Source organism: Leptospira congkakensis (assembly GCF_004770265.1).
Classification (GTDB): domain Bacteria; phylum Spirochaetota; class Leptospiria; order Leptospirales; family Leptospiraceae; genus Leptospira_A; species Leptospira_A congkakensis.
The window spans coordinates 1-115343 of sequence record NZ_RQGQ01000011.1; the positions used below are offsets into that span (position 1 = coordinate 1).

Consider the following 115343-nt stretch of genomic DNA (forward strand, 5'->3'; position numbering starts at 1 on the left):
TACAGACTAATCACCCAGGAGTATTCTCGTGGAAAATTAAAATGTCGGTTATTCGTTTTGCTTTCGCAAAGGAAGATCTTCCTCCCCCTCCGCCCACAGTCGCCTGCAAGCTACCGGTTTCATGAATCGCTAAAGAATCACGCGGTAAAAACCAAAGTAATTTCAAAACCCAAGCGGTCAACACAGTTTTATAAAAAAGTTCGTGGTTCATGAAGATTATTTTTATGAATTGGTGGGTGTAGGTGTGGTGTAATGAGACATAATATAGGTGGAGGGCACAAAGAGGGATAAAGCAGCTAATTCCTGTTTGGCGTGATGTTGACAATAAATTCCCAATAAATGCTTGGTCGTTTGCGAATGTTTGGTGGTGACAGAAAAACAATTGTTTGTTAGATGGTGTGATAAAAGCGTCTGCAGGTGAAGTTTTGCATATGAAACCAAAGCGGCAAGTCTGTTTGCGTTTTTTTGGCAATCAAGTATAGAATGAGGTTAGTCTTTGCGGGGATCTATTGTAACAAAGGATGGTTTCTTTTGATGGTTGGGGTGAAGAATTCAGTAGTCCGTTACTTCGTATTACGGAAGAAAGGTGAACTTTATCTGAGAATTTTTCTGGGAAGTCAAATGTTGCTTGGAAGTTATGGATGGGTGTGATAGAAGGAAGTCATTGGGTGGCGGGTCTAGTTCCCCTCCCTAATCAGGGCGGGGTGACTATATTCTCAATAACGCAGGTTAAATTGCATGTAACCATAACCTTCACGGGATGTCTGGCCATATAAAAACCAATCAACACTCGGAATTTGTCAGATGGTTTTAAATTAATTCATTATCCAACTGGCTCCGCCAAGTGTACAATCGCTCCCCACCTAACGCAAAACGGAGTCCATCCAAATCCAATAACGAGGAGTGGCCATTACCAAATATAAAGAGATGGTTTTCCGGCGTTTTCATAATTTTGCGTGGCCACCAGCATTTTTCCATTAATGTAGTCGATGGCCACAAAAGGTAGAAAACCAGAATTAACCCCTTGTCCTGCAGAAATATCTCTGTAGACTATACTAGTTCCATCAAGATTACACCTGAATAGGCCGATCTTGATGTCATTAGATCCATAAGTTGCAACAACAAGCAACTTTCGATTGACCTCGTCGATGACTACACTCGGATGACTTCCCGTTTCAGCACCTTGTCCTACAGAAATATCCGTATGAGTACAACTAGTACCATCAAGATTGCATCTGAATAAACTAGGTCTATGGTTATTGGTTACATTTTGAGTTACAACCAACAACTTACCATTGAACTGGTCGATGACTGCAACGGGGTAAAAACCCACGCCATCACCTTGTCCTGCAGAAATATCGGTATGGGTACATGTAGTTCCATCAAGATTACACCTTATTAGACTGGGTCTAGCTTGATCACCACTTACCATTACAACCAAAATCTTTCGATTGACCTGATCGATGACTGCGCTGGGAATAACACCATATAGATTCCCTAGTCCTGAAGTAAGATCGGTATGGGTACAAGCAGTTCCATCAAGATTGCACCTGAATAGACTAGGCTTAGAACCTGTAAAACCGATTCTACGAGAAGTGAAAGCCAACAACTTTCCATTGACCTGGTCGATGACCGCACTAGGGAAAAGTCCCGAGTCAATCCCTTGTCCAGCTGAAATATCTGTATGGGTACAACTAGTTCCATCAAGATTGCACCTGTATAGACTGAGCTTTCTGTCATTTGCGCCATTGGGAGCGACAACCAGCAACTTTCCATTGAAGTGATCGATAACTGCGCTAGCGGAAACATCTGCTGCGTCGCCTCCCTGTCCGGAAGAAATATCCGTATGAACACAACTAGTTCCATCAAGATTACACCTGAATAGACTAGGTTTACTGTTATTTGCTTTATTAATCGTTACAACCAATAACTTTCGATTGACTTGATCGATGAGGAGTATGGGTTTAACACCAGATTCAGTTCCCTGGCCTGCAGAGATATCGACATATGTCCCCGTTGCATTTGTCCCAGGCGGTGTTACTGTAGTCAACGCCACCGATTCCAATAAGGAAATATTACTACTCCCCAACGAATTACTTGCCACCACTCTAAAGTAATACAATGTTCCACTGATTAATCCCGTAATGGTCGCATACGAATCGTTCACTGGTCCAAAACTTGTCGATGCTGTTGTGACACCTGGACTTGTGCCATAGTACACAGTGTACGAAGTGGCACCAGAGACAGACCACCATTTTACAACGGCAGTTGTCCCCCCAGCTTGTGCTTCCACAAAAGCAGGAGCATTCGGCGGACCTACTTGGAGACTTTGGTTCCCGGCAGTACTTAGGTTTCCCGCCAAATCACGAGCCAAATATTTGATTTGGTTACTCCCATTTGGAAGTGCCACCGGTGAAGAATATACTATTCCATTGGTCACAGAACCACTCCCATCAAACGTTGGTTCTGTGCCATTCAAAGTATAAATGATTTTATCACATCCGCTTCCACCAGTGTCAGAACAACTGAGTTGGAGTTGAGTTCCTGAAGCATAAGGACCCGATCCGGTTGGCGAGGCCATTGTGAGGATTGGAGCGGTAGTGTCCTTCATTGTCATCCGAGTTGTGGATCCAAAATTAACAATTAAATTTGCGACACAAATGCGAATGGTAGTTTCACCTTCGGCAAAATGAGAATTTGCGATGGTAGAAGTGATGTCTGTAGCTGCAGAAGCATTTCCCGTTACATTGGCATTACTTCCTGTATTGGTGAGTGCCGTACCAGTAGTACAACTATTACCACCCAATCGAATTTGATAGGAACCTGCCTTAGAACTTTGCCAACTTAACGATACATTCGCAGATCCATTGATTGCGGCCGTATGCGAATTCACAGTGATGGTGGCCACTTGTGTGTCTACAGTATAGTTTTGAGAACTCACACTGGAAACATTTCCCGCTTTGTCACGAGCCACAAACTTAGTATAGGTGACTGACGCATCGGTCATCGCAATGGGCGAAGTATACAAAGTCCCGCTACTAATGGTTCCTGTCGTTCCTTGGATGGCAGGATTTGTCGGAGCTGATCCAGTTTGGACAGCATAGGCAATTTGTTCACATCCAGACCCACCTGTATCTGCACAGGAAAGAGAAACGGATGTAGCTACTCCATAATTTCCCGCACCAGGCTCAGCAGTCACAACAGGCGCCGTATCATCTCTTTGCAAACTAAGGGATACAAATCCTGTCAGTCCATTGGAAGCTGTGACACAAATGCGATAGGTCTTTGTGCCTTCAGTTGTAAAATGAGTTTGAGAACGAACAAATGATTGGTCAACATTTGCGGAAGCAGATCCTGTAGAAACGATGGTTCCTGAATCACAAGAACTTCCTTCACGAACAGTAAAAGACCCGGAGCGATCGGATCTCCAAATGACGGTAGAACTACCGATTGCATTTGCACTTGCACTGATGGCAGTAGAAGATTGGCTTACAATCGTAAGGGCTGGGATTTTGGTATCGATCGTATAAACGATGCTAATTGGTGTAGAAACATTCCCAGCCAAGTCACGACAGATTACTTGGAGCGTATGGCTTCCTTCTGTAGATAAAGAAACTACTTTGGAAGGTTTTGCAATGACGGTTCCATTTTTTGGTGCAAACTTCGGAGCGGAAGCATCCAAAGTATAAACGATAGACCCTGGTGCTTTGTTATCGGAACAAGTGAGAGTCGTTGTTTGCGAAGTGGAATATAATCCGGTTAACAAAGAACTGGTGATGGTTGGAGGAGTGGTATCACTTAAAATAGTAACGATAGCTGTGTCGTTGGGCGTCCCGTCTCCATCGGTATCAAACCCAAGAGGATTTCCATTTGCATCCACAATGATGACGACTGGATTTCCTGTTCCACCTGGTCCTGTTGTGAGAAACCCAGGAGGTTTCGGGCTTATAAAATATTCAGGGATTCCATCCCCGTTGGAATCGACTGCATCGGGAATTCCATCGCCATTGGTATCAAAAAGGATGAGGTTTGGAGTGGTTCCACCAGTGAGATTGATCCCATCAGAAACACCATCGCCATCTGCATCGACTAACGTCCCATCCAGTTTTCCATCACCTGACAGATCAACGACGGTTCCTGGAGTTAGGTTTTGGGAAGACGTAGACGATCCACCTACAAGGCCAAGCAGAAATACTAATGGATTAAATCCTGTTTGCGTGTTTCCATTTGGTAAAAAAAAGACACAATTGTTTGTGAAAAGAACCAAGAATGACAAGAGATAGGTTTGTTTTTGGATTCGCATTTTTACTTTCTACCTAAAAATTCGCAGCAACATTCAAAAATATTAATATAGTTCCATGTCGAGTTATCGGACAACTAATTTTCATTAGTTTGTCTAAAAAGTAAACTCTTACAGCTAAAAATTTACTAAAAAGGGGGTTTAGAGTTTTTAAAGGTTTGCCAAAAGATAACAGCTGTGACAGGAACGAGTTCTTGTGGATATACAAGAATGCGTTTTTCGGGCGGAATTTTTAGGTATGATTCAAAATCTCAATTCTGGATGAGCCCACAGGGTGAAAAGCAAAGAGAAATTGTCCTCTACACAAATGCAATAGCGAAAACTTTTCTAAACACCTACCGTGCCACTTAGCGGAGGTAGAATTTAAAATCTAACAACAAATAGGTGTAACGGCCAGAATCAGAGAACGCTCTGAACATAATTACTTCGCGGAGAAAGAAATAAAAAAATCTGATCCGAGACGGAAGAAATAGCGGTTTTACTCAGAGGATTCTCGTTATTTCATACCATCATCCACCTACTTATCCTCCTAAAATTCTCTTGCAATTTCTTGATTAACTGCGAATTTTTACGGATCAGGAATGGATTCCTAGCCATGAAAAAAACACTCTTTTTGTCTCTCCTCATTCTACTTTCTTTCCCACTCCTCGCAGTCAATACCGTCATTCTAAAAAATGGGAAGACTCTAAAAGGAAAGGTAACCGACCAAAATGAACGAGGACTCACAGTTCAAACTCCAGAAGGGCCACAAACCATTTCGAAATCTCAAATTTTGAAAGTTGTCTATAAAGATGTGAGCGAACAAGAAGCCGAAAAAATTCGAATTGCCGAAGAAAAAAAATTAAAAGCAAAAGAAGAGAAGGAAAAAGCAAAACTCGAAAAAGAACGTTTGCTTGCCGAAGCCAAAGAACAAAAACGATTAGAAGAAGAAGCCAAACTTGCAGAACAAACAAGACTCTTGGAAGAAAAAACCAAAGAAACCGAGGCGGAAAAAGAAGCTAGGGCCGAGGCAGAATGGCTCGCCACAAGAAAACTTGGCCCTTCCCCCGCTGTGTCCCAATGTGGTGGTCGACTAGCAATTCTTTGGCGGTCTGCCATTTTACCAGGATGGGGACAATTATGTGGAGGGTATTATGTATCTGCAGGAACATTTAGTACTTTGTTTTTAGGAACCCTTCTCTATTCCCTTGGCCCCCTTCGCACTGAAGAAAAAAACGCACAATCACATTACGACAAAATGGTATTACTCAACCAAATCGGCGGACCTGGAACAAGGTTTAATGCACAAAACATTAGTTTGCCTTCTGAATTTATTGGAGGATATCTTGAAACTTCCATTACAGAGGATCTAATTGCCAAAAGCAAAAACAATGCCAAAGAAGCAAATACCAAACACTTAGCTGGGCTTGGAACAGCAGGTATCATTTACATTACTAATTTAGTGCATGCTTATATGATCGGACGCGACCGTTATCCTGACCGCCCCAGTGTCACAACAGGGGGAAAACAAATCCGCGAAGGTTTAGACTGGGATACTAGTTGGGACAGACCTTATTCTGTGACTGGCATTCGACCACAAACCAATTCAGTTTATGCCGAAGTTCGGTATTCCATTCTATTCTAAGGAGTCAGTCATGAAAAAGATATTCATAACCATTTTAATTCTTTTATTTTCTTTTCAGTGTAAGATTTTCAAACCATCCAACCTTGATCCCTCTGAAGATTTAGGAAGTTTGCAATCATTACTTCGATTGCTAAGTTTGGCCGATGCTTTTAATACCTATAGCCAAACTGTCGTTTTTATGAAGTTTACCGATGCCAATGGAACACCATATAGTACAGGCACTGTCGAGTATTCTGTTTTCAATGAGGCAGATGAGAATGGGGTTCCTGTTTCTTTATTTGGAGGAAATATTCAACCATTGACAGCAACATTAGATGCAAATGGCAGAGGTTTTTTATTTTTTAGTGAAAGAGGAATTGCGAATCTCACAGTTAAAAATTCGGGGAATACTTTTGTTGGAGCAGCTACTTTCCGGATTTATAATGGAATCACCAAACAAACTTTTTCTATTCTAAGCCAAACAGGGGCAACCCAATTCATTCTTGAAGACCTAGCAAACTATCGGAACGGGATGGCAGCAAGCCAAGTGTTCACTCCCCTTGGTTCAGTAAATGGAAGACAGTTTATTTATCTACAAATACAAACATCTTTTATATCATTCACAGACAACGACTATAAAGGTTATATTATCTCCAGCGCTGATGGCGAAACTTATGATCAAGTGATTGCAATTGATGGTGTTTCTATCAGCACAAAAGGGGCTACCCAAAAACGGCTAAAAATATCGCTACCATCATTTGATGGAAATCAGTATGTTTTCTTCCTCTCAGAACAGACAGATTTATCTGGTATTTACCAGTCCAATAAAGATTTAGTTCTCCGAGTTCCTGCTTTTTTCACGCCATCTTCGGTTGCTGTTGAGGCCTTAGGTCTCCCAACAAACTATCATTTGTTTACACAAGATGATCGTAATTGGCTGTACCCTGCCCTTTACGCTGGCAGCGGAAGATTTCTGGCAACTCCCTATTTTTCATCTCAGTATCGTCCCACTCTTATCAGTTTTAATTCTGCTACAACAAGCGATTTAAACCTCGGATTTAATTGCTCGGTTAGCAATCCAGAACTTCACATGCTGGGCTATCAAGTATTTAATGCCAATGGAGTTTCTTACTTACAATGCCCTAATTCAATAAGCTATGGTTCCGCCACTTTACCTTTCAGAACTATACGTATATCTGATTTGGCACTAAACACAATCACCTTTGATGCCGGAGTATCTCAAATAGAATCAAACATTTTTTCATACAAAGGCCAGTTGATTGCATTGGCCGGAGGTGGACCCTATAATGGATATACTTTCCCCACAGGTTCATATACCTCTACCAATCCAACTATTGCGGTAAATTCTACTACAATCGCTGGTTTATCTTTTTCCCTTACTCTCACCGACACTTCATCAAGACTAAAAAGCATCAAAGGGTCCCTAAACACTGATTATATGATACTCGCAAGTAATGGATCCTTTTCGGCACCAACCGTGATAATTTACAAGTCTACTGATTCTTTCGCGAGTGCGACTACAATTGGAGCTTTACCAATGACTTACTTTGCCGGAGGTATCACCAATCCTGAACAATTACAATCGGCTAATGGAAAATTAAACTATAGCGGGACAATCTCCGCAGGAACGGGTATTGATTCAAGACCAGTCTACCTTACGTATTTCACAAATGACGATGGAACCTGGGAAGGCCTGCCTAGATTGATCAAAATCCGTTAAAATATAGCACCTATCCACCGATAGGTGCTCTGATCCCAAAATAAATCACGTCCTTTACCTTCAAGATATCATTTAGGAAAGGATGTATTTTCTTTTAGGAAAGTATTTACTACTGCTTCGTATTCGTTATACCTTGTATCGATCGACTTACAGTGTTTAGCACCCCAATCAGTAATCAAAAGTTGTTTGCGGTTTGATTTTAGATTTTGAAAAATTTCTTCCGAATGGGAAACCGGTGTGAACTCATCTGTTTTAGAATGAATGAGTAAAACTGGTAAAGTTATGGATTTGGCTGCCTTCTTAGGGGATACTTCATCGACAAGAAAATCCGCACGGACTTCAGCAATGGATAGAGCAATGGGAGAAAGAAACAAAACCAAAGGAGAATATAAATCCACAGCCCTTTTTTCCACAATCGAACGCATATCCATAAACGGCGAATCTGCGATGACAAAGGCGAAGTCACTCCGTCCTTCTGCATATTGTAAGGCAGTGGCAGCTCCAAAGGAAGCACCGAAGATTCCAATTTCTTCCTCTGGAACAGTACTGATTTCTGAAAAAAACTCAATGGCTCGTTCTAAATCTTGTTTTTCATAAAATCCGTACGTTCCGTATTCTCCAGCACTTTCCCCATGGCGTCTTGCATCATAAGTAAACAAACTGCAACCACGTTTCCAAAACAGTGGGGCATATTTCAGAACTCCGTAACGAGTTCTTGTATGACCATGGAGCAAAACAACTCCGCATTTTTTCTTTTTTGGATTTTTGAAGTACCAACCGCGAAGTCGCAAACTTCCATTTTGGAATCGAATGGATTCCGGTTCAGGAAGTCCGAAATCACCGAAAGAAAGGATTTTTAACCTTTCTTTGTCTTCTTCTAAACTCGTGATTGGGAAGGATACAATGGAAGATGAAAAATAATAACCTGCACCTAGCAAAAAAAAGGTGAGAAAAATAATAAATGTACTGAGAATCTTTTTCATTAAAGGAGCCTAGTTGGAAAAATCTAGGAGAGACCACAATCGGAAAAGCGAATTTTCCAAAATGTCCAGTTTTGATGCGAAAAAGAATTGCCTACTTGCAATCCTTCCACCATTTCTAAAGGAAATCTATGAAATCGTATTTAGCGTGTCTATCCCTCCTCCTAAGTTTTTCCTTCGCAAATTGTCGTACGATGGATGCTGCCGTCCAATATCCTGATTCCACCAAAGCAGATCTGGGCATCTCGAAAGTAGCAGTTTTGCTTTTCGACATTGAAGAGGCAAAATGGGGAGACGAATTTACAGACGCTGTTTCTTTACAAATTGCAAAACTCCTCCCCATGAGAGTCATCGAAAGGGAACAACTTTCTAAAGTTGTGAACGAACAAAGTTTTTCTAAAACAGGAATCATTGATACACAAACCGCTGTTCGTCTAGGAAAAGTTCTAGGTGTAGATGCCCTCATATTTGGCAGAGGTTCTGCTCTCAAAAAATATGATGAAAAGGGAAAACTCATCCCCAATTTAATCGATACAATTTCTTTGAAAATTGTTCATATCGAATCAGGACATGTCATTGTCAATGCTCGTAAAAAACCAGGAACCGATTGGACTCTTGGCCGACTGCTCCAATATACTTTAGGTTTAGGACTAATTTGGAGCCGTGATGATATTCTTATCGCCACCAGCCAATATGATTTTGTAGCCGAAAGTCTGGTGGAACATATCGTTTCCGAACTTAAGAAATAATATATCTAAAATAAAAAAGGACAAATAATGAAAATTAACATTGGAATCCCTGAAGAAGAACGAAGTGCCATTTCTGAGTCTTTAAAAAAACTCTTAGCCGATACATACACTCTGTATCAAAAAACACATAGTTACCATTGGAACGTCACAGGCCCCATGTTCCAAACGTTGCATATTTTGTTTATGACTCAATATACAGAACTTTGGAATGCCATCGACCCCATTGCAGAAAGAATCAGATCTCTCGGATATTATGCACCTATGGGTGGTTGGGAATTTGCAAAATATTCTAGTATTTCAGAAGACAAAGAAGTACCAAAAGCAACTGATATGATTAAAAGATTGGTTGAAGGCAATGAAGCAGTCATTCGTACAGCTCGTGCGGCTTACGAACCTGCAGAAAAAGGAAACGACCAAGCCACATTAGATTTACTCACACAAAGACTGGACATTCATGAAAAAACCGCTTGGATGTTACGTTCATTACTGGAAGACTAAAAATCAGAAACAGTAGTCAACAAAGGGCTACTGTTTGTTATATGGACAGAAATTTCAAAGGATTGACAAAAACTCTTCACTCAATATTTTCAAATAATCCTTTTGGTGTGTAAAATGGATATAATGGCCACCCTCCGGAATGATTTTGATCACCAGACTGGAAAACACCTTCCCAATTAAAACCAGATCATCCTTAGTGATGTATTCTGATATACCACCAATCAAAAAAAGAGTTTTGGTATTTGAGGTTTGGTTTTCCGAAAATGTTTCTTCAAAGACTCGTCTCGCTTGATTCAGACCGCCAACATTCAATTTCCAACGATATTCACCAGAATCCAATCGTTCCAAACTCATCTGTAAAAATTGACGAATAAAAGTATCAGGTAAATACTTTGCCATCTCTGTATCAATGTCGGTCCTAGAACTAAATCCATCCAAAGGGAAAGACATCGATTTGATTTCCTTTTCATAAGCAAAAGGATAAGACCTAGGTGCAATGTCTTGGACGATCAATTCTTTTAATACACCAGGGTGCGTAAAATCAAAATACATTGCCACAAGTCCACCCATAGAATGTCCGAGTAGAATAGGCGACTCTAACTTATGATCCAAAATAAATTCTTCTAAATCACCAGCCATTAGTGGAATTGAATGTTCCTTTGTGTGCGGAGAGTCTCCATGATTTCTTTGGTCGACAGTATATACAGACCCATACCCAGAGAGAGCCTTCGCCACCGTAACCCAATTCTTTGAAGAGCCAAATAACCCATGTAAGATGATGATATCACCAACAGATTTTTTTGTTTCCATTGTCGGCTGAAAAGGATAAAGTTTATAAGCTAATTTCACAAAAACCTCTCCTAAATCTCAGAATATAACTAACGAAAACATTCTTTCTTTAGAATTTGTAAGTGCGGAAGAATTTGTTTTTTTTCTCTAGGGCCAATCTCAGATGTATACCGAATCATTTGATTGATCTCAGATTTTATCCCCTCTCCCACTGGAGCAAAACAAGGAATGGAATCGGGATCTTTTGTCATGGATTGTAAATTAGATACTAAATCTTTGGTGTATAAATTAATATAATTGCCAGTAGGAAAAAGATAGATATAACGAAGTTTTCCCTTTCTCATCTCTTCCAACCGACACTTTAAATCAGTTCCACAATCCGCACTGGGATTACTTTCTGTGGCCAAATAACCCGCGTAATCCGAATGTTTTGTTTTTGGGTAAGACTCCAAAAGTTTCCAGAAATAGTTTGAATCTACATAGTATTTTCTGGAATTATAATCATACAATAACTTGGTTTGATGCCGTTTCAGAAATTCCAAAGTAGCAGGATCATTATCAGGTTTGATCCCCTTTTCATTCATGACATCCACAGTTTTCTTTAAAAAATATCCAGCTTTCGCCCGAATGAAGATAAAATCGTCACCGGTAAATTTGCCTGTTGAAGAAATTTGAAAAATTGTATCCGTGATTTCTTGTTTTGCTCCAAAATCAATATTTTTGGAAAGCACCATACGTTCTGCTTCAAATAACAAAGTAGACAAATACTGTTTTGGCAAAACAGAGCGAACCACTGAACGTTTGATAAAACCGGAAAGTCCATCTTCCAATTTCACAGGAATCCAATCTTCCTTGGGACTTTCAAGGGAATCCTTATCAAAAGATACAGGTTCACCAAATTTGAGTTTTCGAAGAACATCACTTTTTTGGTCTGCAAACAAATGTAAGTTTAAACCAATCACAGGAATTACAATTTCAGAATACAAATCACGTTTTAAAAGTTCAGAAGGTTTTGTTTGTTTGGATTTTTCTTTTAATTTGGGTTCTGCAAGAAGTGAAGTAAAACTCATTACAAAAAACAAAACAAGAAATAGATAAGATATATTGAACAGTCGAATACAAAAAACAAACATTGGTCGCAAACTCATCAATGTAGGCGAAAAGACCATCCCTCTACGAAAAAATTTCAGTAAAGGGACAGGTTTCATTTTATTTTTGTAAGTCCTCAACCATTTGTTTGATGCGAGCGACACCTTTTTCAATGTCTTTATCACCTAACGCATAAGACAATCGAATGGCTTTATCATCCCCGAAAGCAATTCCAGGAACCGCCGCTACATTGTATTTATCAAGTAGGACATCACAAAAGAGTTTGGAGTAAGAACTTTCTTTTTTTTCTGCGAGCAGTCGCTTAAACCCAGGAGTTTCATACACACCTGTGATATATGGGAAAGCGTAAAAAGCACCTTCTGGCATTCGGCATTCCACACCTGGAATCTCACGTAAAAGTCCCACGATCAGTTTACGGCGTTTGTCAAAAGCTTTGAGCATATCCGCTACTGGAGTTTGGTCTCCCGTAAGGGCCGCTTCTGCTGCTGCTTGCGAAATGGACGAAGCATTGCTTGTGGATTGGCCTTGCATGGTATCCATGTTTTTGACTATCTCCGCATTCCCTGCTCCGTATCCAATCCTCCATCCTGTCATCGAGTATGCTTTGGACACTCCATTGATCACAAAGGTTTTTTCCTTCATCTTCTGTGAGATCATGGCAGGATTTACAAATTCCAATCCATCATAAATGATTTTTTCATAAATATCATCTGAAACTGTAATGATATCTTTTGGTTCCAAAACCTTAACAAGAGCTTCTACATCCGCGCGTGTATAAGCAGCACCTGTTGGGTTGGATGGGGAATTAAAAATAAAAACTTTAGTTTTGGGAGTGATTGCCTTTTCTAATTGTTCCGCAGTGATTTTAAATCCACTAGAAATATCAGTAGCCACAATCACCGGAGTTCCTTCCGCCAAACGAACGATGTCCGCATAACTTACCCAATACGGTGCCGGAATGATTACCTCATCACCAGGATTGATCGTTGCCATAAAAAAATTGTAGAGAACCTGTTTCCCACCTGTTCCAACGATGATTTGGTTCTTTTCGTATTTGAGACCGTTTTCGGTTTCCAATTTACGAATGATTGCCTCTTTCAAAGAAACAGTTCCACTCACAGGAGTGTATTTGGTTTTCCCTTGGTCCATTGCTTTTTTAGCAGCTTCTTTGATATGTGTAGGTGTATCAAAGTCAGGTTCCCCTGCGCCAAATCCAACAACATCTAATCCACTCGCTTTCAGCTGGTTTGCTTTTGCTGTGATTGCGAGTGTGGGGGAAGGTTCTACGACATCCAGTCGTCTTGCTACAAGTTTCATTCTATCCTCTATTTAGTGAGTAATTCTTCCGGTACAGTTTCTTTAAACTGATCCAAAGTATAAATTTCGTATTCATACCCTTGTTCGGTGAGGAAGAGTTGTCGGTTTTGTCCGAATCTCTCTTCATTCGTATCACGCGAAATCAGTGAGTAAAAAATTGCCGTATTGTCTTGGGATTTCGGACGAAGGATCCTTCCAAGGCGCTGTGCTTCCTCTTGTCTCGAACCAAAAGTTCCCGATACCTGAATTGCAATGTTAGCATCTGGTAAATCGATAGAGAAGTTCGCCACTTTCGAAACCACAAGTTGTTTGATTTGTCCCGTACGGAAAGCTTGGTACAGTTCTTGTCTCTCAGGTAATGGAGTTTTTCCAGTAATCAAAGGGATTTTGAAAGTATTGGAAATCTCTTCTAACTGATTGATATACTGTCCAATCACCAAAATGTTATTAGTGGAATGTTTTTTTAAGATATAACTAATCGCACGAAGTTTCTCTGGATTTTCTGATGCCAAACGGAACTTTTCACGGTCGTCAGCCACAGAATACTTCATACGAAGATCATCTTCCATGGGAACACGAATCTCCACACAATTGGCTTCTGCAATCCAAGACTTTGCTTCAAGCTCCTTCCATGGTACATCATATTTTTTAGGACCAATAAGTGAGAATACATCTTCTTCGAGTCCATCTTCACGCACAAGAGTTGCCGTAAGACCTAATCTACGTTTCGCTTGGAGTTCCGATGTCATACGGAAAACAGGTGCTGGTAATAAGTGAACCTCATCATAAACAATCAGTCCCCAGTTGTTTGCACTGAAGATATGAAAGTGTGTGAAGTCCCCACCTTTTTTCTTTCTATGAGTTAAGATGTTATATGTCGCAATCGTGATGGGTTTGATTTCTTTCATCTCTCCCGAATACTCACCAATGTCCGACTCTGGGATGTCAGTTTTGTCTAAAATTTCATTTCTCCACTGACGAATGGACAAAGTGTTCGTTACAAGAATCAGAGTTTCTGCTCCGACAATTTGCATGACCCCCATACCCACGATGGTTTTCCCCGCACCGCAAGGAAGAACTACAACACCAGATCCCCCTTCGTTACGTCCACCGGCATGAAAGGCTTCGACCGATGCTCTTTGGTAGTCACGCATTCCGAATTTGATACCACTGATGGTAACAGGGCGTAGGTTAAATGGATATTTATTTCCTTCATCATAACCCGCAAGGTCTTCGACAGGGAAACCAATTTTGATTAACGCTTGTTTGATGTGACCACGATATTCTTTTTTAATACGAATTTTATCACCTTCCATTCCATCCACAAAGGGTTGAACGGCGCGGTTGTTTGCAATTTCTGTGATGAATCCTTTTTCGTTGGAAATGATATACAATTCCCCAGATTCTTCTTTTACCAGTTTTACTTTTCCGTAACGAGAGATTTGTTCTCTCACTTCATTCATTACGTTTTTAGGAACTGAATAACGCGCAAACTTAGTTAAACCTTCGATGATCTCATCTGCAGTCATTTTGATGGATGCGGCATTCCACAAAGACAGTGGTGAGATGCGGTAAGTATGCATATATTCAGGGCTTTTTTCAAGCTCAGCGAATTTTGCAATGAGGTCCCGACAGGCTTCAAATTCTGGGTTATCCACCTCAAGAAGCATTGTTTTATCACTTTGTACGGTGAGTGGCTTGGTCATGGTATTCCCTCTTAATTTAACCAGGCTGAGAAGAGAAAGCGCCCTGTCAACCCATTTGATTTTAATAGATTTTCGATGTCTTTTTGTTGCCTTTTTCAGGCAAATCCAGAATTTTTTGAACGAATTGGCGATGACGACCGTCTAATGTTGGTTACTCTATACCTTTTGTTTTAAAATATTTAGATTGACTTTTCTTAAGTTTTCTTTGGGCGTTCCCAAATCATTGATGTTTCGAATCCCTTTGCAAAAGGGTCAGGCTCCTTCGGGGTGCGCTTACGCTCCCGCCAGCTTGTCGTCGTTAGACGATAATCTGGCCTTACGCCCTACGGATCCTTAACGCTTTAAAAAATCCTCCAAAATGGATTCATTCGCAAGGTCCAGATGCATTCGATCAGTTAAAAATTTCCGATACTCGCGAGCTCCTCTTTCTCCAAAATAAAGACCCAAAACATGACGTAAAATATGATGCACTTTTCCTTCTTTTTTAAGAACAGAACGTACGTATGGGATAAGTTCCTCAATTACCTCTTCTCTCGATGGAGGTTTCTCTTTAGAATCGAAATACAATCCGTCCACATCCTGAAATAAAAACGGATTGTCGTAAGCAGCCCGCCCAATCATCACACCATCTACTTTCATTAGATGGTCCGAAATTTCTGAATGTGTTTTGATTCCCCCGTTGATAGTCATTGGTAATCCAGGAAAATCATTTTTTAATTTATATACGTCTGCATATCGAAGTGGAGGAATCGTTCGATTTTCTTTCGGAGAAAGCCCCTCCAAAATAGCAATCCTTGCATGGACGATGATATGATCCACACCTGCTGCATTGATTGTAGAAACAAAATGATGTAAGTCTTCGTAACTCTCTTTTCCATTCACACCAATTCGATGTTTTACGGTAACAGGAATTTTAACCTTTGCCTTACAAGCAGATACCATCTCTGCCACAAGTTCTGGTTCCTTCATGAGACAAGCACCAAAACTTCCACTTTGGACTCGGTCCGAAGGACAACCGACATTCAAATTGATTTCATTATATCCGTAGTTTTCACCAATTTTGGCACATTCTGCCAGAGCTTCTGGTGAATCTCCACCTAACTGGAGAGCGATGGGATGTTCTTCTTTTGAAAAGTCTAAGTATCTGTGATTGTCTTTTCCACGGAGGATGGCACCCGTAGTTACCATCTCCGTATAAAGTAAGGTTTGTTTGGAGACTAACCGCATAAAAAAGCGGAAATGTCTGTCGGTCCAGTCCATCATCGGAGCAACAGAAATGCGGTACGATGGAACAGAACTTGGCAAAGATTTTCTCCTATGCTTCTTGTGGGTGTTCCTCTCTGGATGGAAGGCTGAGAACCGAAGCGATTTCTGTAGGAACCCCTCTATGGATCTCTTCTGAAGCAATTACTGCAAAGTTCCTGGGGGGTAGTTCCTTTGTCAAAAAGAATGCAAAGGCTTGTCTTAAGTATCTAGAAACCACAAAAATGAGGAATCTATTTTCATCCAAAGCCTTTTGGAGTTCATTATAAACTGATTCCAAAATTCTCACACGAACATCATGAGGAAGGATGATGAGTTTACTTCCATCTGTTTCATCCAGAGTGATACTTTTGTTCATACGATCAATGATCCTTGGATCAATGGTAACAACATGTAACTTTCCATCGGGAGAAAGGAAATCGTTGATGATTTGTCTAGAGAGAGCTTGTCTCACGTGTTCTGCTAAATCAAATGGATTGTTTGTCCTTGGTAGATGGTTGGCAATCGCATCCATAATTTTGGGAAGGTTTTTGATGGATAAACCTTCTGCCAAAAGATTTTGTAAAGTTTGTTGGATGATACCAAGCCTTCCTTGTTTGTCGTAATCCAATTCTCCCACAAGAGTTGGATGGGTTTGTCGTAGATGTTCGAGGAGCGCTTTCACTTCTTCTCTTCCCAAAAGTTGTGATGCATAATTCGAAATTAACTCTTTTAGATGGGTGATGATCACAGTGGATGGATCCACAACAGAATATCCTTTGTTCTCCACTTCAATTTTATCATTAGGATCAATCCATGTTGCTTTTAATCCAAAGGCAGGTTCTGTAAAAGGTTCTCCAATGATTGCTTCTAAATTCCGTGATGTATTATTCATCGCCATCAAACGGTCAGCCTTCACAGCTGATTGACCAACCACAACACCATTAATGCGAATGCTATAATTATCATGAGGGATTTCTAAATTGTCGATGATCCGAATGGCCGGAATCACAAGGCCAAAATCAATCGCAAATTTTTTGCGTGTGTTGGCAATTTGTTCCAACAAATGCCCACCAGAAGAAGAATCGACTAACGGGAGCAAGTCTCTTCCAAGTTCCACTTGAATGGCTTCCACAGAAATTTCTTTGATATAGTTTTCGGGTTTTTTCTCTTGGACTTTTTCCTGAGCAACATTTTCGATTTTTTTGATTTCTTCTTTTGCTACTTTTTCAATCGAATATCCCAAATATCCAATGGCTCCTGCTAAAAACAAAAGAGAGAAAAACGGAAGACCTGGAATCAAACTAGCAACACCAAGAGCACCTGCGACAACATACAATGTTTTCGCATTTCCAAATAATTGGTCTTTGATCTCAACGGTTAGTTTTTTTTCGGAACTAGAACGAGTGACAATGATACCGGTTGCGGTTGTGGAAAGTAGTCCAGGAATTTGTGAAACCAGTCCATCCCCAATCGTAAACTTTCCATAAGTTTCAATTGATGCTAAAAATGATTCTCCACGAATTGTGGATCCGATTAAAATCCCACCGAGTAAGTTGATCGCAGTAATGATAAGGCCGGCTCTTACATCTCCTTGTACGAATTTTGAAGCTCCATCCATAGCCCCATAAAAATCTACTTCTCGTTGGACTTTTTTTCGTTTTACCTTTGCTTCGGCTTCCGTAATCGCACCACTGTTTAGTTCCATATCAATGGACATTTGTTTTTGTGGTAATCCGTCCAAAGTAAACCTTGCTGCAACTTCCGAGATACGAGTCGCACCTTTGGTAATAACAAGAACCTGAACGATTGTTAAAATAATAAAGATAATAAGACCTACAACATACTTTCCAAGACCAGATTCCCCACCCACAACAAAGGTTCCAAATGCTTCGATCACGCTCGAATTCATGGCAGGACCTTTAGACAAAATCTGTCTTGTTGTGGATACGTTTAACGCTAATCGAAATAAGGTGGTGATTAGTAACAAACTTGGAAAGATAGAAAATTCACTTGGTTCCGTGACCGACAATGCTGTCATGAGAATGAGGAGTCCAAGTCCTATACTCACAACGATGAGAATGTCTAAAAGAAATCCCGGCAATGGGACAATCAACATTCCCAAAATCAGGAGGGTTCCCACTCCTAAAACCACATCGGATTGTTTGAGTATGTCTCTAAAATTCATTCGCTTATCCCATTCCTACTTTTTTTCTAAACTTCTCAAGAGTGATAAGGATTTGAACCACCGCGTTGAAGAACTCTTGCGGAATTTCCTGACCCACTTCGACTTGTGCGTATAAAAGACGTGCTTGTTTTGGACTTTCTACGATTGGAACATCGTTTTCACGAGCGATCCTTCGTATTTCTAGTGCTAGGCGGTTTTCACCCTTAGCAATGACTCTTGGGGCAGAATCCCTTCCCATTTCATAAGATAAAGCTACAGAATAATGAGTGGGATTTGTAATGACAACATCAGCTTTCGGAACCTCACGAAGCATATTTCCTTGCATCATGTCGCGTGCCAATTGCATCCTACGATTTTTCATCACAGGATCTCCCGAATCTTCTTTCATCTCTCGTTTGGCTTCTGAAGGAGTTTGTTTCAAAGATTCTTCAAATTCTGATTTTTGAAAATAAAAATCGGCAACGGCAATTCCAAGTAACAAAAGACCAGCAGCCATCATGATTTTGAATCCAGAATAAGTGATGAGTTTGATGGCCTGCATCATTCCCATATTCCCAGTAAGTAAAACTTTAAGAAAATCACCAGATATTAATACATAACTAATGATTCCAATCATAATGACTTTTGCCAAAGACTTCAGTAAATTAAACAATGTTTGGCGGTTAGGAAGGACTCTTTTGAAGTTGGGTGCTATTCGATCAAATCTGAACGACAATGCTCTTGGTGAAAACATAAACCCCACTTGCACCACATTTCCAACAATAGCAAAAACTAATGTAATCGCAAGGACTGGCCAAAGTAAATTGAAAAAATCACGAGAAACCCCCGTTAAAATGACTCGAAACTCTTCCGCTCCGAACCGGTCCAGTTTCATTCCCATGGGTAAATATTTTTTAATAAAAATAGCCGTATTTCGGATAAATGTATCACCCAAAATAAACAAAACTCCAGTTCCACCTAACAAAACTAGAGTGGAAGCAACTTCATTAGATTTAGGTACGTTCCCTTTTTCTTTCTCTTCACGCCTACGACGTTCACTCGGCGGTTCCGTTCTCCCTTCATCGGCCGCAGCAAATAGTTGGAGTTGGATTTCATAATATCCAGAGGAAAAACCAGAAGGGACACCCGCAATGTCCTGCTGTACCTTGTAAGGAAAGTCAAAAAACGATAAAACGATTGAACCAAAAGAATCAAGACCGCCAAACACTGACTTGATCCAATTTAGAGTATTTTCACCTATCAATCTTAATCTTTTGAATTGATATCCTTTCATAGACTTGGCCACTCCCGAATGAGTAAACTTGCCTTGTCCATAGAGATCTGAATTCCTTGCACCATTTGTGTGGCGATAAAGGTAAGTGTTGCAATCAGTGTAAGTGTTCCTATAAATACTTTGAGTGGGAAAGACATGGACATCACATTCATTTGTTGTGCAGCCTTTCCCATAAGGCCCTCTGCCAAAGAGACCAAAAACAAAATCCCCATCACGGGAAGAGCAATCTTAAACGAAACCACAAACATGGCACCAATTGCATCTTCCATTAGTTTGTACAAACCAGCATTTACCTTACCCGTAAACGAGATGATTCTAATTTTTTCAAACGAATATGCCAAAGTTTCTATCAGAAACCGATGTGCCCCAATCACAAGGAAAAGTGCCGTTGCCATTAGGTTTTTCATAGTTCCAATGGCAGGAAGTGAGTTCTGCGTGACAGGATCTAAAATTTCCGTATAACCAAAACCAATTTGGTTATTAAAAAATTCACCTGCCATTTGGAAGGCAGCAAACACAAGTGATACGAGAAATCCAATAAAGATACCAATTAACATTTCAGAAACGATCAAAATTCCGAAGTTAATCATATGACCAGGGACTGGTGGCATATAAGTTGCCACAACCGGGTAAACAATAAGAGAAACCATAAAGGAAAAGATCATTCTTAATGAAAAATTAATAGATTCAGATGAAAAAAATGGCGCGACAAGAAAGAGTCCGAGAAGTCGAACTAAAACAAAAAGAAACGATTGAAAGTGTAAAACAAATGGTTCCATATCATATCTTTTCTATCATAAAAAAAATTTCTCGTGTATAGTCTGTCATCACTCGAACCATCCATGCTGAGAAAAAAACGATCACAGCAAAAATCGATACAAGTTTTGGAACAAAAGCTATCGTTGGTTCTTGGATGGAAGTTGTTGTTTGCAAAATACCAACAATTAATCCCACAACAAGTGCAGTAATCAAAATTGGGCTAGAAATTTTTAAAGTAACAATGAATGCTTCCCGCATCAAGTTGACTACGTCGACTTCTGTCATTTATAACTCCTTACGAGCTCTAAAACGAGTAAGTTCCAACCATCAATCAGGATGAAAAGAATGAGTTTCAAAGGAAGAGAAATCATCACCGGAGGCAACATCATAAAACCCATAGCAAGCAGGGCTGAAGCTACAATCAAATCGATGACAATAAAAGGAATGAAGATATAAATTCCGATGATAAATGCTTTTTTGATTTCGCTAAGCATAAAAGCCGGAACCAAAACATAAGAAGGAACATCCTCAAAGGATTTTACATTTTCCACTTTTCCGATTTTTAAAAACAAGGCCACATCTTTGGTTCCATCTCGACCGAGTTGTCGGATCATAAACTGACGTAGATGTTTCATGGATCCTTCCATCATCGCCGATTGGTCAATTTTTCCATTGAGGTAAGGTTGGAGTGCTTCATCATTCACCTTACCAATGGTCGGAGCCATAATAAAAAAAGTAACAAAAAGGGCAAGGCCCATCATCACCTGGTTAGGTGGCAGGTTTTGAAGAGACAATGCCCTTCTCACAAAATCAAAAACAATGACTACCTTAGTAAACGAAGTCACACTCATGACAATTGCCGGTGCCAAAGAAAGGATGGTCACAAGAAAAAGAATCATAAGAGATAAACTTGTTTCTTTGGGTCCTTTCGCCTCATTTACGTTAAATGATAAATTTGGGATAGGGATTCTCGATCCTTTGTCTTGCGCCATAAGTCCCGTAAATCCACCGGCGGTAACAAGAAAGAGAATAGTAATGAGAAAAATAATAGATTTATGTCTCTTAAGGAAGGAAAAAAAACGAGATCTCATGACTCTCCTCCCTCCAACAATTCCCGGTGTTTACGCAATCGCTCCAATCCTTCTTTTGCCTTTCTTTGGATCTCAGCGGCTCCATCAAATTCTAAACCTTCCATTTTAGATGGGTTGATTCGAATTTTTCTTTGTGCCTTAGATTGTAAACTTTCAAGAACCGTTTCTAGAAAATTCGGAACATAAGGATCGGCTTCCTCTTTCATCTTTTGGATTTGCGATTTTTCCTCTGGGGCAGTGACTTCTGTAAGTAAACTCACGGAACCATCAGCGACACCTAACACAAGTGTACGGCCACCCACCTCTACGATTTGAACTGATTGGGTTGCAGACAATGACAAACTAGACAAAACCTTCATAAATCCTTTTACAGGATATTTTGCAGATTTTGATTTTTGCATTTGTAAAATTAGATAATAACCTGCACCCACAAGGATCGCGAGTACAAACAAAATTTTTAGTAAAATCCATGTTGCAGATGGAGAATCATCTGCGTTTTCTGCGTATCTTTCTTGGATTAGGTTGGTTTCTTCAGATACCTTGGGAGTTTCGTTATTTGTCGCCTTATCAGTATTAGAAGATCCATTTGTAGCAGGAGCAGATCCCGAATTTGGTTTGGATTTGGAGTCACCGAGTTCCTGGCGTAAGATTGAATCCAATTCCTTCGTATCAGCATTCTGCGAAAACAAAGGAGTCACTACAAAAAAAAGCGCCAGGCAAAAGTACATAACTTGCCCCTTTTGATTTAGCTTTTTCTTTATGGAATTGATCATTTCTCGCCTTTGAGTCGATCGGTAGGGCTAACGATATCAGTCACACGAACCCCGAAATTTTCGTCGATGACCACAACCTCACCTTTAGCGATGAGTTTACCGTTCACAAGTAAATCTACTGGCTCACCAGCTAACTTGTCTAGTTCGATGATGGATCCTTCACCGAGTCCCAAAATGTCTTTGATGTACATTTTGGTTCTTCCAAGCTCCACCGTCAGTGCCATCTGCACATCCATAAGAAGATTGAGATTGGTTTGTCCAGGACCACCACCAGCGGTTGCAAGGGATGGAAAATTAACACCTTTGATTCCAACAGATCCTTGTCCACCACCCATACCCATATTGGGCTGCATGTTGACATTCATTCCGCCGGACTGTTGTTGTTGTTTTTGGCCGCCACCTTTTTGGATGTCCAAAATGGAATTTGCCATAGACAATGCGATTACATAATATACTTTAAAGGAACCAACTCCGTCAATATTCAAACTGAGAGACGTTTTCACCAAACTACTGTCATCTGGAAGTTGTAAATCACGACCAGAGTTAACTAAGGCAATTTCAGGTGGACTTCCTGACATAGTGCCATTCAGTTTCATTCCTATTTGTGCAGTTACAGTGCCTAAAATAGGAGCGAGTGAATCTTTTAAGGTTTGGAGTTGTGCGTTATCCAATTGGCCGGGAGGGGTCATTCCACCCATCATCACACCTGCAATTTTTGCAGCGTTTTCTTGGGCCATAATGAGACAAACTCGTCCCGCCAAACTTCCGCTAATTGTTGAAAACAAACTAACCGATTTGGTGCCGAGTTCTTTTTGGATATCAGCAGAGGAGCTCGATTCGGTGGCAGGGTTCATAAAACGAGTGTTTTTTGCCAAGATCGTGCCAAGAGTGTTCCCCGCCACCTGAAATGCAGAGCCGATCACATCAGAAATAATGTCGCGGTCAATAGGAGATAGGTTGTCCGATGACGAACTTGAGGCGCCACTTAAGGAAGAAAGGTCGAATGTATCATCCGCACCTTGTAGTAATGCGTCTATCTCGTCTTGTGAGAGTGAACCTTCACCCATACCCTTTTATCTCCGGAAAAACTTAGGATAATGAGACATAATATGAATCTTTTTGTCACTCAGTTTTTTTCCGAATTGACAAAAAGTAAGCTAAAATCAGTCAAAAGCGCTCTCGAATCCATCGGAGTAAGCCCGAAGGTTGTCATAGGAATAAATTCCTGTGTTATGGTAGTCGCTCCAAACGATAGAAATCGCATAACGGCCCACTTTTGTCCAAGATAGGAGTTTGATGGACTGAATATGACCCGTCGCATCCCCTACTTTCCCACCATGCCCACCCCGACAAGTGGCACAGGGACATTTTTTACGAAGGTCGAGGAGGGAATACTTCGACCCGTGGCCATCCTTCCATTCGATATAGAGCGCATCATCATCGAAAGAAATTTCTTTAGGGAAGGTGGCGAGTTGTGAGTTTGGCATGTCTATGCTTTTACCGGTAGTTTCGTTGTTTTAGAACGAAAGTTTCCAACAGTAGTTCCGTATTGGATTTTGTCACCAAGAGCAATGTTTGTCAAGTCGATGGTATCATTTTCAAACACGAGAATGACCGTAGAACCCATCTCGAAGCGACCCAACTCAGATCCTTTATCGATCATGATGGAAACATCTTTGTAGTGATGTTCTTTCGCAAAACGAATCCAATTGTTTGTCACAATTTTATTATCGTAAGTCACTCGAATTTTTCCTACGTTTGACGCCCCTACTTTGATTACGGCAACTTTACCGTATTCTGTCTGTAAGAAGGTAATGAGTCTTTCGTTTTTCGGGAAAAGCCCTCGGATATTCAGAACGGCCAAATCATTTACCGGAAAAAGTTTTCCTGGTTCATAATAATAACCTAAAATTTGGCCAGCAAAAGGACTGTGGATACGATGATAATCCTGTGGTGACAAATAAAAGGTAATGTATTTTCCATTCGTAAAGTAAGGATAGTATTTCTCGGAACCTAACAATTCTTTTACGGAATAATCAATCCCTTTCGCCTGAATGATTGTTGATTGGTTGATGTTACCAAAACTTGTGATTTTCGAATCGGTTGGAGAAACTACAGCGTTGGCAGCCGAATCGATGATCCTTGCTTCGGCACGAAGGGCACGAGTAAAGAACTGATTTAAGGATGCGTATTCTTTAATTTCAAGTTCCGCTTCGCTTAAATTAATTTTATAAGCCTTTGCGAAAGCCTTTAAAATAGGGATCATCATAAACCTTGGCATTTTAAACATGGAGAAGTAACCAAACAGTTTAGAGATCAGGTTTTTAGGAAGTAAGGTTAAAAATAAAAGATAGATATCCTTGAAGATCTCATATCTTGCGCCAGATTCAGAAAGGTATTTTTTGAGTTCAAAATTTGCAGATTTTCCAAGTAACATTAGAGAAACCAACAAAGGAACGCTTGTGATCACTGCGGCAATATAACCCCAATGCATCACAAAACTAAGAACATCAATTCCATATTTTACATATAAATAAGCAAAACCAAGGGTGGATCCAATAAATAACATTCTAAAAAAATTGGAAAACTTTTCACCAAACACATAAAATGCATTTTGTTCTCCACTATAAAACCAACCCGCCAAACTCAAAATCCCAAAACATAAAAAGGAAATGAAAAACAAAATTGCAGGTAAGGATTCTCTTTGTTCCAAAATTCTATCAGGAAAAGAAAGAATGGTTTCTAAATTGACTGCACCATAGGAATACAAAACAAATCCAACGAGAGTGGCCATGATAAATCCTTCAAAAAAGGAGGCCAACATACTCACTAATCCTTGTTTTGCGGCGTAATCGGTTCTTACAACACCAGCAATTCCTGATGATTTTCCAACCGCCGTTTCTGTGGATAAAAAGAAAGTTCCTAAAGAAACAGAAAGAGCACGTAAAATCCCAAAGGCACCGCCACCTTGCAGTGCTTTAATCGAAAAGGCTTCTTTTGTTACATCAGATAAAAATCCAAAAAAGGAAATCATCCCATTTGAAAACAAAGACACATATCCAAAAATAAAAAGAATGATACCAATAGGAGCAAGGATAGAAGCAGCACGGCCCACTCGCCTAACACCACCAATCACAATAAAAAGCAAAATGACGGAAATAGAAATCGGACCAGAAAGCCCCGAAAGATTTAATCCTTCTTTGGTAATGTAAGTAAGGCCCACAAAAGGAAAAATCCCACCAAACAAAAGAACGGTGACTAAACTTGCCAAAGAAAAAGCCACTGCTAGCCACTTAGCCCGTAATGCTTTTTCGATAAAATACATGGGTCCAGAAAGATATCGTCCACTAGGAAGTTGGTTTCTAAACTTTACCGCCAGAGTAGAGGAAACAAAACGAATGGGCATCACAAACAAACTCATCACCCAGATCCAAAAGAGAACGCCAATTCCCCCATAAGCGATGGCAAGAGCCGTTCCAATGATGGAACCAACAAGGAGTGAAGATCCAATCCCAGCAAAGAAAGCTTGGGAATGCACCAGTTGGCCTTTGGAACCTTTAAAGTCCATGTTGCCTGTGAGGATTTTAAGTGCGAGAAAGAGAAAACGAATTTGCGGAAATCCCAACCGAAAGCTCAAATAAACTGAGGCAATCAGAATGAGATAGAAATAAGGGCTGAGAATGTCTGATCCTAAAATCAGATTAAACTTAGATCCGTTTTGAAAGAGTGTTTCCATATTGGTTCTTCCTCACGAAATTGGATGAAATTGTTATGTCAAGATGTATTGTGATCCTCCCGTTTCTGGTTTTTATGATTTCTCCCTTAGCCTTTGACCACTTAAGCGCCGAACCCTCTGGGATCGAGGTGGGAATGCGGTATGGAGCCGGAGAAAGAGTTCCAGGCCGATTTGATGGCGACCTCAAACAGTTCTCGTCTACTTTTAATCCTCTCGTTTTTTCCAGTGTGAGTCTGAATGGAGGTAAAACATCCAACTTATACGAAGGTTTTGTTCGTTTCCTTTTAGATTCAAGATCAAGAGTTGGATTCGTAGTGGGGAGGAATGACTGGAGTATGCTTCGTTTAACGGAAGTTACGAGCGACTTGTATTATACTAAACTTACTTCCGAAATATATTCCTATCATGTACTCGGGATGTATTATTTCACTATGCCTATTTACAGAAACTGGGAATGGGAAAATGGACTTGGAGTTGGTTTTACTTCCGCGGATTGGAACATTAGGGGGTATTCTGTTGGTGAACTTGCTCCCGACACACAATTCTTCAACCAAAGAGGAAGGCTTCGAGGTAGCGGACTTGCCTACCGAGCAGAAACCGCCATCAATCGTCGGTTATACGAAGATACCTTTCTTCAAATTGGTCTTGGATACCACCATGTCGCTATTGATAAGTTTTACGGGAACTATAACGGCGAAATGTCGAGTTTTTATATCCGAGCTGATGGGAAAGTAGGTGTGATTGATGATACACGAATTCTTGATGCGACTGTGAGCACTGCACAAACTTTTAGAAGGTTGGATTTAAATTCTGGATCATGGGTTCTTTATTTTTCAGTCTTCCAGAGGTTTTTAGATTGACGATCCCTTCGGCTGAGTATCATGCTTGAAGAAAATTACATGAAATCCTCTAAAATCATTACCATTGGTATTAAAGAATTGGCTCACCAAAAAGTCATCCTTGCCGCTTGGTATAACTTTCTAAAAGAAAACTTCGATGCAAAAAAAGTTTCTGCGGAAGAATTCACCCAGTATCTACAAGCACATGTGATGTATGATTTGGATAAAGACCAAATCGAATTGATGTTGTCTGGAACAGAACCTCTTTTAGAAGATTTCAAAAAGTCTATTTTTGGATGAATCTCCAAATCTTCGGAACCAAAAAATGCAAAGAGTCTAAGAAGGCTCAGTTGTTCTTCCAGGAACGACGTGTGAATTTTCAATTCATCAACCTCCAAGAAAAAGAAATGAGCAAAGGAGAACTCAGATCCATCTTAGGAAGTGTAAAATTGGATGATTTGATTGATACGGAATCTAAGGTTTACGAAGACAAAAATCTAAAATACATGTTATACGATAAGGAAGAGGCTCTTCTCACAAACCCCCTTTTATTCAAAACACCAATAGTAAGAGATGGCAAACGTGCCACCATTGGATTTGTTCCAGAAATCTGGAAACAATGGATTCTAGAATCTAAAAAGTAAGCGACCTAAACCTACTTTCTAAAACAATCCTAGAATCGTTAACCCTAACTACCCTTCTTCTTTTTTCCGTTTCGAAAAGTCTTTCACCACTTCTGGTAACATAGGAAGAGAACTATGAATCCTATGCATCTCCAATGCCGGTCTCGCAGGAATTCCAAAATAAACTGTTTTTTCTTTGGAATCTTCTGTGAGTCCAGATAGTCCTAATAAGATAGACCCTTTTTTCATTGTTAGGTGTTCTGCTACAGCAGATTGACCAGCCAAAAAACATCCATCTTCAATTGTAACGGAACCAGCAAGAACCGTGGCTCCCGCAATGAATACATAATTACCAACACGACAATTGTGACCAACATGTACATGGTCATCAAATTTTGTAAAACTTCCAATGGTTGTGGATTCAAGAGCCGCACGATCAACCGTACAATGAGCTCCCATCTCTACCTCATCTCCAATAATTACATTTCCAATTTGAGGAACTTTATAACGAACCCCAGCATAGTCAAAAAAACCAAACCCGTCGGCTCCAATGACAGTATTAGAATGGATCAAATTTCTTTTTCCCAACTTACAGTTGTAATAGATAATGACTCCTGATTTCAAAACTGTATCTTCCCCAATCTCTACACCTGGTTCCAAAACTACATTGGGATAAATCACGGCTCGATCTCCAATGATTACGTTTTCTTGGATGACAGCAAAATCCATAATGGTTACATCTTTTCCTAGTTTGGCGGTGGGATGAATGCTGGCTTTTGCAGAGATAGAAGCAGTATGTTTTGGTTTTTTTTCAAACAAAGATACGACTTGAATGAATTTTACTTTGGATCCCTCTTCGGGAATGATGATGGCATTGGGGAATAATGAAGCTAAAGATTCTATGGTAAGCGCAATTTTTACTTCAGAAGCTTTTTTGTGTTTGGCTAAATATTTTTTAGAGGCCACATAATAAATGCTACTTGGATCTACGGGAGTATGGTGTTCTAAATCTTTAATTCCATTGATCTCTAGTTCACCGGAGCCGGTGAAACTTGCACCTAATTGTTCAGCCAAATCTTTTAGTTTCATTTGCACACCTTAGACTTGAAAAATAATTTGAAGGGACATATTTCAATCATAATTTTAAAATCTATCGTATTGAAAAAATTCTAAACACCCGATGATTATCATATGCAGAGCCCAATTCCAGGCAAAAACCTTCGTTTACTTTTGTTAACTTACACCGTTCAATATTGTTTACTCGCAGGTGGATTGTTAGCGCAAGAAGGTGTGGTATTCGATAATCCATATAAAAAAACAGAGAATCCATCGGAACCTAAAACATTTACCATTTATTTCGCAAAAAATTCTTCGAAGATTTCTAAATCAGACTTAGTTCGTTTACAAACAACTGCAGATTTTCTAAACCAAAACAGAAATTATGAAATTTCCATACAAGCGCATGCCAACGAAGGAATCAATGCAGCTTCTGATGTTATTGTTAGCGAAAAAAGATCTTTGGAAGTAGAACGTTTTCTATTAATTCACTTTGTAGAACCAAACCAAATCAGAAGGCTTTTTTTTGGAAATTCTAAATCACCAAATAAAACCAAAGAACACCAAACACTAAATCGACGAGTGGAAATCAAAGTCCAACCGATTTAATAGTCAGACCCTTTCCAAAATTTTAAGTCTTCAATATCATCTATATCGCATAACTCTTCTATCAGAGAATATGTTTTTTTATTTTTTTGAATGGACTGAATGGTTAAAGATAATACATCCTTGGTGCTCCAAGGAATAGACTGAAAGATAAACGGCGAATCTTCTTTCATCCCGAGCAAATAATAACCGCCATCACGAGCAGGTCCTATCACAAAATCAGATGCATCTAACTTCCGATAAGCATCGAGCAAAATTTCTTCAGTTAAAAATGGACAATCGGTTCCAATAATAATAATCTTTTTGGCTTTAGATTGAAATTCTTTCTGAAAAGCTACTTCCATTTTCCGACCAAGATCACCGATTTCCTGGATTTGTTTTTTGAATGTATTTCCAAATTCGTAACTTGGCTTTTCGATTAAGTGATCCCAATAAACAATCTTTTCAACATTTAGATTGGAAGTGACTGCATTTGTAATTCTAAGCAATTCAAAGTATATCTTTAAAGTTTTTTCATCTCCGATGCTAACAGAAAGACGAGTTTTGACTTTCCCTAACTCAGGTTGTTTTGCGAAGATAATTAATTTGTTTGTATCCATAAAAACCTAAAACCAAAATAGAAACCAACCAATGGATGTATACAAAGTCACTATCAACATACAGTCCATAAGATAAAAAAGCTAAAAAGGAAACTGCCGCCACAGCACTTTCCACTTTTCCGATCTCCATAACAAATAAAACCCAAAGAATCCAATACCAAGGATGTATGACAGGAGAAAACAGAAGAAATAAAGAATATATAATTAGAAACCGGATAGGTAGACTGAGTTCTTCCGATATCTTTTTTCGAAAATAAAAAACATAAAGGAAACTAACGGCGACAAACGAAAGGATTCCAGAAAGGTATTCCCCATGAAATGGATTCAAAACAAAATAAAAAATAGGTTCTAAAATACCTGCAAATCGGAAAGAATGAAAGAACAATCCTAAACCTGCGCTCCCTTGTAAAACCAAATCAGAAAACACAGTAACCTTCCACACAAACAAAGAAAGAATTGTAATGGATAAAACTTTAATCCAAGTTCTACGACTCCAACCAATCCCTAAAACAAAAAGAAAGGTATTAAATTTTAGCTGGGTCAAAAGAAAAAAAGAACCCATTTTTAAAAAATGGGAACGGGATAAAAACAAAAAGAGAGAACCTGTTACCAAAAGTATTTCTGGATGCATTTGAGAAATCCCTTCGAGGATGACGATTGGATTTCCAAAATACAACCAATAGGATTTATTCGAAAGGCTAGGATACAATTTTCGGATTAATAATAAATTCAAAATATCAAACAGAACGATTAAAATCTGAACTCCGACAAAACTATTTTGAAAAACAGATCCAATGATAATTCCCAAAGAAAAAAAACACTGCAATAATAACGGATAAACGGAATAATAACCCGGACTATTCATATTAGTTAATAGAAAACCCAATCCAAGCGGAGTTGTTTGTACAAATTCTGTCAATTGTTCTGGAGTATAATGATAAGGAGAAATTCCTTCTAAAAATAATTTAGCATCAAAAAGATAACGGTAAACATCATCACTCCAAACTGGTGAAGATCCTATCATAATCAGACGCAAAATAATTGTGTAGACAAAGAAAAAATAAAATCCATTCCCAAAGATCGAAACGATATCTGCCAAAAAATAGAAATACATTGGCAACAAAATTGAGATCACTAAAACAATACTAAGATCGTTTCGATTTCCAAAATGAGCAGAACTAAAAAGTAAAGCAGGATAAAGAATCGATAGTAAAATCTTTGTTAGATTATTTTTTATATACACGGAAAAGTAACAACCGGAAAAAAGTGTATAAAATTTTGATCCCAACACGTATCGACATAGAAATGGTACCAGATATTTTAGAAACACCCGCAAATCGTTTTCTATAGTTTACTGGGATCTCCCTTATATCCATTTTTTGTTGTAATGCTTTCACATGCATTTCAATATTCCACCCCCAAGTTGGATCTTCCATCTCCAACCGAACAAGTGAGGAATATTTTAAAATTCGGAGTGGACCCATATCTGTAAACTTACGCCAGAAAAAAATAAGAATCAAGAAACAAGTCAGTGCATTTCCAAATATTTGTATCGGAGATAAAGAACCTTTTTCTACAATCCCTATGGTTCTTGAACCAATCACTAAATCGGCTTGGGTTTCTTTTATTACTTGGATAATTTTTTGGATGTCCATAGGATCATCAGAACCATCCGCATCACAGAAAAGAATATAATCCGGCTCTAACTTTGTATTTTTGATCCAATTGAGCGCAACAAGACAGGCATTCCCATAACCTATCTCGGGACAATCTAAAGTGAGAAGCCCCATCTTTCTAACGATAGTCGGTGTTTGATCCCTAGATGCATTATTCACTACAATAAAACTAGATTTAGGCAATCCAGAATTCGTAATTAGTCCAGTTAATGCACGTTCAATGCCCTCTTCTTCATCCCGAGCAGGAATGATACAAAGGATATTACTCACCTTTTCTTTCTGCATTCCTTTTGAATAATTCTTCTAGTGAAGTGTCTTTTCTAGATTTTGTTTTTATTTGGTATAGGGACTCAATGACGAGGGAACTATGAGGGTATAATTCTTTTATCTTTTCTACTTTTTCTTTATATGGAGAAGTAAGATAACCCGAGGACTGACTCATATAATCCGAAGTATTATTCTTCAAACGAACATGAGTTGCTTGGAAACGATAGGAAACCACTGGAAGTTCAGTTTGTTTCAATGCCCAAACATAGACCTTCCCCGATGGAATTCGTGTATCATTTACTTTTTTTGCTTGAGGTGACCAAGACCATTCCTGGCCAATAGTTGTTTCCGATTGAAAAATCGAATTTCCATTCTGATCCAAGCCGACAAGTGATAAGCGGTAAAATCGTTCTGGGTCACCCGTTGTCACATGGTGGTCAGCGTTAGTATTTTTAATATGTACTTCGATTGTATTTTTTTCTACTTTCCAATTGGAGAGAACAATCCCTGGTTTGTAACCCAATCGAATTTGATCAGGATACAAATCGAATCTTTTCGGAACACCACCACCAATAAACCCATGTTTGTGAGAAGTTCGAATCGGTTTGTTTAGCGAAGCTTTGACAAAAGAACGACGAACTTCCGGTTGGTGGCAAGAAGAACAAGTTTGATTGGAATGAGTAGCTTGTAACTCTGATCCGGTTTGGAAAGAACAAACGAGTGATTCATTTAAAGTATAAGTTTCATTATGACAATCATAACAACGGTTTAATAATTGTTTGCGATCAATTTTAATGGGATGAGGAGGAGAAGTCCCACCGGTTCCACCTATCACATAACTTTCATTTGTCTGCGAATCCAATCTGACATGGCAAGTAGCGCAGGTAACCCCTTCCTCCTTCATATCAGGATTAAAATTAGGGTTTGGAATTTCAACAGGCCGAAAATAATCCCCATTACGCAAACCAGTGATGATGGTTTCTCTTTGATTTTGTACTGGGATATGACAGTTCAAACAAATCCATTTAGGAGAACTTGGCTTTGCAAGTTCTGATTGGAATTGGATATCTGTAAGGGCATTGGCATGGGTAGAACGTTGCCATTCCTCATAAATTTCCGTATGGCAGTTCCCACAATTTTTGGCAGTGGGAGCCCCTACTCCTTTTAAATCAGGAAGATTTTCAATTGGTTTGGCCCAAATTTTGCCAGGGAACACTTGTTCGATGGGAACCTCTCTTTGGTTCAGATAAAGAAATCCTCCAATACTGAATACGATTAACACCAAAAGGAGGATGAGTAAATTTCGTTTCAATTTTTAATTTCCAGTTTCCAACGGAAGTTTTGGATCATTTGACCATTCCCACATTGAGCCCGCATAGTTGTATGCATTATATCCATAAGTGCGAAGGATTCCAACCACAAAAGCGGAACGAACCCCACCTGTACAATAAGCTACAATGGGTTTTTCTTTTTGAATGCCTAACTGTTTTAAATAAACGTCAACCTCTGATTTTGATTTAACATTCCCTTTGGCATCGAACAACTCTTGGTAAAAAAAAGATTTAGCACCTGGAATGTGCCCTCCTCTAGATTCCCCGTATGGTGTTGCTCCTGTAAACTCTCTCGGTTCTCTTGTATCTAAAATTTGGTGTTGTTTCGATGGTAATCCCTTTAATATTTCATCTTTAAAGATAGCAGCAGAAACATGAGTTTTATTTTTTGCTAATTGCGAGTTGATTGCCAAAGTCTCTGGTTTAGGATTTGTTTTTTTCTGGATTTGTTTTTCATAAGAGGAATATCCCCCATCAATCCAATAGGATTGTTTGAATCCGGCTTCTCGAAGACTCCAGACAATTCGCCCTTCTTCTCCCCAACCAGAATTTCCATCACCTAACACAAGAACATTATCATCTTGTTTGAGGCCTAAATCGTTTAGTTTTTTACGAACTAATTTTAGTTCTAATAAATCTCCCTTATTGGGGGTCTCGGTGCGAGACAAGTCTTCCCAAGACAAAACAACTGCTCCAGAAACTTTGTTTTTCAAACGAGGAACAGCAGAACGAGTGTCTAGAATTTTATATTTCGGAAGGGAGAGGGCCGATTCAGCTGAGAGAAACCAAGGGGAGTCCGCTAGTTTTGTAGCAGGGACAGAGGGCCCAGCGCTTGGTTCTCCAAAGAACGCCCAAAGAAGAGAGAAAAAAAATAGATAGATTCCGTAACCACGTAGTACTTTCACGAAGATATCCCCTGAATTTATACTGTCTTTCTCTTTTAAGACGAAATATCGTCAATAAAATAAATATTTCATCCAATAAAGCGAATTTTTCTTGATAGAAGCAACCCCCCTCGTACTTTGGAAAGGAATGGAGGGCAATATGAAAATTGGTTATTATCCGGACGTGGTCAATGAAAATGTCACAAGGATTGTCGCCTCGACTGTCGTATTCCTTGGTGTTTTTGCGATTCTATTTCCGAACCCTTATGTGCTCGCACTCTTACTTGCCGGGTTTACTTTGCGTTTGAGTTACGGGCCAAAGTTTGAACCGTTTGCTTTTTTTACTTCTAGATACTTAGTCCCGTGGCTCGGAATTTCTTTTGTAGCCACAGCAGGACCACCCAAACGATTTGCACAACTTATCGGATTTTTATTTAGCGTTGGTGCGATTGTGTTTTTTGTTTTAGATCTAAGATTGGCTTACCAAATCGCTTTAGCAACTCTCGTTTTTTTTGCATCACTCGAATCTTTTTTAGGATGGTGTGCTGGTTGTTTTGCATTTGGTCTACTTATGAAACTAGGAGTGATTCCGAAAGAAATTTGTGAAAGATGTAACAATCTAAATTTCAATAAATAGTTTTCGCTAATACATTGTTACAATGGATTTTATTCATAAGTATTTCTTTGGTTACCATTCTCTTTTTTTGGATGGTAACCCTTCCTAAATCTTTTTTTAAAAAATACAAAACGGAAATTTTTCTCCTTGGGCTTAGCCTTCGTGTAATATTTATTTTTCTTCCTCCCGTTTGGGAAGACGATTGGGCCAGATATTTATGGGAAGGAAATTTTATTCGAGCTGGAGAATCTCCGTATGAAATAGCTCCAGAAAATTCATTTCAAAAATCTAACTTAAGTGAAATAGAAACAGAGATTTTATCGCAAATCAATCATCCTGATTGGACAACAATTTACACACCTTTCGTTTTACTCTATTTTGCCTTATTTTCTCCAGGTTTTTCAGGAGTTTTTTTAAAACTTAGTTATCTCATTTTCGAAACATTCAGTTTTTTATTATATTCGAAAGGTAAACCCTTCAAGTTTCCACTCCTGTATTGGATTTTTCCAATTTTAATCAAAGAAGTATATTTAAACTATCATTTTGAAATATTGATTCTTTCTCTTTTTTGGATTTTTTTAAATACTCTCAAAAATAAAAGATATTCCCTTTCGAGTTTTATCTTTGGTCTCGCTGTTCATATTAAATTCTTTTCTCTATGCTATTTTATGTATCTGATCCAAAATATACCATTCAAAACTTGGAAAAAGGATTGGAAAGAATGGCTAATGGTTGGTTTGTCTTTTGTTTTTGGATTTTTTATTTTTTATTTCATCTATTACTTAATTTTTCCAAACTCAAACGACTTTGGATTTACCAACTTACTAAGATTTGGTGGAAGTTTCAAATTCAATCAGTTTTATGAACCATTCTGGAAAATATTTGGGGTCATGGATCTAAGAACATTTCCACTTATGTTTTTATTGTCTAGTATGTTGATTTTTTTATTCATCAACCTCGAGAAAAAAAATCAATTTCGCAAACTCCAATCCACCTCTAGGAAATTAGATTTATATTTTTTGTTTGGATATCTTTCTCTTTGTTTACTCCCAGTATACAACCCTTGGTATTTTTTAATCCTCCTTCCTATCCTAGTCACTTCAAAATCAGAAAGAATTTTTCCTTGGATTTTGGTATCTATCCCTCAACTCTCCTACCTCACCTCTGCCCGTTTGGGACTGGAATTTAGCTATTTCTATGAAATCCCAAACTCCATCCTCTTGTCTGAAGCCCTAATTTCCCTAATCTGTCTCACCTGGCATTTTAGACAAATATTCATTTTACTTTACAAAATATCCAATATATCAAACATAGCCCCTAAGGGAAGTATTGGGTATGGAAACAGAAATTGAAAGTTTTTCTGCCACAACAGAAAACGAAAGAAATGTCGATGAAGTGCTAACGGTTGTCCTTGGGGAGACCTTAAAACGCAGAAGGTTAGAACTTGGTTTATCCATGGAAAAACTTTCACAACTATCAACTGTTAGTCGAGGAATGTTAGGACTTATCGAGTCAGGAAAAACCACACCCAGTATTGGGATCTTGTGGAAATTGTCTAAATCGTTAAGGATTCCTATTGGAGAAATGATCCCTGATCTTTTTGCCCAGTCCCCTCGTTTTATTGGATCCAACGAAGGCAAACGTTGGATATCGCCTAAAAATACAGCAGAATCAAGGGTTTTTTACCAAGAAGAAAGAGATCGTTTGAGTCTTGTCGAATGGAAACTGACACAAGGAAAGGTCTCCCAGTTCGGCCACTTACCAACTGCTTTTGATATCAAAATCTATCAAGTCTCCGGAAAAACCAAAATCAAATTAAAAACCAAAGAGATCGTTTTGGAACCAGCAGACAGTGCCTTTTTTCCCATTGCGGAATTAGAATTCATAGAAAATGAATTCGGAGAAGAATCCAAATTCCTTTGGATCGCTTCCAAAAAAGCGCGTTAGAAATGCTTCGAATCAAAAAAGAAATCTCCATTCAGGAAAACGGGGACGACCAAAAGAATGCACATCACGGTAATATATTGGGCGTTATATAGGAATTATCGTTCAATATATAAGATAAAGTATTCTCCCATTCCCCCGGCTTTTAAAAACTGACCTTACCATGTTTCCTAACTCTGGTGCAACCCCTACAGGGGGGAAACGGGAATAAAATCTAAGGATTAACAAATGAAAACCAATCTACTATACAAGTCGATTGCTCTTATTACCGCGGGGTTCATCGGAGCCTGCGGTGGAGCAAAAAACAATGACACACAGAACTTGCTACTGGCAGCTCTTGCCCTTTCCTCAGGGATTAAGGTGAATAGTGCAGCCGAGTTAGCAAAAGCATCTAACGACGATTATAATCTAAATGAATATGGTCTTATCACTCCATCTACCTTAGGTAAGTGGGTCAACAATTGGTCTGGGACTAAACCTGCTGGTATCAATGGTAAATTAGTCATCTTACAAAACGGTGCCAGCGCTACTGCTGGAAAAGAATACATTGCTGGGAACGGAAATGACGTTGTTGTGTATTCCTTTACTTTCGCTGATGGAGCCAGTGCTTTGGATGGTGGAGATGGATTCAGTCAAAAACGAAGCAGCGGACTCAGTGATACAGTTTCTATCATCGCGAATGGAGCCAAAGTGGATACCATTCTCAATCGTTATGGAATTGATCCAAACAATGACCTAGTTGTCTTTGTTTCTTCTGCCAATGCCAACAGTCACGTCCAAGGAACACTCCGTGGATTTTATACTTTCCGTTATTGGGGATTTGATCATAAAAATCTGGCCTTCCTAAATGGAACACTACCTAGACTGGCTGTAACAGATGGAAACTTTGTTCCTTTCAGTTCTACAACAAACACTCCTCCAAGTTACAGCAATCGTTATTCGGTGAAATCTCTCCGAGTTGATAACACTATTCTTATGTTACCAGTAGAAGATGTCATCACTGCTGTGAAAAATCCTAATAATGTAACCATTGCTGGGCTTACTTCGAGTGTATTTATCTCCGATGCAAGATCTTCTTCTGGAAGCAGCAACGAGTACAATGGTGTGATCCGAAGTACCGCTTCTGAAGTGGCAGGAAAATATGTTGGTTTTGAAGGCCGTATCAAAGGTGCTAAAGAACTTAGATGGACTGACTTATTAGATACAGAATTTAGATTCAAATCTAAAGCAGACCTAATAGCATATTATGATGGAAAAGGTTACCAAGTTGGCCAAACAGCAATTCAACTTTGCCGAACAAACAATCGATCACAAGTAACAGGATTCTCTTACATTGCAATCCTCGGATATCCATCTACTTATTATGATGGAAGTTGGATTGAATGGGGTAGTTTAACAGGTGGTGGGCCAGCTCCAAAACTACCATCTGACTCTCCATACCGTACAGATCTTCCTGAGTTATCTGAAGTAATTACTTACAATGTGGCTGGTGACGTGGATCCAAATCTTCCAACAAACTTAAACACATTCGCTACTACTTCTAGAAAAATTATCGAAGAAGATAAAGCTTACAAACGCTAAAAGAAAATTTAAAACAGAGAGGGATGATCCAACATCCCTCTTTTAAAAATATAAAAATCGATTCGCAGGGAAAGTTATATGAAGAACTTAATAACATTTTTATTTTTTAATCTACTTTTGATCTCATCCTCCTTCGCCTCTGGAGGGATTGGTGGTGGTGGTATCGCAAACATTCCACAAGGACAAGATAGAGAAAAATACCATTTAGGAAAAGCAGTCTACAATCAAGATCTGACTTTAGAAAAACAACCGAATGTAAAATTGATCGAACAAGAAGAACGATTGGAATACTTACAAGGTAGTTTGCCAAATACAGAAAAAAGAAGAGTAAATCTTCCTGATTTTGCGGGAAAATTGACAGAAGAACAAATCACAGCACTTGAATACTTTGTTCAAGTTAGATTTAATGTGAAACTTCCAGAGAAGAAGAAGGAATAAACAATGAAATCTTTCTTTAACTTTTTAAAATACATATCATTTTTATCCGTTTTTGTTACACCCAGTATTTACGCACAACAAGCTTGGGCACCATACGAAAGACAACTTTGGGTACGGCCTGTTTTCATTCACTCTGAATACGACAGTGCATTCCTAGCCGGACAAAAAGCAAAATACGATGATAACGTTCGTTTGTCGGTTGCTAACTTAGCCCTAGAATACGGAATCACAGATCGCCTAACCGCAGATTTTACATTTGGGTTTGGAAAATTAGGTCGACATCGAGTTTTTAATCGGTATTTGGGTTTACAACAAACTCCCGATGTTCCCGATAAATATGGATTTATGGACACAAGATTTGGAATCCGTTACAAAATTTTGGACGAATTCGATTCTAAATACCGTTGGATGCCAACCATCTCACTTCGTATCGGAGGGATCAAACGAGGAGATTACGATAGAAACCCTCAGTCCCTGGGTGACGGTGCCAGTGGTGGAGAGGTGAATCTTTATTTAGCTAAAGATTTTGGAGTCTGGGGATTAGGAGGACTTGGTGAATTTTCCTACCGAAAAAGAGAAAACCCAGTTCCTGATGATATCTTGTATTACTCAGCCTTTTACAAACGTTTTTTTGAATCTGTGTTTCTGACAGTTGGTCTCCGTGGACAAGTAGGGCAAGGTGGTTATGCTTATGCCGATCCAAGGCAACAACCACCATGGAACATGACTCGTTTCCCGCAGCCATCAGTTTACGGAGTGAATCCTTATGATGTTTACGTACAAAATGAACGTCCAGCTTGGGGAAGAAAAGAGGATTTTCATAACGCGGAAGTCGGCTTAAGTTACCAAGATAGTTTTGGGAACTTCTACACTCTATTCTATTCAGAAACAATCGCAGGTTATAACACTGCTAGATTAAAAACTGTGGGATTTGCAGCAACACTTCCATACAATCTTTGAGGGTAATCCAATGAAATTTAAATATTTAACATTAATTAGTCTAATTTTCATTCAAATGTTTGGTTGTAAAGGTCTACCGGAATATTTATTCCTACCACAGAGTATGAAATTGGATCTTACTCCATTTTTATTCCGTGTTTATTCTCCAGCAGAACTGGCAACCCTTTCCAACTCGGATTTTAATTTGAACGATAGTGGGCTTATCACATCGACAAAGTTTTCACGTTTTTTGTCTAATTGGACAAATAACCATCCAGCAGAGGTTTCTGGAAATTTAGTAATTTTCCAAATTCAAACTTCTGGATCTGCTAGCGGACGTTACGTGTTCTTTGATGGGAAAAAGACCTTTTCTTATCCTATCGCCAATCTTCCGGATCTCTTAACAGAAACTAGAGATGATGGTGTTTTGGCAGTGGATGGGATTGTTCCAAAAGGAAAAAAGATTACTGACTTTTTGGCGATTTATGGAGTCGATCCGACAATTGATTATGTTGTGTTTGCCCAAGATACGTCTTCTCTTGCCAATCTTTCTTCTGCAACTTTTGCTTATTACTCTCTTCTTTATTGGGGATTTCCAAAGGAAAGACTAGCAATTCTGAACGGTTCTATTGCTGATTTAACTGCGGCCAATCTTTTGTTTACAACTCCCTCTTATACTTATGTAAATAGCAATCGATCAGGGAATATTAAAACCTTGTATCGGGATCATACTGTTTTACAACTAACGATTGGAGATGTCATACATTCTATTAAAAATGGGAACACTAATTTCGAAGAAGTAGATCCGGTTCCTTCTGAAGGCTTTTATATAATCGATGGAAGACCAAATGCATCTTATACGGGAACAGCCAACTCAACAGCAGCCGGTTCCAAGTATGCAAACTGCACAACAAAAACAAATTCAACATTTGTGAGTAATACTTGTGTGACTACTTTTGAAGGAAGGATCAAATCTGCATCCAATTTGATACCAACAGATTTGTATGATGGAACAACCTTCCAATTCAAATCTTTCAGCCAACTCCAAACCTATCTGAATAATACGGGATACCAATCCGGAAAACAGATTTATGTATATGGAGAAGATGCAACCAAAGGATCTTTAGTATGGTTTATTTTACACCAAGTTCTTGGGAAACCAACTAGACTATACGAAGGTGGTTGGAAACAATATGGTGCCCTTGGATTAAAAACTCCTTCCTCTGGATCAAGTCCAAGTGCCATCAGCCAACCTGCTTCCTATTGGAGAACAGATATTGCAACTCTTTCTGAAAATAATACTTCAAACGCAGATGCCAATATTCCTAACTACCAACTCGATGTTGCCAGACAGTATGTCAAAAGTTCAAATAAACTTCGAACGGAAGACAAAGCATTTTTAAGAGGATCTTCTTCTGCAGCAGCCTCTGGTGGCGGTGGCGGCGCACCTACTGGCGGCGGAGGAAATGCTTGCGGAGGTTAGTCAATTAAATAGAATCTACTTACTGTGAGATTCCAAACATTTCAACTTACGAACATTCTTTTTCTTTTTTTCATGTTCGTAAGTTGTTCTGATTCTAATTTTTTACAATCACATTGGAATCATCCAATACCAGAACAAGGAGTTCCCCCTTCCCATTTTTCCTCCCTAGAAAAAAACTTGGACCCATCATCTTGTGCCACTTGTCATAAAGTTCAGTTTCAGAATTGGGAAAAAAGTTTCCATGCAGGTTCGATCAGTAGTGGTTTTTTATGGCAGAAGGAAATCTTAACCAAAGAAGAATTCAGGTCTTGTTTCAATTGCCACTCTCCCTTAGCTGAAACTAAATCCGAACTTGATTCGGAATATCAAACGAGTGGAATTCTCAATTCAAAATCTCATAATTTTCCAGAAGGGATAGAAAATCCATCCATACTATGTGCCTCTTGCCATATCCGAAATCAAATCCGATTTGGCCCTCCTCCCAGAAAAAATCCAAACAAAGAAATCACCACTGGACAACTTCCACATAACGGTTATGTTGCGAAGATGGAATTTGAAACTTCAGAGTTTTGTAAGTCTTGTCATGAAAGCAAAGAAGAAGGGATTCAACTGAATGGAAAACGAATGATGGAAGTTTACAGTGAATGGAAAATGAGTCCTTTTGCCAAAGAAGGAATCCAATGCCAAAACTGTCATATGCCAGATAGAGAACATTCCTGGAAGGGGATCCATGATAAAACTTTTGTACAAAATGCATTGTTACCAAGTTGGGAAATTAAAGAAAAAAATGGCGAATACCAAATACGAGCGGAACTGAAGAGTATTGGTGTCGGTCATGAATTTCCTACATATATCGTTCCTAAAGTTTACTTACGTTTTTATGCTATTTTCAAAAATAATAAAACCCCAATCCTTTTAGAAGAATCGACAGTCGGAAGAGTTGTGAATACAAGTCTCACCGAAGAATATTTAGATACTAGGATCAAACCGAAAAATTCACATTTTGTTTGGTTTAACTACAAACCAAACAAAGAATTGATTCAGGAATTTTTGTGGGAAATAGAAGTGGATCCGGACGAACAATATGTTCGCACATTCGAAGAACAGTTAACGACCAAAGGCCCGATACTTTCTGTGCATGCTAAAAAGTTATTACAAGAGTCCTTATATGAAAAAAAGAACTCTCGTTATATACTTTTTACTTTGAATTGGAAAGTGCCTGTTTCACTTCCAAAATAATATCATCAATATGTTCTAAACCGACGGAAACACGGATCAGACCAGGCAAAATACCAACAGCAGCTCTTTCTTCTTCTGTTAATTTAGAATGAGTAGTGGAAGTTGGATGAGTCACGGTGGTTCTAGTATCACCTAAGTTAGCAGTTAGAGAAAACCATTGTAAAGCATCTAAAAACTTTCTTGCTCTTTCTACTCCACCTTTAATGACAAAAGATACAATTCCCCCGCCAGATTTCATTTGTTTTTTTGCAATCGCATAACCAGGGTCATTTGGCAGAAATGGATATCGAACAAGTTCCACATCGGTAGACTCAGCCAAAAATTCAGCTAACTTGATTGCATTTTCAGAATGTCTGTCCATTCTCACCGCTAGTGTCTCCAAACTTTTGGAAATAATCCAAGCATTCATGGGAGATAATGATGGTCCTGTGTTACGAGCCATGTAACGAATGGGTTGGATGAATTCTTTTTTTCCTAAAATAATACCAGCAATCACCCGACCTTGACCATCTAAGTATTTCGTTGCGGAATGAATGACTATGTCAGCACCAAAATCAGCAGGCCTTTGGATATACGGAGAGCAAAAACAATTATCAACAATCAAAATGGCTTTTTTCTTTTTACAAAGCGAAGCTACCCAAGCCAAATCAACAATATCAAGTCCTGGATTAGAAGGTGTTTCAATATACACGATTTTTGTATTTTCCTGAAAAGCCGCTTCCCATAACTCAGGTTTGTTGATATCTACATAGGTCGTTGTCACACCAAACCTTGGTAAAATATTTGCAAATATTTGATGAGTTGATCCAAAAATAGCACGAGCCGATACGATATGATCACCAGATTTGATAAGTCCAAACACAGAAGTAAACACAGCAGACATTCCAGAGGCAGTGGCGATTCCATCCTCAGTGTGCTCGAGAGAACACATTTTTTCGATTAGCTCAGTAGTATTCGGATTGGAAAATCTAGTGTATTGGTTCCCAGTAACCTCTTCTGCAAAGAGGGCTCTCGCATGTTCCGCATCATCAAAAACAAAACTAGATGTTAAAAAGAGCGGGGTGGAATGTTCTTTTTCCCCGGTTCGTTTGGTTTGGATGCGAATGGCGTCAGTTTCAAAGTGTTCAAACATATCTTCTACCAAGGTCGGTAATGAACCTCCGAATTCATCATTTTTTTTGGAAAATATCTGCTATAGAATCGGAATTAAACCAATATAACAGATATTTCAGGAAATTTCTGCAATTTTCCCGTCCACCATATGGACACGACGGCTAGCTAGTCCCGCATAATCAGGGTCATGTGTTACAAACAAAATTGTGGTTCCATCCTCCTTATTGATACGTTTAAAAATATCCATCACCTTATCTCCGTTATTCGTATCAAGATTCCCCGTTGGTTCATCAGCAAAAAGGAATTTGGGTTTCTGAATCAGAGCCCTTGCTATCGCAACCCTTTGCCCTTCACCACCAGACATCTGACTTGGGAATTTATCCTTACAGTGCAAAACAGAAAAACTTTCCATCAAGTGAAGAGCATACTCTTCCATCATTTTATGGGTTCCGGTTTTTCTTGCTGGCATGGTGATATTTTCGAGCCCAGTAAGTTCAGGGAGTAAATAATGAAATTGAAAGACGAATCCAATAGATAAATTTCTTAAACTATGGATCTCTTTACTTCCCATTCCCAAAAGAGAACTTCCCCCTAATTTCACTTCGCCACTTGTTGGATTGTCAAGGCCACTGACGATATAAAGGAGTGTTGATTTTCCTGATCCAGACTTTCCAGTCAGCGCAACAAAATCACCCATTTGAATTTCTAAGGAAACATCCTTAAGTATATCTTGCGGTGGAACTCCAAAGGATTTACAAATATGTTTGGCTTCGATTCCTAACATTATGTTGCTCCTCGAATGATATCAACAGGCGAAAGATGACTGGCCATCCGAGCAGGAATGTAACTCGCAATTGATGCACTAAGAACTGCGATAAAAAATCCTTTTACATAAATCATCCAGTCCCAGGATATCATCATGGTTTTCATAAGGGCTTTCGAATTTTGTTTCGGATCTCCAATGGGTATTCCATCAATATAATAACATCCGAGAATTCCAACAAATATACCAATAATAGCGCCAAGGGTTCCTAAAAACAAACCTTGAAAAATAAAAAGTTGAATTGTATCCTTTTCATCAAAACCAATAGAACGAAGAATTGCCACTTCCTTTTTCTTCTGGTTTACCACCATATTCAAAATATTATAAATTCCGAAAGCAACAACGAGGATGATGGTAAAGGTTGTTGAATTTCGAACAATGTCTTGCGTTTTAAAAACTTGTAAAATACTCGCATTCACTTCATCCCAACTTTCCACCTTGTCTTTGCTAAAGTATCGTAAATCTTCGGCAATTTCAGCAGCAACTCGGATGTCTTTAATTTTAACAATGATTTGCGAAATTTCACCACTTGATTTTGTAATACTTTGGACGGAAGATAAAGAGGAGTATACAGTCACTTCATCGATGAGCCGATTTCCTGTGCTCAAAATTCCAACAACTTTTACAGGGATCAAGTCAGTACCAGGAATGTACACAGAGATTGTATCTCCCATTTTGGCACCAAGTTTATTTAAGACTCCTTCCCCCATGATCACAAGGGATGTTCCACGAGATAAATCAGACAAACTCCCTTCGACAATATAATCACTTAGGTTTGTTACTTTAGGTTGGATATTGGGATCAACACCGACAAATCTTGCTGGTGCAGCAGTTTTTCCATTCACAAAAATAACTTCTTTCGATAGTTGAGGTGCAAAAGATAAAATTCTATGATCATTAGAAAGTTTATCCATCCAACCAATCACATTCGTTAATCTAGAATTATCGGTTCGGCCCGAAGGAGGAGACAACCATCTCACTATCTTACCTTGAAAAAAAACATCTTCAAAAGTTCGTTCGGTAACAAGTTCGTCCTTAGGAGAAATTTTAATTTGTCCATCGGAATTCACCAATTGATCCGTGATTACTGCTTGGAATCCTAACATAATTCCCGAAAAAACAATATAACCAGCCGTTCCTAGAACTATCCCAATCAATGTTAGAATCGATTGTTGTGGTCTCGATAAAATTTGTCTAAACGCAAGGAATAACATTTTAGTTTTTAACCAATACTTCGTCGCCTTCTTTCAAATCTCCTTGTATAAGTTCACCAAACTCTGAATTAATGGCTCCTATCCGAATTTCAATTTTATCTTTGTTTCCATCGCGAAACCTTGTAATTTTCCCTCTATCAACGGAAACTAGTGGAACGAGTACAACATTTTCTTTAGAAGAAACTTCGATAGCAACATCCGTTGTCATATCAGGTAAAATACCTTCTGGTAGTTCATCTGCTTCGATTCGGACTAAAAATTGTCCATTGGAAGGATAAATCCTTTCGACTTTTCCTTTATACACATTTCCCCTGATCGATTCAAAACTCAGTTGAACTTGCATTCCAGGTTTCACTCTTAATGCCGATTCTTGATCCAGAGATACGGAAATATAAACAGACTTTAAATTTTGAATTTCTAATAAAGGAAGACCTGGCATAGCCGTTTCATTTTTTGCCACATTCAGTTTGGTTAAGGTTCCATCTAACGGAGAACGAAAAGTAATCCCTGAATCGTTAGTCAGAAGGGCTTGGCCTTTTTTTACCGTTTGCCCCTCCTCTACAAAAATCTCTCGGACAGAGGCGGCGATTCCAAATTTTAGAATGAAATTATCGACTGGTTTTACCGTACCCAAAGCGTAGACAGCTTCCACAAGGGATCCTCTTTCGACTAACACTCGACTCGTCCTTGAAGTTCGAGATAGAAAGAAAAAAACCGATATTAGAATGATTACAATGACAGAGCCAAAAAGATATAGTTTCTTACGATCCATGATGACCTATTAGCCAGTGATCGAAAAGTTTTGAAAATTCTTTTTCTACAGATTTTTTTCTGAAAAAAAGGATTTCGTTAAATAAAATATCTTTTAAATGATTTTTTAGAACTAACTAAAGAGAAAGTCCGAATACAAACTCACCTTCTCTATCTTTGGCGGGTTTATATTCCAAACACCTAACATCTACAAATTGGCCTTTTTGAAGAGTATCAAAAGAAAAAGAATCAGCCAGTCTACCTTTGAGATAATTATCAGTCACAAACCTTCCATCACTTTCGAGGATGGCTTCGTATGTTTTCCCAATGACAGTTTCTGCATATTTGGTATGAAGTTCCGAACTGAGTGACATCAAATCTAAAACGCGACGTTTTTTCTCATCTCCTGGGATGGGATCTCCAAAAGATTCGGCACTGGTGCCTTTTCTAACTGAATAGGGAAATACATGGAGTTTTGCAAATCCAAGCTCTACTAACAATTGTTTTGTTTCCTGGAACTCAACTTCTGATTCGGAAGGAAAACCAACAATCACATCAGTTCCGAGGAATAAATTCGGAAGTTTTTCTTTGGCTAGTTCGATTCTTGTGCGAAAAGCATCGGGATGATAGGTTCTTTTCATATCTTTTAAAATTTTACGACTTCCACTTTGAATCGGAATGTGTAAAAATTTACAGAACCTAGGATGTTTCATTAAATCTAGTAATCCAGATCCTACGTCAGGTGGTTCAATGGAAGATAAACGAATTCTAGAATATTCTAAGATTTTTAGAATATCTTCTAGAAGATTTAAAAAACCTTTTTCCCCATTTTCTAACCGGTACCATCCCAGATTTACACCTGTTAGCTGGATTTCACCAACCCCATTGTCTTGGAGATATCTAACTTGGTCTAAAACATCGTTATAATTTCTGCTAACCCCAAGGCCTCTTGCGGCAGGAATTTTGCAATAAGAACATTTTCTGTTACATCCGTCTTGGATTTTTAAATAGGCACGGGTGTGACCTTCTGGTAATACATCGGAATAAGAAAAACGATCGAAGGAAAGGTTGTTTGTTTCAATTTTTTTACCTTCCCAATCTTCTAGGATTTTATACGGGAGAGAACTTTTTTCTGTATTTCCAAATACTCCAAACACACCAGGAATATTTTGTAAAATTTCCTTATCCGTTTCCGCATAACATCCAGTCACATACACTTTGGCACCTGGATTTGTACGAATAGCATTCCGAATAATATTTCTATTTTTTACATCCGCTTTGTTCGTGACCGTACATGTATTCACGACAATGTATTCAGCCTTTTCCTCCGCTTCTGCCAAGGAAAAACCTTTGTCTTTCAGAACAGAATACATACCGTCGGTTTCAAAAAAATTCAACCGACAACCAAGTGTATGAAACTTAATTTTCACAAGTCGCTGAGTGCTACGATCCGTTTAGAATTTTCTTTGATTGTATTACTTTCCCCATTTAAGTTGGATGCTTTTTGAATGCATTCTTTAGCTTCCGCCAAATAGGTGTTTGCTTGAGACTTCTTACCCAATTTTTTATTTGTTTTGTAAAGGGATTCTTGAACGAGAGCTAAGTTGTTCCAAATTTCAGGTGAGTTTTGATTTAAAGAAGAAGCCCAACGCAAACTCACATCAGCTTTGTCATAATTTTTTAGGTTATAATAAATTTTCCCTTCTAACTCTAACATACGAAAGTCACTAGGACTTCCTGCTTTTGCTTTTTCAATTTGAGAAAGTGCAGTTTTAGAAGCACCTTTTTCAGAAAGTGCTAGTGCGTAAAAATATCTGACTTCTGGATTTTGTGGGAACAACGGAATTGTTTTTTCAGCAAGCTCAATGGCCGGTTTCCATTTTTTATGACGAGTCAAAATCGCAAGACTACCTTGTAAGAGGTCTTCGTCGTCGGGTTTACGTTTTCTTGCTTCTAGAATATTTTTATAAGAATTTTCGAAATCATTCAACTTGTCATAGTTAAATGCCAAAAGTGCATAAAATTCGTAAGACGACTTTCCATCGGTCAAAAGACTTTTGACAAGTTCAATGGATTTGTTATAATTTTTTACTTTATATTCATCGACAGCCTGAAAGTAAGCAGAACCAACCTGTTCTTTTTCTTGAGAGTAAAGGGATGTTACGAAAAGACAAGTAATAGCGAAAGCGTAAATCAAATGTTTCATAAAAGATCCGAAGGGACTGTAATGGAGTTCAAATTAACCGAATCTATCCTGGAATGATAGGGTTCGATGGGGTCCAGGTATAGAAAAACGCTTCCCCCTTTAGAAAGCAAGTAATGTTCGATATGTTCTTCGGTGATGATTTCCGAGTCCGCTGTATACAAAATCGGGTTATCTTCCGGCCCTAAATGGACATGGAATTCTTGGTTTGTGAGAAAATCGGATATGTTGAGGTAACCCGACCCGAAATAAAGCCCGGATTGGAAGTAGTATTTATAGTAAACTTTGACTTCAGGGAGGATGAGATTGGGGCGAATGTATCCAAGTTCGATCCGCTCAATGGTTCCAACAGTTCGAATTTTCCGAAGTTGGAACCAGATTTTGCGGATGAAAAAATAAGAAAATAGAAAGACGAGAGGAATGAGGATAGCCATTTCCGATCGCCTTTCCGAAAGGCTCTCTAAACGAGAGCCAAATCTTTTTCCTCAGTGCTAGGGGAAGAACCGTCGTCATTTTTAGGAGGTTCTTTGTATTCAGTCCAAGGAGTTTCTGAATACACAAGTTTTCCTTCCGCAAAATCAACGTCGATCTTTGTAGGGTTATCATAAACACCTTTCAAAGACTGCACCGCCATATAGTCTTCCAATTCTCTTTGGAATACACGTCTGAGAGGACGAGCTCCGTAGTTTTGGTCGTATCCAATGGTTGCAAAATGTTCCTTTGCTGCAAGAGAAAGATCCACCAGCACTTTTTTCTCAGTCAAACGTTTGTTAAAGTCTTTTAACATAATATCCACAATGTTTACGATCTCTTCTTTTTTGAGAGGAGCAAAGTAAACTACCTCATCCACGCGGTTGAGGAATTCTGGGTTAAAATGTTTTTTCAACTGTTCACGAGCTTGTTCTGCTTTATAAGATTCTCTTTCTTCTGCGAAATCTTCAAAACCCAATCGTCCACCTTTCGAAATTTCTTTCGCAGCAATGTTCGATGTCATGATGATGATGGTATCGCGGAAGTTTACCTTACGACCTTTCGTATCAGTTAAGTTCCCTTCTTCCATAATTTGAAGTAGGATATTAAAAAGATCATGGTGAGCCTTTTCGATTTCGTCGAGTAAAACCAAACTATAAGGTTTTCTTCTGACAAACTCAGTGAGTTGACCACCATCATCATATCCTACGTAACCTGGAGGAGCTCCAATGAGTCGTGAAACTGCATGTGGTTCCATGTATTCCGACATATCAATACGGAGCATATTGTCTTCTGACCCAAATAGTTGTTCCGCGAGTGCTTTTGCAAGTTCTGTTTTTCCCACACCCGTTGGCCCAAGGAATATAAACGATCCTGTAGGACGTTTTTCGCTCTTGAGACCAGTGCGAGATCTTCTCACAGCTCGTGCTACTTTTTCGATGGCTTCTGTTTGACCAACAATTCTGGTTTTAATGTCACCTTCCAAATTGAGAAGTTTCGCGTTTTCCGTTTGTTCCATTTTTTTCAATGGAATTCCAGTCCAGAGACTTACGACGGAAAGGATATCTTCTTCTTCAATGGAAACTGCATAACCTTCCATACGTTCTTGCCATTGTTTGGTTTTCTCTTCCAATTGGCCTTTTTTACGATTCACTTCATCACGAACCGCAGCTGCCTTTTCATACTCTTGGCTACGAACTAAATCTTCTTTTTTAACAGAAAGACCTTTGATTTCTTCTTCAATTTCTTTGATTTCGTTAGGACGTTGGCAATTAGCAAGACGAGCCTTTGCACCCGCTTCATCAATGATATCAATGGCTTTGTCTGGTAAAAAACGATCATTGATATAACGGTGAGATAACTTAACCGCTTGTTCGATCGCTTTTTCCGAATAACGAACCTTATGGTGTGCTTCGTATGCTTTTTTCAAACCATCTAGAATGAGAACTGCATCATCTACAGAAGGTTCAAGAACCTTCACCATTTGGAATCGTCTTTCCAAAGCAGAATCTTTTTCGATGTACTTACGGTATTCGTTATTGGTTGTGGCACCAATACATTGCAGTTCCCCGCGAGCAAGAGCTGGTTTTAAGATGTTTGCTGCATCCACTGCCCCTTCTGCCGCACCGGCTCCAATCAGAGTGTGTAACTCATCAATAAAGATAATGATGTTTTGAGAAGTAACGATTTCTTTCATGATTTTTTTCAATCGTTCTTCAAACTCACCACGGTATTTAGTTCCGGCAATGAGACTTGCCAAATCAAGAGATAACACTCGTTTATCGAAAAGTAGATCTGGAACCAATTTTTCAATCACAGCTTGTGCAAGACCTTCAACAATCGCTGTTTTACCAACACCTGATTCTCCCACGAGAACAGGGTTGTTTTTGGTTTTACGAGAAAGGATTTGGATGACCCTTTCAATTTCTTTGGAACGACCAATGACAGGATCCAATTTTTTCTCGCGAGCGAGTTGGGTTAGATCCCTTGCAAACTCATCCAAAATTGGAGTTTTACTCTTTTCTTGCCTTGGAGCCGCTTGTTGTTGTGTTTGGCCTTGAGTTGCACCTTGTGTACCCGTAGTTCCACCCACAGCACCAGAAGGTGGTGCCCCAAGAAGACGTAAAATCTCAGATTTAATGACGTTATAATTTACACTGAAAGAGGATAAAGATCCGCCTGCGATATTATTGTTATCGCGAAGTAGCGCCAAAAGAATGTGTTCTGTTCCCACATAGTTATGTTTGAGGCGTTTTGCTTCCTCTTTAGAAACTTCGATCATTTTTTGGTATTTGTCTTGTCCTTGGCTTACATCCAAAAGCAAGGCACCGGAACCCTCACGAGTTCTTTTTTCGACTTCTTTACGAAGTTCGTTCAAATTGATATTTAGATTCGTAAGAATCTTAATCGCGACAGAGTCCTCCTCCCGGAGAAGCCCAAGTAGAATATGCTCAGGACCGATAAAATCGGAACCCAAACGTTTTGCCTCATCTTGGGCGATTTCGTTGATGACTCTTTTTGCTCTTTTTGTGAATTCCAACATGCCGCACCCTGCCTTTATTAATTAGACGAACGTTCTTTGTTCCCATCATGACCGTACCGGTTTAATAGGAGCCTAGTAAACCAAGAATTTTGTAAAACTTACGTTTTTGAACCACTCTAGCGTTCTTCCACGAAATTTTTACGACTAGGACTCGGTCTTTTCCGATGTTCCTAAATCTATGATCGGAGGAAGGAGCAAATTCTATACCAAATTCAGACAATGTTTGTAAATTTGAAAAAAACTCATAAACGGCTTCTGGCGCCACTGCAACAAGAAGGGAATCCCTCCTCCCCGCTCCCAAATTGGTCGGACAGGAAGAAATAAACCCGAGCTCAGGGAGGTTTGCCCAAATCTCCTTCTGCAACAAAAACCGAAAAAGGCGAGTTTTGCTCTCAAAATAACTTGGAAAATTTCCACTCTTCCAGTCTTTACCAGAGAGGATTTTTTCAAAACGAAGATGGTCCTCTGATCCCAAATAAAAACCCATCATAGATTCCGGATTTTCATTTCGTGTTTCTATAGACAGAGACCCGTTTGGATAAAGAAAAGACTCCATTTTATTTTCAACTAACAGTTGTTTTGATTTCAATTCAGAAGGTTCGTAAAAAGGAAAAAGATTCGATTTTAGATTTCTTGTGATTCTTGTTCGTAAAGACAAAAGAGTTAAGGACTTCGTATTTTCTTTTACAAAGTTTTCTAAGGTTTGGATTTGTTTTTCTGGAATTATTTTTGTGAAATTTGGTTTGGGATATTCAAAAACAGAAACACAGTGGACACAACCAAACTTACCGCTTTTACGAAACTGAGATTCTTTGGTTCCGCAAAAACGGCAAAAGCGCATTTTATGTAACGGGAGTTAGTTTTCCAGATACAATTCTGTTTCTTTTGTGAGCCATGGAAGCAAGTTCCAAGTCATGAGTCACAAGGATGAGAGAAAACTTAAATTCGTTTTGGAGTTCTTTGATAAGATCCATTAGGTGGCGCGAGTTATCACGATCCAAATTTCCAGTAGGTTCATCGGCCAAAATCAGCTGCCTTCTTCCGACGAGCGCGCGTGCCACACCGACTCTCGCACTTTCTCCACCAGAAAGTTGAGAAGGAAAACTTTCCGTTCTCTCTCCCAGTCCCACTTTTTGTAAAATTTCAGTAGCTCGTTGTTTTGCCAAACTAGGATTCATCCTTGCAATCAGAAGTGGCATCATTACGTTTTCTAAAGCAGTGAAGTCAGGTAACAAAAGGTGTTGTTGAAAAATAAAAGAAATTTTTTCGGCACGAAAACTTTCTCTTTGTTTTTCGTTTAGATTTTTAAGGCTCACACCACAAACATCCACCTCACCGTCGTCAAACGAATCCATAGCACCCAGGATATTGAGAAGTGTGGACTTCCCCACTCCCGAAGCTCCTTCCACAGATACGATCTCACCAGGTAAAACTTCAAAATCAAGGCCGGAAATGATATGGTATCTGTTATCCACAACCTGGTAGTATTTTTCTAATTTGCGAACAGAAACAGTTGGTTGTACATTCATATTAGTCATTTCGTATTGTATCCACAGGGTTTAAATTGGCTGCCATTCGTGCTGGAAAATATCCTGCAAGCCCAGAAAGGATGGTCGCTGCCGTTGTAACCATAAATATAAAGGATATATCAATATCCACAGGGATATGGTCGAAGTAATAAATGTCTTTGGGAACAAGTTCCACAGGATCCCAATCACCTGGGTTGAGTAAACCTCCCACACCATTGATGATCTCAGAGATTGCATTGATGATGACTTCAAGTTGAGTCGCAATAAAAATTCCCGTCATCCCACCAACGAGCGAAGACAGAATTCCTACGATCATTGCATTCAATGTAAAAATTAATAAAATATCATTGGAAGCAAGACCAAGTGCTTTCAGAGTTCCAATGGATCTACGTTTTGCACGAATGAGAGAGTGAACCGTTGCCACCATTCCAAGAGCCGCAAGAACGATAAAAAGAAAAACAATGATGGAGATAATTGTTTTTTCGAGTCTTAACGCTGCTAAAAAGTTTTCTTGTTCTTCGGCAATGGTTCTTACTGACCAAGAAGTATCATCTTGGATTTTCTGATTCCAATTGTCTTCGTTTAACCGAGATAAGATTCTATGTTTGGTCAATTTCAAATCGTCAAGGGAACGAACCTTGATAGCAACTTGGTTGACTGCCCCTTCCATTTTAAAAAACTCTTGAGCTTGTGGTAGAGACAAAAACACAAACTTAGAATCATAATTATAATAACCTGTTTTGAAAAGGCCGACCAAACGAAAGGTTTGTACATTCACTTGAACCCCACGTTCTACGGTAAACCTTCCACCAGGAACGGCCATAGTGATTTCTCGACCAAGACCATAACCGTAAATGGCACTCATTTCTTTTCCTACCACTACCAGTTTCTCGGTATTGATGGCTTGGATTTTATCACGATCGTATTGTAAAATCCTAGGAAAGTTGGGTAATCCATTTTCTACCAATTTTTCTACCGAATCCACCGGAACGGCACGAATCATAATTGGATTAAAATTATTATTACTTTGAATGAGTCCATGACTCGTTATGTTTCCTTCCACAGAAACAAAAGACTCCGCAAGTTTTGGATCTGACATGAGGTGTTGGATCACCTTTTCATAATCGTAGATCGCTCCAGAACCATAAGAGTTCTCAATGGTGATATGAGGCCCCCCTTGCCAAAGAGATTCTTTTACTTGTTTTTGGAATCCGTTGAAAATGGAAAGGACTACTACTAGGAGTCCTACTCCCACCGCCATAACAATGAACGACAGTCTGGATTTGATGGAGAGGAAACCCAGCACTCTGGACCCTCGGATGTAACGGATTGTGATTAAAGAGACGATTCCCATGATGACCTAATCTTTTTGACAGCTTTCTTCTAAAGATGGATACTGTCAAAAAAGAACCTTATGCCTGAGACACCAAACTATTATTCTGTTAAAGTAAACCTTCGAGACGAAGCTAATATGGTTTACACCATGATTACTGCTGTCATAGACCCGGTGGAGACAAAATCGGTGAAGTTTGAGGGAGTTTCATGCACAAGCCCACTGTCCCTTTTGCCTGTTCGCTCCACTTTTCAGGATTTTTACAACCGGATGCAGAGGGTTATCTACAAAGGCGAACAACAAAAAAACATAACCAAATCCCTACAAGAGCTGATCAAAACCAAATTTGGGTCAGAAAGTTTTTTAGAAGAGATCCTCCACTATATGGATCACAACCTAACAGATCGTTTGGACTTTGTTTTTAGCGAAATTCATAAAAGAACTTCAGGAAACTCTGAACCTAAAGTAGAAATCCATTTTGAACTCATTAATCCAAATGATATGTCAAAAACCACTGTCGATGAGGAAGAAATTGCAAAAAAAGAAGCACCTCCTCCCACACCAGTTCCGCAAGCATCCGGATTTTTGGTTCCAGCTGACAAACAAATTGTTCAATTCAAATTCCAACTTTCTCCGGTTAATGGAGTGCCTCTCGTCGAACTTAAAGCAGGTGATAATGTTTACATTCGTTTGGTTCCGGGAGACGCAATCACCGATTCGATTATTAACAATTTAGAACTTAAAGAAGAATCGGGTGCCATCAAACAAATTCCTGCAAAAATCGTAAACATCTCAAATAACAAAAATTTTTCGGAAGTTGTCATTAAAATCAATGAACAGGTTTACGGAAAAATCATTGAGGAAGAAAACTCTGTAAAAATCAAAACCACCGATGCTCAACATGGAGCAGCAAATATCATTGGTTCGGTTGCCTCCCCAGCGGCTGCAGCCTCAAAAACCAAACAAAACCCACAACTTTCTGCCGATGAAAGTTTTCATTTGATGCCTTACATCATTATGTTAGTAGTCCTTGCCATTGGTATGATGACTATTTTTGTGATTTTATAATCTTTATGGAAAAAATTAAAAAACTACTTCCGATCATTACTCCCATATTCATTGCACTGATCATCATTCATTCTTTGTTTGTTGATTATTCGGTACAATTTCCAGAATCCATTATTTCAGAAAACTCTGAGTCTTCCATGGAATCCATCAAACCAAAGGTCATATCCGAAAACGGAGTTTTAAATCGAATTTCTTATTTAGAATCTTTTCTGGTCGAATTGGAATCGATAGAACTCCCCATTGATACAGAACAAGAAGAAACTAAAGACAATATTCGCCGTGTTTTAGTAGGACAAAAACTTTTACTTGGATTATCTTTGTTCTATCTATTGTTAACCTTTTCTACTGCGGTTTCTTATGTTTTCCGAGTTTGGTTTCACAAGGCTTTGGCAAATGTATTTTATCCTCTATCTATCTTCATTCTGATTCCAAAGATTTTTTTCCAAGTCAACCTAGCGACTCAAAATGAAATTTTAGCTTATTTCTATTTGGTAGTTTTAGTTTTTACTTTCCTAGCAAGTATTTTGTCCTACAGGTGGATTCTAAAAAACAAAGAATTGGCAGAGGGTTTCCAAGCCCTACAGTTTTCTTCCTCACTTGAAGAAGAAGGCAGATCTCCCAGTAATACAAAAACAGGCTCTATTTTTTCACCTGTCTTTCATGTGGCCATCATCATCTTAATTGGTATTCTAATTGGGAATTTAATCTATATCCCACTATTCCTCTTACAAAAACACTATGTAAGCGAATTTAGTTATTTTATCTTCTTTTTGATTGGGCTACTGTCTTTGTTTTATATATTCAACTACAAAAAAGTGGGTGGGGAACCTAACAGCAGCAATTGGAAGAATCTTGCAGTTAGTTTTGCTTATTTACAGTTTCGATTTTTAAGGAATAGTTTTTGGGCAGCATTTAGCACCATTGTGATTGTTCTTTTCGTAACGTTCCTATTCAGTTTATTATTATTTAATATTGATTTAATCCAAAACAATTTAGGATTATTCGGCAAAGCTACCGAATTCTAAACTGTCTTCTAGGTTTTACTTCTAAGACTCACAAAGAGTGCCTAGTGGCACTCTGGATCTTTTCCTTTCTGCACAAAACACCACAATTCACCATTAGGATAATAAGTAGTACGTTTGATCAATTCTCCTTCGGAAGAATATACTTCTGATGCTTCCTTCACCCCAGTCGGGTAATAATAGAACCATTCTCCGATTTTTTTATCGTTCTCATAACTTCCTTTTTCTTCCACCTTAGTGTCTGGGTAATAACGAACCCAATCACCTGTGCGAAAGCCACCATCGTAGAATCCTTTTTCATTCAAACGACCATTACGAAAATACCGATGATAGGATCCTGTTTCATTTCCTAGTTCAGCAGTCTGAATCCATAATTGTTTTTTTCGATTTCCTGATTTATAATTTTGTTCGATATATGGTTTTCCATCGGAAAAATAAAACTTCCAAAGACCATCTCGATCTCCATTGATGAAATTACCTTCCATAATCGTGGTTCCAGTAATATAGTTTAGTTTTCTTCCATAACCATTAGGTTGTTCGAGTGAGTTTACAGTAACTTCAGCAACCAAGTTTCCATTTTCATACCATTCCCGATAAAAACCATCGCCTGTCCTTTGGTAATGATTGGTTTTCTTTTCGAAAACTGCTTCTTTAGGAACAGAACTTGGTCTAGCAACAGTACCCTTACAAGGGCCGAAGACTATACCAGCTAACAATACGAAAACCAATAAGGATACAAAGATCCAAATCGAACTGTCTTTAATGTGTGTAGATGTGGATGTCATTTTCATTTTTAAATTTGGTTAGAATTTCTTTGGAAATAAGGATTCGATTCAATCGTTTTGACCTAATAGGCGTTAAATACCTTAAACACATCAGGATGGTTCCTTCTGGTTCTAAGGAAGTATACACAATGGGAGTGGTTTTGCCAAGTCGCACGAGATAGTTTTTTGACATTTCGCGAATTTTTGATTCTACAAGTTCAGGAGCGAGGACAAGTTCTTCATGTAGGATTTGCGAACAAATTTTTTCTGCTTTTTCCCAATTGGAACTTATATCTAAATACACTTTAAACTCATCCCAAACAAAATCCATAGTTTCCGAAACAATAAAGAAACGATGTAAAACAATATTATAATTGGGAAAATGAATGAGCCTGTTTGTAGATTGTTCAAATCTTGGATCCGATGCAATTTCAAGTAAGGTAAACTTAAAAAATCCGATGTTCACAACATCACCTTTGATGTTATCGAGTTCGATCCGATCCCCTACCTTAAATCCATTGCCTCCCATGATCATAAACCACCCAACCATGTTTAACCAAACTTCTTTGAGCGAGATCACAATCCCCGCACCAGCAAGACCTAGGACAGTGGGTAATAATGATAAACTAGAAAAAACAATAGGAAGGTATGCAATTCCGAAAATCAAAAGGAAACCCATTCGGGCTACCTTTCTACGGTTGTATTCATGAACGGCATCAGGAGCTGGTTTGATTCTTTCAACAAGAATCATTGTGATTTTATAAGAGAAAACAGCAAACACAACCATGTAACCGAACAGGATCATGGTTTCAGCAAAATCACGATTCGACCGTACGAGTAAGGTGAGTGGATTCAAATCCCAATAGAATTCTCTTAGGCTACTTCCACCCATTCTAGAATTTCCCTTTTTGACGTTTTAGAATTTCGAGAATCATTTTACGTTCTACGGAAACACCAAACTTTGGTTTCCCAAAATCTTCGAGTAACACAAACTTCAAAGAACTTCCTTCCTTCTTTTTATCATGTTCCATATGTTTGAGGACTAATTCAGGTTTTTCTTCTAATAAAGTGGGTAGTTCCAATTGATTCATTAGAGTGATTGCTTTTTTGAAATTAGATTCGGAAAATCCAGCTAACTCGCGAGATAATAATAAAGCTGTGACAAGGCCAATGGACACGGCCTCTCCATGAGAATATTTTTTATATTGAGTTAATGATTCGATCGCATGGCCTGTTGTATGACCTAAATTCAAAACGGCGCGTAATCCCGATTCTTTTTCATCTTGTGCTACAATTCCTGATTTGACCCGAACAGATTCTTCAATCGCATAACGAAGGATTGCCGACTTTTCAGAATATTCGGAACGTTTTGAATTTGTTATTTTTTCCAAAAAACTTCCACCATCAAGGAATGCGTGTTTTGCGATCTCAGCAAGACCACAACTCCATTCTTTTTCCGGTAAAGTGGAAAGTGTAAAGAGTGGAGCAAAAACAAATTCCGGTTGGTAAAAAGCTCCTACCATGTTTTTGCCAGAATCCACATTCACAGCGACCTTACCCCCTACCGAGGAATCCACACAAGCAAGGACTGTTGTAGGCACTTGAACAAACCGCACTCCTCTTTGGTAAGTAGCGGCAATGAATCCTGCGAAGTCTCCCACTACCCCTCCACCAAAAGCAATGATCACGGCCTTACGATCAGCATCAGTTTCAATGAGTTGGTTATAAACCTTCTTCACTCGATCAATGTGTTTATTTTTTTCACCTGGCTTTAAATAGATAAAGGAAAACGGAACTTTTAGGGTTTTTAGTTCTTTAGAAATATATTTTTCATAGATCCCTGCAATTTCGCGGCTGGTGAGGACATATACTTTGGATACCTTGGGAAGTGAATTTATTTTTTCACCTAGGCCTTGGAAGTCTTCGTGTAATTCTATCGGGTATCGAAAACCCTCGCCGATAATTTCACGCTCTGACAACTTCATGGTTCATTCACCCATGGGCTTGAAATATATCTAGGTTTATTTGTGCTTTTGGCTCGAAAGTAATGTTTTATGTCCGGCCTGATGTCCATTGACAAAATTTCTTTTGTAGTAAAATAACCAAATCCTGAGATTGCTTTTTCTTTTGGATTGAGAACCGGTAATAAATCTTTTACCTTTGTCAAAAAAACAAGTTGGATGAGGTGGCGTTTTTTATTTGGATCAATAGATTCATTCAAAAATAAAAAATCGATTTTACTCACTTCCAGAGACAATTCTTCATTTAGTTCTCGTTTGAGTGCTTCCTCTCCCGACTCACCAAATTCAATTCCACCACCGGGAAGTAACCAATACCCCGATTGTTTTTTCTGCTGTTGTACAAGTAGAATTTTTCCCTTAGGATCTTGGATGAGGGCTGCCACACGAACCCGCATCGATTTGGATTTTAATAAAAAATCGATCATAGTATTTTTAAAAAACGTAAGGCTGCTTTTGCTGCCATCTGTTCTGCCCGACGTTTGTTCTTTCCTTCCCCGTTGGATTGGAAGTGGTTTTCGCAAACCACGGAAACCTGGAACTCTTTGTCGTGGTCCGGGCCCTCTTCTTTCATAACGGAATATTCAGGTAATTTTTTCCATTTCTTTTGGCAAAATTCCTGCAAAATGGTTTTATAATCTTTTGTTTCTTCGGCATCATCCACCACCTTTTCCATGGTTTGGAAATGAGGAGTGAGAAAACTTCGGCAACTTTCCAGACCTTGGTCCAAGTACAAAGCTCCTAGAAAGGCCTCAAAACAATCTGCCTGAAGATTGAGGTTGGCTTCTCCCTTTTCTCTTTCCCCTCTACCGAGTAATAAAAATTCAGGGAACCGGTAGATACGCGCTAGTTTCGCGATAGCCGGTGCGGAAACCATTTTACTTTTTAATTTAGCAAGTTTCCCTTCTTTTCCTTTCGGTAAGGATCTATATAAAAATTCGGCGGCCAAAATTCCAAGAACAGAGTCTCCCAAAAATTCCAAACGTTCATTATCCGAAAGATAACGATCGGAGTCTTCGTTCGCAAAGGACCTATGAACAAATGCTAGGTGGAGAAGTGAAATATCTTTAAATTGAGTTTTTGTAAGAGATTGAAGTTCTTTGAGAGAGGAAATTCTTTCGGGAGGGAGTTTGATACGAATCGAGTCGGACAAGGTACAAAGATCCGGGTTCCTCTATGAAAGGAACCCGGTTTTTGGATTGGGAATTACCCCTTAAGTTTATCGATGAATTTAATTACATCGCCTACGGTTTGGATTTTTTCTGCGTCTTCATCAGAAATTTCCACACCAAACTCTTCTTCAAGAGCCATAACTAACTCAACTGTATCAAGAGAGTCAGCACCAAGATCATTGATGAAGTGAGCCTCAGGTGTTACTTCTGACTCATCAACGCCAAGTTGTTCTACGATGATTGACTTAATTTTATCGAAATCTGCCATTTTATATCCTCCAGGCCACTGTAAACAGTGGGGCAAGTGTTAAATCGTTTTCCGCCAGGTATATATGTACGCCTAGCGTTTTTTTAAAATGAAATTGTCGGAATTTTTGGCAAGTCTAAATAGATTATTTTCCTCTTGAAACCTTTGACATCGTTCTAACATCACCTAACCAAAATTAACCTGATCATACAAGCGACTATTTGCTAAAAAAGGACGCGAAGCAGCACAACACTTCTGAATTTCCAAAATCCTAGTCCGATTTCCAATGCTTTGCTCCATTTTAGCAGATTTAACTTCTGCTATAGCGGAAACAGCTTCCCCTATTCGTTCGGGATTACGAAATCATCCTTACGAATAAAAATAAGGAGAATTCCATGATTCAAAAATGGACCCGATCATTCACAACCTTCCTCCTACTTTCCTTTGCGGTATCTTGTACAGAAAAGAAAGAAGACAACAATACATTACTTGCAGGTTTATTGCTATTTGCGGCAAACCAAGTTAAGGTTAATACGGCTACCGATTTGGTAAACGAATCAGCAGATGATTACAACCAAAACAATTGGGGACTCATCACTGGTTCTACCTTGAACCGATTTGTATCCGATTGGACGGCAAACAAACCGAGCCATATCACAGGAAACCTAATCATCTTACAAACGGATGTGGCAAATAGAGCAACTGGTGATGGCACAGGCTGGAGCCCTTATGTAAAATCAGATGCCTCAAAGGGTGTCTATGTATACGAATTAAACGATTACAGAACCGGCTTTCGATTCAACCAAACCAGAGATTCTGGTCTTTTTTCCAATTCAGTTGCTTACCAAGCAAATGGTGAATTTATAGATGATTGGCTGAATACCTTTGGCATCAATCCAACTAAAGACTTAATTGTTTTTGCTGTAGGTACTGGAAATGGAACCACAGTTGCCGCTGCACCGGCACCAGCTACTGCTGCAGGTGGAGTTCAAGATATTACCCGCGGAGTGTATTGGTTAAGATATTGGGGTGTTGATATCAAACACCTTGCAATTTTGAATGGTAATTTGCGAAGTAACTTTTCCCAAACTTATACAGCCCAAACCAGTGGATCAAAAAGTACCCTTCCTGGAAAAGGAAATTTCAGTGTCAAAAGTATTCGAGTGGATAATACCATCATCACTTCTGGACTGGAAGACATTTACGAAATTGCGAAAAACAATCTAGAGGCACAAATCCCAGGACTCACCACAAAACAGTTCTTAATTGATGCAAGACCAACTCCGCAATTTGCAAGAACAGCATCCGGTGCAACAGGTGCGGCAACCACTTTCTACATCACATCGGCATACAATTCAGCTGGTGCCCCAGTGCAATGGGGACAAACGGGCGATGCAAATACTGCAAATAATGGCGGGAAGGCCTATGTACCTTTTGAAGGTTCTATCAAAGGTGCAGTTTCCTTTCCGTGGCTTGCTTTATTCGAGGGATTCACTGATGCAGGAACTGTTTCCACAAGTGATGCAGATGCTTTTGCCATTGGATATCGATACAAATCCAAAGCAGCTTTGAAGGCCATTTTCACTAACAAAGGTTACACTTCGGGTGCAACAGTGGTCAGCCAATGCCGAACCAATTTTGAAGCACAAGTGAATGGATTTGCCGCTTTGAATATCCTAGGGTATCCATCCACATACTATGACGGATCTCTCGTAGAATGGACGGCACTAACTGCTGGGCATGCAAGTTCCGCATTAAATAAAGTGCCAGCTGATTTCAAGTGGAGAACAGATTTAACCTCTGTGAGCTCCAATATTGGCTACAATACACAAACAACGGAGAACTCTGCAACAACGACCAATCCTGCAAGTACACCTACTATTCGAGTCGTTTCACCGCCAGTTGATCTCTTAGCAACCACCACAAAAAAATTCATCCAAGAAGATAAGGCGTATAAGTACTAATCTCTTTCCCAGTTTGCACACTTCGTCTCCTGGCATCTGCCGGGAGACATTCTTTTGTTATTTAAAATCCCTTTGCAAAAATGTTTTTGTCTGACAGTTTGTCATAATGGCAAGGAACGAAAAAGAAGAATCCATTCATATAGGATTTAAAGAAACATTAGCACTCATACTCCCATACTTTCGTAAAAAAATTTGGGAACAAACAAAGTCAGTCGTTTGGGTTGTATCCTATTTAATATTATTCCAACTCATTGTACTCAGAATCCCTATTAAAGAAGCAGGAGTGATTTCTTTAGGAATTTTTGCTGTTATCCTTGGATTAACCTTTTTTATGGAAGGTTTGTATTTAGGCATCATGCCACTTGGTGAAACAATTGGATTAAGACTTCCGCAAAAAGCAAACTTGTTAACAATCATGGTTTTTTGTTTGTTTGTGGGAATCGTTGCCACACTCGCAGAACCTGCTATCTCCGTATTAAAACAAAGCGGATCGGCTGTGAATCCTTGGGATGCCCCATTGTTGTTTCATCTACTCAACGAAGGTGCCGATGTGCTTTTTCTTAGCATCGCGATTGGTGTTGGTTTTTCTATCGTATTTGGGATCATTCGTATTATTTATGGAATTTCTTTATCTAAGTTTTTAGTACCAAGTTTGATCATTCTCATTTTGATCACGATATATTCCTTTAACAACGACAACTTAAGATTAATTTCAGGACTTGCTTGGGATTCCGGTGTGGTAGCCACTGGTTCTCTCACAGTTCCACTGATTGTGGCATTGGGTCTTGGTGTATCCAAAGCATCACGCACAAGCGATACAACCACAGGTTTTGGTGTAGTGACACTAGCTTCGCTCTTTCCCATCTTAAGTGTATTTGTTGTTGGTCTTTACTTTGCGCCAAAGTTACCCCAACCAATGTCTAAAGAAAAATTTTTTGGAAATGGAATCACCGTAGAACAATCCAAACTGATGTTTGGAGAAAAAAATCCAGAAACTCTTTTTGGAGCACATGAGAAAGAACAAAATACCCAGTTATCAATCCATAACAAATTAGTAAAAATCATCGAAGGAATTTTGGAAAGTTTTTCCGGTTCTCTCCAAGCCATCATTCCTTTAGCCGGATGTTTGATTCTCTTTTTATACATTATCTTAAGGGAAAGTTTACCTTTTACAGATGAATTGTATTTAGGAATTTTATTTGTCTTTTTAGGACTCGCTATTTTTAATTTTGGCATCTTTTTTGGACTCAGTAAACTCGGGAGTCAGGTAGGGAACAAACTTCCCTCTTCTTTTCGTTCCATTGAACTTACAGATTCCACACGAGAAATTAGAAACTTTAATCCAAAAATTGTTTTCACTGCCACCGACGAGCAGGGAAAAACAGAAGATTTCTTTTATTTAAAAGATAAAAAGTCTTTTTCTCAAATTCCTTTCCGCGATAAAAACTACGATTCCCAATCAGAGATCTACAGTTATGTGCCAATCCATGGACCGCTTTTTGGCAAAGAAGATAATCTTTTGGGATATTTTGTCGCACTTCTGTTTGCTTTTTTATTGGGCTATAGCGCCACACTCGCAGAACCAGCGCTAAGTGCCCTAGCGACAAGTGTCGAAGAAGTAACAGTAGGAACTGTAAAAAAAGCAGTTCTCATCCAAGCGGTAGGGATTGGGGTTGGACTCGGCACTTTACTTGGAATCTTAAAAATCTTTGTAGGGATTCCTCTTTTGTATATCCTTCTACCTTCTTATATCTTTCTCGTTTTTTTAACCTTACTCAGTAAGCCTGAGTTCATTGATATTGCATGGGATAGTGCCGGGGTAACAACAGGACCCATTACCGTTCCCCTAATCATTGTTCTGGGACTCGGAATCGGGAATCAGTTGAACATTGTGGATGGATTTGGAATTTTATCCTCCGCCGCAATCTTTCCGGTACTTACGGTGCTCATTATGGGATTGTGGATGGAAAGATCCCGAAGACAATCACTATCAAATATTGAGGCAGAAGAAAAATGAATCATTGCCAAGCCATTCGACTTACCGTTGTTGTTCACAAAGACATTGCAGAAGACGTTCAAAAAGTTTTTACCGATTTAGGTGTACCCTACTTCTCTCACGAACTCGGAAGGTATCCTATCCTCAAAAGAAATCATATTTTTCTTTTGAACCTATATTCCAGTGCTCAGTTGTATAATTTACCTGTTGTTATTTTTCAAGTGCTTACAGATAAAAAAACAGAAGATTTTTTATTCAACAAAATCATTGAATCGGCAGACCTTAGCATTCCTGGCCATGGATCCATATATACTGAAGAAATTTCCGTATTTAGTCCGATGGCAGAAAATCTAGTCTACCGAAATCCCATCAAAACAAAACCGATGGGATTTACTGGGCTCACCGGTATCTTTTGTATCATCCAAAGAGGGGCCGCAGACACCATGTCGCATTACATCCTAGAAAATGGTGTGGCAGTTCCAACCATTACTTATGGTGTGGGTCGGGGCTTACGAGACCGACTTGGGTTACTCAGAATCACAATCCCAAAGGAAAAGGAAATTGTTAAGTTAATTGTCCACTCTTCTGACGCAGAACACGCGTTAGACTTTATCATTGAAGCAGGGAAACTGGATTTACCTGGGAAAGGATTTATCTTTGAATATCCAATCAAACGAGGACTCATCAATACCAAGATCAGTTTGGATGGACCTAAACAAGCCGCAAGCATGGAACAAGTGATATCAGCTTTAGATCATTTGTATGGAAATATTGATTGGAGAAGGCAGTTTACGAACTTCCGGAAGGGTGCACGAAAAAGAAATTATTTCGAAGGTGTAAACATCCATCTCAATGCAAAAGAAGGCTCGGTTGAAAAAATACTGATGAAACTTTCTAAGTTAGGAATTTCAGGTGCGACCATTTCCCAGGACCGCTTAATCAAATTTGATGAAGAAAATAGTCTCTTTAACCCAGCACGTGATTCGGCAAATTTGCTCATCCCTAAAAAAATGTTAAACGAAGTGATTTCTGAACTAGAAGCTTTAAGATTTTTTGCAGAAGAAACAGAGGGGATTGCATACACAATGGAGATTCCAAGAGCTTTCTCTTATCAGTCGAAAGGGAATCAGAAAACATAAAAAATCCCCTCTAAACCCGAAAACATCCGGAATGAGGGGATCCAATGTAACGAATCGAAATCTATCGTTACCACTACAGTAACCATCACGAAAATTTAAGTGATGGTTACTAAAGTATCTAAATCTTAGTGACCGCCACCTGGTAAAAATCCTCCACCATTGATATCAAGGATATGTCCTGTGATAAAAGAAGAGGCATCAGATGCTAGGAATGCGATTCCGTTAGCGATGTCTTCTGGAAGACCAGCACGTTTGAGTGGAATTGCTTGCACCATTCCGTGTCTGATGTTTTCAGGGATTGCTTCAGTCATTTCAGTTGCGATAAAACCTGGAGCGATTGCGTTACAACGAACTTTTCTAGAAGCCATTTCAAGAGCCACAGCTTTCGTAAAACCAATCACACCTGCTTTAGAAGCAGAGTAGTTTGTTTGTCCAATGTTTCCGTTTTCACCAGAGATAGAAGAAAGGTTGATGATCGATCCACCATTTTCTTGTTTCATCATGACTTTGATGGCAGCTTGTGTACAAAGATAAGTTCCAGTAAGGTTTACTGCAATAACAGAGTCCCACTGCTCTTTTTTCATTCTCATAAGGAGAGTGTCACGAGTAATCCCTGCGTTATTCACTAGGATGTCTACAGTTCCAAATTCTTTTTTTGCTGAATCAATTAGTTTTTGAGCATCTTCTTCCACAGAAACGTTTGCTACTACTGCGATTGCTTTGTAACCTTTGGATTTTAATTCTTCAGCTGTTGCATTCGTTGCTTCTGGATTCATATCCGCTACAACGATGTTAGCTCCAAGAGAAGCTAGTTTCAAACAAGTTGCTTTTCCAATTCCTCTTGCTCCACCTGTTACGATGGCTGTTTTTCCTGATAAACTAATCATTTGGTTTTTTCCTCTTTTTTTCTAATTCCTAAAAACATTTTCTAAACTAAATCAATTAAAATGAATCCTACTGGTTTCTAAGCCGAATCGCCGAGTATTGTTTTGTATTCACCGAGTCTTGTGCGAATCCTCTCGTTGATTCCATGTTTGGCGCACTCAGCAATGACACGTACAGCATTTTTTACTGCCAATGCATTGGACGAGCCATGACCAATCATACAAATCCCTTCCACTCCTAGTAGAAGTGCACCGCCATATTCCGCATAGTCTAAACGTTTTTTCACAGCGTTAAATGTTGATTTTAAAAGTAAGGCACCTGTTTGTGCAAGGCTCGATTGTCTGATAGAATTTCTTAAAACATTAAAGATAGATTTTGCAAGGCCTTCTGTTGCTTTGAGAACAATGTTCCCAATAAAACCATCACAAACAACAACGTCTACTTCACGACCACCACCATAAAGATCGCGGCCTTCTACGTTTCCTACAAAGTTAAATGGGATTTTTTTTAAGAGATCAAAGGTTTTGACGGAGACAGTATTTCCTTTTTTGTCTTCTTCCCCATTGGAAAGGATTCCAACTTTGGGATTTTGAATTCCAAAAAGTTCTCGTGAATAAATTTCACCCATCACTGCAAACTGTGCTAAATACTCTGGTTTGCAATCCACATTGGCACCAGCATCTAATAAGAGTACAGGTGGTCCTTCTTCTCTTGGAATATGTGCGGCAATAGGTGGCCGCAAAACGCCAGGTAGGCGACCTAGATGTAACAATGCAGCGGCCATAGTTGCACCAGTGTTTCCCGGAGAAAACACACCGATACATTCTTTATCTGCTACTAAACGAACTGCTTTGACTACGGAAGAATCCTCCATAGCGCGGACTGCTATCGAAGGAGAATCATTCATACCGATGATTTCAGTAGAATGAATGACACGGACTTTCTCTGTGTCATAATCAAATTTTAACAAGATATCAAGTAACTCTTGTTCGTCGCCGACGAGATACACAGACAGTCCGAATTCTCGAACTGCCAGTACCGCGCCCTCGACGATACCTTCAGGGCCGTAATCTCCGCTCATCGCGTCCACGGCGACCCACATAATGGTTAGTTATCTTCGGTCGTTTTTTTAACTTTTTGAGCGACTACGAGTTTTCCCTTATAAAAACCGCAATAAGGGCAAACACGGTGGGACAGAACAAATGATCCACAATTGGAACACGGGTTTAAGTTAGGTTTGCCTATCGCGTGATGGGCTCTTTTTGTTCTAACTTTCGATTTTGATTTACGTCTCTTTGGGACTGCCATGGCTATCCTCTATGGAATTATAACTGGTTTTTACTATGTTTTGGAAAACGAATGTGAAAACAATATTTTAATTTTCTAGGCTCTCGATAAGAGACCGTAATTCGGTGTGTTTGTGATAAAAAGAGGAGCGATTGCAGACGAAACGGGCTGTACTGTATAAAATAGACTCAAATTCCTTCAAACCATTGGCTTTTAGGGTTCCACCAGTGGAAACTAAGTCCACAATACAGTCCGAAAGACCCACAATGGGAGCAAGTTCAATCGAACCATAGAGTTTGATGATTTCACAAGAGATCCCTTTGGAAAAAAAATACTCTCGGGTAAGGTTTGGGTATTTGGTCGCCACTCGCACTTTGGAACGTTTGGCAAATAGATCGAAGTCGGGGAATGAGGCAAGAGAGAGCCTACAAGCTCCTAGTTTCAAATCTACGGGGGCAATGAGGTCAAATCCACCTTCTCTTAGAATGTCCCAACCCACAATGCCGGCATCAGCAGCAGCTTCTTCCACATAAGTGCAAACATCTTGGGATCTGACAAATAAAAGGCGGAGTCGTTTGTCTTCCGAGACAAAGGTGAGTTCTTTCGAACCCTCGGATGGCAAAGATTTTAGCCATCCTTTGGATAACAAAAGAACCGCAGTTTCTTCGGCAAGCCTACCTTTCGGAAGAGCCAAAGTTAACATAGGTTAGTTTTTACCGAGTTTGAGGAGTAAATAACTAGAAAGGAGTTTCACATCTTCTTGTGATTCCGCCCCGTCTAGTTTGACTGCTTTTTCAAGATACTGTTTAGCGCCCGCCTTGTCTCCGTTAAGGTAAGACAATCGGCCTGCTTGGTAATAAGACCAAGCCTTAAAACCATTTAGTTCTCTTGCTGGTTCGATGACCGCAGCAGCAATTTTATAATTTTCTAAAGACTTCGTGTTGTTTTTTTCGCGTTCACGGTAATTACCCGCAACGTAAAAATAAAGAGCTTTGATTTCTTTAGGAGTATCAATTTTTTTAGCAGCATCTTCGAGATATCCGGCAGCTTTCCCGAACTCTCCTTTTTCTGCGTAAAGTTTAGAAAGATCCTTCCAAACCCTAAGTTCCATTTTACCGGTGCTTTGGTTTTGTAAAAAGGTTTCTAAACTTTGGATTTGAACATCAAGACCAGCTTTCGATTTCTGTTGAGTGAGTTTCAAATCTTCTAGTGTGACTGTTTCTTTTTCAAACAAATACGCTCGGTATTCGAAGAATCCGATAATCACAGCTAACACAACAATGGCGGAAGCAAGACCGATAAAAACGGACTTACGATTACGCGCCAAAAAATGCGTGAACTTTAAGAATACTAATTCTGCTTTGGAACCTTCAAAATCAGCGAACTCATCCTTTTGGATGAGTTCTGCTTGTTTCTTTTGTTCGATTTGGTTTTTTTTATGAAACTTATCCATGGACCTATCGGTTTTGGTTTAAATTCATAAAAGAACCGATGGATTCACGTGAAGGTTGATTGTCTTCCTTCATGTATTTCGCCATCTCTTCACGTTCTACTGCTTTATCAAAGTCTTTGATAGAGAGAGAAATTTTCTTATTGTTTGGTTCAATTTTGACAACTACGGTGCGAACAGAATCGCCCACTTTGTAAAGATCTTCTAACTTAATGTTACGACCATCTGGAATTTCAGAGATATGAACAAGACCTTCGTAACCTGGTTCTACTTCTACGAAAACACCAAAACTAACAATCGATTTCACACGACCTTCCACAAGGGTACCCGGTGGGTATTTTTTGCGAAGAGCTTCGTATGGATGTTCAGAAAGTTGTTTCAATCCACAGCTGATTCGTTGTGCATCTAAGTTCACATCAAGGATTTTGTATTGAACCGCTTGGCCTTTTTTGAGGAGGTTTAGAGGGTTCTTTTCTTTTTCATCCCAAGTGATGTCAGAGATATGAATGAGTCCTTCGATTCCACTTTCTACTTCAACGAAAGCACCGTATTTGGTGATTCCAGTGATTTTACCTTCGAGCACGTTTCCGGCACGAACGTTAGCAGAAAGAGCTTCCCAAGGGTTAGGAAGTAATTGTTTGAGTCCGAGGGACAAACGTCTTGCTTCGAAATCAATATCCAAAATTTCGGAATCTACTTCTTGGCCTTTTTTCAAAACATCTTTTGGATGTGGTGGTTTTTTTGCCCAAGAAAGTTCTGTAGTGTGGATGAGTCCTTCGAGTCCTTCTTTGAGTTCTACGAAAGAACCAAAATTAGTAAGAGAGGTCACGATTCCGCGAACCACCATTCCTTTTTCGAGTTCTTTTTTCGCCCAAATCCATGGATCTTCATAAAGTTGTTTGATTCCAAGAGAAAGTTTGTTGTTCTCTTTATCAACTTCCAAAACAACCACTTCGACTTCGGCACCGATGTTGAAGTATTGTTTGAAAGGAGCAAATTTTTTGTAAGAAATATCGTTTTGGCGAAGAAGTCCCACTACCTCGTAAACAGAAAGGAAAACACCAAAGTTTGCGATTTTTACAACTTTACCGTTTACTTTGTCCCCAACTTTTACTTTGCCAAGGAGTTCTTCCCACTTCTCGCCGTTGATTTCGTCGAGGAGGGTTTTGCGAGAGACCACACCGGTTCTCGTTTTTTCGTTAAGTTCAATGATTTTGAATGAAAACTCTTTTCCACCTTCAGTGGATTCTTTGAAACGAACGCCTACATGAGATGCAGGTAGGAATAATTGAATTCCTTCGCTTTCTACTAAGTATCCTTTGTTTTTAACTTCTCCGACAATTTTACCAGAGAGTGGATATCCGTTTTGGCTTGCGTCTTTGATGGTTTCCCAACCAACTCTTTGGTCCGCTTCTTTTTTGGAGAGGACACAATATCCGTCGACCCGCTTCTTAATGATCGCACTGACTTTTTCACCGCGTTTTGGCGTTTCAGAAAAGTCTTCACGTGAGACACGAGCTTCCAATTTTTCTCCAATATCAAGGAAAACAGTGTCACCAATGACATCGACTACAGTCCCTTCAATGAGGGTACCTTTTCCTGCGGAGTTTTCTTGTTCTTGTGCTTGTGACTGCGATTCCCACTTCTCTAATAGTTCACCGAAGGAAGTGGTCTCATTTTTGGGGGAGGATGGGTTGGTTGAATTCAATGGTTACCGGGATACAAAACCTAGATTTGCCCAGAGGATGAAACCTTGGACAGGATAGTATTTAGGACAGTTTCCGTGTCGAGGGTGCTCGTGTCAATCAGGATTGCGTCGGAAGCTTGTTTCAGAGGAGCCACCGTACGGGTAGTATCACTTTCGTCCCTAGCCTCAATCTCGTCCTTAATGTGGTTTAGGTCGGCTTTGAAGCCTTTTGATACTAATTCATCGTATCGGCGTTTGGCCCTCACTTCCACAGAGGCGGTCAGAAAAAATTTAAATTTGGATTTAGGAAAAACCTCTGTCCCAATGTCTCGGCCATCCATCACCAATTTATGAGTTTTGGCAAATTCACGGATGTGGTGGTTCAGGATTTCACGGAAGGCACGTCTCGGAGCAATGTAACGGATTTTTTTTGTGATTTCAGGATCTCGGATTTCTAAACTTATGTCTCTTTCTCCAAGGAACATCAAATTTTCTCCGGTGGAAGAAAGTTCACAGTGTACGGGAATTTTTGCGACCGAAAATCCGAACTGCGCTTCGTCTTTTTCCAAAAGAGTGGCGTCCGCTAATTTTTCAGTGAAGAAAGGAAATCTAGACTCATCTTCCTTAGTTTCTAAAAACTTTTCCCATATAGCAAGAGTTAATCCTCGATAAAAGGCTCCTGAATCCAGGTAAAGATATCCGATTTTATGGGCAATCATACGTGCGAGTGTACTTTTTCCGGAGCCCGCAGGCCCATCAATGGCAATGACGTTTTCTATATTTAAAAGACTCATGGTTTTATATTCTAAAACTAGAACGGGAATTGATTTCGTCCAGAGGAATTCTTAAGGCAAACTAAGACTAACCGGCGGTAAACGATTTTACCTTGACATCAGAATTTTCACGCATACTGTCAACGACACCCAAGGCGGGGTGCTAGTGAAACTTAGAAATCGCAATCTAGATCCAGAACGCATTGCTGACTTCGAATGTTTCCGAAGTGGGATCCTAGAACTCATCGTAAACAATACAACCCTTCCTGAAATCTTAAACGAAATTGTCCAAGGGATTGAAACTTTAAATCCCACAATGATCTGCTCTGTTGTTCTCATCGAAAATTCTAAAATCAAAATGGGAGCTGCCCCTTCTCTTCCCAAAGTTTATAACGATGCCATCGAAGGAGTCAGAATTGGACCAGAAGTTGGCTCTTGTGGTACTGCCGCGTACACTGGTAAACGTGTCATTGTGGAAGATATCGGAACTAGTCCTTTATGGAAAAATTACAAAGACATAGCTCTCAGTGTGGGTCTCTATTCTTGTTGGTCGGAACCCATCCGAACTCATTCAAACGAGGTCATTGGAACCTTTGCCATTTATCATAAAGAAATTTCCAGTCCTAATGAATTTGATATCTTTATCATTACGGAAACGGCTGATCTTGCCAGCATTGCCATAGAAAAATCAATTGTTTCAGAAAGATTAACCGAAAGCGAAAAAAGGTTTCGTAATTTTTTTGAAAAGAACTCTTCTGTTATGCTTATCATCGAACCAAATTCTGGTGATATCATCAGTGCCAACCAAGCTGCAGTTCAATACTATGGTTACCCACATGAAGTTTTAACCAAGATGAAAATTGATGAGATCAATACCTTACCTCCCGAAGAAGTGAAAGCGGAGAGAATGCGGGCCCTCGCAGAAGAAAGAAGTTATTTTTCTTTTCCACACAAACTAGCAAATGGTGTCACCAAACAAGTAGAAGTTTATTCCACACCGATTGAAACAAATAACCGTCGTTTGCTTTTTTCCATTGTCCATGATGTTACGGAAAGAAAAACTGCAGAAGAAAAAGTAAAATCCTTACTTTCTGAAAAAGAATTAATTTTAAGAGAAGTCCACCATAGGATCAAAAACAATATGACGATCCTTTACAATCTACTTGATTTACAAGCAGGATCAGAAAAAAACGTGGTGGTAAAAAATTCTCTTAAAGATGCCACGAGCCGGATCAAAACCATGGCTCTTCTCTATGATAAACTATATTCAGGGAAAGGTTTTCGTGAATCTGCACTTAACGAATATTTAATTCCTTTATCTGAGCAGGTCATTTCTTTATTTTCCTATCCAGTAAAACTAAATACAGAAATAACCAACCAAGAATTATCCGCAGAGCAACTCCAGGCAATTGGGATCATCACAAATGAACTTCTCACCAACAGTTTGAAATATGCAAGAGAAGAAGATAAAGAATTAGAAATTACCATCAAAACATGGAAAGAGGATCAAAACTTCCAATTGCTCATTAGCGATAATGGAAAAGGTTTCGACCCTCAAATCACAAAATCAGAGAATCTAGGTTTTGGGCTCACCTTAGTGACTATGTTAGTCAAACAAATCCATGGAACTCTTACCTTCCAAGGAAACAAAGGAGCCGAATACCAAATCAAATTTCCAATCAGTAAACCCCATCTTTAATCGCTGGAAAAGTATATCTAAATCTTTTTTTAGAACTACCTAGATAAGCAAATTCCATTCGAATGTTTTGGATATGACTGGCATCGTTACCACCATCTAAATACAATCGCATTTCCTTCTCCATAGTATTTCGATAAAAATAATTATCTTTGATGTAATTATACATTTGAAGATATAAAACTTGGTTTTCTTTTGATAGTTTAGGGTTTGGTTTGTTCGCGCTGATGCTCGCAAATTTTAATTTTCCATTCAAAAAATGTAAATTTGAAGAAAATAAATAATTCATGGGACTTGTTTGTTCCATTTGAATCACAAGCGGAAGTTTGACTTGATTACAATTCCAATAGAATCGAAGTGTAGGTTCTCTTTCGTTTACTTCTTTCCAATAAAACTCTAATTCGTTCTTTGTATTACAAAACTCATTTGACTTTTCATCTGAATTGGGAACACGAATCGAAGTTTTTGGGAATACCGAAAATACCGACTGATTTTGGCTTACCTTAGAATAAACTCCATGGGGAACCCAAACTTTGTTTTCCAATTCCAAAACCATTCCTTTCGCCCGTTCTTCTCCACTTCTTTTTTTTAATTCTGTAAAAAGAGATGAGGAAAGTGTTTCAATGAACTCAGGAAAAAATCTATCCCCTGCATTTGTTTTTGTAATCGCTTGAAAGATGGTAACATCGGCGAGTTCACTTCCGACAAGTTCTCGATACTGCCAAAGTAAAGAAGGAATAAAGGCAAAATCTTTTTTAAAATCGGATTCAATGGTTGCATCATAAAATCCAATCTCTTTATCCAGACGAAAGGAAGAAACTAAAAGTTGGCGTTTGACCGCTTCGCATGTTTTGTGAGTGTACAATTCCGGATGATTTAACAAAGACGCAGCATAATAATCGGAAACTCCTTCTGCCAAGGAACGACCAATCGCGTTGTTGCCGAGATATTTCCCTGTGATTAGATGAGTGTATTCATGATAAATAGAATCGGGACAAGTTGCCGTATCGATGATCCTTTCAAAAGCAAATGTGCTGAGGACTGGGAAATCCCATTTAGGAGCAAACCACATCTCGCTATTCCAATTTCCATTGGATTCTGCCGGAGGGATGGTAAGGGCTGTATTCTTTAAAGAAACTTTGGTATCAAAATAATCTGTCGGCGAATACGCGTATGGTGCATCCACTCTCACAATTACTTTTGGTTGGAAGTTTGTAATTTTCTCTTTTGATCCCGACAAAAGGGAAATGGTTTTGAATTTAGATTCGATTTTACGAAGTTGGAATCCTAAAGTTAGTAATTTTAAATTTCCTTCTACTTGTTCTAAAGGGATTGGTTCAAGATCCAATTTTGAATGAATGGCAAAATTTTCTAATACATAATGTGTTTGTGATTTGAGACCAAGTTCTTCTAAGGTTACTTTCTTATGTATAAACTGTCGACGGTCCCCATCCCAGTCCAAAACTTGATTTTCTTTTTTTACTTCAGCAGTTAGGTTCACACCAAAGAGGAATGTAAAAATAGAAATCCAAAAGTAGATTCTTTTTTTTCTATTAGTTCCTTGAAACTCTATACTCTTCATTTTTTACTCGATTGTTTTTTGTGTTAAAAAAGAGATCTTGTTTCTACTAACCATTCAGAATGGATAGAAACAAGATTCTTAAGTTTTTATTTACAAAGACCAGAACGGATTAGAATCCAAGTCCTACGGAATCATACATCCCGCCAGAAACAACGTTTCCAAATCCACCAGTGTGAATGAGTAATCCAACTACTGCAACCACTGTCACAGATGCCAAAACGTTTTCAAAAACTTTGAAGTTTGCTCCGTGTAAGTAGTTTCCTGTAGATTTTTTTAATTGGATAGAAGAAACAATACTCTCCAAATCTTGATCAAGAGTTCCTGCGAATTCAGCATTTTTGATTTCTCTACTGATTCTTACGAATTCTTGTGGAGTGATATGAGCTTTTAAATACTCATGTGCTTCATGGTTAGTCATTCCATTGTTTACTAAAACTCGCGCAGCTTCTTTTACACTCATTTGGCTTGCAGGTGCTGCAAATGTAGCTTGGCTTAAAAACGCAATCGCTAGAACTAAACTGATTTTCTTTTTCATGGGATTATCCTTTGAATCAAATTTGTTTTTTGTGGGATTTGTTTTTCCCTCTCAAACTTGAATCCATCCTACTACGAAAAAGAATCCGAATCGTCTGGATCGATCGAATTGGATTGAAAACTACGACCGATTGGATCGAACTGGATGTTTTTTCAAAATTTTTTCTCTATATTCTCTCGGAGTGGTTCCTGTTTCCTTTTTGAAGGCTTCATTAAAGGTAGATTTGGATCCAAAACCGACATCATAAGCAATGGCAAGAAGAGACCTTTCCGGTTCTTTTTCGATTTTTTCCTTAGCCTCATTCACTCGGTAAAGATTTGTGTATTGATAAAAACTTTGTTTGATTTCTGTATTTAAAAATTCAGAGAGTTGGTGAGAACTAAGATCCATTCTTTCCGCTAATTCACGAAGGCTTAGTTTTTCTTCACGATAAATCTTTTCTTTTTCAAACAAACTCGCGAGTTTGTTCCTGACTTCTTTGTGATCTAGTTTGGAAATTTGTGAGATCTTTGCCTTTTTTTCATCTTCTACAATTTTTCGAACTTCCAAAAAGAAATCGGGAAAACTCTGTCGGATCACATATAAAAAACATAAAAAAAATCCAATGGCAATTCCTGATAATTGGTGAGCGGTTTGGCCTCCAGTGACCAAAGTTTTCAATCCATTCAACGACAATGCCAAACAAAACCCAACAATGATAATCCCAATCTTAAGTGTATAATTCTTACGAAAGGTACTCCAACGGATCTGTTTGGATATCCTTCTAAAAATACGGAGCATACACCAAATATAAATCAAAATGGTGGGCAAAACCAAAAACAAAGGCCGATCCAAGAAGGGGTTTTGGCCGTTATTTTCACTTTCTAAATAATAAGTTTTGTTCCAAAAATTCCAAATCATAATCAAAACAAATAAGGAAACCAAAGGAACAATTCGGTAAGATAATCTACGGAAAGAACGGTATTTCCCTTCTAAAACAGTGAGAAAGTATTCATCTAGTAACACCCCGAGACAGGCAACAATCGGCAAATCAGTTAGGTACAATGGATAGAACCACTTCATTTTCCCCGAAGAAATTAGATAAAAATTTAATAAATGATAACCGGCTCCTAAAAAGATAATCCCGAGTAAAATTTGTTTTCTATTTTTATGGTAACTGAAAAATTCTCCGATTGCGTAAAGTAAAGCGAGTAATGTAGAAAACAAAAGAAAGAAGTTTAAGGATTCATTGTGAGTTTGGAGAAAAGAAGACATCATAATACCAGCTGGTTTGGAGATTCAATTTAAATTAGCACTGTTTAGACTAATAGTGATTTCAATCCAAGAAATGTTACCATTCATTTTCCGTACAAATCGAATATTTATTTCCAAATGATTTAACATAAATTTGAAATTTTCTGGGACACAATTTGTCCGGTTCGATCGAAACGGATTATTTTAAAAGTAAGGACCGATCCACTCAGACGACCAAGTTTCCCTTTTAGGGTATCCTTAAATCATAAAGAGGTGCCCAATGTCCTTTGCCAGTTTTTCCAATCAGAGATCCACAATCACAGAAAAAACAAACGAACCAATACTTTCAGAAGAAAATAGAAACCACAAGCTAACTATAGTTAGCGAAGACAAATCCCTTCTCGAAGGAAATAGTTTTTATCATAGCCATCTATCCATTTCTCTATCTGCGATAGATATGACTTTTTATTGGAAACGTTGCGATGTATTATCCAATTTTATCTCTCAGTTTTATTTCCATTCTTATGAATCCAAAAGATTAGATAACAATGCTATTTCCACAATCATCAACGAACTTGTAGAAAATGCGGCAAAGTATTCGGACAAAGAAAACAGTAAAATTTTTGTAGAGATAAAAGACTTAGGAACTCATTTGCGTGTAGAAGTCAAAAATAGAGTGACCCCTTGGACAAAAACAATTTTTGAAAATAAAATCCAAACCATCCAATCAGGAAATATAGACCAATTGTATTTTGAAGCCTTAGAAACAAGAAATCATGGAACGGGAACTACTGGGATTGGCCTTCTGATGTTACTAAAAGACTATCAATTAAATCTTGCTTATGAGTTTACCAAAGTTGATGAATTTAGTTTTGAAGTGACGATAAGAGTCCATATCCCAACAATCACTTGAACCCAAAACCTTAACGAACGAGATCTTAAATTAAGTTTTTAAAAAACTTTGAATTAGGCATTGGTTGATACCTGATTCAAAAAAATTTAAAATGATTTTAAGATCTCAAAAAATCCTGGAAAACTTGTGTCCACCCAACTTGTGTCATCAAACGTAAGTTCCACGCCTGACAATTTAGAAAGGATGGCAAAACTCATTGCAATTCTATGGTCCATAAAAGTTTCAATCGCAGTGGGTTTGATATCTTTTACTTCTCCAAATTCGTATCCATCTTTGGATTCGTTTACAGAGACCCCAAGTCTTTCTAAATTGGAAACCATAGACAAAATACGATCTGATTCTTTGGCTCTAAGTTCTTCTGCGTGAGAGATTTGGAATCCCCCTTCCGAAAATAATCCAGCAATGGTAAGAATCGGAATTTCATCGATGATGGAAGGAATCAAATCTTCTGTAATCACAGACCTTTTTAACTTCGAAGGATAAACTAGCAAATCTCCAATCTCTTCGCCGCATTCTTGTCGTTTGGCGGTCACTTCAATCCGACCACCCATATTTCTCAGAACAGTGATGATACCCACTCTAGATGGATTGAGACCAATATTACGAATGAGAAGAGGTTCTGCCCCACCGGCACAAAGGCCAAAAACAATATAGAAGGCTGCACTGGAAATATCACCGGGAATCACAAACTTAGCGCCTTCAAAATGATATGGTGGTTTTACAGAAAAATGCACCGGTGAATGATGCTCGATATTCCCGCCTAAAAACCGAATCATATTTTCTGTATGGTCGCGGGACAGTTCGGACTCTCTATACTCAATCGAAATCTCCGAAGCAAGGGCAGCAAGCACGAGTGCACTTTTGATTTGTGCCGAAGCAATAGGACTAGTATAAGAATAATTTTTAAGTTGTTTTCCACTGACAAGAAGAGGAGCCCGATCATTTCCTTCCACGGAAACAATCTCCGCACCCATTTCCCTTAGTGGATTCATGATCCTTGCCATCGGTCGTTTGCAAAGGGAGGCATCTCCCGTAAGAGTGGCTGTGACCCCGGGAAGCCCAGCAAGTAATCCTGCAGAAAGCCTGATTCCCGTCCCTGCATTTCCAAAATCCAGAACGGAGGCTTGCGATTTTAAGTTGTTTTTCCCAGGACTTAAGACGGAATAACTTCCCTTTCCGATGGATTCGACTGAAAGCCCTAAACTTACAAAACAATTTAACGTATGAAGAGGATCTTCCCCTTCTAAAAAACCATGAATTTCGGATTTTCCTTGGGAGAGTGCACTAAAGAGTACCGACCGATGCGAGATGGACTTATCTCCTGGGACATAAATTTCTTTTTTGGCACTTAATTTGGTTTGGGGCTTCAACATGTTGTATTTTTCTAAAAAGTATTTTGCAATTTGGTGCTTCTTTATTAGGTTTTGACGGAAACCAAAGTTTCGCAAAACGAACAACCAAATGCCTCTAGATACCAGTAAAAATAACCAAAAGATCCCAGTCAATCCAGGTGAAGTCCTTTTCATCGGAGGCAAAGCCTCGACTTCCATGAACATCCTACACGAAGGATCGGTTCGAGTGGAAACCACTTTGGGAGACACAAGCATTGTTCTCTATAGTTTAGAAGGAGCAAACCTCACACCGGGTATCTTTGCTCTCCTTGAAGGGACTCCTTATCCTTATACCATTCGCGCCAAAACATCCTGTGTCATTTCAACCTATGTGATGAACCAACCCAATGCCAAAAAAACTCTCACTTCAAAAGTTTCCGTGGGTGTGATGGCAGTAAGAACTCTACTCAAAGAAATCGGAGAACTCTACAAACGAGTGCTTTCGATCAAAGGTCTCTCTGCAAAGTTTGAACAGACTATGGACAACTTGGGTGCTGTGTATTATATTTTAAACCCTTCCATCTTTTCAGATGTAAGTCCAGGAGCCCTCATCACTCGTGATGAAAATATCATTGATCCTGTAATGAGACTCATCCGAAACAATCTTGCTGGGTTCCAAGAACACGGGGGAATTTTACCAGACAAACCTAGTGTTACTTTTTTAGAAGAAGACCATGGTGAGTTTTTTGAAAGGAACTATAGCGAGGCTGTAGAATGGAACGATGCTGAATTTCATTTCATTCGTAAAATCCTTTCCGTGAATCCAAAAATTTCACAAGCCTTGTTTGAAGCCGACCCAAGTTTGTTACAAAGTGCTGCTGAAAGTTATGTAAAAACCTATCGAGAGTTATTCGAAATTTTAAACAAAGAAACATATGATCTTTCAGAAATGTTGAACTCTATGTTTGCTGGAGAAAACTCTCTCATTGAAAAATTTAATTTAACTTTAGATCTATTCAACACTGGGTATTCCACAATTCCTTCTACTGTGTTGTTACCTGTGACAGAATGGGCGCTCAAAAAATCAAAATCCTTACTCGAAGAATACAAACAAATTTTTGGTTCACCTTTTGCTTCTGTAGGAAACAGTTTAGACAAATTAGAAACTAAACAAGCTGAATTAACTGGTAAATACAGCCACGAACTATCCGCACAAAAAAACAAAGAAGAACTTTCGGCGCAAGGGAATGGAACCATTCATGCAGGAATTGACACAAAAGCTCTCAAAGTAGAACTTCTAAACTCTGCAAGCCAAATCCTAAACTATTCACAAGTAGATCCAGATTCTGTAAAAGAGTTCTCCACCTTGATGGTAAAACTCAAATCCTTTAAAAACCCATTGGACCCCGAACCAGACAATCGTAAAATTAGAAGGACAATTGCAAAAACCTATTGGGAAGTTTATAAAAAATCTTTTACAAAATGGTTACAAGCGGGCAAACAAGCACCCAAAGCCGTTGAACTTATGTTACGTTATGGTTACTTCGATGAAACCCTATTGGATGAGGGACATATCGTTGAACTGGTTAGCAGATTACACCAAGGTGGCGGTAATCCAAGCGCACCAATCCATTACGGAACCGATTGGTTAGAAAGAATTTATTCACGTGAAGCCCCAACTTCTGTAGATGAATTAGGACAAACGTTTTTCGAAAAATTAAAAATGGATCTAAAAGATTCAGGAATCAAATCGGAAAAGGACATCCCACCTGATTATGATACAGGAGAAGCAAGACTTGGTTCTGAAATTTCATCCATGTATGAACCAAACGTTCGTTTGACTTCTGGTAACATTGCCAGCCACTTCCCTATTTTAACAAAATACCATATCACAATTCCTTTAGAGAAATGTTTTGTTTCCAAAGAAGATGTAGAAAAAGCTCTCCAATATATTTTAGGAGTAGATTACACTGCCTTCAATAGAGAAGTCATCTATCGCAACGAAGAGCTTGGGATCAAAAGCGAATTTGTTCAAAGATCCATCATTCCAGACTTTATCTTAGTTCCTTCCATTGGACCAAAAATCATGATGTGGCAGGATCTTTCTATTTTCCGTGGAGCGGGTTCTAAGGAATCGAGAGGCCGTATTTGTATCCCTCACTTCGTAACAGGGGACTTAAAAACCTTTATGTTAGAAGCCATTGCTGCTTTCCGTTGGGAACTTTGTAAAAATATACTTGGTCCAGACTGGAACAACGTAGGAATTCCATCTGTCACGGCAGATTACACGGATTATGTGCAGTTCTACAAAAAGAGTAAAGACCTTTCCCCAGAACTCAAAGAAAAAATCTCTTCCGAATTCAAACGTTTCCGTACTGACCGAGATAAATTTGCTTATGATTATTCTATGTGGATTCGGTATGAAGCAGAAGGTGTTCAGAGGGTCAACCGAGTGGTTCGTTCGATCTTCTACCGCCACATTCCTTTCCATAAAAACATCCGAGAAAAAGTCAGCGCCCAACCAGCTTATGCTGACTTACACAACCGGTTCAAAAACGTTCGCACACGCCAACACAAGGAATTTGAAAACAAATACAAAAAGTATATGGATGCCAACGGGAATCTACCCAAAGAACTCTATGAAAATTTAACTTTTTACGAAGTTTAATCCTTGCCAACTTCCATAGATGCAACACGATTGCATCTATGGAATCCGCTCAAACAATCGACATAACCATCATTGGTGGCAGCTTTTCTGGACTCTCCGCTGCCCTTTCCCTTGTTCGTTCTCTTAGGAACATCATTGTAATTGATTCCGAAAGACCTTGTAACAAAACCACACCCGCTTCGCATAACTTTATCACTCACGATGGAGAATCTCCGAGCCAAATTCGCTCTAAAGCTCTAACGGACTTAAAAGAATATCCAAACTTTAAACTTCAGTTAGGTGAAGTAACCGAAATTCAAAAACAAAAATCAGGATATTTAGTAAAAGGAAATGGATTTACAGAAATCCTAACCACTAAAATTATTTTTGCCACAGGACTAAAGGATATCTTACCTGAGATTCCTGGGTTTGTTGAATCTTGGGGAAAATCTGTCATCCATTGCCCCTATTGTCACGGATATGAATATGTGGGAAATAAAACAGGACTATGGATGAATGAATCAGGTATATTCGAACATTCTAAATTCTTAAAACACTGGTCTAAAGAACTGACTGTTTACACAAACGGCCCAATCCAATTTCCAAAAGAAGAACAAATTCAATTAGAAAAAGAAGGGATTTCGATTGTTACGGAAGTGGTGAAAACCCTGGTTCATAAAGAAGGCCAAATTTCTGCCATCCGATTGGACTCCGGAAAAGAAATTCCCATAGAGGCACTCTACACAAGGTTACCTATGGTACAACATTCAAAGTTACCAGAAGAACTTGGATGCAAACTCCTTCCGAGTGGTCATATAGAGGTTTCTAATTTGTATGAAACGAATGTTTCCGGTGTTTATGCAGTAGGAGATATGGCTTCGATGTTTCGATCGGTGGCACATGCAGTCCACTCTGGAAACATCGCAGGTGCTATGCTCAACCGATCGATAATTTTGTCTTAATTAAACTTCTTCTACAAAATAGGGTCTTGTGTATTCCCTGACAATTTCCACCACAAAACGACCCCAGGATTTGGGGTCTTCTTGAGAGATATTGACCTGTTTGATTTTTGGAAAATAGGCAGCGGGTTTAAAAACAGAATGGGTTAACTCCAAGGCTCTGAGGTAGTTGTCCAATCGTTTTACTTTTACAAAATTGATGATTTCGTTTTGGATTTTTTCTTTGGGGAGGTATCCCACAATGATCATCCGCGGGAATAGGTTTTTTTTCAGTAGGCCGATGAAGTCTTCAAAACTATCCACTCGGTCGATAAACCCTTCGTAGGCACCACCACCCAAGTTCATGATCTGGGTTACGATATCCATAGAAAAGGAAACCCCTTCCATGGTAGACATATCAGAGATGATGACAAGCCCCTCGTCCGGTTGGAAGACCTTAAACATATCCACGCCCTTAAAATGGCGGCGGAGGAGTTTGGCAGCCGAAACATCGATTTCCTGTGCCTTGGCAAGGAGAACCTTCCCCTGAGGGTCGAGAATAGGGTCTCGCGTGATGAGATACCGTTTTTTCACGGCATTTTGGTTCATGACTCGAAAGGCCTTTACTTTTTCCTCGATTTCATCCAAGGTTGAGTATCCAATCTTAAGTACATTTTCCCGTTTGCGTTTCCCGATGTCTGTTTCTTCCATGAAAGCTTGGTGCCTAAATCTTTGTATTGCTTATCCTATGGCAATTCTACCAATGTATAGCATATTTTTGTCTAAGGAATAGAATGAGGTTTAATTTTTCCCTATTTCCCCTACTCTTACTTGTCATCAGCTGTTCTTCGGTGGATTTTATCCCAGAACCTGATTATAGGCCAAATGATTCCCGTTATAAGGTCAAATCCTGGGAAGATGTTGAAATTCTCCGTGAACGTCCCAAACGTCTCTTTAAAATTGTAGGAGAGGTGATCATTCGCAATACGGAAGACCTCACTTGGGATGATTATGAGCCGCGTGTGAAAAAGGATATGTTCCAACGCAATATTGATGGAGTTTGGATGACAGAAAAAAACCAAACTCATATCGATTCGGTTACGGTGGAAACGATGGACCAAAAAGGTCGTTCCACCAATTCCTACTTACAAAAATCGACCCTCCCTAGTTGGAAGGGATATGCCTATAGGTACAAATAGAATTTTATGCCGAGAATCTTTGACTCAGAAATCTATGTAGCTCCGAATGATGAATGGATCTTTCGTGAGAACAAAATCGATAAAGAAGAGATTTTACAATACTTCCGAAACAATCTCCATGGAAATCCTAAGGGAGTTTATATTGAGAACAAATTCGGAGAACTCTCCGAACATGGATACGTAAAAATTGATGGATGCCCCTGCCATGTATTACATGTGGAACCAACCAATCATGAATTAGTATTTCATACGGATGATGGAAGGAGTTATCCTTTTGGTGAATTTGAAATTTATGAAACGAGTGATGGTGGGCTAATAGGCCTTCGTTCCGCAGAAGAAAAAATAAAATACAGGTTCACTTGGAATGCTGCAAAAGAACTTTCGGATCATTTAGAAGAAGAAGGTGAATCCACCTATTTGGAATGGAACGGAGTGAAAATGGAAGTGCCTAAGTATTTGGGAGAGATTGTTGTCCCTCTCCCAACAGATTTTTCTTAATTAGAAGGAGCTTCTTCGTCAGATTTTAATTCTCTCCAAAGATCATTTGCTTCTGAAAAGTCTTTCTTCAAAGTCAGTGCTTTATGAAGGTATTGTAAGGATCTTTCTGGACGATTCCATAACTTATATAATGTTGCTAGATTAAAATAAGAAATATGAGGGGCGTCGTTACGTTCACAACGAATGGATTTTTTTAGCCAATACACGGCTTCTTTATCATTGCCCATACGTAATAATAAAACACCAATTTCATTACATGGATTTCCATACTCATGGTTTAGGCTCACCGCTTTGTAATAGGAAGCAAGGGCATCTGACCATTGGCCGAGGGCGTTTTGGACCAAACCTAAATAAAAATAGGCTTCTTCGGATTCTTCCAATTCCAAACTGGAACGAAGGTGGAATTCGGCTCGGTCTAAATCACCGACTTTGAAATGGTCTTTTGCTAAATCTAATGAAAGTTGGAAAGAACTAGAAGACAATGAGATACTCGCCTGTTTTCTTTCATTTTCGGAAGACTTAAAAAATCTCCGTAAAACTATTTTTATTTTTTCAAAGACAAAACGAGTTCTTCCGCGATATGCGAAGCAGTCAGTCGGTAATGATCCAAAATCTGATTCCTTTCCCCATGGTGGATGGGTTCTGGCGGCAAGGCAAAGGTCTTCAAAAATTTGCTCAAGAAGTCAGATGGAATTTCATTCAAAAGAAAACCAGAAGCACCGGCATGGATATAACTTTCATCCAAAATCACAAATCGTTGGTTCTTTTCAATTTGTCCATGGACAAGTTCCTTATCATAAGGTCGTAACCAGAAAAGATCTACGACGGAAACGGAAATTCCTTTTTGTTTCAAAATCTCCGCTACAGCAGTTGCGATTGGCAACATAAACCCAACAGAAAGAATGAGTAAATCTTTTCCCTCGATAACCAACCGGCCTTTTGCCTTTTTGATTGTTTGAGGAGAATCAAACTTTAACTCACGTAAGTCGCCATTATCTTTCGGGAAACGAATGGCGATCGGGTGTTCTGTATAATCCTTCATAAAATGTAGGCTATCAATGATGTCTTGTGCGGAACTTGGAACAATGATGTCCATGTTGGGAAGCCCAGCCAAGTATCCAAGATCCGACAAACCTTGGTGAGTTTCGCCGTCCGGGCCAACAATTCCAGCACGATCGATCACAAACCGAACTGGTAAGTTCATAAGAGAAACATCTTCCACAAGTTGGTCCATAGCTCTTGTGAGAAATGTGGAATAAATACACATAAAAGGAATGGCGCCACCACTTGTCATCGCACCAGCAAATGCGACCGAATGTTGTTCCGCGATCCCCACATCAAATGTATGAGTTGGATAAGTTTCTTGGTATTCCCTAAGTCCCGAACCTTCAATCATCGCAGGAGTGATGACGGCAATTCGTTTGTCTTTGTCTGTTAAATCGGTAAGTGTTTTTCCAACAATTTTAGAAAGACTGATTTTATTGGAGTCAGAAGAAGCCATCTTCCCCGACTCTTTGTTAAACGGTGTGACACCATGATATTTGATGGGATCCGCTTCAGCAGGTTTGTAACCTTTTCCTTTTTGCGTTAATACATGCAAAAGGATGGGACCTTGGATTTTAGAAAGGTTTTGCAACATGTGAACCACACGATTCACATCGTGACCATCAATCGGTCCAAAATAAGTAAATCCCAAATCTTCAAAAAGTCCACCAGGACGCATCATAAAATGTTTAAAAGAAGTTTCCATATTATGAGCAAGTGCTTGTAACGCAGGCCCAATGAGCGGAATCCATTTTAAAAAACTATAAAATGCCGTTTTACCTTTGTTATAGATCTGAGAAGAGATGATACGATTGAGATAATTAGAAATGGAACCCACGTTTTTGGAAATCGACATGTAGTTATCATTCAAAATGACTAACATATTCGGTTTGATATGACCACCGTGGTTCATGGCTTCAATGGCCATTCCTGTGGCAATGGATGCATCTCCAATGACAGCAGTTACTTTGTAATCTTTTCCTAGTAAGTCACGGGCGCAGGCCTCACCAAGTGCCTGGGAAATAGAAGTCCCTGCATGGCCAGTGTTGTACAAATCATATTCCGATTCCTCTCGTTTGGGAAAACCGGATAGTCCTTGCCACTTACGAACGGTAGGAAGTTCTTTTTTTCTACCTGTGAGAATTTTATGAGGATAGGTTTGGTGACCCACGTCCCAGATGATTTTGTCAGTAGGAGTTTGGAACACATAGTGAAGGGCAACAGTAAGTTCCACAACACCTAGGTTACTAGCAAAATGCCCTCCCACGTCGGAGAGGGTGTCGATGATGTATTCCCGAAGGTCATGGCAGACCTCGGGGAGTTCTGCTTCTGTTATCTTTCTAAGGTCTTCCGGAAATTGGATTTTGTCGAGATAAGGATAAGATGGCATGTAAACTTCATGTTGCCGCCTTTTGGAGTGGCCGCTTCATTTTCTCCATATCTTCTGGGTTTGTGATTCCAAGCAATTCGTAAATCCGAACAGGTTGGGTTTTTCCTTTTACTCGCACTAAATCCAGTTCTCGAGCCACCACTCTGTCTTTCACTTTTTCGTAAGTGTATTCAGAAATGATCACATTTGTGGTGTACATTTTATTGGATCCTTCTAATCGGGATCCAAGATTGATGGTATCACCCATACAGGTATATTCCATCCTGTGAGAAGATCCCATATTCCCCACAACCGCTGGGCCAGAGTTCAAACCACATCCAATATCGATCACAGGAACATTTCGTTCTGCCCATTTTTGTTGGAGGACTTTTAAATAATCTAACTGAACGAGTGAGGCAACACAAGCATAGTACGCGTGGTCTTCGAGTGGAACCGGAGCTCCCCAGAATGCCATGATCGCATCTCCCATATATTTATCGATGGTTCCCTTGTATTCAATGATTATGTCCGTCATTGCCGACAGGTATTCGTTCAGTAATTTTACTAAATCTTCTGGACCTAACTGTTCGGAAATAGTCGTGAACCCGCGAACGTCAGAGAAGAAAATGGTGATTTCTCTTTTGGATCCACCAAGAGCCAAGTTGTCAGGGTGTTTGAGAAGTTCATCCACAACGTCTTTGGATACGAATTTGGAGAAGGTTTGACGAATGTATTTTACGTTCTCTTCTTCTGTTAAGATTCTAAATCCAATGATGGCCACAAATACAACAATCTGTTCGATCGTTACCGAAGGAAGGACAGTGATGAGGTTGAAGGTTTGGAAAATATAAAGAGCAGCTACAACATAAAGTAAGAGCTGGGTCAACATAATCGCAAAACCGATATGTGTTTTTACCCTTGGTTGCAAAAAGCCAATCATCACACCAAGACCAACATAAATTAGGAAAATTCCCCAGTTGGGAACAGTGGAAAGAAAATCTTGGTTTAAGATGGTGTTTACGGCATGAGCGTGGTGTTCAATTCCTGACATATCACCAAACGGAGATAAGTGGGAGTCTTTAGAAGCCCCACGACCGGTTGCATAATACATCGCTACAAGAAAGATTTTGTTACTGATTTGGTTTGCTTCGAGTAATTCAGCGTCCCAATCATTCGTAACTTCAAAAATTTCGTTTTGTTTGAAGGAATAACGTCCGCCGACAAAGTTGATTTCCATTTGACCTTCCCAGTCAATAGGAATCACAACTTCTCGCTTTTCGTTCGGAACTTGCATCACGTCTCTTTCTTCAAATTTTCGTTCTTTGATGTTAAACTCACGAATGATCTTTTTGGGAATATTGGACAATTTGATATAATGTCCCATATTGACTTCCACATCTCTTTGAACGTCAATACCGTAGTATTTACAAACAATGAGTAAGTCGATGGATGGGAAATATTCGGTTTCTCTTTCTCTGCCTGAATTATAAACCTTTACCACAAGTGGCATTTTACGATTCAAACCAGATTCATCTTTTTTTACGTTCGCAAAACCGAGACCAGCTGACAATTCAGCGATGGGTTCAATCGGAGGTTGAGGGAACTTCACCCAAGAAATTCCTGCATCGTTTTCATCGATGACATTTTTCAATTGAAACTTACGTAGGATATCAATTCGTTTTTCTAAATTGAGAACAGCCTCCTTCGATTCCGCACTGACTTCCATTGGAAAGTCGAAAAGGACATTCCGGTTCTTTTGAAGAGCTGCTGCCATCTCTTCCGTTTGACCGGGTTTGTAATCTACGAAGAAAATATCGAACATCAGAATGTTGTTCGAATCTTTAAAAGTTTCTATGATGTCTGCGTAATAACTCCAAGGCAAAGGCCAAGTCCCTTGTAATTTTTCGAGTGATTCTGTTGTGATACCAATAATATTGATATCCTTACGGGCCTTAGCTGGTGGTTGGAACTGGATGTATTCAATACGGCCCGTGTCCCCTTCGCTTTCTGTTTTTGTATTAGAACCACGTAGAAATTGGAATCTTGTGGAAACGGAATTTTCTTCCAAATCTTTGAGTGGTTGGAAAGTATTTACCATTGCATACATAAAAATGGCAATTACATAAGACAACCAAATGGCACCTGACTTTTGTTTGTCTTTAGAAACCTTTTCAATGGTTTTATAAACAAAGTAAGAGGAAACAAGTAAGGCAAGTAAACCACCGATAAGGAAGGAAAATTCATATTCCCATCCTGTCATGATGACAGAAATGATCACACCGAGTGTTCCTAGGGTGGCAACGGTAACACTGAGATAGTCCAAAATCGAAAGCGATTTTGATTCTTTGTCGGACATAGAGCCTCTTTATTCGTTTGGGAATTTCCGACCATTTTCCCGGAATTTTTAAAGAGACTCAAATGTTTTTGAAAGATTCAGGAAAAAAATTTAGGAAATTGATGCCCTGATTTTTGAAATGTAATCCGCCAATGCCGTAACGGTTTTGGTTTTGTCCGATCCGTTTTCTTCGATGACCCGTTGGATGGCAGAACCAATGATGATTCCGTCCGCATACTGAGAAATTTGGTTGGCTTGGTCGGGAGTGGAGATTCCAAACCCAGCACAAATCGGCAATTGGATAGTATCCTTTAAGAATTTGATTCTTTCTTTCAAATCGACCGAAAACTCACGTCTTTCCCCTGTCACCCCAAACGAAGTCACATAGTAAATGAAACCGGAAGATGTTTTGCTAAGAGCTTGGATCCTCTTTTTTTCAGAAGCCGGAGTGACCAAATGGATGAGATCCATATCCCGTAATTTTAGTTCTCGAAACAAAGTTTCACTTTCTTCTGTATCAAAAGGTAAGTCAGGAATCACAAGTCCAACAATTCCTGATTCCTTGGCTCGGTCTAAAAATTTCGTAATCCCACAATGGTAAATGGGATTGAAATAAGTTAGGTAAACAAGAGGAGTCTCAGGTTTGTGATCATGAATGGCTTTTGTAACCCGAAAGATTTCATCAAAAGAAAAACGATTTTTTAAAGAACGAGCCGCTGCCCTTTGGATGACGGGACCATCGGCAACAGGGTCAGAAAAAGGAATTCCAAGTTCTAAAATATCTGCCCCATTGTCTAAAATGGTTTTCCCAAATTCGATAGAATCATTATAGTTTGGATCCCCTAAGGTAAAATAAGGGATAAACGCGGATTTAAAACGCCCACTCTCAAATAAGGATTTTATTTTACTCATTTACTTTCTTTCACCTAAAAGCCGCAAAACTTCCGTTACGTCCTTATCGCCCCGACCAGAAAGACAAATGACTAAATCTTTTTTCTTTCCTAAATCTTTGGCAACGTCACGTGCCACATGAAAAGCATGAGCTGTCTCAAGGGCAGGAATGATTCCTTCCACACGAGTGACCTCTAAAAAAGAATCTAATGCTTGTTCGTCTGTCACCATTCGGTAATCCACTCTACCCGTTTGGGAAAGATAAGCATGTTCCGGTCCCACACCCGGGTAATCGAGTCCTGCGGAAACAGAATGTGCTGGAACAATTTGACCAAATTCATCTTGGATGATGAGAGTTTTTGTTCCATGTAAAAATCCTGTTTTTCCATAGGTTAAAGTAGCAGAATGTTCTCCTGGTTTTGGACCAAGACCTCCTGCTTCTGCTCCATAGATAGCGACTTGTTTGTCTTTTAAAAATGCATGGAACATACCAATGGAATTAGATCCTCCGCCCACACAAGCAACGATCGCATTGGGAAGTTTTTTGTTTCGTTTTTTAAACTCTGATCTTGCCTCTGATCCTATAAAAGATTGGAAGTCACGAACAATCATTGGAAAAGGATGTGGCCCAATGGCAGACCCAACAATGTAATGAGTTGTGGATACATTGAGTGCCCAGTCTCTCATAGCTTCACTGGTGGCTTCTTTGAGAGTGGCTTCTCCCGCAGTGACTGGAAGAATTTTAGCACCTAACATCTCAATTTTTTTGGCATTGAGGTTTTGTCTTTCAACGTCAACAGCGCCCATGTAAACAACAGTTTCCATTCCAAACATCGCACCAACAGTTGCAGTTGCAAGACCATGCTGGCCTGCTCCTGTTTCTGCGATGATCCGTTTTTTTCCCATATAACGTGCAACAAGCGCCTGCCCTATAGCATTATTAATTTTATGTGCGCCGGTATGATTTAAATCTTCTCGTTTGAGCCAGATACGAGCACCTCCCCATAGTTTGGTGAGACGTTCGGCATAAGTCAGAGGACTAGGTCTTCCGACGTAGTTCTTTAAATAGTATTCGAGTTCTTTTTTGAACTTCTTACTTTTCTTTAACTTTTGATAGGTGGATTCAAGTTCTTCTAATGCTTCCGTTAAAATCTCAGGAGAGTAACGGCCACCGAATTCACCAAAATATCCAGGTAGGTTTTTGCCCATATATCCCAAGATGAGAGGATGGGGGAATATGAAAACTGCTTCTTTTGTGGGGGGTGGGGGTTTTTGGGTACAGTCTCCCCGCCCTGATTTAAGGGTGGGGAACTAGACCCGCCACCCAATGGCTTCCTTTTATCACAAAGCCCTAATTCTTGCGACCCCTTCTCCCGATTCTAAAGAAAAAATCTGAAGAAGTTCATGTTCCCACTTGCTCGACAGCTTTCTCAAGGGTCTCGTGAAGGCTCCGGATTTGATTTTGCAGTTTTTTTACCAAATCTTCATTCGTTGAAAAGGAAACGGTTTCTTCCGTCATTGATTTGCGGTCGAGGATGGTGATTTCCCCTTTTTCCAAAAATCCCTTCCCAAGAGTGAGTCTGATCGGAAAACCAATGAGCTCCGAATCTTTGAATTTAAAACCAGGCCCTAGGTCCCGGTCATCCCAAAGAACTTCAATTCCTGCTGCCACTAAAGCATTGTAAATGGATTCAATTTTTGCAATATCCTCTGGATTTTTAGCGATACTCACCAAACAAACAGTAAACGGAGCAATGGATATAGGCCAAAAAATCCCTTTATCATCGTTACATTGTTCGATGACGGTGGCCATACAACGATTTACACCAATCCCATAACAACCCATAGTCGTTGTGGTTGCTTTTCCTTTATCATTTAAAACAGTGATATCAAAAGCTTTGGAATATTTTTGACCTAACTTAAAAATATGGCCTACTTCGATTCCTTTTTCTGCAGTGAGACCAGTTCCACAGTTAGGACAAGGATCTCCTACTTTGGATTGCGATACATCAATCCTTGTGACTTCCTCTTCTGTAAAAAATTTAGAAACTTGGATTCCTGCCGTATGGTGATCCACTTCGTTAGCACCAGATATATAACCAAAATTCAAATCGATAAGAGAATCAATGATGACTTTGAGTTTTTCCGATTTTGGAAATCCTGGACCAATGAATCCGGGAACAAGCCCCAGTTTTTCCATTTCAGCCGGACCCATAGGTCTTAGTTCATTACAACCCAAATGGTTTTTTAGTTTGTTCTCGTTGAGTTCACGGTCACCCTCTAAAAAAACAAGGACATAGGTTCCGTCTGCCCAGAGGGCAACTGCTTTTAAGAGATTTTCTTCCTTCGTTTTGATAAACTCAGCAACTTCTGCTATTGTTTTTTTGGATGGAGTATGGATCTTGTCACTTCCAGCAAACGCCTGTTTTGTTATACTTTGATTACGAATCACAGGAGTTTTTTCAATATTTCCGGAATATTGGCAAGAAGGGCAAATCGTAAGTGTTTCTTCACCAATCGGAGACACCACCATAAATTCTTCTGAGGCAGACCCACCCATATTTCCCGAATCCGCTTGAACAGGGATCGTAGAAAGTCCCATCCCCGCAAAAATCCTACGGTAGGTTTTACGCATTGTTTGATACGTTTTATCTAAAGATTCATCATCTAAATGAAAGGAATAGGCATCCTTCATTGTAAATTCACGAGAACGAATCACTCCAAACCTTGGACGAATTTCATCTCTAAACTTTGTATGGATTTGATACACATTGATAGGTAGGTCTTTGTAAGAACGAACCATTGGTTTCACGAGTACACAAAAAGATTCTTCATGAGTCGGTCCCAGACAACTTTCATTATCATGCCGATCTTTCAAACGAAACATCTCTTTCCCCATTTTATCCCAACGACCAGACTCTTTCCAAATTTCACTAGGAGTTAAAATGGGAAGTTGAAATTCCAAGGCACCGGCGCGGTCCATTTCAGAACGAACAATACCTTCAATTTTTTTTAAAATTCTAAGTCCAAGTGGTAAATAAGAATACAAACCCGCAGCAGATTTACGAATGAGCCCTGCTCTTGTCATTAGTTTATGAGATGCAACCACTGCATCTTGCGGATCTTCTTTTGCCGTAGGAATCAAATAGGAACTAGCTTTCATCGACCTTTTCTCTTTTATTTATATACAATTAGAATTAACAAAATTTAAAAAATACGCATCACATCATTAAACGAAACATAAAGCCCAAGTCCAATGAGAAAGAAAAATCCCAATCGAAAGATAGCTTCGATCGCTTTTCTCGGAAGTGGTCTACCTGTAATGGCCTCATAAGCATACAGTACAATATGTCCGCCGTCAGCCATAGGGATAGGAAGTAAATTCATCACCATTAACGCTAAAGAAATTTTTGCAACAAAGTCCAGGTAAGTCACCCAACCATATTCCAAACTAATTCCCGCAATTTGTACAATTCCAATAGGGCCGGATAGATTTTCTTTGGGAGAAAGAAGCCCAGAAAACAACATCCCTATTCCTTTTAAAGTAGTGGATACATTTTCATAAACTTTTGTGGATGCACCCACTAATGAGGAATATACGGTAGATTCTTTTTGAAGTTTTTCTGCTTCAAATTTCATCGAAGCACGAAATCCAAGTAAACCAATCGGTTTCAAATTGACATCAGCAGAATATTTCATATTCCCAATCCAGATGTCTTTTCTACCTGTAGATTGTTTCAAATATTCCGAAAAGGCATCCGCTTTTTCAAAGGTTTTGTTTTCAACTTTTAAGTTCGAAAGGCGATTTTCAATTTCCGCATCATAACTATCCAACCGGAAGTAAGGGATCCCTAATTCCGAAAACTTAGGATGTCTAATGTCCCAAAACTCAAATACATTGGCACCTAACACAGGTATTTGAATCGTAACAGTTTCAGTCGCCCAAGGAGTGAGGAGTGGATAGGTTTTTCTTTCCACAACTACAGGAATTGTTTTTCCCTGATGTTTCCCTAGTTCTGTTTGTAGCTCAGGCACAGTATGAACATCCACACCTGCCACTTGGAGGATCATATCTCCATCTTTTAGGAAAGAGAGAGCTCGCCTACGAAGGGATTTTTCCCGTTCCTGGATTTCTCTTTGTTTTAAGAGTTCTTCTGGAATTTCATCCTTTCTTTCTTCAATTTTTTCCTGAAAGTATACAGAGGATTTGTCATCACGATCGAGTAAGTTCGCCATAAAATGACTGACTTGTTCCCCATAAGTAAAAGTAGCCACCACTCTTCTTTCTCCAAATGGCATCACTCCAATCGTTGGATGTCCCCCGGCAGAATATAAATTTGGTACAACTTGTACGGTTTTTACTTCCTCTTCCCGTTTGTAAGAAACTTCCACAGGATCACCCGTGGTCAAACTGACATTGGTAAATATATCTTCGAAACTTTCTGTTTTTTTCCCATTGATCGAAACAATTTGATCTCCCGTACGAAGCCCAGCAGTATAAGCCGGACTCGAAACTTTGTTCGCATCTTCGATAAAAATTCGATTAGAAGAAGGACTATCACCCGAAAGTTCTAATATAAACAACAAAACAAAACCTAAAACCAAATTGGCGAATGGACCACCAAGAACAGGAATCATTCGACGAAGTGGTGGTGTGGAAAGCAAATCCCCTTGTCTTGGCTTTTTATTTTTAGAATAATCATCCCCACGAAAAAGAACATACCCACCAATCGGGATGGCAGTGATTTGGTAGATGGTTTTCCCAATTCTTTTTTTCCAAATTCCTTTTCCATACCCAAGAGAAAAAATGCGAGCTTCTACTCCGACCAACTTTCCACATAAGAGGTGCCCCAATTCATGGATAAAAATAGAAACCGCTAACATAAATACAGCACCGAGTACCATGATGATCATATAGTCACTCCCCCTCTCTGAAATTCTTTTTGGATAAATTCACGTGTTTCACGATCTTTTTCTAAATATCCTTCCAGATCACTCGGGAAGGCATTCGGAATTTTGTTCAATGCCGATTCGATTAACTTTGGAATGGCGGTAAAAGAAATTTTTTCTTCTAAAAACAATGCAACAGCTTCTTCATTGGCCGCATTGAAAACGCTAGGTGCCGTTCCCCCTGCCCTTCCCGCTTGGAATGCCAGCTTGAGTCCAGGATAACGACTTAGGTCAGGTGGAAAAAATTCCAAGGTTTTCCAAGTTGCGGGTTTTCTCTCGACTAGCATCTTCGGTGTTGGCGTTGGATAAAATAAAGAATGTGCAATGGGATAAATCATATCGGGATGGCTTGTGTATTGCAAACAAGCGCCGTCAAGAGTTTCAATGATTCCGTGGGTGAGTGATTGTGGGTGGACCACCACTTCAATCTCGTCATAAGAAAATCCAAATAAAAAATGAGCTTCGATCACTTCGAGACCCTTGTTAATAAGTCCAGCAGAATCCACTGTGATTTTTGGGCCCATCGACCAAGTCGGATGATTTAGCGCCTGTTTTACGGATACATGTTCTAAATCCTCAATAGGAAGAGTGCGAAAACTTCCCCCCGATGCCGTGAGAGTGATGGCACGAATATTGGATCTTTTTTCTCTTTCAATCAGCTGAAAGAGTGCATTGTGTTCCGAGTCAACAGGGACCATTAAAGTGTTGTATTTTGCCACCAAACGGTTGATCAGTGGTCCAAAGGTCACTAGAGTTTCTTTATTAGCTATGGCAATTTTTTTACCAGCTTCAATGGCTGCGATGGTAGGTTTTACCCCTCTCGCTCCGACAACAGCTGTTACAACCACAGAAACAGAAGGAAGACGCACTAAATCCGATAAAGAATCTTCCCCATAAAGAATGTTAGTGGACTCATATTTGGATCCAAGGCCACCCTCTAACTTCGAATCGGTGATAGAAATCACCTCAGGAGAAAATTCTTCAATGAGAGCCTTGGCAAGTTCTAAGTTCGAATGAACCGAAAAACTACGTAAAGAAAAGGAATCTTTAAATTGGCGGAGCACCTTCACTGTCGAAGAGCCAACAGAACCAGAAATTCCTAATACGGATACTCCAACCATGTAACTCTTAGACCGTTCCGAAAGTGGGAATCAGACCGCGTAACCGAGAATTCCCTTAAATAGGAAGTAATAGTAAATCACAGGAACGGTAAAAAGGAGTGCATCTGCCAAATCCAAAACCCCACCGTGCCCAGGAATCAAACTTCCCGAATCTTTGATTTTGGCATCTCGTTTCATGGCAGACTCAGCCAAATCTCCCATCACAGAAATGATAGAAACCACAAAAGCCACGATCACGGATTCTATGACTCCAATTGGCAATTTCACACCACTAAAATGTTCCCAAGTAAAATTTAAAATTTGGACGCCAACAACAGCTGTGATATTTCCAGTCACATAACCTTCCCAAGTTTTTTTGGGAGAGATCTTGAGTCCGGCAGGATGTTTTCCAAACCAACGACCACCAAAATAGGCTCCTGCATCACTCATAAAAGTAATCACGGAAACTAAAAAGATATAATAAGCGCCGAAAGGGAATGCGAGTAGGAGTAAAAAATGCCCAATGGGAATCGCTAGATAAATTGGCCCAAGAATGGTGGCACTGGCAGAAAACAAAGCACCATCTAACGGACGTTTCAGGATTTGTAAAATCCAAACCGTGAGAGAAAGTGCAATGAGTAAAAAAGGAATCGGATGGAATCCTTCTCGAAGGATCTTAGATAATTCTAAAACAAAAGTAGGAGGAGTGACTTCAAACTGAAGGCCTAAAAACTGAATGTAATAAACAGTAAAAATCAAAAGGGAAAAGAACAGACCAGTTCCAAAAAATGGTTTGGAATCTTCTCTTCTGCAAAATGCATACAGTTCTTTTAAACCTAAATAGATGGTTACACAACCAAAGGCATAGAACTCCAAATAGTAAAAAGAACTATGGAAGATCATAAACACATATACAAATGTTAATACAATTGCAGAAAGGATACGGAGTGTTGTCTCACTCATAACAAACCACCAAATTTACGTTTTCGGGAATCAAAAAAAAGAAGGGCTTCTTCCAAAGAAGTTCTTCCAAAGTCCGGCCAAAGAGTATTCGTAAAATACATTTCAGCATAAGCACTCTGCCACAAAAGAAAATTGGAAATCCTTTGTTCTCCCGCAGTTCTGATCAATAAATCTACCGGCGGCAAAGGGGATGTATACAAATATTTTTCAAATTCTTTGGCACTAATGGGTTTGTCCAAGGTTTCTTTTTTGGACTTCCGTGCAGCCATCACACGTGAAAAATTACTGAGGATCTCTTCATGACCACCATAGTTCAAACAAAAGTTGGCAGTCAGTTTTTTGTTCTTTTTTGTGACCGCCATTGCATGGTCAATTTTTGAGAGAACCGTTTTAGAAAGTTTATTCCGTGCTCCACTGTGATGGATACGAATGCCTTTCTCGTGAATGGTATCGAGTCTTGTTTCGATAAACTCAACTAACAAACCAAAGATGGCTTGGATTTCCGTAATAGGGCGTTTCCAATTTTCTGTGGAAAAAGCATAAAGAGAGATGTTGGGAATTTTGTATTCCAAGGCCACATCCAAAAGGCGATCAATTGCGTTCGCCCCTTCTCTATGGCCTTCGGTTCTTTTTTTCCCCTGGCTTTCGGCCCACCTTCCATTTCCGTCCATGATGACAGCAATGTGCGCAGGCGTAGTATTCAACTTCATAGAAAATTAAAGAGTAGTGATCTCTTTTTCTTTTTCCTTTTCTAAGTCTCCCAATTTGGCAATATAAGAATCCGTAATTTTTTGGATTTTGTCTTGATGGCCTTTTAATTCATCTTGGGACATTTCTGCCTGGTGTTTTTTTAATTCATCATTGGCATCACGACGGATGTTACGAATGGCAACTTTTTTTTCTTCGGCCTTTTGTTTGACCACTTTTGCAAGTTCTTTCCGTCTTTCCCCTGTTAGTTCAGGGATATTGATTCGGATACTAGACCCATCGTTGTTTGGAGTGAGTCCAAGACTTGCTGCAAAAATTGCCTTTTCGATGTCTTTCAACATTCCTTTTTCAAAAGGAGTGATGAGGATGACACGAGGTTCTGGGCAAGCAATTTTACCAAGTTGGTTTAAAGGGGTGAGTGTTCCATAATAGTCAACTCGAACATCTTCCACCATCATTGGATTTGCTTTTCCCGTACGAATCGTACCGAAGTCTTTTTTCAAAGCATCAACGGTTTTGTCCATTTTAGACTGCATGGATTTTATAATTTCATCTACCATCTAGAATCACTTCCTCTGAATTGGAGATCAATGTACCAATTGGTTCCCCATCGATTAATTTTCTTAAATTTCCTGCCTTAAAGATATCAAAAACAATGATGGGCATATTATTGTCCATACAGAGACTAAGAGCAGTTGAATCCATAACCTTTAGGCGGTGTTTGATGGACTCCATAAAAGAAACTTCTAAGTAACGTTTTGCCGTTGGGTCCTTTTTCGGATCCGCAGTGTACACCCCGTCCACTTTTGTGGCCTTAAGAATAACTTCACATCCTACTTCCACCGCTCGTAGAGATGCAGTTGTATCCGTTGTAAAATACGGATTTCCTGTTCCACCAGCGAATATAATCACACGATTTTTTTCTAAATGGCGAACGGCACGTCTACGAATATAAGGTTCTGCAACGGATTTCATTTCGATGGCGGAAAGAACTCGGGTAAACATCCCTTGTTTTTCACATGCATCTTGTAAGGCGAGACCATTCATAATGGTGCCAAGCATTCCCATGTAGTCTGCAGTAGCTCTGTCCATTCCGGACTTGGCTAAAGTTTCGCCACGGATCATATTTCCACCGCCCACAACCACAGCAACTTCTAGACCTAAGTCATGAACTTCTTTGATTTGTCCGGCAAGTGAAAATGTTTTATTGGTATCAATACCAAGTTCACCCTCACCGGCAAGAGCCTCGCCGGAGAGTTTGATAAGAATTCTTTTGAAACGCGGACTAGTTCCCACCTACTTGGAACCTCGAGAACCTACCAACAGTAATGTTCTCTCCAAACTTCGCAATGGCTTCTTGGAGAAGGTCATTGATGGTTTTGGAGTTGTCACGAATCGATTTTTGGTGGATGAGACAAATCTCTTCAAAGTATTTTTTCATTTTACCAGGAAGGATTTTTTCGATTTGGTCTGCTTTTTTACCTTCTTTTTCAAGAAGAGCTTTTTGCACACCCATCTCATTGTCAATTTCTGACTGAGGAATAGATTCCTCGTTTACGTAAAGTGGGTTCATCGCAGTGATTTGAAGAGCAATCTCTTTTCCAAGAGCTTCAAACGCTTCATTGTTTGCAACGAAGTCAGTTTCACAGTTAAGTTCGACAAGAACTCCTGTTTTTCCTGTTCCGTGAATGTAAGCGATGACTTTTCCTTCACCAGTTTCACGACCAGCACGTTTTGCTGCTTTCGCTAAACCTTTTTCTCTTAAGTATGTAACTGCTTTTTCAATATCACCACCCTTTTCTTCGAGGGCTTTTTTGCAGTCCATCATCCCCGCGCCTGTACGTTCGCGGAGATCTTTAATTTGTTCAGAGCTAACTGCCATTAGTATTATCCTTCTGTAGTAGGTTTTACTTCTGCTGCTGTTTCCGCTGCTTTTTTAGCAGCTTCTGCATCAACAGGGATGTCTTTTGCAACTGGAGGAAGTTCATCGTCCATAATGAATTTTCCAGACTCATCATACTCACCTTGGTATTCCAGAGCAAGTTGTTCTGCGTCCATATCTTCAGCAAAATTAGTTTGGATGACTTCTCCACCTGTTCCTTCGAGTACAGCATTTGCCATAGTATCAAGGAATAAAGAAATTGCACGGATTGCATCATCGTTACCTGGAATTGGGTAATCGATTGGTTCTGGATCACAGTTTGTATCAATCACTGCGAACACTTTCAAACCAAGTTTTTTTGCTTCTTTCACAGCAATTTCTTCTTTTTTAGGATCGATAACAAAAAGAATCTCAGGCACAACAGCCATATCTTTAATTCCGCCAAGTGTTTGGCGAAGTTTTTCTAACTCACGTTTGAGTGAAAGTGCTTCTTTTTTAGTTCTAGCTTCTTGTTCGAAAGAGTTGTTCTCTTCCATTTGCTCAAGTCTTTTCAAACGAGCAATTGACTTCTTCACTGTGTTCCAGTTTGTCAAAAGTCCACCTAACCAACGGTTAGATACATAGTACATACTGCACGCTTGTGCGGCTCTTTCAATCGCGCCACGAGCTTGTTTTTTAGTTCCTACAAATAGAACTTTCTTACCTTGACCGGTAAGTTTTTTCAAAGCATCGTAAGCTTCTTTTGTTTTTTGAACAGTCTTTTGAAGGTCGATGATATGAATTCCGTTACGAGCCGTATAAACATAAGGACTCATTTTTGGATTCCAACGACGTGTTTGGTGACCGAAGTGTACGCCTGCTTCTAGCAGACTTTTCATGGAAATTACTGACATAGTTACCCCTTTTTTAATGCGAGATATCCAGACGCTACAAGACCAACGATACTTGCAGGGGTTAGCTGGAACTCGACTTTAATTATGTAAAGCTCTAATGATACTGGTGAATCGAACAAAAATCGAGAGAGGTACGTTGTGCCAAGAAGTCGGTCAAGGACCACTCCAGCCACAGCTCCCGCCATCAGTCCCAAAAAAAGCACCAAAAGTAGGTTCCCGATTTGGGTTTTGTTCATCCAAAAGCACCTTTGTCAAGCTTCCCTGTCAGGATTTGGAATTTAGGCAGATTGTCAAGGGGAAAGGAATTTAAGGCTCCAAAATGAATTTCCCGGGATTTAAGCTACCAAAAAAGAACGGGAAATTTAGGCTAAATCCCTTTTTTGTTTTGGGCGCCTCCGATCTTATCAAAAAAGTGGGATCCATCCCAAAAAGGACCGGGCTCCTCCGGGGTGCGCTTACGCTCCCGTCTGCCATACGGCAGACCAAGCCCTCGGATCCCTGGCGCGGGAAAAATTCCTTCCTCATTCACCTCATTATCGAAGAACTCAACAATGCAAAGATTAGATTTCTAAAAACAGCTCGCAACCAAAAGCCTCAGCAGAACCGATGCCATCTAAATATTAATATATATCAAAACAATACCTAACCACTTTATAAATTAAGTATATCGGAACAGAACAAACGACAAAGTTCTTGAGTATTTTATCAGGACCACTAACTACCCTTATTTGATTCTGTCTAGCAAATGAGATCAAATAGGTTTTCGCCGCAACAAAGTCATTTTTCATTCCTCTGGAAAAATTTAAAGTTATCAGAGATTTATTTTTCATAACGATCCCAATTGTTGAATACCAAAAGATATCATCAAAATAAAAGGAATCGATTTGGTCTGAATGAAAATATAGTTCCTTTAAGGGCAAAAGGAGATTTTTATGACTAATCACAATTTCTTCAGATGTTGCTGATAAAATGGCAAATTGATTCCTTAAAGCAACATATGAGAATAACCTACGAAAAAAAATATGAAGACCAAAAATTACAAGTAATGTAGTAGATACGGAAACTATGATAGAGTCAGAAAATATGCCAAAAAGAAAACTCGCAAAGTATATGATGAAACTTGGTCTTCTATGTTCATTTCGGATATAAACTCTGACTTCATACAAACGATAATTTTTCCCTAAAAAGGTAAACATATATAAGGAAGTTGCGTACCTCAAACGAGGCCGCAAGTGCCGAAGCACAAACGTTTCCCCCGTTGTGTTATGCCTGGTTCTATATTTAAAATAACTTTATAGAGTTAACTATTTTTTTTATTTCTTCAAACTTTCCGTTTTTTTCATCAGTTCGGAATCCAGTTCCAATCATAAAAAACTGATTGTTATGTGGCAAAATCCAAAGAGCTGAAGTTGTTTCAAACGATAACTCTTCATCGATTTTTAATGTATAAGAAAATCTAACAAAACCACAAGTTTTCCCGTTAATCGTTATAATTTCCGGCTCATCGATGATTTTGTAATTTAAGAACTTTGATTCCAATACAGAAGTAATAGATTTGAGAATCATATCGGGTTTTGATAAATCTAAATTTCCAGCAGGTTTGATATTAATTTTGATGGAAGGGTTAAGATCATCATGTGGTTCTTTATACTTTGTTATAGCGAAAAACGGTATAGTCGCATGTTTCTTGATTGAATCAGTAAATTCATCATCATTTGTTTTGATATTTTTCAAATGTTCTGAAAAATCTTCAGCAGAGACATCAAACCAATTATTCGGTTTCTCTATTGAAATACCGAATGTTTTAAACTCTATAGTCTTAGTGTCTTTTGCATACAAATGTTGCGAAACAAATGTAAGAGCGATTGAAATAATGATTAATTTATGTTTCATAAATTGTCCTTTTTTATATACCTTGGTGCCTTGCGCCTAACGAAATCATATACAAAACGCCTAAAAGTCTACAATTAAATTCCTACTTAGAACGCAAAACGATGATAGGAACTTCTACTGGGCAATAAAACCGAACAGGAATGATTGACCACCCTACACCTGCCGAAATAAACACCAACTCATTGTATTTAGATTTCTTAATACCAATATCGAAGTTTTTATCTTGCACCGGCAAAACAGGAGATTTGTTTAAGAAAGGGATTCTAACCTGTCCGCCATGGGTATGTCCCGCAATGAATAAATCAATTTTTCCAGAATGAGGAGCATTTGCAGAATCGGGGTTATGAGCCAATACTATTCTAAAATCTTTTTGACTTGATCCTCTTAGAACATCATCAATCGGTATATGGTCTTCCCAATAGTCACCTAACCCAGCAATGGCGATTTGATCGACACCTTTATTTATAAATACAATTCTATTACGAGCCGACTTCCCACTTTCCTCTAATAATTTTAGAGATAAATTGTGATTTGCCCAATGATCGTGGTTCCCATTGACAAATAATTCACCATCTTTTGCTTTTAAAATTCCAAGCAATTTCCAGACATTGATCAATTCTTGATCAAAATTTCTTTTTTTAACATAGTCGCCAATGCCTACAATTAAATCTGGATTTTGTTCATTGATCTTGTTTAGAGTATTTGCAATCCAGAATTCAGGAACTAAAAAACCATAATGCAAATCCGACAAAACAGCAATTCGGTATCCATCGAAACTTTTTGGTATTTTATTTGATTCAATTTCATACACGGGCATTCGGACCAAATACCTTTCCACGAACAAAGAATTTACTAAAATCAGAAAGAAAACAATGGCAGAAGTTTTAATAAATTTATTTTTCATTTTTCGATGAAATTTACTTTCAAGTAAAACAGAATCAATTCTTTAATATAGTTCAAGAAAATCTATTTCAAGAAAAATCAACCGCAAAGTTCTCATCATTTTCTATTTTAAACCTAACCAAGGCAATATCAAATCAACGATTGTTCATAAAATGTATCACCACAAAAGGAGACTTATAGGATACAAAAATTCCTATAGCATTAGGCAAACAAATGTTATCGATATCACTTTAATGAATTACTATAAACCAAAAAGTAAATATGTTTTGCGACTTTGGACAAAATCTAATTCTATTCCGAATCATTGAACTAATGTTATTTTTAAAAATCGAACGTTTCAATTATAAAAATATGATTGATTCGTTTTTGTAATCTTTGATATTTAGACCCAAATGAAATGGATCATCACCTTATTTCTGTTTTGCTTTCAAAACTGTATTGCAGGCCCTAGTTTTCATGGTCTTGGCAATATGAGTTCCGCCGGAAATAACAAACGAGTTTACTATGACGAAAAAACAGGTAACTTTGAAACGATTGCGAATTTTAGAGGGAACATTGTCAAACTAGGCACAGTTGTTCCAGACAAAACTCAAAATTTAGATCCCAAACTAAAGAAAAAAAGAATCTGTGAAACAACAGATACTGATTTAGTCAAAACTTTTGATTTAATTGATGAGAACACAATTGTATCAGTTTACGAATCTTCTGGTTTTATATGCATCGAATATTATTAATTCTGTTTATTTGTTTTTCTGTCGGCTGTACAAACCACAGATCCTATAGACAAATCACTTTTGAGAAAAAAGATTACCAAACAAACAAACGCCTACCATTCATTGGAACTATTTGCTCCCCTGGACTCTTTTTCCCAAAAAACGAATATATTCAATACTCACTGATCCAAATTTGGGAAGATGGAGAATTTAGAATTTCCAACTTATGGAAAGAACCATTTGATGCGATTGAAGATCTAAGAATTTACCATTCACCTGACTACATATGGATGTTTTCCTTTATACCACTTTTCAGCAAATACGATTGCGACAAATACCATGTCACAGGGTATCTACTCTATCTGGATGAAAAATCAAAACAAAAATTAAACAAGAAATTACAAACAGAAACAATCAAAACTCCTTCAGACCTTCCCATGATGGTGGTTCGTGAATATCGTTTGATGGATGCAGATCTACTTTCGCAAAAAAGATACGAACAAAGAGAAGTGGAAAGAAAAACCGATCCTAGATATCATAAAGAATCCTTTCAACTTCCTAAAGTTTGGGATCCTAAACCCAAATCAGAAATAGTCAATATGCCTAATGAAAGACTAATTGATTACTGTTTAGAATTCCCTTATGAATGTGTGACAGATCCTAATTACTTGGGAGAGATTCGATTCCGAAGCAACACAAACCAAAAGAAAAATCTAAACCCATCCGATTTTTCTTCTTCCTTTTTAACAAAAACAGAAACCACAACCAATCAAATCTATTTCGGTTGTTATTGTCGTAAAAAACCTGACCAATCCATTTATAGCATCTGCCCCATCGATAACTCTGGTTTGGATTCTGTTTGTAAGAGTAAAAACGATTGTCTGGAAAGAACTAACGGCGAAGGTCAAAAGCTTTGTCACAAAAAATTTAAAGAAGATCTATCCATTCTTATGAAAACAAAAGAATCAAAAGATGCCATCCATAAAGAAAAAGACAACTTTGATCGAATGATTTTTTACACAAAGAAATTATGGGCATTGGAAACATTGAAAGAACTCAACGAATGAACGTGAGAACACTATGCAAACCATTTAGGTAATTTTTATTCTTGGATGCTCGGTGATTGGAAAACAAAAGAATCTGAGTTTCGAGAATTTCTAAAACCAAAATCTCTCGCATCAAAAAAGAAAGAATTGGGTTTCAAATTGAATGGATAGATTCTTATCAAAGGATGATAACAGTACTGAGAAAAAATAAAAGCAAAACTGTATTACAAAGAGTCTAATCAGTTTAGATATCTTCTGAAATGAAAACATAAATCAAAAAAAATTTTATCATTTATAGAACTTACAAACAAGTAGAGGATTTTTTTCTCATAAATCCCTTGCAATGATCTTTCTACATGTTTTCATAGTAGTATGAGATTGATACTTGTATCCAACAGGTTACCAGTCCAATGGGATGGAACACCTAACGTAGGCGGTTTAGCCACTGGGCTCTCAAGTTTTTTATCAGACTGGAAGTCACAAGGAAACGAAATTATATGGGTTGGGTGGCCTGGCAAGTCCATACCAGAAAAAGAACAATCAACCTATGCGGAAGTCATGGAAAAGGAACATGGCACCGTTCCCGTATTCTTAAAACAAAAGTTAGCTGATTCTTTTTACAATGGATTCTGCAACAAAACTCTTTGGCCCTTATTTCATTACTTCACTGCACACTGCGAATATTTAGATGCCACTTTTGATTCCTACGAAGAAGCTAATAACGAATTTGCAAAATCAGTGGCCAAAGTTTACCAACCAGGAGATTGGGTTTGGGTACATGACTACCATTTGTTTTTATTACCTGGTTTTTTAAGAAACCTATATCCAAATATTTTAATTTCTTTTTTTCTACATATTCCCTTCCCTACATTCGAAATTTTCCGTTTGTTACCCGAGAGGTTCAGAACCAAAATCTTAACTGGAGTTTTGGGAGCAGATTTAATCGGTTTTCACACGCAAAGTTATACACAATATTTTTTAAGAACTTTACTACGATGTTTAGGAATCGAAAACGAAAGAGGGATCATTTACCATCAAAATCACATAACAAAAACAGGTGCTTTCCCGATGGGGATCAATGTAGAACAATTTTCAGTCTATGCAAAATCTAAAGAATGTAGGAATATAGCATCAACCTTCAATAAAAACCATAAAGATCTCAAACAAATTCTTTCCGTAGATCGACTGGACTACACCAAAGGTGTATTGCAAAGGCTGAATGCTTTTGAACTATTCTTAAAACAAAATCCTCTATGGATCAAAAAATGTAAGTTAGTTTTAGTACTTGTTCCATCAAGAACCGATGTATCTAGTTATCAATCCATGAAAAGAGCCATTGATGAAAAAGTAGGATCGATTAATGGAAGTTTTGGAACACTAGACTGGACTCCCATTTTATACCAATACAAAGGTTTCCCATTCGAGGAATTGGTTCCCTTGTATAGAAACACCCAAGTTATGCTCGTGACTCCCTATCGAGATGGAATGAACTTAGTAGCAAAAGAATTTTTGGTTTCGCAAACAAACGGGATGTTGGTCTTAAGCGAAATGGCCGGAGCATCAGCGGAACTACCAGAAGCTATTTTAGTAAACCCGAATGATTTATCTGGAATGGCAAACTCGATTAAAGAAGCAATCGAAATGGACGAAAAAGAAATTCAATTTCGAAATAAAGTAATGATCAATCGCCTTTCCGAGAACACAGTCAACGATTGGGCAAAAAGAATTTTTTCAGATACAGAAGATACCTCTAAAAAGAATTTAGCATTCCAAACAAAATCAGTATCACCAAATTCTGAATTTTTGTTACCAACAAAAGACAAACCAGTTTTTATCATTTTTGATTACGATGGGACATTGGTTCCTTTCGAACCATTACCACATTTGGCGATTCCGAGTCAGGAGCTACTGAATGCTTTTACGGAAATGTTAAAGATCCCAAATTTATCAATCGCTATCATCAGCGGCAGAGATAAATCGTTTCTAGAAAAAACGTTCCAAACATTACCTGTTCATCTCGTAGCGGAACATGGGGCATGGCATAAACCACCTTACGGATCAAAATGGAATTCGTTATTTACTTCTAATGTAGACTGGAAATCACAAATCAAAAACCATTTAAATGAATTCACCAAAAGAGTTCCCGGATCTTTCACAGAAGAAAAAGAATTTTCCTTAGTTTGGCATTTTAGAAACGCCGATCTAGACATTGGGCTCAACGCCGCAAGAGAGATGTTAGATGAATTATCTCAAATCTCTTCTAACAGTGGATTTTTTGTTCAACGAGGAAATAAAATCATAGAGGTGCGTGAATATGGAACTGGCAAAGGAAAAGCTGCCTCAAAAATTGTTCCACAATCTGATTTGAGTTTATATGTGTTTGGAGATGACACAACTGATGAAGATATGTTTAGAGAGTTACCAGATTCTGCGATCACCGTTAAAATTGGAAAATCAGAAACCATTGCAAAATATAGATTCAAAAACCCTGAAGAAGTACATATCTGGATTCAAAATCTAATTTCCCATTTAAAAAGGAACAATAATGGAACAACATAAGTACAATCTTGGCATTATTGGTAACGGAAGTTACATTGCACATATTAATACCAAAGCTGATATAGTTTGGTTGTGTTGGCCTAATTTTGATAGTTCTCCAATATTTGGAAATTTACTTGATGAGAGATGCGGATCATTTTCACTCATCCCTCAATCTAAGATAATTTCAAGTTCACAATCTTATTTAGAAAATACAAATATACTTCGTACGGATATAGTTACAGAAACAGGTTCATTCGCAGTTATTGATTTTGCACCGAGATATTACAAAAATGGTGTGTTACACTACAAAAGAAATCTCTACAGGAAAATCGTTCCGATAGATGGTAATATAAAAATTAAAATTTTAATTAATCCTACTTATTCTTATGGGAACGAAATTTTACGACCAAAAGTTGTTTCAAATCTAATTCAATATGAATCATCTGAATTCAAAATAAATTTGTTAGCAAATGTTTCGGTAAACCAAATTATCAAAGAAAACTTTTTCCAATTAAACCAAACATTATACCTTGGTCTATTTGAATCAGCTCCAGAGGAAATCATTCTAAATGAATGGATTGAATCAGAATTCATAAAAACCAAAAACTACTGGCAAAACTGGGTCAAACACTGTACGATTCCGAATTTTGCACAAAAACAACAAATTCGTTCTGCACTTTGTTTAAAACTCCATCAGTTTCAAGAAACAGGAGCAATCATTGCTGCGTCCACCACAAGTTTGCCGGAAGCACCAAAGTCAGGTCGCAATTGGGATTATCGTTACTGCTGGTTACGTGATGGTTTTTATACATTATTAGCACTCACAAATCTAGGTCAATTTGAAGAATTGGAAAGGTATTCACAATACATTAGCAATCTAACACCTACAGAGGATGGAAGGTTCCAACCGTTATATAGTATATTTGGAGAAAACTTACTCGAAGAAAAAATTTTAGAATTAGATGGTTATTTAAAAAATGGACCAGTTCGAGTTGGGAACTCCGCTTACACACACAAACAAAACGATGCTTACGGACAAATTTTATTATCCTTACTCCCCTTATATTTAGATGAAAGGATCCCTGAAAAAAATAGATTTCATAATCTAAAATTAGTAAAAACAATTTTAGAACAAATTGAATTAACCATGGATGAACCGGATGCAGGACTCTGGGAATTTCGGAATTTTTCGCAAAAACATTGTTATACGTTTTTATTTCACTGGGTAGGAGCTAAAGCTGCAAAAGAAATTGCAATCAAACTAGATCAGAATGAAATCCTAAACAAAACTGAACAATTAATGGAAAAAGCAAAAAATAATATAGAGGCTTGTTTCGATGAAGAGCTCGGTTGTTATACGCAAGCACAAGGTAAAAAAGATTTAGACGCAAGTTTACTCCAACTCATCACTCTCGGATATTTAGATCCAAAAACTGACAGGGCAAAATCGCATATACAGGCTATTGAAAGTTCGCTGAAATCTAAAAATGGATTTATGTATCGGTATCTTCATCAAGATGATTTTGGCAAACCGGAAACAACATTTTTGGTATGTACATTTTGGTACATAGAAGCACTGGCGTGTATGGACCGTGTCGATGAGGCTTCTGAATTATTCGAATATGTTTGTACGCACTCAAATCATGTTGGATTGTTTAGTGAAGACTTGGAATCAAATTCAGGGGGACAATGGGGAAATTTTCCCCAAACCTATAGTCATGTCGGGCTCGTGAATGCTGCACAAAAAATCTCACAAAAAAAATCGAAAGGTTTGTTTTGGTAGTTTTTTAGGATAGTAGAACCCCTAACCTTGGGATCCGAAATTTCTTAACTTTCGTTTGGTCTGAGAATTAAAATAAAACTCCAATCATATTCTTTTTTCTTTCGCTTCTCTCCGTTTTGTCTTGAACCATTCTAAACACTGTCAAGAATTAAAAAATCCAAGAATCTTATGAAAACTTACGAAGGTATTAGTTTAGAAGAGGCCATCCAGAAAATTGCCGAATTGGAAAAAATCCTCGAAGAAAAAGAACAAAATACCTACAAAACCTTTTTTGACCAAGATGAAGAAGCCATTGTTGTTTTTGACATCCAAAGTCGATTATTCACAGATTGTAACGCCAAACTAACAGCAACACTCGGATTCACCAAAGAAGAATTCACAAAACTCTCGGTGATGGACATTAGCCCCAAATACCAACCTAACGGGCAATTGTCGGAATCTCTCGCCAGACATTATATTGACGAAGGTTTTAAAAAAGAAAACATTCGTTTCGACTGGGTTCACCTTAACCATAAAGGAGAGGAAGTTTTTTGTGAAGTTCGATTGTACAATTATACAACTGCTAACGGCGGTGCTTTCGCAAGAGCGGTGATCCAAAAAAAAGACCAAGTAATTCAATTACAAAAAAAATTAGAGCAGAAAGAAAAACTTTTATCCAAAGTAACGCAGACTCTACCTGGGATCATCTATATCCAATCCATGGCGACAGACGAGTTTCTTTATTTGAACAATACATTAGAAACACAACTGGGTTATAAAGTTGATTCTATTCTAACTTTGGATTTTTTGATCAAAAATATTTTGTATCCGGATGATGTTCCACGAATCGAAGAACATGCGAAACGAATGTTTGTGGAAAAAAACACAGATATTTATGAAATCGACTTCCGAGTTTTTCACAAAAACGGGAATATTCATTGGCTTCGTGTTTGGGAGACAAACTTTTCTTTTAACGCCGAGGGAGTTCCTACCGAAGTATTGGGAATTGGTCAAGATATCACCAGTATCAAAAATATTGAATTTAATCTTAAAAAACAAAATGATCTTAGTGAAGAAATTCGCCGTACGTCAAAATCCGGTGTTTGGGAATGGACAGCCACAACAGATCAAATGTTTTGGACACCCGATTTATACTTCTTGTTATGCACTGATCCCAAATATTACAAACCAACCAAACAAAAGTTAATCGATTTTTTTGTTCCGGCTGACCAACAAATCATAGCTAATGCGATCAAAGAAGCAGAGATAAATTTTGAACCCTTTGATTTAGAATTAGAGATGATGGTTAAAACCAAATTTTGGGTTCGCATCCAAGGAAAAGTAATCACCGACTCCAATCAAATATTCAAAATCATAGGCAGTATAGAAAATATAGATGATTCAAGAAAAAAGAGACTCGAACTTTTAGACAATGAATATCGATTTCACAAAGTGGCTGACCAAACTGGACTAGTTATTTATGATTATGATGTAACCACCGGGAAAATCATTTGGGATGGAGCCATTAAATCTGTATTAGGTTACGAAAAAGAAGAATTTAACTTATTCGATATCCATGGTTGGGAAAACCTGCTTCATGAGGAGGATCGTCTGCATACAGTTCAGGCTTTACAGGAATCTATTGCAACGAGAACTCCTTATAGGGCCTACTATCGAATTCGAAGAAAAGACGGAACTTTTGCACCTATCGAAGAAAGAGGTGCTTTTTTATCAAAAAACTTTTCGGAACCTGGCCGCCTTGTCGGTGTATTAGAAAATGTTTCCGCACGAGTAGAATTTCTCAAAACAATTGAGACTAAAGAAAAAAGATTTCGAAACTTTTATAATTTTGCAAGTGAGGCCATTGTCATCACAGAAGAAGATAAAATCTTAGATGCCAATCTTGCTTTTCAAAAATTATTTGGTTATGAAAAATTTGAAGATATTACAATTTCTAGTTTGATTGGAGATCCACTTTGGATGGGATTATCCTCCAAAGAAAAAAGTTTTTCTGCTGATGGGCACAAAAGAGATGGGGTTTCGATTCCTTTACAAATCAACAGAAAAGACTTAGGTGATGGTAGATACCTATTATCTTTTATTGATTTAACATCAATCCATGAAGCAAACTCCATTAAACATGCATTAAATGATATCCAAGAAAGAAACGATCGAATCATAACACAGAAAATTGAATTAGAAAAAGCCTTAGAAGAATTAAGACTTACACAATCACAACTAATCCTAAACGAAAAAATGGCTTCTTTAGGCCAGTTGATTGCTGGAATTGCACACGAAGTGAACAATCCTTTAGGTGCCATCAAAGCATCTAGTGAATTGATTTTAAATAAAATCAAAGACCAGATAGAAAGGCAAAACCAAGTCATTCATTTTCTAAATCAAAAATCTCCAGAAATTAGAAATACATATTTCGACTGGCTCCTATCTTCTTTTAATACAAAGAACCACATCCACGGCTCCATATCCAGAAAACAAAAAAGAGCTTTAGTCATTCATCTAAATGAACTCGGTTGTAAACATTCTGAAGTCATTGCAGAAGAGGTTATCGATTTAGGAATCCAAGATTCTTTTCATAAAATCGAATATCTTGCAAATGAAGATGACTTTTTAGAACTATTCAATTACGGACTTGATTATATCCAAGCTGCCCAATATTTAAATTCAACACTTGAATCCATCCAACGAGTTTCTAAAATTTTATATGCACTAAAAAACTTTGCACATTTCGATAAACTAGGTGCCAAAGTAAAAGCTGATTTAATTTCCAATATTGAAACCGTTCTGACTCTTTATAACAATCAAATCAAAACGGGAATTACTGTAACCAGAGATTATCCCGAGAATCTATCTCCTATCTATTGTTATCCTGATGATCTTATCCAAGTTTGGACAAATTTAGTTTTTAATGCAATCCAAGCAATGAACTACAAAGGCAAACTAATTGTCCATGTGAGAGAAAAAACCTCTCCCATCAATCACAATCCTTTGGTGGAAGTTACCATCGAAGACAATGGATGCGGAATTCCAGATGATATCAAAGAAAGAATATTTGAGCCTTTTTTTACCACAAAAGAACTAGGAGAAGGAAGTGGCCTTGGCCTGGATATTGTTCGTAGAGTGATACTAAAACATAACGGACATATTGAAGTAAATTCGAATCCAGGAAAAACTACTTTTACAGTATCACTTCCACTTTAAATTAACCCTTTTAGATTGTATTCCACCGTCTTTAAGAAAAATTTTCCGTAAATATAATCTCCTTCCGGATAATTCCAAATGGCTTCTCCGTAAGTAGGTAATTTAATTCCATTAAACTCTTTATAATCACGAACAGGAGTTGTCCAACGTGCCTTACGCAAACTACCATCATCCTGTAAAGCAGATCGATCCTCCGATACAAACTTGATCAGTTCTCCCAATTCATTAAAATATAACATTGCAGATACTTGGTATTTACCATTTTTAAATATCACCTTGGCAGATAATTTGTCCACGGGTGCCCAACGAATATTTTTATGGATTAAGGCACCTGGTGCAAACAAACAAAGATCGTTTAACACGGTAACAGTTTCTGTTTCGGAGAGATTTTCTCCCTCCAAATCAACGGCATTAAATAGGGAAGCGACTCGAACAATCATAATCGCCTTTTCTTCCGAATAGGAATGTAAAACACGAAAAGGAACACCCATCTTACTTGCTTTCATAAAAAAATAACGAGAAGGATGATTAAAAAAATTATATTGTTCGGAGGAAGCATCCATAGGTTTTGTATTCGGACTTTGGTACATCAATTCATCAAATACGATTCGCATATTTTGAACTTGTGGTTTCCCAACTACCCCCGTATACAAAAGATAATTTTGGACCGGAGATGGCAAATTTTGGATATCTAGTTTTGTTAGAACTCTACTTTCCTGTAACGGTTGTTTCAAAAAATCAATTTCTACTTTGGAATTAAAGGAAGTCTGGATCCCGTTACATCCAAAAAATAAAATCAATATCCATGTTCGCAAAATATTAAAAAACATTCTTTTGGTTTCTGATTGGTTCATCTTTCTTGTTCCCGCAAAACAGATTCGTAAATTACTCAATGGTTACTGATGGAAACTGAGAAAGAAAAGTAAAAAATTGATTTGAAATCTTTAGATTGATTCTATATTTTCACTGCACCAAACAAAACTTTTTACTCATTTTGGTTCCATCATCACTCTTGTGATCAAAACCTTTGTAGAAATGTATTTTTTCCGGCTCCACAAAGAAGCGCAAGGGATCGTAGCGTAAATCCTTTGCGAAGCAAAGATTGCAGCGGAGAGCACGGTCGCACTCGTGCGATGCGCAAAAAAAAGCAAAAACGATCCAATCGATAAAGGAAGTTTCCTGTATACTAAGTTCAATCAAAAGGAGAGAATATGAAATTTCAACAAATCCACACGGGAATCATTACAGAGAAATTAATCGAAACAAAAAACTTTTACGAAAAATGGTTAGGGCTAACCACTAAATTCGAATCGGATTGGTTTATTTTGTTATGTTTGCCGAATAAGCCAGAAGTGGAAATTGCAATCATGAAACCTAACCAAGAACAGGTGAGAAAATCTTATTTTCAAACTCCTTACCAAGGAAAAGGAATTTGGTTTATCTTCGAATCAAAAGATGTAGAAAAAGATTTTGAAGAATTAAAAGAAAAAAAGGCGCCGATAGACCTTCCTCTCACTACCGAAGAATGGGGAGATGTTCATTTCACATTGATTGATCCAAATGGGATCGGAATTGATATTGTCCAGGAACGAAATCCAGATTAAAATTTAGAAAGACAAATGGGAACAGACTTTCTTTTCTTAGTTTTAAACTTAAGAAAGGAAGTTTCCGTTGCCACAAAAACCCGACCCCTATCCTATTTGGAACCTACTGGAAGGTAAATTGGATGATACTATTGGCCTCGGACAAATTGCTTTTTTTACGGGGTATAGTGACTGGCACTTCCATCGGTTGTTTAAATCCATCCAAGGAGAAAATGTAAAAGAATACATTCGCCGGTTACGATTAGAAAAAGCTGCATACGAATTAAAAATCACAAACTTCCCAATTTTAGAAATTGCCATCGAAGCAGGTTTTTTATCTCATGAAGCTTTTTCCAAAGCCTTCAAACGTGTGATAGGAATCACACCTTCCGAATTTAGAAAAAAATACCAAAAGAAAAAAACAATATCAAATAAAGTCCACCAAACATTGCCAGATGGAATTTCAAAATTTGGATTCCAGAAAAAAACAATTTCCACTTTTTCTATTGCCTTTGTTCGCCATATAGGAAGTTACGAAGAACTGCCTGGCCCCATCGCAGGGAGTAATGAAGTAAAACAAATCCAATCCTTGATACAGAGTTGGAACTCATCCTATACAAATCATAAATGGATTGGAATCAGCCAGGATGATCCAGAAATTTCACCAAAAGGAAAAATTCGATTTGATCTTGGAATCACAGTTGGGTCTCTTCAAAAAAAACTAATCCAAGGATTTGGAGTTCAGTCCATTCCCGGCGGGAAATATTTACAAATTCGTTACCAAGGAAAGTACCAAGGTCTACCTAAAATTTATGATTGGATTCTAAACGATTATACAAAATCGAACTCATTGAAACTAAAGAACCAACCACCTTGGGAATGTTATTTGAATCCATTGGAAAAGGATGATGATAAACGTTTAACGGATATATACATTCCTCTAACATAAGGGATTTTATTTTTTCTCGTTCGTTTTTCAAATTTTGCTTTCACCTTTTTGTTTTTTTGCATAGGATCAAGTCCCATGAAACTATTTTCAAAAATTTGGATCCTTTGTTTTTTTGTATTTGAATCTTGTGTTGTTTTCCAAGCAACAAAAGTTCCGGCAAACAATCTCAAGTCGGCTGTTGAAACTAATTCTATCAAAACTCCGAAGGTTGTTTTTCTCGGAGATAGTATCACTCACGGGCGAGTGAGTTATGACTATGTAGATTCTATTGCCAAAAATCCAAATTTATCAAATTACCAAATAATTAACGAAGGAATCAATAGTCGTTTGACAGTTCAAATTTTAGAACAACTCGAAAATTTAAAAAAACTGAATCCAGATTATGTTTTTCTTTTGATTGGAACAAATGATTTAAAAGCAACGTTATCGAGCGAGGAATACGATCGTTATGCGAGTCTTTGGAAACTAAAAGAGCCAGTCACAGAAGAAAGTTTTGTAAACAATCTCACAAAAATCATCCAAACCATTCAAAAAGAAACAAAAGCTAAACTGATTGTGTTTTCACCACCTGTTCTAGGCGAAGATCCAAACTCAGTTCCTT

At 38.7% G+C, this 115343-nt stretch carries 105 protein-coding genes (1 of these 105 running past the window's edge); 35 read left to right on the forward strand and 70 right to left on the reverse strand.

Features of this window, described 5'->3' with window-relative positions; translation table 11 throughout:
* Positions 1-910 precede the first annotated feature (910 nt).
* Positions 911-4303 (reverse strand): chitobiase/beta-hexosaminidase C-terminal domain-containing protein, encoded by a 3393-nt coding sequence (locus EHQ70_RS07305; protein ID WP_135584985.1) that lies wholly within the window; start codon positions 4301-4303, stop codon positions 911-913.
* A gap of 592 nt (positions 4304-4895) precedes the next feature.
* Here EHQ70_RS07305 and EHQ70_RS07310 point away from each other — a divergent pair.
* Together EHQ70_RS07310 and EHQ70_RS07315 are read left to right on the forward strand one after the other, a co-directional pair.
* A complete protein-coding gene (locus tag EHQ70_RS07310) occupies positions 4896-5924 on the forward strand; it encodes an LA_0442/LA_0875 N-terminal domain-containing protein (RefSeq protein ID WP_135584987.1) in 1029 nt (342 codons plus the stop codon).
* 10 nt (positions 5925-5934) lie between these two features.
* Positions 5935-7644: a hypothetical protein gene (locus EHQ70_RS07315; protein WP_135584989.1), complete on the forward strand. Its 1710-nt coding sequence runs from the start codon at positions 5935-5937 to the stop codon at positions 7642-7644.
* 68 nt (positions 7645-7712) lie between these two features.
* On the opposite strand, the gene EHQ70_RS07320 is transcribed toward EHQ70_RS07315, so the two are convergent.
* Positions 7713-8627 carry an alpha/beta hydrolase gene (locus EHQ70_RS07320; RefSeq protein WP_135584991.1) on the reverse strand — a complete coding sequence of 305 codons (915 nt, stop codon included), beginning with the start codon at positions 8625-8627 and terminating at the stop codon, positions 7713-7715.
* A gap of 128 nt (positions 8628-8755) precedes the next feature.
* Here EHQ70_RS07320 and EHQ70_RS07325 point away from each other — a divergent pair, with 128 nt between their 5' ends.
* Both EHQ70_RS07325 and EHQ70_RS07330 read left to right on the forward strand, forming a co-directional pair.
* Positions 8756-9373, forward strand: a complete 618-nt coding sequence (locus tag EHQ70_RS07325) for a CsgG/HfaB family protein (RefSeq protein ID WP_244288252.1) — start codon at positions 8756-8758, stop codon at positions 9371-9373.
* Between the two features lie 24 nt (positions 9374-9397).
* Entirely contained in the window at positions 9398-9871 is a 474-nt protein-coding gene (locus EHQ70_RS07330; protein WP_279638498.1) for a Dps family protein, read from the forward strand.
* A gap of 54 nt (positions 9872-9925) precedes the next feature.
* Here EHQ70_RS07330 and EHQ70_RS07335 read toward each other — a convergent pair whose 3' ends face one another.
* The 14 genes from EHQ70_RS07335 to asd form a co-directional block, all read right to left on the reverse strand.
* Positions 9926-10720, reverse strand: coding sequence for an alpha/beta fold hydrolase (locus EHQ70_RS07335; protein WP_135584993.1), 795 nt, complete (start codon positions 10718-10720; stop codon positions 9926-9928).
* Positions 10721-10749: 29 nt separating this feature from the next.
* Positions 10750-11730, reverse strand: coding sequence for an SH3 domain-containing protein (locus tag EHQ70_RS07340; RefSeq protein ID WP_425270027.1), 981 nt, complete (start codon positions 11728-11730; stop codon positions 10750-10752).
* Positions 11731-11869: 139 nt separating this feature from the next.
* The gene (locus EHQ70_RS07345) at positions 11870-13087 is read right to left on the reverse strand and encodes a pyridoxal phosphate-dependent aminotransferase (RefSeq protein ID WP_135584995.1); all 1218 of its coding nucleotides are present in this window, start codon (positions 13085-13087) and stop codon (positions 11870-11872) included.
* A gap of 8 nt (positions 13088-13095) precedes the next feature.
* A complete protein-coding gene (locus EHQ70_RS07350; protein WP_135584997.1) occupies positions 13096-14793 on the reverse strand; it encodes a DNA repair helicase XPB in 1698 nt (565 codons plus the stop codon).
* Between the two features lie 333 nt (positions 14794-15126).
* Positions 15127-16098: a tRNA dihydrouridine(20/20a) synthase DusA gene (gene dusA / locus EHQ70_RS07355; protein WP_135584999.1), complete on the reverse strand. Its 972-nt coding sequence runs from the start codon at positions 16096-16098 to the stop codon at positions 15127-15129.
* 10 nt (positions 16099-16108) lie between these two features.
* Positions 16109-18223, reverse strand: a complete 2115-nt coding sequence (locus EHQ70_RS07360) for a flagellar biosynthesis protein FlhA (protein ID WP_135585001.1) — start codon at positions 18221-18223, stop codon at positions 16109-16111.
* A 4-nt stretch (positions 18224-18227) separates the two neighbouring features.
* On the reverse strand, positions 18228-19496 hold the full coding sequence (locus tag EHQ70_RS07365; protein ID WP_135585003.1) for an EscU/YscU/HrcU family type III secretion system export apparatus switch protein: 1269 nt from the start codon (positions 19494-19496) through the stop codon (positions 18228-18230).
* Positions 19493-20275, reverse strand: a complete 783-nt coding sequence (gene fliR / locus EHQ70_RS07370) for a flagellar biosynthetic protein FliR (RefSeq protein ID WP_135585005.1) — start codon at positions 20273-20275, stop codon at positions 19493-19495. The genes EHQ70_RS07365 and fliR overlap by 4 nt, the downstream gene beginning before the upstream one ends.
* A gap of 1 nt (position 20276) precedes the next feature.
* Positions 20277-20540: a flagellar biosynthesis protein FliQ gene (gene fliQ / locus EHQ70_RS07375; protein ID WP_004786411.1), complete on the reverse strand. Its 264-nt coding sequence runs from the start codon at positions 20538-20540 to the stop codon at positions 20277-20279.
* Positions 20537-21346 (reverse strand): flagellar type III secretion system pore protein FliP, encoded by an 810-nt coding sequence (gene fliP, locus EHQ70_RS07380; RefSeq protein WP_135585007.1) that lies wholly within the window; start codon positions 21344-21346, stop codon positions 20537-20539. The genes fliQ and fliP overlap by 4 nt, the downstream gene beginning before the upstream one ends.
* On the reverse strand, positions 21343-22074 hold the full coding sequence (locus EHQ70_RS07385) for a FliO/MopB family protein (protein WP_135585010.1): 732 nt from the start codon (positions 22072-22074) through the stop codon (positions 21343-21345). Before EHQ70_RS07385 ends, fliP begins: the two co-directional genes overlap by 4 nt.
* 41 nt (positions 22075-22115) lie before the next feature.
* The gene (gene fliN, locus EHQ70_RS07390; protein WP_135585013.1) at positions 22116-23186 is read right to left on the reverse strand and encodes a flagellar motor switch protein FliN; all 1071 of its coding nucleotides are present in this window, start codon (positions 23184-23186) and stop codon (positions 22116-22118) included.
* A gap of 96 nt (positions 23187-23282) precedes the next feature.
* Entirely contained in the window at positions 23283-23606 is a 324-nt protein-coding gene (locus EHQ70_RS07395; protein ID WP_135585015.1) for a DUF971 domain-containing protein, read from the reverse strand.
* 2 nt (positions 23607-23608) lie between these two features.
* Positions 23609-25855, reverse strand: coding sequence for an archaetidylserine decarboxylase (gene asd / locus EHQ70_RS07400; RefSeq protein WP_135585017.1), 2247 nt, complete (start codon positions 25853-25855; stop codon positions 23609-23611).
* Positions 25856-25890: 35 nt separating this feature from the next.
* Between asd and EHQ70_RS07405 the strand changes: the two genes are divergently transcribed.
* The 3 genes from EHQ70_RS07405 to EHQ70_RS07415 are packed head-to-tail and all read left to right on the forward strand — an operon-like array spanning position 25891 to position 27338.
* On the forward strand, positions 25891-26715 hold the full coding sequence (locus EHQ70_RS07405; RefSeq protein ID WP_135585019.1) for an LIC_11366 family protein: 825 nt from the start codon (positions 25891-25893) through the stop codon (positions 26713-26715).
* Between the two features lie 39 nt (positions 26716-26754).
* Entirely contained in the window at positions 26755-26994 is a 240-nt protein-coding gene (locus tag EHQ70_RS07410) for a hypothetical protein (RefSeq protein WP_135585021.1), read from the forward strand.
* Positions 26991-27338, forward strand: coding sequence for an arsenate reductase family protein (locus tag EHQ70_RS07415; protein WP_135585023.1), 348 nt, complete (start codon positions 26991-26993; stop codon positions 27336-27338). Before EHQ70_RS07410 ends, EHQ70_RS07415 begins: the two co-directional genes overlap by 4 nt.
* A gap of 48 nt (positions 27339-27386) precedes the next feature.
* Here the strand turns inward: EHQ70_RS07415 and lpxD are convergent, their stop codons facing one another.
* Complete coding sequence (gene lpxD / locus EHQ70_RS07420) at positions 27387-28406, reverse strand: UDP-3-O-(3-hydroxymyristoyl)glucosamine N-acyltransferase (protein ID WP_135585025.1); 1020 nt, start codon at positions 28404-28406, stop codon at positions 27387-27389.
* Positions 28407-28508: 102 nt separating this feature from the next.
* On the opposite strand from lpxD, the gene EHQ70_RS07425 reads away from it, so the two are divergent.
* On the forward strand, positions 28509-28982 hold the full coding sequence (locus EHQ70_RS07425; RefSeq protein WP_135585027.1) for an OmpA family protein: 474 nt from the start codon (positions 28509-28511) through the stop codon (positions 28980-28982).
* On the opposite strand, the gene EHQ70_RS07430 is transcribed toward EHQ70_RS07425, so the two are convergent.
* Genes EHQ70_RS07430 through EHQ70_RS07450 form a run of 5 tightly spaced genes read right to left on the reverse strand, consistent with a single transcriptional unit; the run spans position 28979 to position 33757 of the window.
* Positions 28979-29578: a TIGR04282 family arsenosugar biosynthesis glycosyltransferase gene (locus tag EHQ70_RS07430; RefSeq protein ID WP_135585029.1), complete on the reverse strand. Its 600-nt coding sequence runs from the start codon at positions 29576-29578 to the stop codon at positions 28979-28981. The two genes, EHQ70_RS07425 and EHQ70_RS07430, sit on opposite strands and share 4 nt — an antisense overlap.
* Positions 29538-30821, reverse strand: a complete 1284-nt coding sequence (locus tag EHQ70_RS07435) for an MptA/MptB family glycosyltransferase (RefSeq protein ID WP_135585031.1) — start codon at positions 30819-30821, stop codon at positions 29538-29540. Before EHQ70_RS07435 ends, EHQ70_RS07430 begins: the two co-directional genes overlap by 41 nt.
* A complete protein-coding gene (locus EHQ70_RS07440) occupies positions 30805-31539 on the reverse strand; it encodes a glycosyltransferase family 2 protein (protein WP_208729516.1) in 735 nt (244 codons plus the stop codon). The genes EHQ70_RS07435 and EHQ70_RS07440 overlap by 17 nt, the downstream gene beginning before the upstream one ends.
* The gene (locus EHQ70_RS07445) at positions 31517-32833 is read right to left on the reverse strand and encodes a multiheme c-type cytochrome (RefSeq protein ID WP_135585033.1); all 1317 of its coding nucleotides are present in this window, start codon (positions 32831-32833) and stop codon (positions 31517-31519) included. Before EHQ70_RS07445 ends, EHQ70_RS07440 begins: the two co-directional genes overlap by 23 nt.
* Positions 32834-32836: 3 nt before the next feature.
* Positions 32837-33757 carry a sulfurtransferase gene (locus EHQ70_RS07450; RefSeq protein WP_135585035.1) on the reverse strand — a complete coding sequence of 307 codons (921 nt, stop codon included), beginning with the start codon at positions 33755-33757 and terminating at the stop codon, positions 32837-32839.
* Between the two features lie 139 nt (positions 33758-33896).
* Here EHQ70_RS07450 and EHQ70_RS07455 point away from each other — a divergent pair, with 139 nt between their 5' ends.
* The 8 genes from EHQ70_RS07455 to EHQ70_RS07490 all read left to right on the forward strand — a co-directional run bounded on the left by EHQ70_RS07455 (position 33897) and on the right by EHQ70_RS07490 (position 41976).
* Positions 33897-34373, forward strand: coding sequence for a DUF4395 domain-containing protein (locus EHQ70_RS07455; RefSeq protein ID WP_135585037.1), 477 nt, complete (start codon positions 33897-33899; stop codon positions 34371-34373).
* Positions 34374-34420: 47 nt separating this feature from the next.
* Complete coding sequence (locus EHQ70_RS07460; protein ID WP_244288254.1) at positions 34421-35704, forward strand: hypothetical protein; 1284 nt, start codon at positions 34421-34423, stop codon at positions 35702-35704.
* On the forward strand, positions 35688-36299 hold the full coding sequence (locus EHQ70_RS07465) for a helix-turn-helix domain-containing protein (RefSeq protein WP_135585041.1): 612 nt from the start codon (positions 35688-35690) through the stop codon (positions 36297-36299). The genes EHQ70_RS07460 and EHQ70_RS07465 overlap by 17 nt, the downstream gene beginning before the upstream one ends.
* A gap of 225 nt (positions 36300-36524) precedes the next feature.
* A complete protein-coding gene (locus tag EHQ70_RS07470) occupies positions 36525-37877 on the forward strand; it encodes a rhodanese (RefSeq protein ID WP_135585043.1) in 1353 nt (450 codons plus the stop codon).
* Between the two features lie 78 nt (positions 37878-37955).
* Positions 37956-38315, forward strand: coding sequence for a hypothetical protein (locus tag EHQ70_RS07475; protein WP_135585045.1), 360 nt, complete (start codon positions 37956-37958; stop codon positions 38313-38315).
* A gap of 3 nt (positions 38316-38318) precedes the next feature.
* Complete coding sequence (locus EHQ70_RS07480) at positions 38319-39275, forward strand: hypothetical protein (protein WP_135585047.1); 957 nt, start codon at positions 38319-38321, stop codon at positions 39273-39275.
* Between the two features lie 10 nt (positions 39276-39285).
* The gene (locus EHQ70_RS07485) at positions 39286-40737 is read left to right on the forward strand and encodes a rhodanese-like domain-containing protein (protein WP_135585049.1); all 1452 of its coding nucleotides are present in this window, start codon (positions 39286-39288) and stop codon (positions 40735-40737) included.
* 177 nt (positions 40738-40914) lie between these two features.
* A complete protein-coding gene (locus tag EHQ70_RS07490) occupies positions 40915-41976 on the forward strand; it encodes a multiheme c-type cytochrome (RefSeq protein WP_244288255.1) in 1062 nt (353 codons plus the stop codon).
* Here EHQ70_RS07490 and EHQ70_RS07495 read toward each other — a convergent pair.
* The 11 genes from EHQ70_RS07495 to EHQ70_RS07545 all read right to left on the reverse strand — a co-directional run bounded on the left by EHQ70_RS07495 (position 41936) and on the right by EHQ70_RS07545 (position 53975).
* Positions 41936-43108 (reverse strand): trans-sulfuration enzyme family protein, encoded by a 1173-nt coding sequence (locus tag EHQ70_RS07495; RefSeq protein ID WP_135585053.1) that lies wholly within the window; start codon positions 43106-43108, stop codon positions 41936-41938. The genes EHQ70_RS07490 and EHQ70_RS07495 overlap by 41 nt on opposite strands.
* A gap of 96 nt (positions 43109-43204) precedes the next feature.
* Positions 43205-43873, reverse strand: coding sequence for an ABC transporter ATP-binding protein (locus tag EHQ70_RS07500; protein ID WP_135585055.1), 669 nt, complete (start codon positions 43871-43873; stop codon positions 43205-43207).
* A complete protein-coding gene (locus tag EHQ70_RS07505) occupies positions 43873-45126 on the reverse strand; it encodes an ABC transporter permease (RefSeq protein ID WP_135585057.1) in 1254 nt (417 codons plus the stop codon). The genes EHQ70_RS07500 and EHQ70_RS07505 overlap by 1 nt, the downstream gene beginning before the upstream one ends.
* A 1-nt stretch (position 45127) precedes the next feature.
* Positions 45128-45898 carry an efflux RND transporter periplasmic adaptor subunit gene (locus EHQ70_RS07510; protein ID WP_135585059.1) on the reverse strand — a complete coding sequence of 257 codons (771 nt, stop codon included), beginning with the start codon at positions 45896-45898 and terminating at the stop codon, positions 45128-45130.
* Between the two features lie 115 nt (positions 45899-46013).
* Entirely contained in the window at positions 46014-47306 is a 1293-nt protein-coding gene (gene mtaB, locus EHQ70_RS07515; protein ID WP_135585061.1) for a tRNA (N(6)-L-threonylcarbamoyladenosine(37)-C(2))-methylthiotransferase MtaB, read from the reverse strand.
* A complete protein-coding gene (locus EHQ70_RS07520) occupies positions 47303-48082 on the reverse strand; it encodes a tetratricopeptide repeat protein (RefSeq protein ID WP_135585063.1) in 780 nt (259 codons plus the stop codon). The genes mtaB and EHQ70_RS07520 overlap by 4 nt, the downstream gene beginning before the upstream one ends.
* Positions 48079-48513 (reverse strand): hypothetical protein, encoded by a 435-nt coding sequence (locus tag EHQ70_RS07525; RefSeq protein ID WP_135585065.1) that lies wholly within the window; start codon positions 48511-48513, stop codon positions 48079-48081. Before EHQ70_RS07525 ends, EHQ70_RS07520 begins: the two co-directional genes overlap by 4 nt.
* A 26-nt stretch (positions 48514-48539) precedes the next feature.
* Complete coding sequence (locus EHQ70_RS07530) at positions 48540-51092, reverse strand: ATP-dependent Clp protease ATP-binding subunit (protein WP_135585067.1); 2553 nt, start codon at positions 51090-51092, stop codon at positions 48540-48542.
* Between the two features lie 61 nt (positions 51093-51153).
* Positions 51154-51933 carry an ATP--guanido phosphotransferase gene (locus EHQ70_RS07535; protein ID WP_135585069.1) on the reverse strand — a complete coding sequence of 260 codons (780 nt, stop codon included), beginning with the start codon at positions 51931-51933 and terminating at the stop codon, positions 51154-51156.
* Between the two features lies 1 nt (position 51934).
* Positions 51935-52630 (reverse strand): ABC transporter ATP-binding protein, encoded by a 696-nt coding sequence (locus EHQ70_RS07540; protein ID WP_135585071.1) that lies wholly within the window; start codon positions 52628-52630, stop codon positions 51935-51937.
* Positions 52623-53975 (reverse strand): ABC transporter permease, encoded by a 1353-nt coding sequence (locus EHQ70_RS07545; protein ID WP_208729517.1) that lies wholly within the window; start codon positions 53973-53975, stop codon positions 52623-52625. The genes EHQ70_RS07540 and EHQ70_RS07545 overlap by 8 nt, the downstream gene beginning before the upstream one ends.
* Positions 53976-54035: 60 nt before the next feature.
* On the opposite strand from EHQ70_RS07545, the gene EHQ70_RS07550 reads away from it, so the two are divergent.
* Both EHQ70_RS07550 and EHQ70_RS07555 read left to right on the forward strand, forming a co-directional pair.
* Positions 54036-55022: a hypothetical protein gene (locus EHQ70_RS07550; RefSeq protein WP_135585073.1), complete on the forward strand. Its 987-nt coding sequence runs from the start codon at positions 54036-54038 to the stop codon at positions 55020-55022.
* 5 nt (positions 55023-55027) lie between these two features.
* Positions 55028-56047, forward strand: coding sequence for an LIC_10230 family protein (locus tag EHQ70_RS07555; RefSeq protein WP_135585075.1), 1020 nt, complete (start codon positions 55028-55030; stop codon positions 56045-56047).
* Between the two features lie 41 nt (positions 56048-56088).
* Here the strand turns inward: EHQ70_RS07555 and EHQ70_RS07560 are convergent, their stop codons facing one another.
* The 6 genes from EHQ70_RS07560 to acpP are packed head-to-tail and all read right to left on the reverse strand — an operon-like array spanning position 56089 to position 60266.
* The gene (locus EHQ70_RS07560; protein ID WP_208729518.1) at positions 56089-56829 is read right to left on the reverse strand and encodes a toxin-antitoxin system YwqK family antitoxin; all 741 of its coding nucleotides are present in this window, start codon (positions 56827-56829) and stop codon (positions 56089-56091) included.
* A complete protein-coding gene (locus tag EHQ70_RS07565) occupies positions 56804-57700 on the reverse strand; it encodes a mechanosensitive ion channel family protein (protein ID WP_135585079.1) in 897 nt (298 codons plus the stop codon). Before EHQ70_RS07565 ends, EHQ70_RS07560 begins: the two co-directional genes overlap by 26 nt.
* A gap of 1 nt (position 57701) precedes the next feature.
* Positions 57702-58793: a 3-dehydroquinate synthase gene (gene aroB, locus EHQ70_RS07570; RefSeq protein ID WP_135585081.1), complete on the reverse strand. Its 1092-nt coding sequence runs from the start codon at positions 58791-58793 to the stop codon at positions 57702-57704.
* Positions 58790-59254, reverse strand: coding sequence for an NUDIX domain-containing protein (locus tag EHQ70_RS07575; RefSeq protein WP_135585083.1), 465 nt, complete (start codon positions 59252-59254; stop codon positions 58790-58792). Before EHQ70_RS07575 ends, aroB begins: the two co-directional genes overlap by 4 nt.
* A complete protein-coding gene (rnc, locus tag EHQ70_RS07580; RefSeq protein ID WP_135585086.1) occupies positions 59251-59979 on the reverse strand; it encodes a ribonuclease III in 729 nt (242 codons plus the stop codon). The genes EHQ70_RS07575 and rnc overlap by 4 nt, the downstream gene beginning before the upstream one ends.
* Before the next feature lie 53 nt (positions 59980-60032).
* The gene (acpP, locus tag EHQ70_RS07585) at positions 60033-60266 is read right to left on the reverse strand and encodes an acyl carrier protein (protein WP_100744393.1); all 234 of its coding nucleotides are present in this window, start codon (positions 60264-60266) and stop codon (positions 60033-60035) included.
* 374 nt (positions 60267-60640) lie between these two features.
* Here acpP and EHQ70_RS07590 point away from each other — a divergent pair, with 374 nt between their 5' ends.
* The 3 genes from EHQ70_RS07590 to EHQ70_RS07600 all read left to right on the forward strand — a co-directional run bounded on the left by EHQ70_RS07590 (position 60641) and on the right by EHQ70_RS07600 (position 65344).
* Positions 60641-62209, forward strand: a complete 1569-nt coding sequence (locus EHQ70_RS07590; RefSeq protein ID WP_135585088.1) for a sulfurtransferase — start codon at positions 60641-60643, stop codon at positions 62207-62209.
* Positions 62210-62315: 106 nt separating this feature from the next.
* Positions 62316-64226 (forward strand): DUF1538 domain-containing protein, encoded by a 1911-nt coding sequence (locus tag EHQ70_RS07595; RefSeq protein ID WP_135585090.1) that lies wholly within the window; start codon positions 62316-62318, stop codon positions 64224-64226.
* Positions 64223-65344, forward strand: a complete 1122-nt coding sequence (locus EHQ70_RS07600) for a P-II family nitrogen regulator (RefSeq protein ID WP_135585091.1) — start codon at positions 64223-64225, stop codon at positions 65342-65344. Before EHQ70_RS07595 ends, EHQ70_RS07600 begins: the two co-directional genes overlap by 4 nt.
* A gap of 125 nt (positions 65345-65469) precedes the next feature.
* On the opposite strand, the gene fabG is transcribed toward EHQ70_RS07600, so the two are convergent.
* The 7 genes from fabG to cmk all read right to left on the reverse strand — a co-directional run bounded on the left by fabG (position 65470) and on the right by cmk (position 71447).
* Positions 65470-66231 carry a 3-oxoacyl-ACP reductase FabG gene (fabG, locus tag EHQ70_RS07605; RefSeq protein ID WP_004787563.1) on the reverse strand — a complete coding sequence of 254 codons (762 nt, stop codon included), beginning with the start codon at positions 66229-66231 and terminating at the stop codon, positions 65470-65472.
* 77 nt (positions 66232-66308) lie between these two features.
* Positions 66309-67331 (reverse strand): phosphate acyltransferase PlsX, encoded by a 1023-nt coding sequence (gene plsX / locus EHQ70_RS07610; protein ID WP_135585093.1) that lies wholly within the window; start codon positions 67329-67331, stop codon positions 66309-66311.
* Positions 67332-67336: 5 nt separating this feature from the next.
* On the reverse strand, positions 67337-67537 hold the full coding sequence (gene rpmF / locus EHQ70_RS07615; RefSeq protein WP_015679024.1) for a 50S ribosomal protein L32: 201 nt from the start codon (positions 67535-67537) through the stop codon (positions 67337-67339).
* A 67-nt stretch (positions 67538-67604) separates the two neighbouring features.
* Positions 67605-68219: an ATP phosphoribosyltransferase gene (gene hisG / locus EHQ70_RS07620; RefSeq protein WP_135585095.1), complete on the reverse strand. Its 615-nt coding sequence runs from the start codon at positions 68217-68219 to the stop codon at positions 67605-67607.
* 3 nt (positions 68220-68222) lie between these two features.
* Entirely contained in the window at positions 68223-68969 is a 747-nt protein-coding gene (locus EHQ70_RS07625) for a tetratricopeptide repeat protein (protein WP_135585097.1), read from the reverse strand.
* A gap of 4 nt (positions 68970-68973) precedes the next feature.
* Positions 68974-70674, reverse strand: a complete 1701-nt coding sequence (locus EHQ70_RS07630; RefSeq protein ID WP_135585099.1) for a 30S ribosomal protein S1 — start codon at positions 70672-70674, stop codon at positions 68974-68976.
* Between the two features lie 20 nt (positions 70675-70694).
* Complete coding sequence (gene cmk, locus EHQ70_RS07635; RefSeq protein WP_135585101.1) at positions 70695-71447, reverse strand: (d)CMP kinase; 753 nt, start codon at positions 71445-71447, stop codon at positions 70695-70697.
* A gap of 145 nt (positions 71448-71592) precedes the next feature.
* Between cmk and EHQ70_RS07640 the strand changes: the two genes are divergently transcribed.
* Positions 71593-73125, forward strand: a complete 1533-nt coding sequence (locus tag EHQ70_RS07640; RefSeq protein ID WP_135585103.1) for a PAS domain S-box protein — start codon at positions 71593-71595, stop codon at positions 73123-73125.
* On the opposite strand, the gene EHQ70_RS07645 is transcribed toward EHQ70_RS07640, so the two are convergent.
* The 3 genes from EHQ70_RS07645 to EHQ70_RS07655 form a co-directional block, all read right to left on the reverse strand.
* On the reverse strand, positions 73106-74704 hold the full coding sequence (locus tag EHQ70_RS07645) for a hypothetical protein (RefSeq protein ID WP_135585105.1): 1599 nt from the start codon (positions 74702-74704) through the stop codon (positions 73106-73108). The genes EHQ70_RS07640 and EHQ70_RS07645 overlap by 20 nt on opposite strands.
* A gap of 109 nt (positions 74705-74813) precedes the next feature.
* Positions 74814-75239 (reverse strand): hypothetical protein, encoded by a 426-nt coding sequence (locus EHQ70_RS07650; protein WP_135585107.1) that lies wholly within the window; start codon positions 75237-75239, stop codon positions 74814-74816.
* A 120-nt stretch (positions 75240-75359) separates the two neighbouring features.
* Positions 75360-76496, reverse strand: a complete 1137-nt coding sequence (locus EHQ70_RS07655; RefSeq protein WP_244288256.1) for a helix-turn-helix domain-containing protein — start codon at positions 76494-76496, stop codon at positions 75360-75362.
* A gap of 256 nt (positions 76497-76752) precedes the next feature.
* On the opposite strand from EHQ70_RS07655, the gene EHQ70_RS07660 reads away from it, so the two are divergent.
* Positions 76753-77385, forward strand: coding sequence for a DUF6272 family protein (locus EHQ70_RS07660; protein ID WP_135585111.1), 633 nt, complete (start codon positions 76753-76755; stop codon positions 77383-77385).
* Positions 77386-77471: 86 nt separating this feature from the next.
* Here the strand turns inward: EHQ70_RS07660 and aroA are convergent, their stop codons facing one another.
* On the reverse strand, positions 77472-78758 hold the full coding sequence (aroA, locus tag EHQ70_RS07665) for a 3-phosphoshikimate 1-carboxyvinyltransferase (protein WP_135585113.1): 1287 nt from the start codon (positions 78756-78758) through the stop codon (positions 77472-77474).
* Positions 78759-78846: 88 nt separating this feature from the next.
* On the opposite strand from aroA, the gene EHQ70_RS07670 reads away from it, so the two are divergent.
* Both EHQ70_RS07670 and EHQ70_RS07675 read left to right on the forward strand, forming a co-directional pair.
* Positions 78847-81384, forward strand: a complete 2538-nt coding sequence (locus EHQ70_RS07670) for a cyclic nucleotide-binding domain-containing protein (protein ID WP_135585115.1) — start codon at positions 78847-78849, stop codon at positions 81382-81384.
* A 38-nt stretch (positions 81385-81422) separates the two neighbouring features.
* Positions 81423-82325: an NAD(P)/FAD-dependent oxidoreductase gene (locus tag EHQ70_RS07675; protein WP_135585117.1), complete on the forward strand. Its 903-nt coding sequence runs from the start codon at positions 81423-81425 to the stop codon at positions 82323-82325.
* On the opposite strand, the gene EHQ70_RS07680 is transcribed toward EHQ70_RS07675, so the two are convergent.
* On the reverse strand, positions 82326-83012 hold the full coding sequence (locus tag EHQ70_RS07680) for a hypothetical protein (protein ID WP_135585119.1): 687 nt from the start codon (positions 83010-83012) through the stop codon (positions 82326-82328).
* 83 nt (positions 83013-83095) lie between these two features.
* Between EHQ70_RS07680 and EHQ70_RS07685 the strand changes: the two genes are divergently transcribed.
* Both EHQ70_RS07685 and EHQ70_RS07690 read left to right on the forward strand, forming a co-directional pair.
* Positions 83096-83500, forward strand: coding sequence for a hypothetical protein (locus EHQ70_RS07685; protein ID WP_135585121.1), 405 nt, complete (start codon positions 83096-83098; stop codon positions 83498-83500).
* 6 nt (positions 83501-83506) lie between these two features.
* Positions 83507-83998: a hypothetical protein gene (locus EHQ70_RS07690; RefSeq protein ID WP_135585123.1), complete on the forward strand. Its 492-nt coding sequence runs from the start codon at positions 83507-83509 to the stop codon at positions 83996-83998.
* Here EHQ70_RS07690 and EHQ70_RS07695 read toward each other — a convergent pair.
* From EHQ70_RS07695 to EHQ70_RS07780, 18 genes are all read right to left on the reverse strand, one after another.
* Entirely contained in the window at positions 83995-84480 is a 486-nt protein-coding gene (locus EHQ70_RS07695) for a tetratricopeptide repeat protein (protein ID WP_135585125.1), read from the reverse strand. The two genes, EHQ70_RS07690 and EHQ70_RS07695, sit on opposite strands and share 4 nt — an antisense overlap.
* Positions 84481-84542: 62 nt before the next feature.
* A complete protein-coding gene (gene dxs, locus EHQ70_RS07700; protein ID WP_135585127.1) occupies positions 84543-86432 on the reverse strand; it encodes a 1-deoxy-D-xylulose-5-phosphate synthase in 1890 nt (629 codons plus the stop codon).
* A 7-nt stretch (positions 86433-86439) separates the two neighbouring features.
* On the reverse strand, positions 86440-88767 hold the full coding sequence (locus EHQ70_RS07705; RefSeq protein ID WP_135585129.1) for an adenylate/guanylate cyclase domain-containing protein: 2328 nt from the start codon (positions 88765-88767) through the stop codon (positions 86440-86442).
* A 90-nt stretch (positions 88768-88857) separates the two neighbouring features.
* Entirely contained in the window at positions 88858-89658 is an 801-nt protein-coding gene (gene trpA / locus EHQ70_RS07710; RefSeq protein WP_135585131.1) for a tryptophan synthase subunit alpha, read from the reverse strand.
* Positions 89659-90846 carry a tryptophan synthase subunit beta gene (gene trpB / locus EHQ70_RS07715; protein WP_135585133.1) on the reverse strand — a complete coding sequence of 396 codons (1188 nt, stop codon included), beginning with the start codon at positions 90844-90846 and terminating at the stop codon, positions 89659-89661.
* A gap of 193 nt (positions 90847-91039) precedes the next feature.
* The gene (locus EHQ70_RS07720) at positions 91040-92800 is read right to left on the reverse strand and encodes a proline--tRNA ligase (RefSeq protein WP_135585135.1); all 1761 of its coding nucleotides are present in this window, start codon (positions 92798-92800) and stop codon (positions 91040-91042) included.
* Positions 92801-92844: 44 nt separating this feature from the next.
* Positions 92845-94551 carry a site-2 protease family protein gene (locus tag EHQ70_RS07725; RefSeq protein WP_135585137.1) on the reverse strand — a complete coding sequence of 569 codons (1707 nt, stop codon included), beginning with the start codon at positions 94549-94551 and terminating at the stop codon, positions 92845-92847.
* Positions 94548-95708 (reverse strand): 1-deoxy-D-xylulose-5-phosphate reductoisomerase, encoded by a 1161-nt coding sequence (gene dxr / locus EHQ70_RS07730; RefSeq protein WP_135585139.1) that lies wholly within the window; start codon positions 95706-95708, stop codon positions 94548-94550. Before dxr ends, EHQ70_RS07725 begins: the two co-directional genes overlap by 4 nt.
* A 30-nt stretch (positions 95709-95738) precedes the next feature.
* Complete coding sequence (locus EHQ70_RS07735; protein WP_135585141.1) at positions 95739-96650, reverse strand: phosphatidate cytidylyltransferase; 912 nt, start codon at positions 96648-96650, stop codon at positions 95739-95741.
* Complete coding sequence (locus EHQ70_RS07740; RefSeq protein WP_135585143.1) at positions 96647-97360, reverse strand: isoprenyl transferase; 714 nt, start codon at positions 97358-97360, stop codon at positions 96647-96649. The genes EHQ70_RS07735 and EHQ70_RS07740 overlap by 4 nt, the downstream gene beginning before the upstream one ends.
* 6 nt (positions 97361-97366) lie before the next feature.
* Positions 97367-97918 carry a ribosome recycling factor gene (gene frr, locus EHQ70_RS07745; protein ID WP_135579131.1) on the reverse strand — a complete coding sequence of 184 codons (552 nt, stop codon included), beginning with the start codon at positions 97916-97918 and terminating at the stop codon, positions 97367-97369.
* Positions 97908-98654, reverse strand: a complete 747-nt coding sequence (gene pyrH, locus EHQ70_RS07750; RefSeq protein ID WP_135585145.1) for a UMP kinase — start codon at positions 98652-98654, stop codon at positions 97908-97910. The genes frr and pyrH overlap by 11 nt, the downstream gene beginning before the upstream one ends.
* Complete coding sequence (tsf, locus tag EHQ70_RS07755) at positions 98644-99240, reverse strand: translation elongation factor Ts (RefSeq protein WP_135579135.1); 597 nt, start codon at positions 99238-99240, stop codon at positions 98644-98646. The genes pyrH and tsf overlap by 11 nt, the downstream gene beginning before the upstream one ends.
* 5 nt (positions 99241-99245) lie before the next feature.
* Positions 99246-100133, reverse strand: coding sequence for a 30S ribosomal protein S2 (gene rpsB / locus EHQ70_RS07760; protein ID WP_081581531.1), 888 nt, complete (start codon positions 100131-100133; stop codon positions 99246-99248).
* 2 nt (positions 100134-100135) lie between these two features.
* Positions 100136-100369 carry a hypothetical protein gene (locus EHQ70_RS07765; RefSeq protein ID WP_020776532.1) on the reverse strand — a complete coding sequence of 78 codons (234 nt, stop codon included), beginning with the start codon at positions 100367-100369 and terminating at the stop codon, positions 100136-100138.
* Positions 100370-100753: 384 nt separating this feature from the next.
* Positions 100754-101329, reverse strand: coding sequence for a hypothetical protein (locus EHQ70_RS07770; RefSeq protein ID WP_135585147.1), 576 nt, complete (start codon positions 101327-101329; stop codon positions 100754-100756).
* An 85-nt stretch (positions 101330-101414) separates the two neighbouring features.
* Positions 101415-102026, reverse strand: a complete 612-nt coding sequence (locus EHQ70_RS07775; protein ID WP_135585149.1) for a hypothetical protein — start codon at positions 102024-102026, stop codon at positions 101415-101417.
* Between the two features lie 82 nt (positions 102027-102108).
* Positions 102109-102930: a metallophosphoesterase gene (locus EHQ70_RS07780; protein ID WP_135585151.1), complete on the reverse strand. Its 822-nt coding sequence runs from the start codon at positions 102928-102930 to the stop codon at positions 102109-102111.
* Positions 102931-103321: 391 nt separating this feature from the next.
* Between EHQ70_RS07780 and EHQ70_RS07785 the strand changes: the two genes are divergently transcribed.
* The 5 genes from EHQ70_RS07785 (at position 103322) to EHQ70_RS07810 (ending at position 112210) form a co-directional block, all read left to right on the forward strand.
* Positions 103322-103663, forward strand: a complete 342-nt coding sequence (locus EHQ70_RS07785) for a hypothetical protein (protein ID WP_135585153.1) — start codon at positions 103322-103324, stop codon at positions 103661-103663.
* Complete coding sequence (locus tag EHQ70_RS07790) at positions 103645-104709, forward strand: hypothetical protein (protein ID WP_135585155.1); 1065 nt, start codon at positions 103645-103647, stop codon at positions 104707-104709. The genes EHQ70_RS07785 and EHQ70_RS07790 overlap by 19 nt, the downstream gene beginning before the upstream one ends.
* A 351-nt stretch (positions 104710-105060) precedes the next feature.
* Positions 105061-107247, forward strand: coding sequence for a bifunctional alpha,alpha-trehalose-phosphate synthase (UDP-forming)/trehalose-phosphatase (locus tag EHQ70_RS07800; protein ID WP_135585156.1), 2187 nt, complete (start codon positions 105061-105063; stop codon positions 107245-107247).
* Complete coding sequence (locus EHQ70_RS07805; RefSeq protein WP_135585158.1) at positions 107234-109012, forward strand: glycoside hydrolase family 15 protein; 1779 nt, start codon at positions 107234-107236, stop codon at positions 109010-109012. The genes EHQ70_RS07800 and EHQ70_RS07805 overlap by 14 nt, the downstream gene beginning before the upstream one ends.
* 168 nt (positions 109013-109180) lie before the next feature.
* Complete coding sequence (locus EHQ70_RS07810) at positions 109181-112210, forward strand: PAS domain-containing protein (protein WP_135585160.1); 3030 nt, start codon at positions 109181-109183, stop codon at positions 112208-112210.
* On the opposite strand, the gene EHQ70_RS07815 is transcribed toward EHQ70_RS07810, so the two are convergent.
* Positions 112207-113064 (reverse strand): DUF6544 family protein, encoded by an 858-nt coding sequence (locus EHQ70_RS07815; protein ID WP_135585505.1) that lies wholly within the window; start codon positions 113062-113064, stop codon positions 112207-112209. The genes EHQ70_RS07810 and EHQ70_RS07815 overlap by 4 nt on opposite strands.
* Before the next feature lie 357 nt (positions 113065-113421).
* Between EHQ70_RS07815 and EHQ70_RS07820 the strand changes: the two genes are divergently transcribed.
* The 3 genes from EHQ70_RS07820 to EHQ70_RS07830 form a co-directional block, all read left to right on the forward strand.
* The gene (locus EHQ70_RS07820) at positions 113422-113814 is read left to right on the forward strand and encodes a VOC family protein (protein WP_135585162.1); all 393 of its coding nucleotides are present in this window, start codon (positions 113422-113424) and stop codon (positions 113812-113814) included.
* 67 nt (positions 113815-113881) lie between these two features.
* Positions 113882-114742 carry an AraC family transcriptional regulator gene (locus EHQ70_RS07825; protein ID WP_135585164.1) on the forward strand — a complete coding sequence of 287 codons (861 nt, stop codon included), beginning with the start codon at positions 113882-113884 and terminating at the stop codon, positions 114740-114742.
* A 75-nt stretch (positions 114743-114817) separates the two neighbouring features.
* A protein-coding gene (locus EHQ70_RS07830; protein WP_135585166.1) for an SGNH/GDSL hydrolase family protein crosses the window boundary here: on the forward strand, positions 114818-115343 show its 5' portion. The gene runs 314 nt beyond the window's last position; only the first 526 of its 840 coding nucleotides appear in the window; it begins with the start codon at positions 114818-114820; the stop codon falls past the right edge of the window.

What these genes read in the sequence shown, in the direction of transcription:
- acpP (WP_100744393.1), bottom strand. Translation starts at nt 60,266, where the DNA reads ATGGCAGATTTCGATAAAATTAAGTCAATCATCGTAGAACAACTTGGC.
- EHQ70_RS07590 (WP_135585088.1), top strand. Translation starts at nt 60,641, where the DNA reads ATGATTCAAAAATGGACCCGATCATTCACAACCTTCCTCCTACTTTCC.
- EHQ70_RS07340 (WP_425270027.1), bottom strand. Translation starts at nt 11,730, where the DNA reads ATGAGTTTTACTTCACTTCTTGCAGAACCCAAATTAAAAGAAAAATCC.
- EHQ70_RS07350 (WP_135584997.1), bottom strand. Translation starts at nt 14,793, where the DNA reads ATGACCAAGCCACTCACCGTACAAAGTGATAAAACAATGCTTCTTGAG.
- dxs (WP_135585127.1), bottom strand. Translation starts at nt 86,432, where the DNA reads ATGCCATCTTATCCTTATCTCGACAAAATCCAATTTCCGGAAGACCTT.
- trpB (WP_135585133.1), bottom strand. Translation starts at nt 90,846, where the DNA reads ATGGGCAAAAACCTACCTGGATATTTTGGTGAATTCGGTGGCCGTTAC.
- EHQ70_RS07815 (WP_135585505.1), bottom strand. Translation starts at nt 113,064, where the DNA reads ATGAACCAATCAGAAACCAAAAGAATGTTTTTTAATATTTTGCGAACA.
- trpA (WP_135585131.1), bottom strand. Translation starts at nt 89,658, where the DNA reads ATGAGTAAAATAAAATCCTTATTTGAGAGTGGGCGTTTTAAATCCGCG.
- EHQ70_RS07485 (WP_135585049.1), top strand. Translation starts at nt 39,286, where the DNA reads ATGAAATTTAAATATTTAACATTAATTAGTCTAATTTTCATTCAAATG.
- EHQ70_RS07505 (WP_135585057.1), bottom strand. Translation starts at nt 45,126, where the DNA reads ATGTTATTCCTTGCGTTTAGACAAATTTTATCGAGACCACAACAATCG.
- EHQ70_RS07740 (WP_135585143.1), bottom strand. Translation starts at nt 97,360, where the DNA reads ATGAAGTTGAATACTACGCCTGCGCACATTGCTGTCATCATGGACGGA.
- EHQ70_RS07305 (WP_135584985.1), bottom strand. Translation starts at nt 4,303, where the DNA reads ATGCGAATCCAAAAACAAACCTATCTCTTGTCATTCTTGGTTCTTTTC.
- EHQ70_RS07650 (WP_135585107.1), bottom strand. Translation starts at nt 75,239, where the DNA reads ATGAAAAAGAAAATCAGTTTAGTTCTAGCGATTGCGTTTTTAAGCCAA.
- EHQ70_RS07530 (WP_135585067.1), bottom strand. Translation starts at nt 51,092, where the DNA reads ATGTTGGAATTCACAAAAAGAGCAAAAAGAGTCATCAACGAAATCGCC.
- EHQ70_RS07320 (WP_135584991.1), bottom strand. Translation starts at nt 8,627, where the DNA reads ATGAAAAAGATTCTCAGTACATTTATTATTTTTCTCACCTTTTTTTTG.
- EHQ70_RS07345 (WP_135584995.1), bottom strand. Translation starts at nt 13,087, where the DNA reads ATGAAACTTGTAGCAAGACGACTGGATGTCGTAGAACCTTCCCCCACA.
- EHQ70_RS07660 (WP_135585111.1), top strand. Translation starts at nt 76,753, where the DNA reads ATGTCCTTTGCCAGTTTTTCCAATCAGAGATCCACAATCACAGAAAAA.
- EHQ70_RS07525 (WP_135585065.1), bottom strand. Translation starts at nt 48,513, where the DNA reads ATGGCTATCCTCATTCCTCTCGTCTTTCTATTTTCTTATTTTTTCATC.
- EHQ70_RS07395 (WP_135585015.1), bottom strand. Translation starts at nt 23,606, where the DNA reads ATGCCAAACTCACAACTCGCCACCTTCCCTAAAGAAATTTCTTTCGAT.
- EHQ70_RS07595 (WP_135585090.1), top strand. Translation starts at nt 62,316, where the DNA reads ATGGCAAGGAACGAAAAAGAAGAATCCATTCATATAGGATTTAAAGAA.
- EHQ70_RS07575 (WP_135585083.1), bottom strand. Translation starts at nt 59,254, where the DNA reads ATGATCGATTTTTTATTAAAATCCAAATCGATGCGGGTTCGTGTGGCA.
- fliN (WP_135585013.1), bottom strand. Translation starts at nt 23,186, where the DNA reads ATGGGTGAAGGTTCACTCTCACAAGACGAGATAGACGCATTACTACAA.
- EHQ70_RS07315 (WP_135584989.1), top strand. Translation starts at nt 5,935, where the DNA reads ATGAAAAAGATATTCATAACCATTTTAATTCTTTTATTTTCTTTTCAG.
- EHQ70_RS07785 (WP_135585153.1), top strand. Translation starts at nt 103,322, where the DNA reads ATGAAATGGATCATCACCTTATTTCTGTTTTGCTTTCAAAACTGTATT.
- EHQ70_RS07810 (WP_135585160.1), top strand. Translation starts at nt 109,181, where the DNA reads ATGAAAACTTACGAAGGTATTAGTTTAGAAGAGGCCATCCAGAAAATT.
- EHQ70_RS07510 (WP_135585059.1), bottom strand. Translation starts at nt 45,898, where the DNA reads ATGGATCGTAAGAAACTATATCTTTTTGGCTCTGTCATTGTAATCATT.
- EHQ70_RS07800 (WP_135585156.1), top strand. Translation starts at nt 105,061, where the DNA reads ATGAGATTGATACTTGTATCCAACAGGTTACCAGTCCAATGGGATGGA.
- EHQ70_RS07645 (WP_135585105.1), bottom strand. Translation starts at nt 74,704, where the DNA reads ATGAAGAGTATAGAGTTTCAAGGAACTAATAGAAAAAAAAGAATCTAC.
- EHQ70_RS07550 (WP_135585073.1), top strand. Translation starts at nt 54,036, where the DNA reads ATGCCTGAGACACCAAACTATTATTCTGTTAAAGTAAACCTTCGAGAC.
- rpmF (WP_015679024.1), bottom strand. Translation starts at nt 67,537, where the DNA reads ATGGCAGTCCCAAAGAGACGTAAATCAAAATCGAAAGTTAGAACAAAA.
- EHQ70_RS07690 (WP_135585123.1), top strand. Translation starts at nt 83,507, where the DNA reads ATGCCGAGAATCTTTGACTCAGAAATCTATGTAGCTCCGAATGATGAA.
- fliR (WP_135585005.1), bottom strand. Translation starts at nt 20,275, where the DNA reads ATGGAACCATTTGTTTTACACTTTCAATCGTTTCTTTTTGTTTTAGTT.
- EHQ70_RS07500 (WP_135585055.1), bottom strand. Translation starts at nt 43,873, where the DNA reads ATGTTAGGAATCGAAGCCAAACATATTTGTAAATCCTTTGGAGTTCCA.
- lpxD (WP_135585025.1), bottom strand. Translation starts at nt 28,406, where the DNA reads ATGAAACTAAAAGATTTGGCTGAACAATTAGGTGCAAGTTTCACCGGC.
- EHQ70_RS07385 (WP_135585010.1), bottom strand. Translation starts at nt 22,074, where the DNA reads ATGTACTTTTGCCTGGCGCTTTTTTTTGTAGTGACTCCTTTGTTTTCG.
- EHQ70_RS07360 (WP_135585001.1), bottom strand. Translation starts at nt 18,223, where the DNA reads ATGAATTTTAGAGACATACTCAAACAATCCGATGTGGTTTTAGGAGTG.
- fabG (WP_004787563.1), bottom strand. Translation starts at nt 66,231, where the DNA reads ATGATTAGTTTATCAGGAAAAACAGCCATCGTAACAGGTGGAGCAAGA.
- EHQ70_RS07425 (WP_135585027.1), top strand. Translation starts at nt 28,509, where the DNA reads ATGCAGAGCCCAATTCCAGGCAAAAACCTTCGTTTACTTTTGTTAACT.
- EHQ70_RS07535 (WP_135585069.1), bottom strand. Translation starts at nt 51,933, where the DNA reads ATGCGCTTTTGCCGTTTTTGCGGAACCAAAGAATCTCAGTTTCGTAAA.
- EHQ70_RS07465 (WP_135585041.1), top strand. Translation starts at nt 35,688, where the DNA reads ATGGAAACAGAAATTGAAAGTTTTTCTGCCACAACAGAAAACGAAAGA.
- EHQ70_RS07805 (WP_135585158.1), top strand. Translation starts at nt 107,234, where the DNA reads ATGGAACAACATAAGTACAATCTTGGCATTATTGGTAACGGAAGTTAC.
- EHQ70_RS07555 (WP_135585075.1), top strand. Translation starts at nt 55,028, where the DNA reads ATGGAAAAAATTAAAAAACTACTTCCGATCATTACTCCCATATTCATT.
- EHQ70_RS07765 (WP_020776532.1), bottom strand. Translation starts at nt 100,369, where the DNA reads ATGAACAAAACCCAAATCGGGAACCTACTTTTGGTGCTTTTTTTGGGA.
- EHQ70_RS07600 (WP_135585091.1), top strand. Translation starts at nt 64,223, where the DNA reads ATGAATCATTGCCAAGCCATTCGACTTACCGTTGTTGTTCACAAAGAC.
- aroA (WP_135585113.1), bottom strand. Translation starts at nt 78,758, where the DNA reads ATGTTGAAGCCCCAAACCAAATTAAGTGCCAAAAAAGAAATTTATGTC.
- EHQ70_RS07770 (WP_135585147.1), bottom strand. Translation starts at nt 101,329, where the DNA reads ATGTTTACCTTTTTAGGGAAAAATTATCGTTTGTATGAAGTCAGAGTT.
- EHQ70_RS07775 (WP_135585149.1), bottom strand. Translation starts at nt 102,026, where the DNA reads ATGAAACATAAATTAATCATTATTTCAATCGCTCTTACATTTGTTTCG.
- EHQ70_RS07440 (WP_208729516.1), bottom strand. Translation starts at nt 31,539, where the DNA reads ATGCAGAAAGAAAAGGTGAGTAATATCCTTTGTATCATTCCTGCTCGG.
- EHQ70_RS07415 (WP_135585023.1), top strand. Translation starts at nt 26,991, where the DNA reads ATGAATCTCCAAATCTTCGGAACCAAAAAATGCAAAGAGTCTAAGAAG.
- plsX (WP_135585093.1), bottom strand. Translation starts at nt 67,331, where the DNA reads ATGTGGGTCGCCGTGGACGCGATGAGCGGAGATTACGGCCCTGAAGGT.
- dxr (WP_135585139.1), bottom strand. Translation starts at nt 95,708, where the DNA reads ATGGTTGGAGTATCCGTATTAGGAATTTCTGGTTCTGTTGGCTCTTCG.
- EHQ70_RS07365 (WP_135585003.1), bottom strand. Translation starts at nt 19,496, where the DNA reads ATGAAAGGATATCAATTCAAAAGATTAAGATTGATAGGTGAAAATACT.
- hisG (WP_135585095.1), bottom strand. Translation starts at nt 68,219, where the DNA reads ATGTTAACTTTGGCTCTTCCGAAAGGTAGGCTTGCCGAAGAAACTGCG.
- asd (WP_135585017.1), bottom strand. Translation starts at nt 25,855, where the DNA reads ATGGAAACACTCTTTCAAAACGGATCTAAGTTTAATCTGATTTTAGGA.
- EHQ70_RS07735 (WP_135585141.1), bottom strand. Translation starts at nt 96,650, where the DNA reads ATGAGTGAGACAACACTCCGTATCCTTTCTGCAATTGTATTAACATTT.
- tsf (WP_135579135.1), bottom strand. Translation starts at nt 99,240, where the DNA reads ATGGCAGTTAGCTCTGAACAAATTAAAGATCTCCGCGAACGTACAGGC.
- EHQ70_RS07475 (WP_135585045.1), top strand. Translation starts at nt 37,956, where the DNA reads ATGAAGAACTTAATAACATTTTTATTTTTTAATCTACTTTTGATCTCA.
- EHQ70_RS07495 (WP_135585053.1), bottom strand. Translation starts at nt 43,108, where the DNA reads ATGTTTGAACACTTTGAAACTGACGCCATTCGCATCCAAACCAAACGA.
- rpsB (WP_081581531.1), bottom strand. Translation starts at nt 100,133, where the DNA reads ATGTCAGTAATTTCCATGAAAAGTCTGCTAGAAGCAGGCGTACACTTC.
- EHQ70_RS07720 (WP_135585135.1), bottom strand. Translation starts at nt 92,800, where the DNA reads ATGAAAGCTAGTTCCTATTTGATTCCTACGGCAAAAGAAGATCCGCAA.
- EHQ70_RS07545 (WP_208729517.1), bottom strand. Translation starts at nt 53,975, where the DNA reads ATGGGAATCGTCTCTTTAATCACAATCCGTTACATCCGAGGGTCCAGA.
- EHQ70_RS07725 (WP_135585137.1), bottom strand. Translation starts at nt 94,551, where the DNA reads ATGATCATCATGGTACTCGGTGCTGTATTTATGTTAGCGGTTTCTATT.
- EHQ70_RS07780 (WP_135585151.1), bottom strand. Translation starts at nt 102,930, where the DNA reads ATGAAAAATAAATTTATTAAAACTTCTGCCATTGTTTTCTTTCTGATT.
- EHQ70_RS07790 (WP_135585155.1), top strand. Translation starts at nt 103,645, where the DNA reads ATGCATCGAATATTATTAATTCTGTTTATTTGTTTTTCTGTCGGCTGT.
- EHQ70_RS07540 (WP_135585071.1), bottom strand. Translation starts at nt 52,630, where the DNA reads ATGACTAATATGAATGTACAACCAACTGTTTCTGTTCGCAAATTAGAA.
- EHQ70_RS07820 (WP_135585162.1), top strand. Translation starts at nt 113,422, where the DNA reads ATGAAATTTCAACAAATCCACACGGGAATCATTACAGAGAAATTAATC.
- EHQ70_RS07705 (WP_135585129.1), bottom strand. Translation starts at nt 88,767, where the DNA reads ATGTCCGACAAAGAATCAAAATCGCTTTCGATTTTGGACTATCTCAGT.
- EHQ70_RS07680 (WP_135585119.1), bottom strand. Translation starts at nt 83,012, where the DNA reads ATGGAAGAAACAGACATCGGGAAACGCAAACGGGAAAATGTACTTAAG.
- fliP (WP_135585007.1), bottom strand. Translation starts at nt 21,346, where the DNA reads ATGAGATCTCGTTTTTTTTCCTTCCTTAAGAGACATAAATCTATTATT.
- EHQ70_RS07675 (WP_135585117.1), top strand. Translation starts at nt 81,423, where the DNA reads ATGGAATCCGCTCAAACAATCGACATAACCATCATTGGTGGCAGCTTT.
- EHQ70_RS07565 (WP_135585079.1), bottom strand. Translation starts at nt 57,700, where the DNA reads ATGGGTGGAAGTAGCCTAAGAGAATTCTATTGGGATTTGAATCCACTC.
- EHQ70_RS07560 (WP_208729518.1), bottom strand. Translation starts at nt 56,829, where the DNA reads ATGACATCCACATCTACACACATTAAAGACAGTTCGATTTGGATCTTT.
- EHQ70_RS07470 (WP_135585043.1), top strand. Translation starts at nt 36,525, where the DNA reads ATGAAAACCAATCTACTATACAAGTCGATTGCTCTTATTACCGCGGGG.
- EHQ70_RS07670 (WP_135585115.1), top strand. Translation starts at nt 78,847, where the DNA reads ATGCCTCTAGATACCAGTAAAAATAACCAAAAGATCCCAGTCAATCCA.
- EHQ70_RS07455 (WP_135585037.1), top strand. Translation starts at nt 33,897, where the DNA reads ATGAAAATTGGTTATTATCCGGACGTGGTCAATGAAAATGTCACAAGG.
- frr (WP_135579131.1), bottom strand. Translation starts at nt 97,918, where the DNA reads ATGGTAGATGAAATTATAAAATCCATGCAGTCTAAAATGGACAAAACC.
- EHQ70_RS07625 (WP_135585097.1), bottom strand. Translation starts at nt 68,969, where the DNA reads ATGGATAAGTTTCATAAAAAAAACCAAATCGAACAAAAGAAACAAGCA.
- EHQ70_RS07480 (WP_135585047.1), top strand. Translation starts at nt 38,319, where the DNA reads ATGAAATCTTTCTTTAACTTTTTAAAATACATATCATTTTTATCCGTT.
- aroB (WP_135585081.1), bottom strand. Translation starts at nt 58,793, where the DNA reads ATGAAGTTGTCAGAGCGTGAAATTATCGGCGAGGGTTTTCGATACCCG.
- EHQ70_RS07685 (WP_135585121.1), top strand. Translation starts at nt 83,096, where the DNA reads ATGAGGTTTAATTTTTCCCTATTTCCCCTACTCTTACTTGTCATCAGC.
- EHQ70_RS07310 (WP_135584987.1), top strand. Translation starts at nt 4,896, where the DNA reads ATGAAAAAAACACTCTTTTTGTCTCTCCTCATTCTACTTTCTTTCCCA.
- EHQ70_RS07430 (WP_135585029.1), bottom strand. Translation starts at nt 29,578, where the DNA reads ATGGATACAAACAAATTAATTATCTTCGCAAAACAACCTGAGTTAGGG.
- EHQ70_RS07405 (WP_135585019.1), top strand. Translation starts at nt 25,891, where the DNA reads ATGTCAAGATGTATTGTGATCCTCCCGTTTCTGGTTTTTATGATTTCT.
- fliQ (WP_004786411.1), bottom strand. Translation starts at nt 20,540, where the DNA reads ATGACAGAAGTCGACGTAGTCAACTTGATGCGGGAAGCATTCATTGTT.
- EHQ70_RS07325 (WP_244288252.1), top strand. Translation starts at nt 8,756, where the DNA reads ATGAAATCGTATTTAGCGTGTCTATCCCTCCTCCTAAGTTTTTCCTTC.
- EHQ70_RS07410 (WP_135585021.1), top strand. Translation starts at nt 26,755, where the DNA reads ATGAAATCCTCTAAAATCATTACCATTGGTATTAAAGAATTGGCTCAC.
- cmk (WP_135585101.1), bottom strand. Translation starts at nt 71,447, where the DNA reads ATGAGTCTTTTAAATATAGAAAACGTCATTGCCATTGATGGGCCTGCG.
- EHQ70_RS07655 (WP_244288256.1), bottom strand. Translation starts at nt 76,496, where the DNA reads ATGATGTCTTCTTTTCTCCAAACTCACAATGAATCCTTAAACTTCTTT.
- EHQ70_RS07520 (WP_135585063.1), bottom strand. Translation starts at nt 48,082, where the DNA reads ATGAAACATTTGATTTACGCTTTCGCTATTACTTGTCTTTTCGTAACA.